The 112,080-nt window shown below is 73.6% G+C and carries 104 protein-coding genes, 2 tRNA genes and 1 pseudogene (2 of these 107 running past the window's edge); 62 read left to right on the plus strand and 45 right to left on the minus strand.

Going from position 1 to position 112,080, the window contains the following annotated elements:
• The 3 genes in view from ybaK to ACZ6S8_RS06860 are tightly spaced (at most 34 nt apart) and all read right to left on the minus strand, a layout consistent with a single transcriptional unit that may run on beyond the window.
• Positions 1 to 343 carry the 5' portion of a Cys-tRNA(Pro) deacylase gene (ybaK, locus tag ACZ6S8_RS06850; RefSeq protein WP_469453162.1) on the minus strand. Its footprint begins 152 nt before the window's first position, so 343 of the gene's 495 nt are visible here — the first part of the coding sequence; the start codon lies at positions 341 to 343; its stop codon lies off the left edge, out of view.
• Positions 343 to 1,080: an LON peptidase substrate-binding domain-containing protein gene (locus ACZ6S8_RS06855; RefSeq protein WP_383924011.1), complete on the minus strand. Its 738-nt coding sequence runs from the start codon at positions 1,078 to 1,080 to the stop codon at positions 343 to 345. Before ACZ6S8_RS06855 ends, ybaK begins: the two co-directional genes overlap by 1 nt.
• 34 nt (positions 1,081 to 1,114) lie before the next feature.
• Positions 1,115 to 2,710 (minus strand): oxidoreductase, encoded by a 1,596-nt coding sequence (locus tag ACZ6S8_RS06860; protein ID WP_469453165.1) that lies wholly within the window; start codon positions 2,708 to 2,710, stop codon positions 1,115 to 1,117.
• A 123-nt stretch (positions 2,711 to 2,833) separates the two neighbouring features.
• Here ACZ6S8_RS06860 and hisD point away from each other — a divergent pair, with 123 nt between their 5' ends.
• From hisD to hisF, 8 genes are read left to right on the plus strand one after another with little or no spacing between them, the layout of a single operon-like run.
• Positions 2,834 to 4,174 carry a histidinol dehydrogenase gene (gene hisD / locus ACZ6S8_RS06865; RefSeq protein ID WP_469453166.1) on the plus strand — a complete coding sequence of 447 codons (1,341 nt, stop codon included), beginning with the start codon at positions 2,834 to 2,836 and terminating at the stop codon, positions 4,172 to 4,174.
• Positions 4,171 to 5,286: a histidinol-phosphate transaminase gene (locus ACZ6S8_RS06870; RefSeq protein ID WP_469453168.1), complete on the plus strand. Its 1,116-nt coding sequence runs from the start codon at positions 4,171 to 4,173 to the stop codon at positions 5,284 to 5,286. Before hisD ends, ACZ6S8_RS06870 begins: the two co-directional genes overlap by 4 nt.
• Positions 5,283 to 5,876 (plus strand): imidazoleglycerol-phosphate dehydratase HisB, encoded by a 594-nt coding sequence (gene hisB / locus ACZ6S8_RS06875; protein ID WP_150520026.1) that lies wholly within the window; start codon positions 5,283 to 5,285, stop codon positions 5,874 to 5,876. The genes ACZ6S8_RS06870 and hisB overlap by 4 nt, the downstream gene beginning before the upstream one ends.
• 2 nt (positions 5,877 to 5,878) lie before the next feature.
• The gene (locus ACZ6S8_RS06880; RefSeq protein ID WP_267720948.1) at positions 5,879 to 6,046 is read left to right on the plus strand and encodes a hypothetical protein; all 168 of its coding nucleotides are present in this window, start codon (positions 5,879 to 5,881) and stop codon (positions 6,044 to 6,046) included.
• Complete coding sequence (gene hisH, locus ACZ6S8_RS06885) at positions 6,043 to 6,693, plus strand: imidazole glycerol phosphate synthase subunit HisH (protein WP_469453171.1); 651 nt, start codon at positions 6,043 to 6,045, stop codon at positions 6,691 to 6,693. The genes ACZ6S8_RS06880 and hisH overlap by 4 nt, the downstream gene beginning before the upstream one ends.
• Complete coding sequence (priA, locus tag ACZ6S8_RS06890) at positions 6,693 to 7,430, plus strand: bifunctional 1-(5-phosphoribosyl)-5-((5-phosphoribosylamino)methylideneamino)imidazole-4-carboxamide isomerase/phosphoribosylanthranilate isomerase PriA (RefSeq protein ID WP_469453173.1); 738 nt, start codon at positions 6,693 to 6,695, stop codon at positions 7,428 to 7,430. Before hisH ends, priA begins: the two co-directional genes overlap by 1 nt.
• A complete protein-coding gene (locus ACZ6S8_RS06895; protein ID WP_469453175.1) occupies positions 7,427 to 7,888 on the plus strand; it encodes a RidA family protein in 462 nt (153 codons plus the stop codon). Before priA ends, ACZ6S8_RS06895 begins: the two co-directional genes overlap by 4 nt.
• Positions 7,885 to 8,640 carry an imidazole glycerol phosphate synthase subunit HisF gene (hisF, locus tag ACZ6S8_RS06900; RefSeq protein WP_469453178.1) on the plus strand — a complete coding sequence of 252 codons (756 nt, stop codon included), beginning with the start codon at positions 7,885 to 7,887 and terminating at the stop codon, positions 8,638 to 8,640. Before ACZ6S8_RS06895 ends, hisF begins: the two co-directional genes overlap by 4 nt.
• Before the next feature lie 58 nt (positions 8,641 to 8,698).
• On the opposite strand, the gene ACZ6S8_RS06905 is transcribed toward hisF, so the two are convergent.
• A complete protein-coding gene (locus ACZ6S8_RS06905) occupies positions 8,699 to 9,331 on the minus strand; it encodes a TIGR03085 family metal-binding protein (protein ID WP_469453180.1) in 633 nt (210 codons plus the stop codon).
• A 92-nt stretch (positions 9,332 to 9,423) separates the two neighbouring features.
• Here ACZ6S8_RS06905 and hisI point away from each other — a divergent pair, with 92 nt between their 5' ends.
• The 11 genes and pseudogenes from hisI (at position 9,424) to lgt (ending at position 18,777) form a co-directional block, all read left to right on the plus strand.
• Positions 9,424 to 9,801, plus strand: coding sequence for a phosphoribosyl-AMP cyclohydrolase (gene hisI, locus ACZ6S8_RS06910; RefSeq protein WP_383923983.1), 378 nt, complete (start codon positions 9,424 to 9,426; stop codon positions 9,799 to 9,801).
• 12 nt (positions 9,802 to 9,813) lie between these two features.
• On the plus strand, positions 9,814 to 11,304 hold the full coding sequence (locus ACZ6S8_RS06915) for an anthranilate synthase component I (RefSeq protein WP_469453182.1): 1,491 nt from the start codon (positions 9,814 to 9,816) through the stop codon (positions 11,302 to 11,304).
• A gap of 14 nt (positions 11,305 to 11,318) precedes the next feature.
• Positions 11,319 to 12,008 carry a TIGR02234 family membrane protein gene (locus tag ACZ6S8_RS06920; RefSeq protein ID WP_469453184.1) on the plus strand — a complete coding sequence of 230 codons (690 nt, stop codon included), beginning with the start codon at positions 11,319 to 11,321 and terminating at the stop codon, positions 12,006 to 12,008.
• 79 nt (positions 12,009 to 12,087) lie between these two features.
• Entirely contained in the window at positions 12,088 to 12,339 is a 252-nt protein-coding gene (locus tag ACZ6S8_RS06925) for an HGxxPAAW family protein (RefSeq protein ID WP_469453186.1), read from the plus strand.
• A gap of 109 nt (positions 12,340 to 12,448) precedes the next feature.
• Positions 12,449 to 12,964: a DUF2752 domain-containing protein gene (locus tag ACZ6S8_RS06930; protein ID WP_469453586.1), complete on the plus strand. Its 516-nt coding sequence runs from the start codon at positions 12,449 to 12,451 to the stop codon at positions 12,962 to 12,964.
• Between the two features lie 171 nt (positions 12,965 to 13,135).
• Positions 13,136 to 13,945 (plus strand): indole-3-glycerol phosphate synthase TrpC, encoded by an 810-nt coding sequence (gene trpC, locus ACZ6S8_RS06935; RefSeq protein ID WP_351280289.1) that lies wholly within the window; start codon positions 13,136 to 13,138, stop codon positions 13,943 to 13,945.
• Between the two features lie 8 nt (positions 13,946 to 13,953).
• The gene (gene trpM, locus ACZ6S8_RS06940; RefSeq protein WP_469453188.1) at positions 13,954 to 14,166 is read left to right on the plus strand and encodes a tryptophan biosynthesis modulator TrpM; all 213 of its coding nucleotides are present in this window, start codon (positions 13,954 to 13,956) and stop codon (positions 14,164 to 14,166) included.
• A 195-nt stretch (positions 14,167 to 14,361) separates the two neighbouring features.
• Entirely contained in the window at positions 14,362 to 15,633 is a 1,272-nt protein-coding gene (trpB, locus tag ACZ6S8_RS06945; RefSeq protein ID WP_469453190.1) for a tryptophan synthase subunit beta, read from the plus strand.
• On the plus strand, positions 15,630 to 16,469 hold the full coding sequence (trpA, locus tag ACZ6S8_RS06950; RefSeq protein ID WP_469453192.1) for a tryptophan synthase subunit alpha: 840 nt from the start codon (positions 15,630 to 15,632) through the stop codon (positions 16,467 to 16,469). Before trpB ends, trpA begins: the two co-directional genes overlap by 4 nt.
• A gap of 94 nt (positions 16,470 to 16,563) precedes the next feature.
• A pseudogene (locus ACZ6S8_RS06955) lies at positions 16,564 to 17,355 on the plus strand (DsbA family protein); the annotation flags it as partial.
• Between the two features lie 297 nt (positions 17,356 to 17,652).
• The gene (lgt, locus tag ACZ6S8_RS06960) at positions 17,653 to 18,777 is read left to right on the plus strand and encodes a prolipoprotein diacylglyceryl transferase (RefSeq protein WP_469453194.1); all 1,125 of its coding nucleotides are present in this window, start codon (positions 17,653 to 17,655) and stop codon (positions 18,775 to 18,777) included.
• A gap of 298 nt (positions 18,778 to 19,075) precedes the next feature.
• On the opposite strand, the gene ACZ6S8_RS06965 is transcribed toward lgt, so the two are convergent.
• The 7 genes from ACZ6S8_RS06965 to ACZ6S8_RS06995 all read right to left on the minus strand — a co-directional run bounded on the left by ACZ6S8_RS06965 (position 19,076) and on the right by ACZ6S8_RS06995 (position 27,378).
• Complete coding sequence (locus ACZ6S8_RS06965; protein ID WP_469453195.1) at positions 19,076 to 19,891, minus strand: HpcH/HpaI aldolase/citrate lyase family protein; 816 nt, start codon at positions 19,889 to 19,891, stop codon at positions 19,076 to 19,078.
• Positions 19,888 to 21,123: a CaiB/BaiF CoA transferase family protein gene (locus tag ACZ6S8_RS06970; protein WP_469453197.1), complete on the minus strand. Its 1,236-nt coding sequence runs from the start codon at positions 21,121 to 21,123 to the stop codon at positions 19,888 to 19,890. Before ACZ6S8_RS06970 ends, ACZ6S8_RS06965 begins: the two co-directional genes overlap by 4 nt.
• Positions 21,120 to 22,109, minus strand: coding sequence for a ribokinase (rbsK, locus tag ACZ6S8_RS06975; RefSeq protein ID WP_469453199.1), 990 nt, complete (start codon positions 22,107 to 22,109; stop codon positions 21,120 to 21,122). Before rbsK ends, ACZ6S8_RS06970 begins: the two co-directional genes overlap by 4 nt.
• Positions 22,106 to 23,536, minus strand: coding sequence for an ADP-ribosylglycohydrolase family protein (locus ACZ6S8_RS06980; protein ID WP_469453588.1), 1,431 nt, complete (start codon positions 23,534 to 23,536; stop codon positions 22,106 to 22,108). Before ACZ6S8_RS06980 ends, rbsK begins: the two co-directional genes overlap by 4 nt.
• A gap of 95 nt (positions 23,537 to 23,631) precedes the next feature.
• The gene (locus ACZ6S8_RS06985; protein ID WP_469453201.1) at positions 23,632 to 24,777 is read right to left on the minus strand and encodes an ADP-ribosylglycohydrolase family protein; all 1,146 of its coding nucleotides are present in this window, start codon (positions 24,775 to 24,777) and stop codon (positions 23,632 to 23,634) included.
• Between the two features lie 7 nt (positions 24,778 to 24,784).
• A complete protein-coding gene (locus tag ACZ6S8_RS06990) occupies positions 24,785 to 26,395 on the minus strand; it encodes an ADP-ribosylglycohydrolase family protein (RefSeq protein ID WP_469453202.1) in 1,611 nt (536 codons plus the stop codon).
• A complete protein-coding gene (locus ACZ6S8_RS06995) occupies positions 26,392 to 27,378 on the minus strand; it encodes an ADP-ribosylglycohydrolase family protein (RefSeq protein WP_469453204.1) in 987 nt (328 codons plus the stop codon). Before ACZ6S8_RS06995 ends, ACZ6S8_RS06990 begins: the two co-directional genes overlap by 4 nt.
• 271 nt (positions 27,379 to 27,649) lie before the next feature.
• Between ACZ6S8_RS06995 and ACZ6S8_RS07000 the strand changes: the two genes are divergently transcribed.
• From ACZ6S8_RS07000 to ACZ6S8_RS07015, 4 genes are all read left to right on the plus strand, one after another.
• Entirely contained in the window at positions 27,650 to 28,381 is a 732-nt protein-coding gene (locus ACZ6S8_RS07000; protein ID WP_469453207.1) for a VIT1/CCC1 transporter family protein, read from the plus strand.
• A gap of 403 nt (positions 28,382 to 28,784) precedes the next feature.
• On the plus strand, positions 28,785 to 33,332 hold the full coding sequence (gltB, locus tag ACZ6S8_RS07005) for a glutamate synthase large subunit (RefSeq protein ID WP_469453589.1): 4,548 nt from the start codon (positions 28,785 to 28,787) through the stop codon (positions 33,330 to 33,332).
• On the plus strand, positions 33,325 to 34,785 hold the full coding sequence (locus ACZ6S8_RS07010) for a glutamate synthase subunit beta (RefSeq protein WP_469453209.1): 1,461 nt from the start codon (positions 33,325 to 33,327) through the stop codon (positions 34,783 to 34,785). The genes gltB and ACZ6S8_RS07010 overlap by 8 nt, the downstream gene beginning before the upstream one ends.
• Before the next feature lie 520 nt (positions 34,786 to 35,305).
• Positions 35,306 to 36,631: a DUF1906 domain-containing protein gene (locus ACZ6S8_RS07015; RefSeq protein ID WP_469453211.1), complete on the plus strand. Its 1,326-nt coding sequence runs from the start codon at positions 35,306 to 35,308 to the stop codon at positions 36,629 to 36,631.
• 24 nt (positions 36,632 to 36,655) lie between these two features.
• On the opposite strand, the gene ACZ6S8_RS07020 is transcribed toward ACZ6S8_RS07015, so the two are convergent.
• From ACZ6S8_RS07020 to ACZ6S8_RS07030, 3 genes are all read right to left on the minus strand, one after another.
• Positions 36,656 to 37,183, minus strand: a complete 528-nt coding sequence (locus tag ACZ6S8_RS07020; RefSeq protein WP_469453213.1) for a pyridoxamine 5'-phosphate oxidase family protein — start codon at positions 37,181 to 37,183, stop codon at positions 36,656 to 36,658.
• A gap of 16 nt (positions 37,184 to 37,199) precedes the next feature.
• Positions 37,200 to 37,928, minus strand: a complete 729-nt coding sequence (locus tag ACZ6S8_RS07025) for a VWA domain-containing protein (RefSeq protein ID WP_469453215.1) — start codon at positions 37,926 to 37,928, stop codon at positions 37,200 to 37,202.
• Positions 37,929 to 38,029: 101 nt separating this feature from the next.
• Positions 38,030 to 38,626 carry a PadR family transcriptional regulator gene (locus tag ACZ6S8_RS07030; protein WP_469453591.1) on the minus strand — a complete coding sequence of 199 codons (597 nt, stop codon included), beginning with the start codon at positions 38,624 to 38,626 and terminating at the stop codon, positions 38,030 to 38,032.
• Between the two features lie 95 nt (positions 38,627 to 38,721).
• Between ACZ6S8_RS07030 and ACZ6S8_RS07035 the strand changes: the two genes are divergently transcribed.
• The 3 genes from ACZ6S8_RS07035 to ACZ6S8_RS07045 are packed head-to-tail and all read left to right on the plus strand — an operon-like array spanning position 38,722 to position 41,471.
• Complete coding sequence (locus tag ACZ6S8_RS07035) at positions 38,722 to 39,852, plus strand: LLM class flavin-dependent oxidoreductase (protein WP_469453217.1); 1,131 nt, start codon at positions 38,722 to 38,724, stop codon at positions 39,850 to 39,852.
• Positions 39,853 to 39,855: 3 nt separating this feature from the next.
• Positions 39,856 to 40,584 carry an SDR family NAD(P)-dependent oxidoreductase gene (locus ACZ6S8_RS07040; RefSeq protein WP_469453218.1) on the plus strand — a complete coding sequence of 243 codons (729 nt, stop codon included), beginning with the start codon at positions 39,856 to 39,858 and terminating at the stop codon, positions 40,582 to 40,584.
• A complete protein-coding gene (locus tag ACZ6S8_RS07045) occupies positions 40,581 to 41,471 on the plus strand; it encodes an alpha/beta hydrolase (RefSeq protein WP_469453220.1) in 891 nt (296 codons plus the stop codon). Before ACZ6S8_RS07040 ends, ACZ6S8_RS07045 begins: the two co-directional genes overlap by 4 nt.
• Positions 41,472 to 41,485: 14 nt before the next feature.
• Here ACZ6S8_RS07045 and ACZ6S8_RS07050 read toward each other — a convergent pair.
• Positions 41,486 to 41,560 (minus strand) — tRNA-Val (locus ACZ6S8_RS07050).
• A gap of 76 nt (positions 41,561 to 41,636) precedes the next feature.
• Positions 41,637 to 42,194, minus strand: coding sequence for a DUF1062 domain-containing protein (locus ACZ6S8_RS07055; protein WP_469453222.1), 558 nt, complete (start codon positions 42,192 to 42,194; stop codon positions 41,637 to 41,639).
• Positions 42,195 to 42,429: 235 nt separating this feature from the next.
• On the opposite strand from ACZ6S8_RS07055, the gene ACZ6S8_RS07060 reads away from it, so the two are divergent.
• Together ACZ6S8_RS07060 and ACZ6S8_RS07065 are read left to right on the plus strand one after the other, a co-directional pair.
• Positions 42,430 to 42,960, plus strand: a complete 531-nt coding sequence (locus ACZ6S8_RS07060) for a hypothetical protein (RefSeq protein WP_469453224.1) — start codon at positions 42,430 to 42,432, stop codon at positions 42,958 to 42,960.
• A 42-nt stretch (positions 42,961 to 43,002) separates the two neighbouring features.
• Positions 43,003 to 43,344: a hypothetical protein gene (locus ACZ6S8_RS07065; RefSeq protein ID WP_386521829.1), complete on the plus strand. Its 342-nt coding sequence runs from the start codon at positions 43,003 to 43,005 to the stop codon at positions 43,342 to 43,344.
• A gap of 136 nt (positions 43,345 to 43,480) precedes the next feature.
• On the opposite strand, the gene ACZ6S8_RS07070 is transcribed toward ACZ6S8_RS07065, so the two are convergent.
• Together ACZ6S8_RS07070 and ACZ6S8_RS07075 are read right to left on the minus strand one after the other, a co-directional pair.
• Positions 43,481 to 44,467: an acyl-CoA dehydrogenase family protein gene (locus ACZ6S8_RS07070; protein ID WP_469453226.1), complete on the minus strand. Its 987-nt coding sequence runs from the start codon at positions 44,465 to 44,467 to the stop codon at positions 43,481 to 43,483.
• A complete protein-coding gene (locus tag ACZ6S8_RS07075; protein ID WP_469453228.1) occupies positions 44,467 to 45,612 on the minus strand; it encodes an acyl-CoA dehydrogenase family protein in 1,146 nt (381 codons plus the stop codon). The genes ACZ6S8_RS07070 and ACZ6S8_RS07075 overlap by 1 nt, the downstream gene beginning before the upstream one ends.
• Positions 45,613 to 45,728: 116 nt before the next feature.
• Here ACZ6S8_RS07075 and ACZ6S8_RS07080 point away from each other — a divergent pair, with 116 nt between their 5' ends.
• The 5 genes from ACZ6S8_RS07080 (at position 45,729) to ACZ6S8_RS07100 (ending at position 50,807) form a co-directional block, all read left to right on the plus strand.
• Positions 45,729 to 46,511: an SDR family oxidoreductase gene (locus ACZ6S8_RS07080; RefSeq protein ID WP_469453230.1), complete on the plus strand. Its 783-nt coding sequence runs from the start codon at positions 45,729 to 45,731 to the stop codon at positions 46,509 to 46,511.
• Positions 46,512 to 46,637: 126 nt separating this feature from the next.
• Positions 46,638 to 47,225, plus strand: coding sequence for a TetR/AcrR family transcriptional regulator (locus tag ACZ6S8_RS07085; protein WP_469453593.1), 588 nt, complete (start codon positions 46,638 to 46,640; stop codon positions 47,223 to 47,225).
• Between the two features lie 19 nt (positions 47,226 to 47,244).
• On the plus strand, positions 47,245 to 48,402 hold the full coding sequence (locus ACZ6S8_RS07090) for an acetyl-CoA C-acetyltransferase (RefSeq protein WP_469453232.1): 1,158 nt from the start codon (positions 47,245 to 47,247) through the stop codon (positions 48,400 to 48,402).
• A gap of 399 nt (positions 48,403 to 48,801) precedes the next feature.
• Positions 48,802 to 49,005 carry a cold-shock protein gene (locus ACZ6S8_RS07095; RefSeq protein WP_150520063.1) on the plus strand — a complete coding sequence of 68 codons (204 nt, stop codon included), beginning with the start codon at positions 48,802 to 48,804 and terminating at the stop codon, positions 49,003 to 49,005.
• A gap of 104 nt (positions 49,006 to 49,109) precedes the next feature.
• A complete protein-coding gene (locus ACZ6S8_RS07100) occupies positions 49,110 to 50,807 on the plus strand; it encodes a DEAD/DEAH box helicase (RefSeq protein WP_469453234.1) in 1,698 nt (565 codons plus the stop codon).
• 84 nt (positions 50,808 to 50,891) lie between these two features.
• Here ACZ6S8_RS07100 and ACZ6S8_RS07105 read toward each other — a convergent pair whose 3' ends face one another.
• Genes ACZ6S8_RS07105 through ACZ6S8_RS07125 form a run of 5 tightly spaced genes read right to left on the minus strand, consistent with a single transcriptional unit; the run spans position 50,892 to position 55,299 of the window.
• The gene (locus ACZ6S8_RS07105) at positions 50,892 to 51,827 is read right to left on the minus strand and encodes a tyrosine-protein phosphatase (RefSeq protein WP_469453236.1); all 936 of its coding nucleotides are present in this window, start codon (positions 51,825 to 51,827) and stop codon (positions 50,892 to 50,894) included.
• A 29-nt stretch (positions 51,828 to 51,856) separates the two neighbouring features.
• A complete protein-coding gene (locus ACZ6S8_RS07110; RefSeq protein ID WP_469453238.1) occupies positions 51,857 to 52,960 on the minus strand; it encodes an NAD(P)H-dependent flavin oxidoreductase in 1,104 nt (367 codons plus the stop codon).
• 4 nt (positions 52,961 to 52,964) lie between these two features.
• On the minus strand, positions 52,965 to 53,705 hold the full coding sequence (locus ACZ6S8_RS07115; RefSeq protein ID WP_469453240.1) for a CoA-transferase subunit beta: 741 nt from the start codon (positions 53,703 to 53,705) through the stop codon (positions 52,965 to 52,967).
• Entirely contained in the window at positions 53,702 to 54,553 is an 852-nt protein-coding gene (locus ACZ6S8_RS07120) for a CoA transferase subunit A (protein WP_469453242.1), read from the minus strand. Before ACZ6S8_RS07120 ends, ACZ6S8_RS07115 begins: the two co-directional genes overlap by 4 nt.
• On the minus strand, positions 54,550 to 55,299 hold the full coding sequence (locus ACZ6S8_RS07125; protein ID WP_469453244.1) for an enoyl-CoA hydratase family protein: 750 nt from the start codon (positions 55,297 to 55,299) through the stop codon (positions 54,550 to 54,552). Before ACZ6S8_RS07125 ends, ACZ6S8_RS07120 begins: the two co-directional genes overlap by 4 nt.
• 56 nt (positions 55,300 to 55,355) lie before the next feature.
• Here ACZ6S8_RS07125 and ACZ6S8_RS07130 point away from each other — a divergent pair, with 56 nt between their 5' ends.
• The 4 genes from ACZ6S8_RS07130 (at position 55,356) to ACZ6S8_RS07145 (ending at position 58,845) form a co-directional block, all read left to right on the plus strand.
• Positions 55,356 to 56,219, plus strand: a complete 864-nt coding sequence (locus ACZ6S8_RS07130; protein ID WP_469453246.1) for an SDR family oxidoreductase — start codon at positions 55,356 to 55,358, stop codon at positions 56,217 to 56,219.
• Position 56,220: 1 nt separating this feature from the next.
• Positions 56,221 to 57,129, plus strand: coding sequence for an SDR family oxidoreductase (locus ACZ6S8_RS07135; protein ID WP_469453248.1), 909 nt, complete (start codon positions 56,221 to 56,223; stop codon positions 57,127 to 57,129).
• Between the two features lie 339 nt (positions 57,130 to 57,468).
• Entirely contained in the window at positions 57,469 to 58,116 is a 648-nt protein-coding gene (locus ACZ6S8_RS07140; RefSeq protein ID WP_469453250.1) for a DUF4360 domain-containing protein, read from the plus strand.
• 45 nt (positions 58,117 to 58,161) lie between these two features.
• Positions 58,162 to 58,845, plus strand: a complete 684-nt coding sequence (locus ACZ6S8_RS07145; protein ID WP_469453252.1) for a DUF4360 domain-containing protein — start codon at positions 58,162 to 58,164, stop codon at positions 58,843 to 58,845.
• 327 nt (positions 58,846 to 59,172) lie between these two features.
• On the opposite strand, the gene ACZ6S8_RS07150 is transcribed toward ACZ6S8_RS07145, so the two are convergent.
• Complete coding sequence (locus ACZ6S8_RS07150; protein WP_469453253.1) at positions 59,173 to 59,880, minus strand: HAD family acid phosphatase; 708 nt, start codon at positions 59,878 to 59,880, stop codon at positions 59,173 to 59,175.
• Between the two features lie 116 nt (positions 59,881 to 59,996).
• Entirely contained in the window at positions 59,997 to 60,887 is an 891-nt protein-coding gene (locus ACZ6S8_RS07155; RefSeq protein ID WP_469453255.1) for a hypothetical protein, read from the minus strand.
• Between the two features lie 173 nt (positions 60,888 to 61,060).
• On the opposite strand from ACZ6S8_RS07155, the gene ACZ6S8_RS07160 reads away from it, so the two are divergent.
• The 7 genes from ACZ6S8_RS07160 to ACZ6S8_RS07190 all read left to right on the plus strand — a co-directional run bounded on the left by ACZ6S8_RS07160 (position 61,061) and on the right by ACZ6S8_RS07190 (position 70,520).
• Complete coding sequence (locus tag ACZ6S8_RS07160) at positions 61,061 to 61,813, plus strand: serine protease (RefSeq protein ID WP_469453594.1); 753 nt, start codon at positions 61,061 to 61,063, stop codon at positions 61,811 to 61,813.
• Positions 61,814 to 62,036: 223 nt separating this feature from the next.
• Positions 62,037 to 62,690, plus strand: coding sequence for a response regulator (locus ACZ6S8_RS07165; protein WP_469453257.1), 654 nt, complete (start codon positions 62,037 to 62,039; stop codon positions 62,688 to 62,690).
• Between the two features lie 154 nt (positions 62,691 to 62,844).
• Positions 62,845 to 63,999, plus strand: a complete 1,155-nt coding sequence (locus ACZ6S8_RS07170) for a sensor histidine kinase (protein WP_469453259.1) — start codon at positions 62,845 to 62,847, stop codon at positions 63,997 to 63,999.
• Between the two features lie 107 nt (positions 64,000 to 64,106).
• The gene (locus ACZ6S8_RS07175; RefSeq protein WP_386521785.1) at positions 64,107 to 64,451 is read left to right on the plus strand and encodes a chorismate mutase; all 345 of its coding nucleotides are present in this window, start codon (positions 64,107 to 64,109) and stop codon (positions 64,449 to 64,451) included.
• 39 nt (positions 64,452 to 64,490) lie between these two features.
• The gene (pepN, locus tag ACZ6S8_RS07180; RefSeq protein ID WP_469453261.1) at positions 64,491 to 67,007 is read left to right on the plus strand and encodes an aminopeptidase N; all 2,517 of its coding nucleotides are present in this window, start codon (positions 64,491 to 64,493) and stop codon (positions 67,005 to 67,007) included.
• Positions 67,008 to 67,704: 697 nt separating this feature from the next.
• Positions 67,705 to 69,114: a pyridoxal phosphate-dependent decarboxylase family protein gene (locus ACZ6S8_RS07185; protein ID WP_469453263.1), complete on the plus strand. Its 1,410-nt coding sequence runs from the start codon at positions 67,705 to 67,707 to the stop codon at positions 69,112 to 69,114.
• Positions 69,111 to 70,520 (plus strand): lysine N(6)-hydroxylase/L-ornithine N(5)-oxygenase family protein, encoded by a 1,410-nt coding sequence (locus ACZ6S8_RS07190; protein ID WP_469453265.1) that lies wholly within the window; start codon positions 69,111 to 69,113, stop codon positions 70,518 to 70,520. The genes ACZ6S8_RS07185 and ACZ6S8_RS07190 overlap by 4 nt, the downstream gene beginning before the upstream one ends.
• A gap of 96 nt (positions 70,521 to 70,616) precedes the next feature.
• On the opposite strand, the gene ACZ6S8_RS07195 is transcribed toward ACZ6S8_RS07190, so the two are convergent.
• Positions 70,617 to 72,407 carry a bifunctional metallophosphatase/5'-nucleotidase gene (locus ACZ6S8_RS07195; protein WP_469453267.1) on the minus strand — a complete coding sequence of 597 codons (1,791 nt, stop codon included), beginning with the start codon at positions 72,405 to 72,407 and terminating at the stop codon, positions 70,617 to 70,619.
• A 129-nt stretch (positions 72,408 to 72,536) separates the two neighbouring features.
• Here ACZ6S8_RS07195 and ACZ6S8_RS07200 point away from each other — a divergent pair, with 129 nt between their 5' ends.
• Positions 72,537 to 73,241 carry an SIMPL domain-containing protein gene (locus ACZ6S8_RS07200; RefSeq protein WP_469453268.1) on the plus strand — a complete coding sequence of 235 codons (705 nt, stop codon included), beginning with the start codon at positions 72,537 to 72,539 and terminating at the stop codon, positions 73,239 to 73,241.
• A 146-nt stretch (positions 73,242 to 73,387) separates the two neighbouring features.
• A complete protein-coding gene (gene pyk, locus ACZ6S8_RS07205; RefSeq protein ID WP_469453270.1) occupies positions 73,388 to 74,815 on the plus strand; it encodes a pyruvate kinase in 1,428 nt (475 codons plus the stop codon).
• An 86-nt stretch (positions 74,816 to 74,901) separates the two neighbouring features.
• Here the strand turns inward: pyk and ACZ6S8_RS07210 are convergent, their stop codons facing one another.
• Complete coding sequence (locus tag ACZ6S8_RS07210) at positions 74,902 to 75,153, minus strand: EF-hand domain-containing protein (RefSeq protein ID WP_386521767.1); 252 nt, start codon at positions 75,151 to 75,153, stop codon at positions 74,902 to 74,904.
• A 70-nt stretch (positions 75,154 to 75,223) separates the two neighbouring features.
• On the opposite strand from ACZ6S8_RS07210, the gene ACZ6S8_RS07215 reads away from it, so the two are divergent.
• Positions 75,224 to 75,682, plus strand: coding sequence for a MarR family transcriptional regulator (locus ACZ6S8_RS07215; RefSeq protein WP_469453272.1), 459 nt, complete (start codon positions 75,224 to 75,226; stop codon positions 75,680 to 75,682).
• A gap of 3 nt (positions 75,683 to 75,685) precedes the next feature.
• Here ACZ6S8_RS07215 and ACZ6S8_RS07220 read toward each other — a convergent pair whose 3' ends face one another.
• From ACZ6S8_RS07220 to ACZ6S8_RS07230, 3 genes are all read right to left on the minus strand, one after another.
• Entirely contained in the window at positions 75,686 to 76,189 is a 504-nt protein-coding gene (locus ACZ6S8_RS07220; protein ID WP_469453274.1) for an FBP domain-containing protein, read from the minus strand.
• A gap of 52 nt (positions 76,190 to 76,241) precedes the next feature.
• Entirely contained in the window at positions 76,242 to 77,000 is a 759-nt protein-coding gene (locus ACZ6S8_RS07225; RefSeq protein ID WP_469453275.1) for a transcriptional regulator, read from the minus strand.
• 108 nt (positions 77,001 to 77,108) lie between these two features.
• A tRNA-Leu gene (locus ACZ6S8_RS07230) sits at positions 77,109 to 77,182 on the minus strand.
• A gap of 74 nt (positions 77,183 to 77,256) precedes the next feature.
• Here ACZ6S8_RS07230 and ACZ6S8_RS07235 point away from each other — a divergent pair.
• Entirely contained in the window at positions 77,257 to 77,934 is a 678-nt protein-coding gene (locus ACZ6S8_RS07235; RefSeq protein WP_469453277.1) for an ANTAR domain-containing response regulator, read from the plus strand.
• Between the two features lie 95 nt (positions 77,935 to 78,029).
• On the opposite strand, the gene ACZ6S8_RS07240 is transcribed toward ACZ6S8_RS07235, so the two are convergent.
• From ACZ6S8_RS07240 to ACZ6S8_RS07260, 5 genes are all read right to left on the minus strand, one after another.
• Complete coding sequence (locus ACZ6S8_RS07240) at positions 78,030 to 78,746, minus strand: ABC transporter ATP-binding protein (protein WP_267722255.1); 717 nt, start codon at positions 78,744 to 78,746, stop codon at positions 78,030 to 78,032.
• Positions 78,743 to 79,705 carry an ABC transporter ATP-binding protein gene (locus tag ACZ6S8_RS07245; RefSeq protein WP_469453279.1) on the minus strand — a complete coding sequence of 321 codons (963 nt, stop codon included), beginning with the start codon at positions 79,703 to 79,705 and terminating at the stop codon, positions 78,743 to 78,745. The genes ACZ6S8_RS07240 and ACZ6S8_RS07245 overlap by 4 nt, the downstream gene beginning before the upstream one ends.
• 3 nt (positions 79,706 to 79,708) lie before the next feature.
• Entirely contained in the window at positions 79,709 to 81,529 is a 1,821-nt protein-coding gene (locus tag ACZ6S8_RS07250; RefSeq protein ID WP_469453280.1) for a branched-chain amino acid ABC transporter permease, read from the minus strand.
• A gap of 5 nt (positions 81,530 to 81,534) precedes the next feature.
• Positions 81,535 to 82,464 carry a branched-chain amino acid ABC transporter permease gene (locus tag ACZ6S8_RS07255; protein WP_267722258.1) on the minus strand — a complete coding sequence of 310 codons (930 nt, stop codon included), beginning with the start codon at positions 82,462 to 82,464 and terminating at the stop codon, positions 81,535 to 81,537.
• A gap of 116 nt (positions 82,465 to 82,580) precedes the next feature.
• Complete coding sequence (locus ACZ6S8_RS07260; RefSeq protein ID WP_469453281.1) at positions 82,581 to 83,813, minus strand: branched-chain amino acid ABC transporter substrate-binding protein; 1,233 nt, start codon at positions 83,811 to 83,813, stop codon at positions 82,581 to 82,583.
• A gap of 560 nt (positions 83,814 to 84,373) precedes the next feature.
• On the opposite strand from ACZ6S8_RS07260, the gene ACZ6S8_RS07265 reads away from it, so the two are divergent.
• The gene (locus ACZ6S8_RS07265) at positions 84,374 to 84,571 is read left to right on the plus strand and encodes a hypothetical protein (RefSeq protein WP_469453282.1); all 198 of its coding nucleotides are present in this window, start codon (positions 84,374 to 84,376) and stop codon (positions 84,569 to 84,571) included.
• A 186-nt stretch (positions 84,572 to 84,757) separates the two neighbouring features.
• Here ACZ6S8_RS07265 and ACZ6S8_RS07270 read toward each other — a convergent pair whose 3' ends face one another.
• The 3 genes from ACZ6S8_RS07270 to ACZ6S8_RS07280 are packed head-to-tail and all read right to left on the minus strand — an operon-like array spanning position 84,758 to position 88,015.
• Positions 84,758 to 85,174 carry a hypothetical protein gene (locus tag ACZ6S8_RS07270; RefSeq protein ID WP_469453284.1) on the minus strand — a complete coding sequence of 139 codons (417 nt, stop codon included), beginning with the start codon at positions 85,172 to 85,174 and terminating at the stop codon, positions 84,758 to 84,760.
• Positions 85,175 to 85,213: 39 nt separating this feature from the next.
• Positions 85,214 to 85,690 carry a PaaI family thioesterase gene (locus tag ACZ6S8_RS07275; RefSeq protein WP_267722266.1) on the minus strand — a complete coding sequence of 159 codons (477 nt, stop codon included), beginning with the start codon at positions 85,688 to 85,690 and terminating at the stop codon, positions 85,214 to 85,216.
• 54 nt (positions 85,691 to 85,744) lie between these two features.
• Positions 85,745 to 88,015 (minus strand): FdhF/YdeP family oxidoreductase, encoded by a 2,271-nt coding sequence (locus ACZ6S8_RS07280; protein WP_469453596.1) that lies wholly within the window; start codon positions 88,013 to 88,015, stop codon positions 85,745 to 85,747.
• A 105-nt stretch (positions 88,016 to 88,120) separates the two neighbouring features.
• Here ACZ6S8_RS07280 and polA point away from each other — a divergent pair, with 105 nt between their 5' ends.
• Entirely contained in the window at positions 88,121 to 90,841 is a 2,721-nt protein-coding gene (polA, locus tag ACZ6S8_RS07285) for a DNA polymerase I (protein WP_469453286.1), read from the plus strand.
• Between the two features lie 31 nt (positions 90,842 to 90,872).
• Here the strand turns inward: polA and ACZ6S8_RS07290 are convergent, their stop codons facing one another.
• A complete protein-coding gene (locus tag ACZ6S8_RS07290) occupies positions 90,873 to 91,856 on the minus strand; it encodes a DUF4184 family protein (RefSeq protein WP_469453288.1) in 984 nt (327 codons plus the stop codon).
• Between the two features lie 158 nt (positions 91,857 to 92,014).
• Between ACZ6S8_RS07290 and ACZ6S8_RS07295 the strand changes: the two genes are divergently transcribed.
• The 4 genes from ACZ6S8_RS07295 to pgfA all read left to right on the plus strand — a co-directional run bounded on the left by ACZ6S8_RS07295 (position 92,015) and on the right by pgfA (position 95,095).
• Positions 92,015 to 93,283 carry a lytic transglycosylase domain-containing protein gene (locus ACZ6S8_RS07295; protein WP_469453290.1) on the plus strand — a complete coding sequence of 423 codons (1,269 nt, stop codon included), beginning with the start codon at positions 92,015 to 92,017 and terminating at the stop codon, positions 93,281 to 93,283.
• Positions 93,284 to 93,388: 105 nt separating this feature from the next.
• Entirely contained in the window at positions 93,389 to 93,820 is a 432-nt protein-coding gene (locus tag ACZ6S8_RS07300) for a YebY family protein (RefSeq protein WP_469453292.1), read from the plus strand.
• Positions 93,821 to 93,953: 133 nt separating this feature from the next.
• Positions 93,954 to 94,094 carry an SPW_0924 family protein gene (locus ACZ6S8_RS07305; RefSeq protein WP_469453293.1) on the plus strand — a complete coding sequence of 47 codons (141 nt, stop codon included), beginning with the start codon at positions 93,954 to 93,956 and terminating at the stop codon, positions 94,092 to 94,094.
• Positions 94,095 to 94,108: 14 nt separating this feature from the next.
• Positions 94,109 to 95,095 (plus strand): cell envelope lipid trafficking protein PgfA, encoded by a 987-nt coding sequence (gene pgfA, locus ACZ6S8_RS07310; protein WP_469453295.1) that lies wholly within the window; start codon positions 94,109 to 94,111, stop codon positions 95,093 to 95,095.
• Here the strand turns inward: pgfA and hrpB are convergent.
• The gene (gene hrpB, locus ACZ6S8_RS07315; protein WP_469453297.1) at positions 95,085 to 97,655 is read right to left on the minus strand and encodes an ATP-dependent helicase HrpB; all 2,571 of its coding nucleotides are present in this window, start codon (positions 97,653 to 97,655) and stop codon (positions 95,085 to 95,087) included. The genes pgfA and hrpB overlap by 11 nt on opposite strands.
• Positions 97,656 to 97,657: 2 nt before the next feature.
• Positions 97,658 to 98,506, minus strand: a complete 849-nt coding sequence (locus ACZ6S8_RS07320) for a class I SAM-dependent methyltransferase (RefSeq protein ID WP_469453299.1) — start codon at positions 98,504 to 98,506, stop codon at positions 97,658 to 97,660.
• A gap of 351 nt (positions 98,507 to 98,857) precedes the next feature.
• Between ACZ6S8_RS07320 and rpsA the strand changes: the two genes are divergently transcribed.
• The 4 genes from rpsA (at position 98,858) to ACZ6S8_RS07340 (ending at position 102,815) form a co-directional block, all read left to right on the plus strand.
• Positions 98,858 to 100,369 (plus strand): 30S ribosomal protein S1, encoded by a 1,512-nt coding sequence (gene rpsA / locus ACZ6S8_RS07325; protein ID WP_469453301.1) that lies wholly within the window; start codon positions 98,858 to 98,860, stop codon positions 100,367 to 100,369.
• A gap of 244 nt (positions 100,370 to 100,613) precedes the next feature.
• On the plus strand, positions 100,614 to 101,552 hold the full coding sequence (locus tag ACZ6S8_RS07330) for a PAC2 family protein (RefSeq protein WP_469453302.1): 939 nt from the start codon (positions 100,614 to 100,616) through the stop codon (positions 101,550 to 101,552).
• Positions 101,553 to 101,656: 104 nt separating this feature from the next.
• Positions 101,657 to 102,271, plus strand: a complete 615-nt coding sequence (gene coaE / locus ACZ6S8_RS07335; protein ID WP_469453303.1) for a dephospho-CoA kinase — start codon at positions 101,657 to 101,659, stop codon at positions 102,269 to 102,271.
• A 211-nt stretch (positions 102,272 to 102,482) separates the two neighbouring features.
• Entirely contained in the window at positions 102,483 to 102,815 is a 333-nt protein-coding gene (locus ACZ6S8_RS07340; protein WP_469453597.1) for a tetratricopeptide repeat protein, read from the plus strand.
• Between the two features lie 52 nt (positions 102,816 to 102,867).
• Here the strand turns inward: ACZ6S8_RS07340 and ACZ6S8_RS07345 are convergent, their stop codons facing one another.
• Both ACZ6S8_RS07345 and ACZ6S8_RS07350 read right to left on the minus strand, forming a co-directional pair.
• Positions 102,868 to 103,128: a DUF6343 family protein gene (locus ACZ6S8_RS07345; RefSeq protein WP_469453305.1), complete on the minus strand. Its 261-nt coding sequence runs from the start codon at positions 103,126 to 103,128 to the stop codon at positions 102,868 to 102,870.
• A gap of 74 nt (positions 103,129 to 103,202) precedes the next feature.
• Positions 103,203 to 103,823, minus strand: coding sequence for a hypothetical protein (locus tag ACZ6S8_RS07350; RefSeq protein WP_469453307.1), 621 nt, complete (start codon positions 103,821 to 103,823; stop codon positions 103,203 to 103,205).
• 213 nt (positions 103,824 to 104,036) lie between these two features.
• Between ACZ6S8_RS07350 and ACZ6S8_RS07355 the strand changes: the two genes are divergently transcribed.
• From ACZ6S8_RS07355 to ACZ6S8_RS07365, 3 genes are all read left to right on the plus strand, one after another.
• Positions 104,037 to 105,755 carry a helix-turn-helix domain-containing protein gene (locus ACZ6S8_RS07355; RefSeq protein ID WP_469453309.1) on the plus strand — a complete coding sequence of 573 codons (1,719 nt, stop codon included), beginning with the start codon at positions 104,037 to 104,039 and terminating at the stop codon, positions 105,753 to 105,755.
• 386 nt (positions 105,756 to 106,141) lie between these two features.
• A complete protein-coding gene (locus ACZ6S8_RS07360) occupies positions 106,142 to 108,943 on the plus strand; it encodes a DEAD/DEAH box helicase (RefSeq protein ID WP_469453599.1) in 2,802 nt (933 codons plus the stop codon).
• Positions 108,940 to 110,145, plus strand: coding sequence for an SWIM zinc finger family protein (locus ACZ6S8_RS07365; protein WP_469453311.1), 1,206 nt, complete (start codon positions 108,940 to 108,942; stop codon positions 110,143 to 110,145). Before ACZ6S8_RS07360 ends, ACZ6S8_RS07365 begins: the two co-directional genes overlap by 4 nt.
• Here the strand turns inward: ACZ6S8_RS07365 and ACZ6S8_RS07370 are convergent.
• Positions 110,126 to 110,674 carry an HAD domain-containing protein gene (locus tag ACZ6S8_RS07370; protein ID WP_469453313.1) on the minus strand — a complete coding sequence of 183 codons (549 nt, stop codon included), beginning with the start codon at positions 110,672 to 110,674 and terminating at the stop codon, positions 110,126 to 110,128. The two genes, ACZ6S8_RS07365 and ACZ6S8_RS07370, sit on opposite strands and share 20 nt — an antisense overlap.
• A gap of 163 nt (positions 110,675 to 110,837) precedes the next feature.
• On the opposite strand from ACZ6S8_RS07370, the gene ACZ6S8_RS07375 reads away from it, so the two are divergent.
• Positions 110,838 to 111,521 (plus strand): chaplin, encoded by a 684-nt coding sequence (locus ACZ6S8_RS07375; RefSeq protein ID WP_469453315.1) that lies wholly within the window; start codon positions 110,838 to 110,840, stop codon positions 111,519 to 111,521.
• On the opposite strand, the gene ACZ6S8_RS07380 is transcribed toward ACZ6S8_RS07375, so the two are convergent.
• Positions 111,514 to 112,080 carry the 3' portion of a DUF2293 domain-containing protein gene (locus ACZ6S8_RS07380; protein WP_469453317.1) on the minus strand. It continues 93 nt past the right edge of the window, so 567 of the gene's 660 nt are visible here — the last part of the coding sequence; its start codon lies off the right edge, out of view; it ends in the stop codon at positions 111,514 to 111,516. The two genes, ACZ6S8_RS07375 and ACZ6S8_RS07380, sit on opposite strands and share 8 nt — an antisense overlap.

The raw sequence follows: 112,080 nt of genomic DNA on the forward strand, positions 1-112,080 counted from the left end.
GCTGACCCAGCGGCGAGATGCCGCCCCGGACGTACCCCGTCGTGCGCTCCGCCAGCACCGGGTCGGCCATCGCCGCCCGCTTGCCGCCGACCGCCGTCGCCAGGGCCTTGAGGTCCAGGGAGCCCGACACCGGCACCACGGCCACCGTCAGGACCCCGTCCACGTCCGTGACCAGCGTCTTGAACACCTGGTCGGGGGAGACGCCCATGGCCTCGGCGGCCTCCTCGCCGTACGAGGGGTGCGCCGGGTCGTGCTCGTACGCGTGGGTGGCGAAGGTGACCCCCGCCGCCGTCAGGGCCGCGATCGCCGGGGTGCCCGCCGGCTGCGCCTTCTTCTTCGCCATCAGTTCGGGCTCGTGGGGGAGCGGGTCAGGTCGACCGCCGGCAGCGACGGCAGGTGCCGGATCACCGCGGTCTCCGCGCGCAGCAGCTTCAGTTCCTCCGCCAGCCGCGTCGCCGTGTCCGGAGCCTGGAGCAGCCGCTGCTTCGCCGGGATGTCCAGCACCGCCGCCGCCGCGACCAGGTAGGAGACCACCGACGGCTCGTCGGGGAGCTCCGCGCCCGTCAGGGACCGCTCGCGGGCCCCGGCCAGGCGCTTCTGGTAGGCGCGGAACGCCCGCAGGACCCCCTCGGCCAGGGCGCCGGCGCCCTCGCCGGTGTCCTCGGGGAGCTCTTCCAGCTCCGCGGTCAGGTAGGGGCCCGAGGAGTCCACGGACACCAGGCGGACCCGCGTCGTGCCGGTCGCCAGGACCTCGAAGCTGCCGTCCTCCCGCTCCCGGATCGTCGCCGCGTCCGCGATGCAGCCCACCCGGTGGAAGGCCTGGATCGGGTCCGCGCCGAAACCGGCGGCCGGTCCCCGCTCGGGGAGGGCCGTCTGGTCCGGGAGGCCGGGAGCGGTCGGGGCGACCTCACGGCCGTCGCGGATCGCGACGACCGCGAACCGGCGCGGCTCGTCCTCGCCCGTCTTCAGGAGCTCGCTCATCATGGCGCGATAGCGCTCCTCGAAGATGTTCAGCGGGAGGACGAGTCCCGGGAACAGCACCGAGTTCAGCGGGAAGAGGGGCAGGCGAACGGTGGTCACGAGGCACAGGGTAATGGCCACGGGCCCGGACCGGTCACCCCCGCCTCAGCAGGCGCGACGCGCCCGCGGCCACCGTGGTGGCCAGGATCCAGCCCAGGACGACGAGGGCCGCCGCCCCCCACTGCCAGCCGCCCTCCACCTTCCAGTGCCCCTGCTGGCCGAGGTCGATCACCGGCAGCAGGAGGTCGAGCGCGTACAGGGCCGCGTTCCACTGCGGGTGCTCGTCCGCCTTGATCGGCGGGGGGTCGTGCTGGGAGAACAGCAGCGTGCCCGCCGCCCAGAGGACCACCATCCACAGCGCCGCCCGCCCCGGCCGGTACCCGTAGACCACCGTCCAGTCCTGGAGGTACCCCCAGGCCCGCGCCGCCGGCGGCAGGGTGGCCCGGCGGCGGCGCTGCTTGGTCAGCAGCACCTGGCGGGCGTCGGAGTCCTCGCCGCCCGCCCGCAGGACGGCGGCGAGCCGCTCGTACGGGTCCGGCGAGTACTCGGGGGTGGCCGCCTCCACCCACGCCAGGCGCCGGGCGAGGGGGAAGTGGCCGCGGGGGGCGAGGGTCTCGTAGACGAAGCCCTCGATGGCCAGCCCGCCCGGGCCCGGCCAGCTGGTGGAGCTGTCGACCAGCTTGACCACCTTGGCCCCCGAGACCACCACCCGCCCGCGCTCGGGCCGCTCGCCGACGAAGCGGAACTCGGGGGTCTGGATCCGGCGCAGGGATATCTCCTGCTCCTCGGTGAGGAGGAAGCGGGCGCCGTAGAAGTCGATCGCGTCGCCGAAGCGGCCGTCGTCCAGCCGCAGCCCGCCCCGGCACTCGAAACGCTGCTGCCGCCGCCCGTTCGGCGGCGTCAGGCCCAGACCGTACGGGGGAGTGGAGGAGTTCGAGCCGGGCAGGTGGTCCAGCGCGATGGAGGTCAGGTACAGGGTCCGCTCGACGGTCAGCTGCGGGGCGTTGAGCGCGAAGCGCCCGTACGGATTGCGCAGGCGGGCCCCGCGCAGGTTCATCGACACGCCGACCGTCGCACCCCGCAGGCTCACCTCGCCGTAGGTCTCCAGCATCTCGCCCTGGAAGTCCTGGGCGACGGACATGCCGTCGGCGACGACGGCCCGGCCCTTGTTGTCCCGCTGCACCACGGCCTGGCTGATCAGCAGGTCGGTGCCGATCTGCGCGTCGGTCAGCCGGATGCCCCGGGCCACCCGGCAGCGCGGCAGGTGCAGGTCGCCCTCGGTGTGCAGCCGCGCCGCCTCCAGCCGCGGGAGCGCGCAGTTGACCAGCCGCAGCGTGCCGAACCGGGCCTCCGAGAGCTGGACCTCGCCGTCGAACCGGCAGGACTGGAGCTCCACGTACGGGGCGACCGCGCCGCCCGACAGGTCGAGCCGGCCGGTGATCCGTACGCCGCGCAGCTTGAGCGAGGCCACCCTGCCCGGCACCGGGGGCGGTCCGTGGAGCAGCAGCAGTGCCACCACGTCGGCCCGGACGGCCCGCTCCGGTCCCCAGGCCCGCTCGGCGTGCGGATCGTCCCGGTCGGCGGCCCGCGCGCTCAGGTCGCAGACGGCGCCCGTACGGAACGCCTCCCACATGCGGCGCTCGGGACCGGTGAGGTCCGCCGGCGCCTCGCCCGGGCGTGCCTCGGTCATGCGGTCCCCCTCCGCCGTCCCTGCGTGTAGGGGAACGCTAACGGGCGGCTGTGACACCCGGGGCGTGTATCAGCCAGTGATACAGGCGAACGGTGCCGCTGGGCGGTCTGAGAGAATTGGGGGGTGATCTCTCGTATCGACCTGCGCGGCGACTCCCTCCCCGAGGGGGGCGCCCTGCGCGATCTGCTGCCCCGTGCCGAGTTCGACGTGGAAGCCGCCCTGGAGAAGGTGCGGCCCATCTGCGAGGACGTCCATCATCGCGGCACGGCGGCGCTCATCGAGTACGCGCAGAAGTTCGACGGGGTCGAGCTCTCGCAGGTCCGGGTACCCGCCCGGGCCCTCGCCGCCGCCCTGGAGCAGCTGGACCCGGCCGTCCGCGCCGCCCTGGAGGAGTCGATCCGGCGCGCCCGGATCGTGCACCGCGCCCAGCGCCGCACCGAGCACACCACCCAGGTGGTCCCCGGCGGAACCGTGACCGAGAAGTGGATTCCGGTGGAGCGCGTGGGGCTGTACGCCCCGGGCGGCCGCTCGGTCTACCCCTCCTCCGTCGTCATGAACGTCGTCCCGGCGCAGGAGGCGGGCGTCGCGTCGATCGCGCTCGCGTCCCCGCCCCAGAAGCCCGCCTTCGACGGGGACCCCTTCGGGGGCCTGCCGCACCCGACGATCCTCGCCGCGTGCGCCCTGCTCGGCGTGGACGAGGTGTACGCCGTGGGCGGCGCCGTGGCCGTCGCGATGTTCGCGTACGGCACGGAGGACTGCCCCCCGGTCAACATGGTGACCGGCCCCGGCAACATCTGGGTCGCCGCCGCCAAGCGCTACTTCACCGGCCGCATCGGCATCGACACCGAGGCCGGACCGACCGAGATCGCCGTCCTCGCCGACTCCACGGCCGACCCCGTGCACGTCGCCGCCGACCTGATCAGCCAGGCCGAGCACGACCCGCTGGCCGCCGCCGTCCTCGTCACCGACTCCGAGGACCTCGCCGCGGCGGTCGAGAAGGAACTGGAGCCGCAGGTCGCCGCCTCCAAGCACGTCGAGGACCGGATCAAGCCGGCGCTCGCCGGCCGCCAGTCCGCGATCGTGCTGGTCGACAGCCTGGAGGACGGCCTCAAGGTCGTCGACGCGTACGGCGCCGAGCACCTGGAGATCCAGACCGCCGACGCCGCCGCGTGGGCCGCCCGCGTCCGCAACGCCGGCGCGATCTTCGTGGGGGCCTGGTCCCCCGTCTCCCTCGGCGACTACTGCGCCGGATCGAACCACGTGCTGCCCACCGCCGGCTGCGCCTGCCACTCCTCCGGACTGTCCGTGCAGTCCTTCCTGCGCGGCGTCCACATCGTCGACTACACGCGCGACGCCCTCGCCGAGGTCACCCACCACGTGGTGGCCCTCGCCGAGGCCGAGGACCTGCCCGCGCACGGCGCCGCCCTGAAGGCGCGCTTCGGGTGGAAGGTCCCCCAGCAGTGAGCGCCGACCTCGGCATCGACGACCTCCCCGTCCGCGACGAGCTGCGCGGCAAGACCCCGTACGGCGCCCCGCAGCTCGACGTTCCCGTCCAGCTCAACACCAACGAGAACCCGTACGGCCTCCCCGAGGAGCTCGTCGCGCGGATCGCCGAGCGCGTCGCCGACGCCGCCCGGACGCTCAACCGCTACCCCGACCGGGACGCCGTCGAGCTGCGCACCGAGCTGGCCGCCTACCTCACGCGCACCGGCAAGCACCCGGTCGCCCGGGAGAACGTGTGGGCCGCCAACGGCTCCAACGAGGTCCTCCAGCAGCTGCTGCAGACCTTCGGCGGGCCCGGCCGCACCGCGATCGGTTTCGAGCCCTCGTACTCGATGCACGCGCTGATCGCCCGCGGCACCGGCACCGGCTGGATCTCGGGCCCGCGCCGGGAGGACTTCCGCCTCGACGTGGAGGCCGCGGAGCGGGCCGTCGCCGAGCACGCCCCCGACGTCGTCTTCATCACCTCGCCCAACAACCCCACGGGCACCGCGGTGGAGGCGGAGACGGTCCTGGCCCTCTACGAGGCCGCCCAGGCCGCCAAGCCCTCGATCGTGATCGTGGACGAGGCGTACGTGGAGTTCAGCCACCGGGACTCGCTGCTGCCCCTCATCGAGGGCCGGCCGAACCTCGTGGTCTCCCGGACCATGTCCAAGGCCTTCGGCGCCGCCGGACTGCGCCTGGGCTACCTGGCCGCGCACCCCGCCGTCGTGGACGCCGTCCAGCTGGTGCGCCTGCCGTACCACCTGTCGGCCGTCACCCAGGCGACCGCCCTGGCCGCCCTGGAGCACACCGACACCCTGCTCGGCTACGTCGAGCAGCTCAAGGCCGAGCGCGACCGGCTCGTCACCGAACTGCGCGGCATCGGCTACGAGGTCACCGAGTCCGACGCGAACTTCATCCAGTTCGGCAGGTTCCCGGACTCCCACACCGCATGGCAGAAGATCCTCGACCGGGGCGTCCTGGTCCGGGACAACGGCGTGCCGGGCTGGCTGCGGGTCACCGCCGGCACCCCGGCCGAGAACGACGCGTTCCTGGAAGCGGTTCGCGCACTGAAGAAGGAGCAGCAGGCATGAGCCGCATCGGACGGGTCGAGCGCACCACGAAGGAGACCTCGGTCGTCGTCGAGATAAACCTCGACGGAACCGGCAAGGTCGACGTCTCGACGGGCGTGGGCTTCTACGACCACATGCTCGACCAGCTCGGCCGCCACGGCCTCTTCGACCTCACGGTCAAGACCGAGGGCGACCTGCACATCGACAGCCACCACACCATCGAGGACAGCGCCCTCGCCCTCGGCGCCGCCTTCAGGCAGGCCCTCGGCGACAAGGTCGGCATCTACCGCTTCGGCAACTGCACCGTGCCGCTCGACGAGTCCCTCGCCCAGGTGACCGTCGACCTGTCCGGCCGCCCGTACCTCGTGCACACCGAGCCCGAGAACATGGCGCCGATGATCGGCGCGTACGACACGACGATGACCCGGCACATCTTCGAGTCCTTCGTCGCGCAGGCCCAGATCGCCCTGCACATCCACGTCCCGTACGGCCGCAACGCCCACCACATCGTGGAGTGCCAGTTCAAGGCGCTCGCCCGCGCCCTGCGCTACGCCGCCGAGTTCGACCCGCGCGCGGCCGGCATCCTGCCCTCCACGAAGGGCGCCCTCTAGCCGTGAACGGCCTCAACACCATCCTGATCGTCCTCGGCCTCTTCCTGGCCGGCGGCGTCTACTCCTTCCAGAAGCAGAAGATGCCCAAGTCGGTCATCATCCTGCTCGCCATCAGCTCCGCGATGTGCCTCGCCGCCGGAGTCCTGCGCATTCAGGGGATCTGGGAATGAGCACTGCCGGACCCACCAAGAAGGTCGTCGTCTTCGACTACGGCTTCGGCAACGTCCGCTCCGCCGAGCGCGCCCTCGCGCGCGTCGGCGCGGACGTGGAGATCACCCGCGACTACGACCGGGCGATGGACGCCGACGGGCTCCTCGTCCCCGGCGTCGGCGCCTTCTCCGCCTGCATGAAGGGCCTCAAGGACGCCCGCGGAGACTGGATCATCGGCCGCCGGCTCTCCGGCGGCCGCCCGGTCATGGGCATCTGCGTCGGCATGCAGATCCTCTTCGAGCGCGGCATCGAGCACGGCGTCGAGACCGAGGGCCTCGACGAGTGGCCCGGCACGGTCGGCCCGCTGAAGGCCCCGATCGTCCCCCACATGGGCTGGAACACCGTCGAGGCCCCGGCCGACAGCCAGGCCTTCGCCGGCCTGGACGCCGACGCCCGCTTCTACTTCGTGCACTCCTACGCGGCGCGCGAGTGGAGCCTGGAGGTCACCAACCCGGCCATCCGCGCCCCCCGCGTCACCTGGGCCACCCACGGCGAGCCCTTCGTCGCGGCGGTGGAGAACGGGGCCCTGTGGGCCACGCAGTTCCACCCCGAGAAGTCCGGCGACGCCGGAGCCCAGCTCCTCACCAACTGGATCGAGACCCTCTGATGCCCGTGTCCTCAGCGAAGCTGGAACTCCTCCCCGCGGTCGACGTCCGCGACGGACAGGCCGTCCGCCTCGTGCACGGCGTCTCCGGCAGCGAGACCTCGTACGGCTCCCCGCTGGAGGCGGCCCTGGCCTGGCAGGCCTCCGGCGCCGAATGGCTCCACCTCGTCGACCTCGACGCGGCCTTCGGCACCGGTGACAACCGCGCCCTGGTCGCCGAGATCACCGGCGCGATGGACATCAAGGTCGAGCTGTCCGGCGGCATCCGCGACGACGCCTCGCTCGCCGCGGCCCTCGCCACCGGCTGCACCCGCGTCAACCTCGGCACCGCGGCCCTGGAGACCCCCGAGTGGGCCGCCAAGGCCATCGCCGACCACGGCGACCGCATCGCCGTCGGCCTCGACGTCCGCGGCACCACCCTCAAGGGCCGCGGCTGGACCAGCGAGGGCGGCGACCTGTACGAGACCCTCGCCCGCCTGGACTCCGAGGGCTGCGCCCGCTACGTCGTCACCGACATCGGCAAGGACGGCACGCTCACCGGCCCCAACCTGGAGCTGCTGAAGAACGTCTGCGCCGCCACCGACCGGCCCGTCGTGGCCTCCGGCGGCATCTCCTCCCTGGACGACCTGCGGGCCCTCTCCGCGCTGGTCCCGCTGGGCGTCGAGGGCGCGATCGTCGGCAAGGCCCTGTACGCCAAGGCCTTCACCCTGGAAGAAGCCCTGAAGGTGGTCTCCGCATGAGCTCCGACGCCGTACGCCGCATCTCCTCCGGCGGCGCCTACGAGGACGTCATCGGCTACTCCCGCGCCGTCCAGCTCCCGAACGGCCTGGTCCTGGTCTCCGGCTGCACCGCGGCCGACGCCGGCGGCCCGTACGACCAGACGGTCGGCGCCTTCGGCGTCGCCTTCAAGGCGCTCGCCCAGGCCGGACTCGGCCCCGAGCACGTGGTCCGCACCCGCCTGTACCTCACCCACGCCCGCGACGTGGAGGAGGTCGGCCGCGCCCACAAGGAGCTGTTCGACTCCGTCCGGCCCGCCGCCTCGATGATCATCGTGTCCGGGTTCGTCGACCCGGGCATGGTCGTCGAGGTGGAGGTCGAGGCCTTCGGCCCGGTCCCGACCGGTGCCGGCGCCGCGACCGGTGCCGGCGCCGCGACCGGTGCCGGCGCCGCGACCGGGTCCGGGGAGGCGTCGGCATGACCCTCGCCGTACGCGTGATCCCCTGCCTGGACGTGGACAACGGCCGGGTCGTCAAGGGCGTCAACTTCCAGAACCTGCGCGACGCCGGCGACCCGGTGGAGATGGCCAAGCTGTACGACGCCGAGGGCGCCGACGAGCTGACCTTCCTCGACATCACCGCGTCCTCCGGCAACCGCGAGACCACCTACGACGTGGTGCGCCGCACCGCCGAGCAGGTCTTCATCCCGCTGACCGTGGGCGGCGGCGTCCGGACCGCGGACGACGTCGACAAACTGCTGCGGGCCGGCGCGGACAAGGTCGGCGTGAACACCGCCGCCATCGCCCGCCCCGAGCTCATCCAGGAGATCGCGGAGCGCTTCGGCCGGCAGGTCCTCGTCCTGTCCGTCGACGCCCGCCGCACCGCCACGGGCTCCTTCGAGGTCACCACCCACGGCGGCCGCAAGGGCACCGGCATGGACGCCGTCGAGTGGGCCCACCGGGCCGCCGAACTGGGCGCCGGGGAGATCCTGCTGAACTCGATGGACGCGGACGGCACCAAGGACGGCTACGACACCGAGATGATCGCCGCCGTACGCCGGCACGTGACCGTACCGGTGATCGCCTCCGGCGGCGCGGGCAGCCTCGCGCACTTCCCCCCGGCGATCGAGGCGGGCGCGGACGCGGTGCTCGCCGCGTCGGTGTTCCACTTCGGAGACCTGCGGATCTCCGAGGTCAAGACGGCCCTGCGCGAAGCGGGCCACCCGGTCCGCTGACCGTCCCGCCACCCGCCCGGCCCCGGTGGCCCCGCCCGACCGGCGGGGCCACCGGTCGTCACAGGCCCAGTTCCGCCACGGTCAGTTCCGCGACCGCCGTCTTGTCCCCGTCCAGGGTCACCGCGGCGGAGCCCTGGCGGCCGAAGCAGAACAGCGTCAGCTCGCCCGGCTCGCCCGTCACCGTCACCACCGGCACGCCCTTGCGCGCCACCGCCGTCCGGCCGTCGGGCCGCCGCAGGACCAGGCCCACCGGCGAGCGCCGCCCCGCCAGGCGGGCCAGCTTCTCCAGCCGGGACCACAGGGAGTCCGAGAACACCGGGTCCAGCTCCCGCGGCGACCAGTCGGGCTGCGCCCGCCGGACGTCCTCGGCGTGCACGTAGAACTCCACCGCGTTCGCCGCCTCGTCGATCTGCTTCAGCGCGTACACGGAGAACTTCGGCGGCCCGGTCCGGATCAGCTGGACGAGCTCCTCGAACGGTTTGGCCCGGTACTCGTCCATCGTCCTGTCCAGCCGGGCCTTCAGCGCGTTCAGCAGCAGCCCGCCCGCCGCGTCCGGCCGCCGCTCGCGGACCACCACGTGCGCCGCGAGGTCCCGGCACGTCCAGCCTTCGCACAGGGTCGGCGCCTGGGGCCCGGCCGCCTCCAACAGGTCCGCCAGCAAGAGGCGTTCGCGCTTCGCATGGGTAGACATGCGGGCCAGCCTACGGCCGGAACCCGCCTTGTGCCCGCCCATCAGGCGGACGGTGATCCGTACCGCGGCCCGCCGCCCGGCACAATGGCCGCATGGTTACGTCCCCCCGCCCCGGCAACCTCGACCCCGCCATCGCCGCGCGCCTCAAGCGCTCCGCCGACGGCCTGGTACCGGCCATCGCCCAGCAGTACGACACCGGTGAGGTGCTCATGCTCGGCTGGATGGACGACGAGGCCCTGCACCGCACCCTGACCACCGGCCGCTGCACGTACTGGTCCCGCAGCCGCCAGGAGTACTGGGTCAAGGGGGATACTTCCGGCCACTTCCAGCACGTGAAATCCGTCGCCCTCGACTGCGACGCCGACACCGTGCTCGTCAAGGTCGACCAGGTCGGAGCCGCCTGCCACACCGGCACCCGCACCTGCTTCGACGCCGACGTCCTTCCGATCGCCGCAGCCGAGAACAGGTAGGTTCGCACCGCCATGGATCTTGAGACGTTCCGCAAGCTCGCGGCCGACCGCCGCGTCATCTCCGTGAGCCGCAAGCTGCTGGCCGACGGGGACACCCCCGTCGGGCTCTACCGCAAGCTCGCCGCCGAACGCCCGGGGACCTTCCTGCTGGAGTCCGCCGAGAACGGCCGCTCCTGGTCCCGCTACTCCTTCGTCGGCGTCCGCAGCGACGCGACCCTGACCGTCCGCGACGGCGAGGCCCACTGGATCGGCACCCCGCCCGTCGGCGTGCCCACCGGCGGCGACCCGCTCGACGCGCTGCGCGCCACGGTCGAGGCCCTGCACACCCCCCGCGACCTCGCCGGCGGCACACCGCCCTTCACCGGCGGCATGGTCGGCTACCTCGGCTACGACATCGTGCGCCGCCTGGAGCGCATCGGGGAGCACACCCGGGACGACCTGGAGCTGCCCGAGCTGACGATGCTGCTCACCTCCGACCTGGCGGTCCTGGACCACTGGGACGGCACCGTCCAGCTCATCGCGAACGCCATCAACCACAACGCCCTCGACTCCGGCGTGGACGAGGCGTACGCCGACGCGGTGGCCCGCCTCGACGCGATGGAGGCCGACCTCTCGCGCCCGGCCCCCTACACGCCCGCCCCGCTGCCCGCCTCCGAGCTGCCGGAGTACTCGGCGCTGTGGGGCGGCGAGAAGTACCAGGCAGCCGTCGAGGACATCAAGGAGCGCATCCGCTCCGGCGAGGCCTTCCAGGTGGTGCCCTCGCAGCGGTTCGAGACCCCCTGCCACGCCTCGGCGCTGGACGTCTACCGTGTGCTGCGGGCCACCAACCCGTCCCCGTACATGTACCTCTTCCGCTTCGAGAACGGCTTCGACGTCGTCGGCTCCAGCCCCGAGGCGCTGGTCAAGGTCGAGGACGGCCGGGCCATGGTCCACCCCATCGCCGGCACCCGCCACCGCGGGGCCACCCCGCAGGAGGACCACGACCTCGCCGAGGAGCTGATGGCCGACCCCAAGGAGCGCGCCGAGCACCTCATGCTCGTCGACCTCGGCCGCAACGACCTCGGCCGGGTCTGCGAGCCGGGATCCGTCGAGGTCGTCGACTTCATGTCCGTCGAGCGGTACTCGCACGTCATGCACATCGTGTCCACGGTCACCGGCCGCGTCGCCGAGGGCAAGACGGCCTTCGACGTGCTCACGGCCTGCTTCCCGGCCGGCACCCTCTCGGGCGCGCCGAAGCCCCGGGCCATGCAGATCATCGAGGAGCTGGAGCCCTCCCGGCGCGGCCTGTACGGCGGCTGCGTCGGCTACCTCGACTTCGCCGGCGACTCCGACACGGCCATCGCCATCCGCACCGCGCTGCTGCGCGACGGGACGGCGTACGTCCAGGCGGGCGCCGGGGTCGTCGCCGACTCGGTGCCCGAGCTGGAGGACGCGGAATGCCGCAACAAGGCGGCCGCCGTGCTCCGCGCGGTGGGAGCGGCGAACCGCCTCCACGGCTCCTGAGGGCGTAGGGGATAGTGGGGTGCGTGAGTGCCGTACCCCCGCCCCGAAACGATTCCGCCGCCGAGAGCGCCGACGGCCCCGAAGCCGCCGGCGCCCCCGCCGGCCACGCCCCCGCCGACAGCGGGGGCGGCCGCCGCAGCGTGGCCGCCGCCCTGCTGCTCGGCGCCCTCGGCGCCACCGTCGTCCTGCTGGCCTCCGGCCGGACCTGGGCCCGGGGCACCGCGGCGATCGGCGCCGACGCGCTGCCGCTGACGGCCGACGGGCGGGACGTCACCGGCCTGCCCGCCGCCCTGGCCATCGTGGGCCTCGCCGCCCTGGTCGCCGTGTTCGCCGTGCGCGGCCGCAGCCGTCTCCTGGTCTCCGGCCTGCTCGCGCTCAGCGGCCTGGGCGCGGCCCTGGCGGCCGTCCTCGGAGCCGACGGCCGCCAGGCCCTGGACGCCCAGGCGGCCCGTACGACCGCGGACACCGCCGCGCACGTGGCGGGCCTGACCCACACGGCGTGGCCGTACGTCACGGCCGTCGGCGCGGTGCTGATCCTGGCCGCCGGCCTGCTGGCGCTGCGCTTCGGCCGGAGCTGGCCCTCGATGGGGGGCCGCTACGAGCGTGACGGCAGCCCCCGAACCCGCAGGGCCGCGGCGATTGACCCGGACCGGCCCGAGGATCTGTGGAAGGCTCTGGACCGCGGCGAGGACCCGACCCGCTGAACGATCCCCGCGCGCGGTGCGGGACAATGACCCCGAGCGTTCGACACAGCACGTGCGACAGAGCAACGAGGAGCAACTCATGGCGGGCACTAGCCACGGACACACCCCGGCCGCCTGGACCGGTGTAATGATCGCCTTCATCGGCTTCTGCATCTCCGGTGCCTTCATGGTGCTGGCGAACCCGCTCGGCTTCTGGGCCGGCCTCGTCGTCGTCGTCCTCGGCGGTGTCGTGGGCATGGGGATGAAGGCCGCGGGCATGGGTGCGCCGAAGGCCACCCACCGCGACCTCGCCGAGGTCATCGCCGCGTCCAAGGTCCCGGCCAAGGTCTGAGTTCCGGCGCATCCGAAAGGCGCGGCCCCGTCGGGCTGCGCCTTTTGTCGTGAGCGGAGAGAATCAGCGGGTGGACGCCTCTCGCACCCCCGAAGCCGGGCCGCCGCCGGTGGCGCGCGTACCCCCCGTGCCCCCGCCGTCCGCTCCGCCCGCGGAGGGACCCGGGCCCGCCGGCCCGGCTCCCCGGGATCCCGCGCCCACGGCGCCCGCTCCCCGCGCACGGGCCTCCGCGGCCCGCCGGTCGGCCGCCCCCGTGCTCACCCTGGCCGCGGCCGTCGGCGCCTTCGCCTACGTGGGCGCCGTCGACCCGAACGAGCCCGGGCACTACCCGGTCTGCCCGCTCTTCCGGCTGACCGGAGTGCTGTGCCCCGGCTGCGGGGGCCTGCGCAGCGCGCACGCGTTCGCCCACGGCGATCTGATCACAGCTTTCGGGGCAAATGCCCTCGCCGTCGTCGGCTACTTCGCGTTCGCGGGATTCCTGGCCCTGTGGCTGGTTCGCGCCGTGCGCGGCGGGCCCGTCCCGACGCCGGTGCTGAAGCCGCTGCACTGGTGGGGTCTGGGTACCGCGGCACTGGTTTTCGCCGTGGTCCGGAACCTTTCCCTCGGTTCCGCCCTGGCCCCCTGAGGCCCGTACGCAGGGCAAATGAAGCCGGCATTCCGAATGTCCAGTTACTGGGACGGCGTCAACCGGGTGCCGAGCCGAGGCGTCCTGCGGATACCATTTGAGTGTCGACCTTGCTGTGGAACGTGTCTGCAAGGCGGCCGACCGTCATCGACCCGGAAGGGGGCCGCTCGCGTGAGTGTGCTCGACGAGATCATCGAAGGGGTCCGCGAAGACCTTGCCGAACGGCAGTCCCGCGTCAGCCTCGACGAGCTCAAGGAGCGTGCCGCCAAGGCGCCCCAGGCCAAGGACGGCGTCGCCGCACTGCGCGGTGACAGCGTCAAGGTGATCTGCGAGGTCAAGCGTTCCAGCCCGTCCAAGGGCGCGCTGGCCGCGATCGCCGATCCGGCAGGGCTCGCCGCCGACTACGAGGCGGGCGGTGCGGCGGTCATCTCCGTCCTCACCGAGCAGCGCCGCTTCGGTGGCTCCCTCGCCGACCTGGAGGCCGTCCGCGCGCGCGTGGACATCCCGATCCTGCGCAAGGACTTCATCGTCACGGCGTACCAGCTCTGGGAGGCCCGTGCCTACGGCGCCGACCTCGCGCTGCTGATCGTCGCGGCCCTGGAGCAGGAGGCCCTCGTCTCCCTCATCGAGCGGGCCGAGTCCATCGGCCTCACCCCGCTCGTCGAGGTCCACGACGAGGAGGAAGTGGAGCGCGCGGTCGCCGCCGGTGCCAAGATCATCGGTGTCAACGCCCGCAACCTCAAGGACCTCAAGGTCGACCGCTCCGTCTTCGAGCGCGTCGTCCAGGAGATCCCGGCCCACATCGTGAAGATCGCCGAATCCGGCATCCGCGGGCCGCACGACCTGATCGCCTACGCCAACGAGGGCGCCGACGCCGTCCTGGTCGGGGAGTCCCTGGTCACCGGCCGCGACCCGAAGTCGGCCGTGGCCGACCTCGTCGCCGCCGGCGCTCACCCCGCACTGCGTCACGGGCGGAGCTGACCCGTCCCGTGACCCACGACCGCCCCTCCGTCCGCACCCGACCCGGCCCCCGCGGCCGGGCCGCGGTGCCGACGGCGCACGCGCCGCTGGCGCGCGGCTGCCGCCCCCGCGGCTGCCGCGCCCCGGCACGGCGGGTGCACGGGCGGCGGGTCCGGTACGTGATCGGCTCCGAGCCCGGTCAGGTCAACGGCATGCGATGGCGGCGCCCCAGCGCGCCGTAGACGAGGATCGCCGCGCGGCGAGTGCCGCGCGCGGTCCCCGTACGGCCCTGTGCCCCCGAGCCGCCGGCTCCGGGCACGGGCCGCTCCGTACCGTACGCACGCCACGCCCCAGCGGGGTTTGAGCGTCACGGGCGGGCGGCGCAATACGGTGAAGAGCACCCCGCCGCATCTCGCATCCCCGTAGGAGCACTGGACATGTCCAGCGAGTTCTTCATTCCGGACCCGGAGGGTCACGTCCCCGACGCCGAGGGTTACTTCGGTGCCTTCGGCGGCAAGTTCATCCCGGAGGCGCTCGTCGCCGCCGTGGACGAGGTCGCCGTCGAGTACGAGAAGGCCAAGGGGGACCCGGCCTTCGCGGCCGAGCTCAACGAGCTCATGGTCCACTACACCGGCCGGCCCAGCGCCCTCACCGAGGTGCCCCGCTTCGCGGAGCACGCGGGCAACGCGCGCATCTTCCTCAAGCGCGAGGACCTCAACCACACCGGCTCGCACAAGATCAACAACGTGCTGGGCCAGGCGCTGCTCACCAAGCGCATGGGCAAGACCCGCGTCATCGCCGAGACCGGCGCCGGCCAGCACGGCGTGGCCACCGCCACCGCCTGCGCCCTCTTCGGCCTCGACTGCACCATCTACATGGGCGAGATCGACACGCAGCGCCAGGCCCTGAACGTGGCCCGCATGCGGATGCTGGGCGCCGAGGTCATCGCGGTGAAGTCCGGTTCCCGGACCCTGAAGGACGCCATCAACGAGGCGTTCCGGGACTGGGTCGCGAACGTGGACCAGACCCACTACCTGTTCGGCACGGTCGCCGGCCCGCACCCCTTCCCGGCCATGGTGCGCGACTTCCACCGCGTCATCGGCGTCGAGGCCCGCCGCCAGATCCTGGAGCGCGCGGGACGGCTGCCCGACGCCGTCGCGGCCTGCGTCGGCGGCGGGTCCAACGCCATCGGCCTCTTCCACGCCTTCATCCCGGACGCGGACGTCCGCCTGGTCGGCTTCGAGCCCGCGGGACACGGCGTCGAGACCGGCGAGCACGCGGCCACGCTGACCGCGGGCGAGCCCGGGATCCTGCACGGCTCCCGCTCGTACGTCCTCCAGGACGAGGAGGGCCAGATCACCGAGCCGTACTCCATCTCGGCCGGCCTGGACTACCCGGGCATCGGTCCGGAGCACTCCTACCTCAAGGACTCCGGCCGCGGCGAGTACCGCGCGGTCACCGACGACGCCGCCATGCAGGCCCTGCGGCTGCTGTCCCGCACCGAGGGCATCATCCCGGCCATCGAGTCGGCGCACGCGCTGGCCGGCGCCCTGGAGCTGGGCCGGGAGCTGGGCCCGGAGGGGCTGATCGTGGTCAACCTGTCCGGCCGCGGCGACAAGGACATGGACACCGCCGCCCGCTACTTCGGGCTGTACGACGCCGACGGGGAAGTCGCCGAGAACGAGTTCTCCGAAGGGGACGACAAGTGAGCGCCACCACCCCGGCCGGAACGGGTACCGGCACCATCGACCTGCTGAGCGCGACCCTGGCCAAGGCGAAGGCCGAGGACCGGGCCGCCCTGGTCGCCTACCTCCCGGCGGGCTTCCCCACGGTCGACGGCGGCATCGAGGCCGTCAAGGCCGTCATCGCGGGCGGCGCCGACATCGTCGAGATCGGCCTCCCGCACAGCGACCCGGTCCTGGACGGCCCGGTCATCCAGACCGCCGACGACATCGCCCTGCGCGGCGGCGTGAAGATCGCGGACGTGATGCGGACCGTGCGGGAGGCCCACGCGGCCACCGGCGCCCCGGTCCTGGTCATGACGTACTGGAACCCCATCGACCGCTACGGCGTCGAGCGGTTCACGGCCGAGCTCGCCGCGGCGGGCGGCGCCGGCTGCATCCTGCCCGACCTGCCGGTCCAGGAGTCCGCCCTGTGGCGGGAGCACGCGGAGAAGCACGGTCTGGCGACCGTCTTCGTCGTGGCCCCCAGCAGCAAGGACGCGCGGCTGGCCACCATCACCGCGGCCGGTTCCGGCTTCGTCTACGCCGCGTCCCTCATGGGGGTCACCGGCACCCGCGAATCGGTCGGCAACCAGGCCCAGGAACTGGTGACCCGCACCCGCGCCACCACCGACCTGCCGGTCTGCGTCGGGCTGGGCGTCTCCAACGCCGTCCAGGCCAAGCAGGTCGCCGCCTTCGCCGACGGCGTCATCGTCGGCTCGGCCTTCGTGAAGCTGCTGCTGGACGCCCCGGATCTGCCGGCCGGGCTGGCCGGGGTGCGCGCGCTTGCGGCCGAGCTTGCGGAAGGCGTACGCAGGAGCTGACGCGGAGCGGTTTCCGAACGGGTTCTGTAGCCCGATCGGGTGGAAGTGGGGGCAGGGAGGCACGCGAGTGCCTCCCTGCTTCGTTTGGCGGAACGTGAGCGAGAAGAACGACGGTGCGAACCGCGATGCGACGAAACGATCGGCCCGGGAGCGACTCCAGGAGGAGCGCCAGCGGGAGAAGGCCCGGGACAAGCGCCGGCGGACCCTCGTCGTGTCGGCGGCGGTGGTGGGCGTCCTCGGCCTGGCCGCCGTCGTCGGCCTGATCGCGGCCAACACCGGCAAGAGCGGCGCCGACAAGGCGGGCCCGGTGGTCGCCCCCTCGGGGGCCACCGGCAAGGACGCGCTCGCCGTCCAGACGGGCAAGGCCGAGGCGAAGTCCACCCTCACCGTGTGGGAGGACTTCCGCTGTCCCGCCTGCAAGAGCTTCGAGGACCAGTACCGCGACACGGTCCACGAGCTGGAGGCCAAGGGCCTGCTCAAGGTCGATTACCACATCGTCACGCTCATCGACGGGAACATGGGCGGCAGCGGCTCGCTGAAGTCGGCCAACGCCGCGGCCTGCGCGCAGGACGCCGGCAAGTTCTCCGCCTACCACGACGTGCTCTTCCAGAACCAGCCGGAGGAGGTCGACGACGCCTTCGGCAAGAACGCCAGGCTGCTGGAGCTGGCGGGCAAGGTGGAGGGTCTGGACACCCCCGCGTTCCGGGCCTGCGTGGAGGAGGGCACCCACAACAGCTGGGTGGCCAAGTCGCAGGACGCCTTCCGGGCGGGCAAGTTCCGGGGGACCCCGACCGTGCTCCTGGACGGCAAGGACATCTTCGCCGACCAGGCGAACCCGCTGACCCCGCAGAAGCTCAAGGAGAAGGTCGAGGCCTCCGCGAAGGGCGCGGGCAAGGCCACGCCGTCGGCGGAGGCGTCCTCCGGCAGCGGCGGTGGCACCGGCAGCGGTGCGGGCGCCGGTACGAAGGCCTCGCCGTCGGCCACGCCTTCGGGCGGCGGGTCGCGGACGCCCTCGAAGGGCGGTGCGGACGGTCCGTCCGCCGGCTCGTCCACCGGGTCCCCGAAGGGGACGTCGAGCGGTACCTCCGGGGACTGAGCGACCCCCGGGCCGTGTGTGGATTTGGTTTCGGCTTGCCGGGTGGTTGCGGTCCGCACCACCCGGCAGGGTAGCGTCAGCTCTGCCATGGACATTGCTTACATCCCCAGCCCGTCGACCGGCGTGATCCATCTCGGACCGATCCCGCTGCGCGGCTACGCGTTCTGCATCATCGTCGGCGTCTTCGTCGCCGTCTGGCTCGGCAACAAGCGGTGGGTCGCCAGAGGCGGCAAGCCGGGGACGGTCGCGGACATCGCCGTGTGGGCGGTGCCGTTCGGGCTGGTCGGCGGTCGCCTCTACCACGTGATCACCGACTACCAGCTGTACTTCGGCGAGGGCCGCAACTGGGTCGACGCCTTCAAGATCTGGGAAGGCGGCCTCGGCATCTGGGGTGCCATCGCGCTCGGCGCGGTGGGTGCCTGGATCGGCTGCCGGCTGCGCGGGATCCCGCTGCCGGCCTGGGCGGACGCCCTGGCCCCGGGCATCGCGCTGGCCCAGGCCTGCGGGCGCTGGGGCAACTGGTTCAACCAGGAGCTGTACGGCCGGGCCACCGACCTGCCGTGGGCGGTGGAGATCAGCGAGGGCGCGAACCGCGTCGCCGGGACCTACCACCCGACGTTCCTGTACGAGTCGCTCTGGTGCGTCGGCGTCGCCGTGCTGGTGATCTGGGCCGACCGCCGCTTCACGCTCGGCCACGGGCGGGCGTTCGCGCTGTACGTCGCCGCGTACTGCGTGGGCCGCGGCTGGATCGAGTACATGCGGGTCGACGAGGCGCACCACATCCTGGGCCTGCGGCTGAACGTCTGGACGTCGATCGTCGTCTTCGTCCTGGCCGTGGTCTACCTGGTGCTGTCGGCCAGGCTGCGGCCGGGCCGCGAGGAGATCGTCGAGCCGGAGACCCCCGGCGCGGCGAAGGACGAGGACAAGGCCGGGACCGGCGGTGACGCCGACGACGCGGCCGGAGCCCCGGACACCGCGAAGGACGCGAACGAGGACGGCACCGCCCAGGGCGGGGCCGCACCCGGCGCGAAGCCGGCCGACGGCGCCGCGCCGGAGGCGGCAGCGGAGTCCAAGGCGTCCGTCCTGACGAAGGCGGAGCCCGCGGACGCCGCGGCGGCCGGGGCCGCTGCCGAACCCAAGGGCGCCGTCACGGCGGACCTGCGGAAGGCGAAGCCGGCCGAGGGCGCTGCCCCGGAGGCCGGAAAGGCCTGACCGGAACGTTCCGGGAGGGGCGCCGCGCCCCGCCCCGCGCCCCCCCCGCCCCCCCCGGGCCCGCCCCCCCCCGCCCCCCGCGGCCCCCCGGGGGCCCGCGGGGGGGCCGGGCCCGGGGGGGGGGGGGCGCGGGCCCCCCCCGCCGCCCCCCCCCCCCCGCCCGGGGCCGCCCCCCCCCCCCCGCCCCCGGCGCCCCCCCGCCCCCCCCGCCCCCCCCCCCCCGGGCGGGGGGGGCCCCCCCCCCCCCGGCCCCCCCCCCTCCCGCGTTCCCGGGGCCGGCGCGCACCGGCCCCCGGCGTCACCGCGTGGCCGCGCGGCGGGACAGGGCCAGGGTGCGGTGGGCCGCGGCCACCACCGCCGGGTCCACGAACCTGCCGTCGGGCAGGGCCAGCGCCCCCGGGGTGGCGCGGGCGGCGCCGAGCACCTCCTCGGCGGCGGTGACCTCCTCGGCCGCGGGGACGTAGGCCCGCTCGATCACCGGCAGCTGGCGGGGGTGGATGGCGGCCCGGCCGAGGAAGCCCAGGGTCCGGCCGCGGGCGCAGGAGGCGGCCAGCGCCTCCAGGTCCCGGATGTCGGGGAACACCGACTGGGCCGGGGGCGAGAGACCCGCGGCCCGCGCCGCCACCACCACCCGGGACCGGCACCAGTCCAGCCCCGACTCGGCGCTGACGGCGAGGTCGGCCCGCAGGTCCGCCTCGCCCAGCGAGAGGCCGCGCAGGGAGGGGTGGGCGCGGGCGATCTCGTACGCGCGCTCCACGCCGAGCGCCGACTCCAGGAGGGCGTGCAGGCCGACGCCGCCGGTGCGGTCGGCGGCGGTGGTGATCTGCTCCGGGGAGCTGATCTTGGGCAGCCGCAGGCCGGCGAGTCCGTGCAGCCCCGCCAGCGCGGCGAGGTCGGCGCCGCCCCACGGGGAGTCGAGGGGGTTGACGCGCACGTGGACGGGGACCGGGGGCCGCTCGCCGAGGAGTTCGGCGGTGGCGGAGCGGGCGTACTCCTTGCGGGAGACCGGTACGGCGTCCTCCAGGTCCACGATGACGGCGTCCGCCCCGCAGGCCAGGGCCTTGGCCACCACCGCCGGACGGTCGCCCGGTGCGTAGAGCCAGGTCAGGATCACAGGGCCCCCTCCGTCCGCAGCGCGCCGATCTCGGCCCCGGTCAGGCCGAGCTCCGCGAGGACCTCCTCGGTGTCCGCGCCGTGGGGGCGGCCGGCCCAGCGGATGCCGCCCGGGGTCCCGGAGAGCCGGAAGAGGACGTTCTGCATCCGGATCGGGCCGAGTTCGGGGTCCTCGACCTCGGTGACGGTGTCCAGGGCCGCGTACTGCGGGTCCTCCATCACGTCCCGTACGTCGTAGACCCGCGCGACCGCCGCCTGGGCGTCCTCGAAGGCGGCCAGGACCTCGTCCGCCTTGTGCCGGGCGATCCAGCCGCCGACGGCATCGTCCAGGACGGCGGCGTGGGCGGCCCGGCCGGAACCCGTCGCGAACCACGGCTCGTCGATCAGCTCGGGCCGGCCGACCAGGCGCACCACGCGCTCGGCGATGGACTGGGCGGAGGTGGAGACCGCGAGCCAGCGCCCGTCGAGGCTGCGGTAGGTGTTGCGGGGCGCGTTGTTCGTGGAGCGGTTGCCGGTGCGGGGCTGCACGTAGCCGAGCTGGTCGTACCAGAGGGGGTGCGGGCCCAGCACGGTGAGGATCGGCTCGATGATGGCCAGGTCCACGACCTGCCCGGCTCCGGTGCGGTCGCGTCCGGCGAGCGCGGTCATCACGGCGTACGCGGTGGTCAGCGCGGCGATCGAGTCCGCCAGGCCGAAGGGCGGCAGGGTCGGCGGCCCGTCCGGCTCCCCGGTGATCGCGGCGAAGCCGCTCATCGCCTCGGCGAGGGTGCCGAAGCCCGGGCGGTGGGCGTACGGCCCGTGCTGGCCGAACGCCGTGACGCGGGCCAGCACCAGCCGCGGGTTGACGGCCGACAGCTCGGCCCAGCCCAGGCCCCACTTCTCCAGGGTGCCGGGGCGGAAGTTCTCGACGACGACGTCCGCGGTGGCGGCGAGGCGCAGCAGGACGTCCCGGCCGCCGGGGGTGGACAGGTCGAGGGTCATGGTCCGCTTGTTGCGGCCCAGCAGCTTCCACCACAGGCCGACCCCGTCCTTGGAGGGGCCGTGGCCCCGGGAGGGGTCGGGCCGTCCGGGGTGCTCGACCTTGACGACCTCGGCGCCGAAGTCGCCCAGCAGGGTGGCGGCGAGGGGCCCGGCGAAGAGGGTGGCGAGGTCGAGGACGCGGAGCCCTTGCAGGGGACCCGGGGCGGGCACCGCGGGGCCGGGGCCGGGGGCCACCGCGCCGGAGGGGGTCACGAGGCGGCTCCGGAGCCGCCGGCGGGTCCGGAGCCGGCCGGGGTTCCGCCGGCGGGCGGGGGCGGGGGCGCGGCGCCGGGCTCGGGCGGGGCGCCGGACGCGCCGGCGGCGTCCGCCTCCGCCCGGGTGGGCATCGAGTCCTGGGCTCCGGGCCGCTGGACGGAGAGCGCGGCCGCGGCCGAGGCCCAGCGCAGCGCGTCCGGCATCGGGCGGCCCTCGCCGAGGGCCACCGCGAGGGCGCCGACGAACGTGTCCCCGGCCGCGGTGGTGTCCACGGCCCGGACCCGGGGCGCGGGCACGGTGAGCGGGGCGCGGCCGCGCGCGGCGTACAGGACCCCGGCCGCCCCCAGCGTGACGACCACCTCCGGTACCTCGTCCAGCAGGGCGGCGGCGGCCCGGTGCGGGTCGGTGAGCCCGGTGAGGGAGGCCGCCTCGTGCTCGTTGGGGACCAGGAGGTCGGTCGCGGCCAGGAGTCCGGCCGGCAGCGGCCGGGCCGGGGCCGGGGTCAGGACCGTGCGGACCCCGTGCGCGCGGGCGGCGAGGGCTCCGGCGAGGACGGCCTCCAGGGGAAGTTCGAGCTGGAGGAGCAGGGCGCCGGCGGCGGCGATGCGGCTGTCGTCGCCCGCTTCCAGCCCGGTGACGCGGGCGTTGGCCCCGGGGATGACGACGATGCTGTTGCCGCCCTCGTCGTCCACGGTGATGTGCGCGGTGCCGCTGGCCCCCTCGACCGTGCGCAGGCCGGCCGTCCCGACCCCGGCCGCCGCGAGCGCGGAGCGCAGCCGTACGCCGAACTCGTCGGCCCCGACCGCCCCGATCATCACCACCGTCCCGCCGAGGCGGGCCGCCGCGACGGCCTGGTTGGCGCCCTTGCCGCCGGGCACGGTGCGGAAGGCGGTGCCGGTGACGGTCTCCCCGAGGCGGGGGGCCTTGGGGACGTAGGCGACGAGGTCCATGTTCGTACTGCCGAGCACGGCGATGGCCGTCATGAGCGGGCTGCCTCCTGTGCGGTGAGGTGGGCGAGGGTGTCGAAGCCGGTGCCGTCGAAGCCGGGGACGGTGGTGGACAGGCGGTTCTTCAGCGGGGCGGTCCAGCGCTCCGGGAGGGCGTCCGGCGAACCGGCGAGCAGCCCCGCGAGGGCCCCGGCCGTGGCCCCGTTGGAGTCGGTGTCCCAGCCGCCCGAGACGGCGCGGCAGACGGAGCGGGTGAAGTCCCCGTCGGCGTGGGTGAGGGCGGCCGCGATCAGGGCGGTGTTGGGGACGGCGTGGACCCAGTGGTAGTGACCGTAGCGCGCGTGCAGGGCGTCGACGACGCGGTCGAAGTCCGGCTCCGCGGCGGCCGAGGCGATCGCGAACCGGACGGCTTCGGCGAGGCGCGAGCGCGGCGGTACGACCGCCAGCCCGGCCCGCAGCGCGCCGTGGACGTCCGCGTCGCCGGTGGCGGCCTCGGCGGTGGCGGCGGCGACGAGCAGCGCGGCGTACACGCCGTTGCCGGTGTGGGTCAGGGTGGCGTCGCGGTACGCCTGGGCCGCGGCGGCGGCCGGGTCGCCGGGGTGGGTCCAGCCGTGGACGTCGGCGCGGATGAGGGCGCCGATCCACTCGCGGAACGGATTGTGGTGGGCGGCGGTGGCGGGCGGCTCCAGCCCGAGGAGGAGGTTGCGGTAGGCGACCCGCTCGGCGGTGAAGGTCCGTCCGGCGGGCAGTTCGTCGAGCCAGAGGCGGGCGACGTCGGCGGTGGTGAACCGCTTGCCGTGCCGCCGGAGCAGGAGCAGGCCGAGGAGGGGGTAGTTGAGGTCGTCGTCCTCGGGCATGCCGTCGATGTTCTCGGCGAGGGAGGTCGGGGCCGAGCGCCGGTTCCACGGGTGGGCGGCCAGCAGCTCCGGGGGGACGCCGCGGGCGGTGAACCAGTCGTTCAGCGGCCAGTTCCCGGCGGCGCGGGCCAGCGCCCGGACGGCGGCCAGGGGCAGCTTCTCGACGGGCTTGCCGAGCAGGCACCCGGCGGCCCGCCCCAGCCAGGCGGCTTCCAGCCGGGCCGTGAGGCGGGGATCGGCGGCGGGAGCCGGTTCCGGTACGGCGGGTTCCGGTACGGCGGGGCCCGGCGCGGCCGGGCCCGGTGTGCGGTGCGGGGCCGGGGCCGGGGCGGCGGTCGGCCAGGTGGCGCGGACCGCCTCCCAGGACGCGGGCTCGTCGGCGGCCAACGGTGAGGGCAGCAGGGCGAGTTCGTCCAGCAGCCGGGCGGCGAGGGCGCGGAGCCGCGGGTCGGCCGGGCCGGGGGAGGCGCCGGCCCGCTCGGGCGCGGGATGCCCGCCGGCCGCCAGCCAGGCCCGGCGGGCGGGCCCGGCGTCCCGGCCGTCCTCGTCCGCCTGCCGGAGCTCGTGCCCGACGAGGTCCTCGGGCTGCGCCCAGGTGACCCGCAGGCCCTGCTCGGCGGGCGGGGCCCGGTGGGGGGCCGGGGCGCCCCGGGTGGCGGCGGGCGCGGTCCCGGGCGCCGGGGGCGCGGTGGGCGGGCGGCTCACCGGGGGGCGGCGATCGCGGTGAAGGCCGCCTCGTGGGTGCGGCGGCGGGAGCGGTCGAGGGCGAAGACCTCGCGGGACACCGCGGCCAGCGCGGCCGCCGGCGCGCGCAGGTCGAGGCGGCTGGCCTCGGCGACCTGCTTGGCCCACGCCTCGGGGACGGCGGACTCCCCGCCCAGGGCCCCGGCGACGGCGCCCGCCATCGTCGCGATGGAGTCGCAGTCGCGGCCGTAGTTGACCGCGCCGAGCACCGAGGGCTCGTACGCGCCGTCCGCGATCAGCAGCATCCCGAGCGCGACGGGGAGTTCCTCGATGGAGTGGAGCCGGGACGGGCGCCGGGCGCCCAGTGACGGCTTGCGGTAGTCCGGGCCCACCGAGTCGTACGGGGCCACCGCCGCCCGCAGCGGGACCAGGGCCGACTCGAAGTCCCGGTGGCGGGAGGCCGCTTCGGCGACCGCCGCGATGGCCGCGCGGGTGCCGTCCTTGGCGAGGGCCAGCGCGGTGTCCACCACCGAGGCGGCGGTGGCGCCGGGGACGCACGCCGCCGCCACGGCCGCCGCGAACACGCCCGCGGCCTCCCGCCCGTACGAGGACTGGTGCGCGCCCGCGACGTCCAGCGCCTCCGCGTACGCACCCTCCGGGTTGCCGGCGTTGACGATGCCGACCGGCGCCATGTACATCGCCGCGCCGCAGTTGACGATGTTGCCGCTGCCGGCCTCGCGCGGGTCCACGTGCCCGTAGTGCAGCCGGGTCACGATCCACTTCTCGGCGAGGAAGATCCGCTGCAACGGCAGCGCCTCCGCCTCCAGTTCGGGGATCCAGCGGGGGTTGCCCATCAGGTCGGGGACGAGGTGGTCGGCGACCGCGTAGGCGTCGAGGTGGTCGCGCACGGCCTCGTAGACCCGTACCAGCGCGTGCGTCATCAGGGTGTCGTCCGTGACGTGCCCGTCGCCCTTGTGGTACGGGGCGATGGGGCGTGCCGTACGCCAGTCCTCGTACCAGGGTCCGACGATGCCGTGGACGCGGCCGCCGTGCCGTTCCACGATCCGGTCCGGGGTCCAGCCCTCGACCGGGCCGCCGAGCGCGTCGCCGACGGCGGCTCCGACGAGGGCGCCGTGGGCCCGGTCCTCCAACGTGAGCGTCATGTCCGAATCATCCCTTGGGTGAGGTGAGTTCCGTACGCGCGAGCAGCGCGGCGAGTGCGACGAGGTCGGTGCCGGCGAGGCGGGGGAGGGCGCAGCCGGACAGGGTCCGGCAGGCCTCGCGCCAAGCGGCGGGGATCGAGTCGCCGCCGCCGAGCGCGCCGGTGAGGGCGCCGGCGAGGGCGGGGGCGGAGTCCGCGACGCGGGACAGGCAGGCGGCGGCCGGAACGGCCTCCGCCACCCTGCCGCGGGCGGCGGTCGCGAGGGCGAGGGCGACGGGCACGGTCTCGGCGGCGGCGATCCCGTAGCTGTAGACGTGGTCCACGATCTCGTGTTCGAGGGTGGGGACGATGGCGAAGGCGCCGCCGTCGGCGTCCGTCCCGAGGTGGGTGCGGGCCAGCCCGACGGCGTGGCGGGCGTTGCGGCCGATCTCGGTGGACTCGGGGAGCTGGGCGAGGGCGGCCTCGACGGCGGCGTCGACGTCCGCGCCGGCGAGGGCGGTGGCGATCGCGGCGGCCATCGCGCGGGCACCGTGGACGCCGTCGCCGTCCTGGGTGTAGCGGGCGTCGAACTCGGCGAGGTCCGCGGCGGCGGCCGGTGAGCCGGGGTGGACGACGGCCAGGACGCAGGCGCGGACGCAGGCGGCGTCGTCGAAGTAGTGCGGGTTGTCGTGGCCGGTGGCGGGCGGGCGCAGGCCGGCGGCGAGGTTGCCCAGGCCGGCGCGGACGGAGATCCGGGCGCGGAGCGGCAGTACGGCGGACTCCACCTCGGGGGCGCGTTCCGCGGCCGCGGCGACCTCGGAGGCGAGGGCGTTCCACGCGAGGTCGATGGCGGCGCGCATGCGGCGGGACCGGGAGAGGTCGCTGAGCAGGACCCCGGCGGCGGTGAGCACGGACTCGGCCGCGAAGGCCGCCCACTCGGCGTCGTCGCTGGGGCCGAGGCGCAGCGGCTCCGGGGGCTGGTTGAGGGCGATCGGGACGGGGAGGGTGGTGGTGGCGTTCTGCTCGGCGAAGGTGTCGAGCTCCCGGGTGAGGCGCCGGGTCCACTCGGGCATCCGGCTGGCGCGGTGGCGGGCGGCCGGCCAGCCGGCCGCGTCCCCGGCAGCGAGCCCGAGCAGCAGCCCCTCGATCCGCCGCCGGCCGATCGCGCCGCCGGCCGCGTCCGCGGCGGTACGGGTCTCCGGGCGGGGGAGCTCCGCGGGGGGCCCGGCCGGCCGCTCGGCGATCCGGACCCCGGCCGTACGGGGCGCTCGCGGCGCGGAGTCCGGTACGGCCGCGAGCCCCGCGGCGGCGGCACGCGGCTCCGGGCCGCCGCCCGGGCCGGGGATCCCCGGCGGGGCGGGGTCCGGCGGGGCGGGGTCCGGCGCGGCGCCCCGCCCGTCCGGGGCGTCCTGTGCGTGCGGGCCGCCGGGCGCGTCCGGGGCGTCCGGGGCGTCCGGGGCCGGTACGGCGGTCCGCGGGGCGGCGGCCGTCCAGCGCGGGGGAGCGGGGCGCGCGGCCCCGGCCCCCGGGGCCCCCGGGCGGCCGGGAGCCGGGGCCGGGGCGGGAGCCGGGTCGGCCGGGGCCGGGGCGGGGTGGGGTGCCGGTGTCGCGGGGTCCGGGGTGTACGGGGGCGGGGTCATCGGGGGGTCTCGTATTCGGGGGTGAGGAGGTCCGCGATGTCCAGGACGTGGTAGCCCCGCATCGAGGGGAGGCAGCTGCCGCGGACCGGGCCGATGGCCGCCGCCCAGGCGTCGGGGATCGCCGGGGCGCCCGACATCGCGCCGGCCAGCGCGCCCGCGACCGCGGCCGTGGTGTCCGCGTCGCGCCCCATGTTCACGGCGGTCAGTACGGAGCCGGCGAAGTCGCCCCCGCACGAGGCGAACGCGCCGAAGGCCAGCCCCACCGCCTCGGGTGCCAGGTCCGTCCACGGGTAGCCGCCGATGACGACGGCCGAGCGCACGGCCCGCTCGCCGCGCGGGGCGGCGGTCACCGCGCGCCGCAGGGAGCGGGCCGTCCAGGAGTCGGAGGGGATGACGGACAGCGCCGCCGAGACCACGGAGGCCGGGGACCCGCCGGCCATGGCCGCCGCGACGCCCGCCGCGACGGCCTGGCCGCCGTAGATGCCCTCCCCGTCGTGGCTCACGCAGCCGTCGATCGCGACGAGCCGCGCCGCCTCGGCGGGGCGGCCGGCCGCGAAGACCCCGAAGGGGGCCGCCCGCATCGCCAGCCCGTCCGACCAGGCGTGCCGGTGCTGCGCGGAGATGGGGGCCGCGAGGCCCCGGCGGAGGTTCTCCAGGGTGCCGCGCTCCGAGAAGCCCGCGCCGCGGAAGGGGCCCTCGTCGAGGTCCGCGATCCAGTGGTGCCAGGCCCGTTCCACGTGGGCGACGGTGAGCGCCGTGCCGTGCCGGGCCAGCAGGAGCCCGGAGAAGATCGCGTACTCGGTGTCGTCGGTGCCCGCCGGGTCGTCCGACACGAAGCCCTCGATGCGGCCCCACTTGGCCCGGATCTCCGACGGCTTCATGTTCTCCGCGGGGGCGCCCAGCGCGTCACCCACCGCGAGTCCCAGAAGAGCACCCCTGGCCCGTTCGAGGAGGACCTGCGGATTGCATGCAGTCAGCTCCATGGCGCGCCTCTCCACTTGATGGGACTCATGATGAGCCCTTGGGGGATTTGTGCCATGACATCTGGTTTGTCGCTCGCCGCGAAACACCCCGCGCGGGTTCTCGTCACCCGGTCGCCGAGCCGCAAAACCGCAGGTAAGTACGGCCTTCCTTGCTGGCGGGCGGCAAAAATCGTGCGTAGGTTCGAGGTGTTCAGGGGGAGTGGGTGTCCGCGCGTCGGCCGCGCGGCGGCTTCGCGTACCCACTCGTACAAAAGGGGAGAAGAGCACCGCCATGTCCATCATCGACACCGAAGCACCGCTGCACACCGCCCACCGCGACAACCACACCCACCGCGACGTCAACGGCGGATGGCTGCGCCCGGCTGTCTTCGGTGCGATGGACGGGCTCGTGTCCAACCTCGCCCTCATGACCGGTGTCGCGGGCGGCGCCGTCGCCCCGCACGTCGTGGTGATCACCGGGCTGGCGGGCCTCGCGGCCGGCGCGTTCTCGATGGCGGCCGGCGAGTACACCTCGGTGGCCTCGCAGCGCGAGCTGGTGCTCGCGGAGCTCGACGTGGAGCGCCAGCAGCTGCGCAAGCACCCCGTCGACGAGATGGAGGAGCTGGCGGAGCTCTACGTCTCGCGCGGCGTCGACCCCTCCCTCGCCCGCGAGGTGGCCATGCAGCTCTCCCGCGACCCGGAGCAGGCGCTGGAGATCCACGCCCGCGAGGAGCTCGGGATCGACCCCGAGGACCTGCCGTCGCCCATGGTCGCCGCGGTGTCCTCGTTCGGCTCCTTCGCGCTCGGCGCGCTGCTGCCCCTGCTGCCGTACCTGCTCGGGGCCGTGTCGCTGTGGCCGGCGGTGCTGCTCGCGCTGGTGGGGCTGTTCGCCTGCGGTGCGGTCGTCTCGCGGGTCACGGCCAGGTCCTGGTGGTACAGCGGGCTGCGCCAGCTCGTCCTGGGTGGCGCGGCCGCGGGTGTGACGTACATCCTGGGAACCTGGATCGGTGGGGCCGTAGGCTGACCGCGCAGGGAGTGAGACACTATGCAGTACGCGACATAAGTAGTTCGTTACTCGGCGGTTTCGATTCCGTGTCCGCCGGGCATCACACCATGGCGTCCCCCCGGTCCCTGCCGGGAGGCGCGCCCCAGGGGCAACGATGCCCCTCGCGCCGGGACCTTCGGCCCGTGATCGTCACCTGATTCGCCCGCGAAGGTCCCCACTTTTCTGCCCGTGCACTGTCCGCATGCTGGAATGGCATATCCGCTTCTCGGGATTGTCGTCATCATGTAATCTGCACGAAATTTCGCAGAGGGCCAACGTCGTCCCTCGGCTATGCACATATGCCACGACGACGACGGGAGAGCCGATGCGTTCCGCATCCACGCACTCCGCGACCGGCCCCAGCACCACCGCCTGGTCGCCCATGGACGGTCGCCCCGCCCAGCAGGGCATGTACGACCCGCGCAACGAGCACGACGCCTGCGGCGTCGGCTTTGTGGCCAACCTCAGCGGCGAGGCCAGCCACACGCTGGTCGAGCAGGCGCTGACCGTATTGCGGAACCTCGAGCACCGCGGCGCGACGGGCTCCGAGCCCGACTCGGGCGACGGCGCCGGAATCCTCTCCCAGGTGCCGGACGCGTTCCTGCGCGAGGTGGCCGGGTTCGAGCTCCCCGAGGCCGGCGCGTACGCCGTCGGCATCGCCTTCCTGCCCGCCGACGGCTCCGCACAGGCCGTCGCGCAGATCGAGGCCATCGCCGCCGAGGAGGACCTCACGGTCCTCGGCTGGCGCGAGGTGCCCGTCACCCCCGACCTGCTCGGCAACGGCGCCCGCGCCACCATGCCGGCCTTCTCCCAGCTGTTCGTCAGCAACGGGAGCACCGGCATCGAGCTGGACCGCAAGGCGTTCGTGCTGCGCAAGCGCGCCGAGCGCGAGGCCGGGGTGTACTTCCCGTCGCTCTCCGCGCGCACCATCGTCTACAAGGGCATGCTGACCACCGGCCAGCTGGAGCCCTTCTTCCCGGACCTCTCCGACCGCCGCTTCGCGTCGACGCTCGCCCTGGTCCACTCCCGGTTCTCGACGAACACCTTCCCGTCCTGGCCGCTCGCCCACCCGTACCGCTTCGTCGCGCACAACGGCGAGATCAACACGGTCAAGGGCAACCGCAACTGGATGAAGGCCCGCGAGTCCCAGCTGGCCTCCGGAGTCTTCGGCGACGGCGCCCTGGAGCGCATCTTCCCGATCTGCACCCCGGACGCCTCCGACTCGGCCTCGTTCGACGAGGTCCTGGAGCTGCTCCACCTCGGCGGCCGCTCCCTGCCGCACAGCGTGCTGATGATGATCCCGGAGGCGTGGGAGAACCACACCTCCATGGACCCGGCGCTGCGCGCGTTCTACAAGTACCACTCCACGCAGATGGAGCCCTGGGACGGCCCGGCCTGCGTCACCTTCACCGACGGCACCCAGGTCGGCGCGGTCCTCGACCGCAACGGCCTGCGCCCCGGCCGCTACTGGGTCACCGACGACGGCCTCGTCGTCCTCGGCTCCGAGGTCGGCGTGCTCGACATCGACCCGGCCAAGGTCGTCCGCAAGGGCCGCCTGCAGCCCGGCAAGATGTTCCTCGTCGACACCGCCCAGAAGCGGATCATCGAGGACTCCGAGATCAAGGCCGAGCTGGCCGGCGCCGCTCCGTACGCCGAATGGCTGGAGACCGGCGAGATCGAGCTGACGGACCTGCCCGAGCGCGAGCACATCGTGCACACCCACGCCTCGGTCACCCGCCGCCAGCAGACCTTCGGCTACACCGAGGAAGAGCTGCGCGTCATCCTCGCGCCGATGGCCCGCACCGCCGGCGAGCCGCTGGGCTCCATGGGTACGGACTCCCCGATCGCGGCCCTGTCCGAGCGGCCCCGGCTGCTCTTCGACTACTTCACGCAGCTGTTCGCGCAGGTCACCAACCCGCCGCTGGACGCCATCCGCGAGGAGCTCGTCACCTCGCTGCTGTCCTCGCTCGGCCCCCAGGGCAACCTGCTGGAGCCGAACGCCGCGTCCTGCCGCAGCGTGACCCTGCCCTTCCCGGTCATCGACAACGACGAGCTGGCCAAGCTCATCCACGTCAACGCCGACGGCGACATGCCCGGCATGAAGGCCGCCACGCTCTCCGGCCTCTACCGGGTCTCCGGCGGCGGCGAGACGCTGGCCGCCCGCCTGGACGAGATCCGCGGCGAGGTCGACGCGGCCATCGCGAACGGCGCGCACCTGATCGTCCTCTCCGACCGGCACTCGGACGCCGAGCACGCGCCGATCCCGTCGCTGCTGCTCACCTCCGCCGTGCACCACCACCTCATCGCCACCAAGCAGCGCACCCAGGTGGGCCTGCTGGTCGAGGCCGGCGACGTCCGTGAGGTCCACCACGTCGCGCTCCTCATCGGCTACGGCGCGGCCGCGGTCAACCCGTACCTCGCCATGGAGTCCGTCGAGGACCTGCTGCGCGCCGGTACCTTCCTGTCCGGCCTGGAGCCGGAGCAGGCCATCAAGAACCTGATCTACGCGCTCGGCAAGGGCGTCCTGAAGGTCATGTCCAAGATGGGCATCTCCACCGTCGCCTCCTACCGCGGCGCCCAGGTCTTCGAGGCCGTCGGCCTGAACGAGGAGTTCGTCGGGGCGTACTTCAGCGGTACCGCCACCAAGATCGGCGGCGCCGGCCTGGACGTCATCGCCAAGGAGGTGGCCGCGCGCCACGCCAAGGCGTACCCGGCCTCCGGCATCGCGGCCACGCACCGCGCGCTGGAGATCGGCGGCGAGTACCAGTGGCGCCGCGAGGGCGAGCCGCACCTGTTCGACCCGGAGACGGTCTTCCGCCTCCAGCACGCCACGCGCAACCGCCGGTACGACATCTTCAAGCAGTACACGGACCGGGTGAACGAGCAGTCCGAGCGCCTCATGACGCTCCGCGGCCTCTTCGGCTTCAAGACCGAGGGCGCGGCGGCCCGTCCGCCGATCTCCGTCGACGAGGTCGAGTCGGTCGCCGACATCGTCAAGCGCTTCTCCACCGGCGCCATGTCGTACGGCTCGATCTCGCGCGAGGCCCACGAGACCCTCGCCATCGCCATGAACCAGCTGGGCGGCAAGTCCAACACCGGTGAGGGCGGCGAGGACCCGGACCGCCTGTACGACCCGGCGCGCCGCTCCTCCATCAAGCAGGTCGCCTCCGGCCGCTTCGGTGTGACGAGCGAGTACCTGGTCAACGCGGACGACATCCAGATCAAGATGGCGCAGGGCGCCAAGCCCGGCGAGGGCGGCCAGCTGCCCGGCCACAAGGTCTACCCGTGGGTGGCCAAGACCCGGCACTCCACGCCGGGCGTGGGCCTGATCTCCCCGCCGCCGCACCACGACATCTACTCCATCGAGGACCTGGCGCAGCTGATCCACGACCTCAAGAACGCCAACCCGGCCGCGCGCATCCACGTGAAGCTCGTGTCCGAGGTCGGCGTCGGAACGGTCGCGGCCGGCGTCTCCAAGGCCCACGCGGACGTCGTCCTCATCTCCGGCCACGACGGCGGTACGGGCGCTTCCCCGCTCACCTCGCTGAAGCACGCGGGCGGTCCCTGGGAGCTCGGCCTCGCCGAGACCCAGCAGACGCTGCTGCTCAACGGGCTGCGCGACCGCATCGTGGTCCAGACGGACGGCCAGCTCAAGACCGGCCGCGACGTGGTCATCGCCGCGCTGCTGGGCGCCGAGGAGTTCGGTTTCGCGACCGCGCCGCTCGTCGTCTCCGGCTGCGTCATGATGCGCGTCTGCCACCTGGACACCTGCCCGGTCGGCATCGCCACGCAGAACCCGGTCCTGCGCGACCGCTTCTCCGGCAAGCCCGAGTTCGTCGTCAACTTCTTCGAGTTCATCGCCGAGGAGGTCCGCGAGATCCTCGCCGAGCTGGGCTTCCGCACCATCGAAGAGGCCGTCGGCCACGCCGAACTGCTCGACACCACCAAGGCCGTCACGCACTGGAAGGCGCAGGGCCTCGACCTGGAGCCCCTCTTCTACGTGCCCGAGCTGCCCGAGGGCGCGGTGCGCCACGCCCTCATCGAGCAGGACCACGGTCTGGAGAAGGCTCTCGACAACGAGCTGATCAAGCTCGCCGCCGACGCGCTGAACGCCGACGCGGCCGAGCAGGCCCAGCCGGTGCGCGCCCGGGTCGCGATCCGCAACATCAACCGGACCGTCGGCACGATGCTCGGCCACGAGGTCACGAAGAGGTTCGGCGGCGCGGGCCTGCCCGACGACACCATCGACCTGACCTTCACCGGTTCGGCCGGCCAGTCCTTCGGCGCCTTCGTCCCGCGGGGCGTCACGCTCCGCCTGGAGGGCGACGCCAACGACTACGTCGGCAAGGGCCTCTCCGGCGGCCGGATCGTGGTCCGCCCGGACCGCGGCGCCGACCACCTCGCCGAGTACTCGACCATCGCCGGCAACACGATCGGCTACGGCGCGACCGGCGGCGAGATGTTCCTGCGCGGCCGCACCGGCGAGCGCTTCTGCGTCCGCAACTCCGGTGCGCTGGTCGTCTCGGAGGGCGTGGGCGACCACGGCTGCGAGTACATGACCGGCGGCCAGGCCGTCGTCCTCGGCGAGACGGGCCGCAACTTCGCGGCCGGCATGTCGGGCGGCGTCGCGTACGTCATCGACCTCGACCCGGACAACGTCAACGTCGGCAACGCGGGAGCGGTCGAGACCGACCTGTCCGACACGGACAAGCAGTGGCTGCACGGTGTGGTGCGCCGCCACGAGGAGGAGACCGGCTCGACCGTGGCCGCGAAGCTCCTCGCTGACTGGTCCGCTGCGGCGGATCGATTCAGCAAGATCATCCCGACCACGTACAAGGCAGTGCTCGCCGCCAAGGACGCCGCTGAGCTGGCCGGACTCTCGGAGTCCGAGACCACTGAGAAGATGATGGAGGCGGCGACCCATGGCTGACCCGAAGGGCTTCCTCACCACAGCGCGCGAGACCGCCTGCACCCGTCCCGTGGCCGACCGCCTGAAGGACTGGAACGAGGTCTACGTTCCGGGCTCGCTGCTCCCGATCATCAGCAAGCAGGCCGGCCGCTGCATGGACTGCGGCATCCCGTTCTGCCACAACGGCTGCCCGCTCGGGAACCTGATCCCCGAGTGGAACGACTTCGCGTACCGCGAGGACTGGACGGCGGCGTCCGAGCGCCTGCACGCCACGAACAACTTCCCGGAGTTCACCGGGCGGCTGTGCCCGGCTCCCTGCGAGTCGGCGTGCGTGCTCGGCATCAACCAGCCGGCCGTCACGATCAAGAACGTCGAAGTCTCGATCATCGACCGGGCGTGGGACAACGGCAGCGTCACCCCGCAGCCGCCCGAGCGGCTGTCGGGCAAGACCGCCGCCGTCATCGGCTCCGGCCCGGCGGGTCTCGCCGCGGCCCAGCAGCTGACCCGGGCCGGGCACACGGTCGTGGTGTACGAGCGCGCCGACCGCGTCGGCGGGCTGCTGCGCTACGGCATCCCCGAGTTCAAGATGGAGAAGGTGCACATCAACCGCCGCATCGAGCAGATGCGCGCGGAGGGCACCAAGTTCCGTACCGGCATCGAGGTCGGCCGCGACATCACCGCCACCGACCTGCGCAAGCGGTTCGACGCGGTGGTCATCGCCGCGGGCGCCACGGTCTCCCGCGACCTCCCGGTCCCGGGCCGCGAGCTGAACGGCATCCACTTCGCGATGGAGTACCTGCCGCTCGCGAACAAGGTGCAGGAGGGCGACTTCATGGCGCCCCCCATCACCGCCGAGGGCAAGCACGTCGTCGTCATCGGCGGCGGCGACACCGGCGCGGACTGCGTGGGCACCGCCCACCGCCAGGGCGCGGCCTCGGTCACGCAGCTGGAGATCATGCCGCGCCCCTCGGAGGACCGGCCCACGCACCAGCCGTGGCCGACGTTCCCCATGCTGTACAAGGTCACCTCGGCCCACGAGGAGGGCGGCGAGCGGGTCTACTCCGTCTCCACCACCCACTTCGAGGGCGACGCGGACGGCAACGTCCAGTCGCTGCACCTCACCGAGGTGGAGTTCGTCGACGGCAAGCTCACCTCGAAGCCCGGCACCGAGCGCGTCCTCCCGGCGCAGCTGGTCACCCTGGCGATGGGCTTCACCGGCACGGACCAGGAGAACGGCCTGGTCCAGCAGTTCGGCCTGGCGCTGGACGCGCGCGGCAACATCGAGCGCGACGCGGCCTACGCGACCAACGTCGACGGCGTCTTCGTCGCCGGTGACGCCGGCCGCGGCCAGTCGCTCATCGTGTGGGCCATCGCGGAGGGCCGCTCGGCCGCCCGCGGCGTGGACCGGTTCCTGACCGGCGCCAGCGCCCTGCCGTACCCGGTCAAGCCGACGGACCGCTCCATCACCGTCTGACCCGCCCCACCCCGGCGGCCTCCGGGCCGCCGGGCCCCTCCCGAACGGGAGGACCCCTCATACGGTCCGTACAACGGTGTACGGAAACCCCGACACAGCGCCCGCCATGGCTCCTTCCGGACGCCGGGCTTGCACCGCTCGGCCGCGGGCGGCCTCCCGGGCTTCGCCCGGCTGCGCCGGCCTCCGGCCGTCGGCCCCCCCGCCCGCGCGTAGGGCGGGACCCCTCATACGGTCCGTACAACGGTGTGCGGAAGCCCCGGCACAGCGCCCGCCATGTCCCCGACCAGGGATGGCGGGCGCTGTGGCGTTCGGGGGGCAGGTGCCGGGCGTGAACGCGTACTGGAGCTGGTCCGGGGCGCGTGCCCAGGTCGGTTTGCCGGGCCGTGAGCCGACCCGTCGAAAGTCCTGCCGCATCACGGGGCGTCGGCGCGGCCTGCCGTAGGCCGTACGGGCCAGTGGGCTGTCCGCGGGGTGGCTTGGTGCAGTTCAGGGGGGTCGCCGTCTGGTACCTATCGGCAGCATGGCCCCCACCCGAACGCTGCTGAGCGGCCTCCTCGGCGCCGCCCTGCTGTTCCCCCTCCCGCTCACCACCGCCACCGCCACCGCCGCCCCGGACGCCGCCGGCGACGGGCGGACCGTCGACTACCGCGGGCTGCGGCTCTCCGTCCCCGCCGACTGGCGGGTCGTCGACCTCGACCGGAGCCCCGGCGCCTGCCTGCGCCTCGACCTGCCCACCCTGTACCTCGGCCACGCCGGGACCCAGGCCGAGTGCACCGGCCGGGCGGCCGTCCGCCGGGCCGACACCCTGCACCTCGAACCCCTCGACGGCGCCCCGCCGCGCGCCGACGTGCCGACCCTGCTCGCGGAGTCCGTGAAGGCCCTGCCCGAGGTCCCGCCCCGTTCCGACAGCAACGAGCTGCGCTACGCCCTGCGCCGCTCCGGGATCATGGCCACCGTCTCCTACGGGCTCGCGCCCGGCACCGTACGGGAGGTCCTGGCCCGGGCCCGTACCGTCGACGGCGCGTCCGCAGTGGGCCCCGCCGGTCCGCCCGCCGCCACCGCCGCCCTCGCGGCTCCGGCGCTGCGCACCGCCCAGAAGCCGTTCACCGGCCAGGGCTTCGACGCCTGCACCGCGCCCACCCAGCGCTCCATGGACACCTGGCGGGCCGAGTCCCCCTTCGGCGCGGTCGGCATCTACATCGGGGGCCGCGCCCGCGCCTGCGCGCAGCCGCAGCTCACCGCGGGCTGGGTGCGCAAGCAGGCCCAGGCCGGCTGGCATCTGATGCCGATCTGGGTGGGCCCGCAGCCCTGGCACAGCGCCAGCACCGGCCTGTCCACCGATCCCTCCGAGGCGGACGCGCAGGGCCGCTCCGCCGCCGACGGCGCGGTCGCCGCGGCCCGGTCGCTCGGCCTGCCCGAGGGCACCGTCCTCTACAACGACCTGGAGAACTACTCGGACCGCGCCACCTGGGACGCCCCGGTCGTCGCCTACCTGACCGCCTGGACCGTCCGGCTGCACGAGCTGCGCTACCTGTCTGCCGCCTACGTGTCGGCGAGCTCCGGGGTCAAGGCCCTGAGCGCCCACTACCAGCAGGCCCGCGAGGCCATGCCCGACGTGCTGTGGGTCGCCCGGTGGAACGGGACGGCCTCCGTCTCCGACGCCGACATGGGCCTGCCGAAGGGCACCGCCCAGTGGGCGGGACCGCGCCGGGCCCACCAGTACCGCGGCGACCACGACGCCTCGTACGGCGGGGTGACCATCAACATCGACCGCAACCGCGTGGAGGTGGACCCCTCCGTCCTCGGGACCGGAGGGATCCTTCCGCCGCTCCTGCCGCTCAGTTAGGCCGCGCCTCCGGTCGGCATCCGGTCAGCCGCCGGCCGGCTCCCGCGGATCCTCGCGGGCCGGTTCGTCGTCGTTGCCCCGGCGGATGGTGCGCAGGCCGCCCGCCGGGGTCCACGACCGCACCACCAGCTCCTCGCCCGCCACGCCGATGTGGACGACCTCCGTCAGGTCGGCGTGGAAGAGGTGGAAGGGGTGCGGGGACTCCGACGCCGTCTCCTCCGCGTACCGGTGCAGCTCGGGCGGGTCGACGACCTCGACCGCCCGTCCGGAGACGCGTACGTCTCCGTCCGGCATCGTCTCGCCCGCGCCCGGGTTGGTGTGCAGGGCGAAGCGCGGGTCGCGCTGGAGGTCCCTGGCCTTCATCGAGCCCGGCATCATGCCGAGCCACAGTTCCCCGCCGCGGATGTCGACGTTCAGCCCGGCCACCCGGGGGGACCCGTCCTTGCGGAGGGTGGCCAGGACGTGGTGCGGGTACTGCGCGAAGCGGTCCCGGACCGCCGTCGCGAACTCCGGCTCTGCCTTCTCGAAGGCCGCCCAGTTGGTGATCGTCATGCCGCCATGAAACCCCTCAGGCCACCGTGATGCCCAGCCGCCGGGCCGCGTCCAGCCAGGCGGGGAACTCCCCGACGAGCCGGTCGTACAGCTCCGAGTCCGCGACGGAGCGCGGGTCGGGGCCGGCGTGGAAGTAGCCCGCGTTGTCCACGACGCGCCGGCCCGGGACCGGCAGCTCGTCCAGCCTGCGCAGGAAGTCGAACTGCGAGCTGCGGGTGTTGCCGAAGCCGACGAACTGCCAGAAGAGCGGCAGCCGGGCCGCCTTGCAGAGGTACCTCTCCGCCGCGAGCTTGTTGATCGGCCCGCCGTCCGTCTGGAACACGACGAGGGCCGGCCGGGTGGATCCGGAGTCCAGGTAGTGGTCGATCACCGCGTCCATCGCCGCGTGGTAGGCCGTCTTGCCCATGTGGCCGAGCCGGGAGGCGATCTCGGTGACCCGCCCCTCGTGCCCGGCGAGGGAGACCTCCTCCACCGCGTCGACCTGGGTGGAGAAGAAGACGACCGGGACGCGTCCGTCGTCGTCCAGGTGCGCCGACAGCCCCAGCACCCGGTCGGCGAGGGCCTGGACGCTGCCGTCGTCGTAGTACGGACGCATCGACCCCGAGTAGTCGAGGACCAGGTAGACCGCGGCGCGCCCGCCCTCCAGGCCGTACTTGCGCAGGGAGACCCCGGCGCTCTTGTACAGGCTCACGAGGGCCGGAGCCGTTTCCTCGACCGTGCGGAGGTCCATCGCGCTGCCCGTCATGGGGCCGAGGGTACGGGAGGACGCGCCGGCCGGCGCCGGTGAACATCCGTGCGGGCCCCGGGGTGCAGGGGCGGCCGCCACGGCCGTGCCCCCCGGCACCGCTACGGGCGGTCGGCCCGCTCGGCCGCCGCCGCCTCGATGTCGTCGAGCATGGCGGCCGCGAGGTCGCGCTCGGAGGCGTAGTACCGCTCCGCCCACTTGAGGGTGAGGGCGGGATACGCCCACGCCGGCTCGTCCTGCGCGCTCCGCGCGTCGGCGACCGCGCGCAGCCGCATGTCCTCCGCGAACTCCTGGTGCCGGAGGAGGACCTCGCGCATCTGGGCGGGTTCCAGCAGGTGGCCCAGCCACAGCCGGAGCATCGGCCCGTGCTTCAGGACGGGCGGGTCGACCGCCGCCTCCCGGGCCCACTCGCGTACGGCGGCCATGCCGTCCCCGGTGATCCGGTAGACGCGCTTGTCGCGGGTGCCGGTCTCCTGGGCGACCAGGCGCGAGGAGGCGTATCCCGCGTTCTCCAGCCGCTTGAGCTCGCTGTAGATCTGGCTGAAGGAGGGGCTCCAGTAGAAGAACTTCAGGGACCGGTCCGACCACTTCTTCAGGTCGTAGCCGGAGAGTTCCTCCCCGAAGGAGAGCAGCCCGAGCACCGCCCAGCTCGTCGCGGGGAGCGTGCGCCTGTTCGTCTCGTCTGCCACGCAGCGCAGTCTACGACCGGTGTCCGCGACGGCCCTTCCCTCCGTGACGCATGACTGCTAGGAGTATGCCTAATCGAAATACATCCAGGAAGTCCGGAGGCTCCGTGAAGTTCTCGATGATCTTCGAAGCGCAGCTCGTCGACCCGACCCCGGAGCGGGAGCGCCGGGTCATCCACGACTGCGTCGAACAGGCCGTACTCGCCGAGGAGATGGGCTTCGACCGGATCTGGGCCGTCGAGCACCACTCCCTCACCCAGTACGCGCACATGAGCGCGTCCGAGATCTTCCTGACCTGGGTGGCCGCCCGGACCCGGACGATCCGCATCGGCCACGGCGTGGTCACCATGCCCTTCGGCTACCAGCACCCGGTGCGCGTCGCCGAACGCGCCGCGATGCTCGACGTCCTCTCCGGCGGCCGCGTCGACGTCGGCGCCGGCCGCGGCGCCACCCGCCAGGAGATGTCCATGTTCGGGGTGCGGCCCGAGGACACCCGGCCGCAGACGGAGGAGGCCCTGCGGATCTTCGCCTCCGCCTGGCGGGAGCCTGAGTTCGAGTGGCACGGCTCCCTCGACATCGGGCCCGGCGCGATCCTGCCCCGGCCGGTCCAGGACCCCCACCCGCCGCTCTTCATGGCCTGCTCCAACCGCGACACCCTCAGGCTCGCCGCCGAACTGGGCATCGGCGCCCTGGTGATGGGCTTCGCGGGCGCCGACGACGTCCGTGCGATGCGCACGGTCTACGACGGGGCCGTCGCGGCCCGCGACGGCGGCCGGTTCGTCTCCACCGTGGTCAACGACCACTTCTCCGCCCTCTGTCCGACCGTCGTCCTCGACGACGCCGAGCGGGCGCTGCGCCTGGGCACCCGGGGGCAGCGCTTCTTCGCCGAGTCCATCGCGCACTGGTACGGCGGCGGTCCCGCGCCCACCGGGTACGCCGAGGACGCCTCCGCCGGGGAACACGCGGCAGCCCTCGCCAGGGGCCGGGAGGAACTCGTCGCCCGGCTGCACGAGGCGAACGTCCCGGCCCGCCCCGTCGACACCGGCACCTACAACGCCGACCATGCCTACGGTAACGCCGAGACGGCCGTCGCCTACGTGGAGCGGCTGCGCGAGATCGGCGTCGACGAGGTCATGTGCCTGATCCAGATGGGCACCGTCCCGCAGGAGGCCTGCATGGAGACCGTCCGTCAGTGGGGCGAGAAGGTCATCCCGCACTTCCGTGCCCTGGAGGGCTGAGCCGTGATCACGCTGGACGGAAAGGTCGTCGTCATCACCGGTGCCGGGCGCGGCCAGGGGGCCGCCGGGGCCCTGCTGTGCGCGGAGGCCGGCGCGCGGGTCGTCGTCACCGACCTGCGGGAGGAGGAGGGCCGGGCGGTGGCCGCCGGACTCGGCGGGCAGGGGCTGTTCGTACGCCACGACGTGGCCGACGCCGCGTCCTGGGCCGAAGTGGTGGAGGCGGCCGTCGAGGCCTTCGGCACGGTATCGGCGCTGGTCAACAACGCGGCCCTGTGGCGCACCGCCCACGTGGAGCGCCAGACGGCCGAGGACTTCGAGGCGCTGCTGCGGGTCAACCTGCTCGGTCCGTTCCTCGGCATCCAGGCGGTGGCGCCGGTGCTGCGGGCCGCGGGCGGCGGCTCGATCGTCAACATCTCCTCCACCGCCGGACTGGTCGGGATACCGGGCCACGCCGCCTACGGCTCCACCAAGTTCGCGCTGCGCGGGCTGACCCGCTCGGCGGCCCTGGACCTGGCCCGGGACCGCATCCGGGTCAACTCCGTCCACCCCGGGGCGATCGACACCCCGATGGTCGCCGGGTCGGTCGCGGGCCGGGACTGGTCGCACGTCCCCCTCGGCCGGATGGGCCGGCCGGAGGAGGTCGGGGAACTCGTCCGCTTCCTCTGCTCGGACGCCTCCTCGTACGTGACGGGCGCCGAGTTCACCGTCGACGGCGGGACGACGGCCCGATGAGCGGCGGTGCGGGCGACCCGCTCTCCCCGGCGGCCCGGCGGCTGTGCGACGCGATGGCCGCCGGCTTCCCCGCCCCCGGCGACGCGGCGGCCCTGCGGGCGGCGGCCGTCCCCGGCCCCCGGGGCCCGGAGGTCGCCTCCGTGTACGACGCCTCCGCCGCGGACGTCCCGGTCCGCGTGTACGACCCGGGCCCGGGCGCCGCCGGCCGGCCGCTCGTCGTCTTCCTGCACGGCGGCGGCTGGGTGATGTGCGGCCCCGACACCCATGACGCCCTGTGCCGGCGCCTGGCCGCGGCCTCGGGCGCGGTCGTCGTCTCGGCCGGCTACCGTCTCGCCCCCGAACACCCCTGGCCGGCGGCGTCCGACGACGCGCTGACGGTACTGCTGTGGGCCCGCTCCGCCGCGCCCGCGCTCGGCTGCGCCCCGGACCGGGTGGTGGTGGCGGGGGACTCCAGCGGCGGCAACCTGGCCGCCGTGACGGCGCTGCGCGCGCCCGGACTCGCGGCCGGACAGCTGCTGTTCTACCCGCCGCTGGACGCGTCGATGGCCACGGAGTCGGTCGCGGCGTACGGGACGGGGTACTTCCACACCGCCGCCCACATGGCCTGGTACTGGGACTGCTACGGGGGCGACCCGGCCCACCCGCACGTGTCGCCGCTGTGCGCGCCCGACACCGAACTCGCGGGCCTGCCCCGTACGTTGATCGTCCTCGCCGACTGCGACGTGCTGCGCGACGAGGGTCTGGCGTACGCGCGCCGCCTCGGGGCGGCCGGCGTGGACTGCGCCGTCCAGCTCCATCCGGGGGTCTTCCACGGCTTCCTGGGCCTGCCGCTGCCGGCCGGGGCCACCGCGCTCGCGACCGCCGCGGACTGGGTGGCGGCCACATAGCGGGGGAGTAAGGGGGCGGGGCGGCCGGATTCGAACCGGCGTCCTCCTCCATGTCGTGTAGGCGCACTGCCTCTGTGCTACGACCCCGCCCTTGACGCCGACCCTAAACCCCGGGGCCCGTCCGGGCGAACGGATATCGCCGGACGGGCCCCGGGACGGACGGGCTCAGCGCTTGAACGTGAACGCGAAGTCGGCCGAACGCCGGCCGCTCAGGCGGACCGCCGACACGAGGTTCCCCCCGGCGAGCAGCCGCTCGGCCCCGGCCCGCGACAGGCCGAACCCTTCGGCGACCAGCCGCACCGGCCGTACGGGTATCGGCGCGGCGAAGCGGACCGACACCTCGACCGCCTCGCCCTCCGGCGGCAGACGGCGCTCCGGCGCGCCGCGGTCGAGGCGCCACGCGCCGTCCCAGTCGAGGGCGACCCGGTTGCGGCGCAGCACCACCGGGTCCTGGAGCAGTTCGGCCGCCAGGCCGGGGTCGTTGCCGTGCAGCAGGTCCAGGAGCGCGGGCCGTACGGACCGCACGTTCACCCGCTCCAGGAACGTGAGCCGGGTGGTGTCCCCGCACCGGGTGCAGCGGGCGAGGAGCCAGGCGTCGAGGAGCTTGTGGTGCGCGTTGAGACGGAACTTTCCGTCCGCCCGGAAGCGCCCGGAGGCGCACCTGTGGCAAGGGCGGAGGACTGTCGGCAGGCAGGTGGGCAGGACCACCCAGGTTTCGGACACAGAGGTACACCGGTTCCAGTGAGAAGACCGCAGCGAAAAGGAGCACGCCGCACGGGTGCGACGCGCGACGGTTCAGCGCTCGGGGGGTCTCACTTGGTGTACAACGGCACGTCCTTGCCGGGGCGACTGCGGGCGGGAGCACGGTAACGGCCCGCGGGAGGGCGGCTCCACCGGTTTTCGGGCCGGGTGTCGCCCCGCCGGGCAGGCGCCCGCGGCGCGCGTGCATGATGTGTCCATGTCTGGCCTGCTGCTGCGCAACTGCCTGCTCCTGGCAGCCGAGTTCGGTGCCGTCCTGCTGTTGCGCGGGCCGGGGGGACCCTGGATCCCGGTACTGCTCGCCGTGTTCGTCATCGGCGCGGCCGTACCCCACGGCACCGGGGCGGAGTTCGTCGCCCGCACCGCGCTCGCGCTCGTCGCGGTGGGCGTCGTGGTGGCCGGGGGAGCCGCCTGGGACCTCCACACCCTGCACGAGCGGGGCCGGGAGGAGCAGGCCGTCGTCACCTCCCGGACGACGGCGCAGGACGGCTCCGGCTCCTCCCCGTCGCTGCGGCTGCGCACGGAGGCCGGCCGCGACCTGCCCGGCCCGCTGGCGAGCGACCTGCCGGTCGGCGCCCGGCTGACGGTGACCGCGGACCCCCACGGCCCCGCATGGGCCCCCGGCGGGCGCCCCGAGCGGCCGCTGTGGCAGACGGCGGCCACCGCCGCCCTGCTCGTCCTCCAGACGGCCGCCCTGATCCGGTACTCCTTGCGCAGGTCCCGGTACTGAAACCCGCTCGCCCGGCCGCACGGCACGCCTTAACCTCGGCGGATGTCCACCACCACCCTCTGGCGCCCGACGGGCCCCGTCGAGCTCGACCTGGTCCGCGCCGCCGACTGGAAGGCCTGGCCGCCGCGGCTCCCGGAGCAGCCGATCTTCTACCCGGTCCTCAACGAGGACTACGCGACCCGCATCGCCCGCGACTGGAACGTCACGCACGACGGCGCCGGCTTCGTGACCCGGTTCGAGGTCGACTCCGCCTTCCTGGCCCGCTACCCGGTCCGGCAGGCGGGCGGCGAGACGATCCTGGAGCTGTGGGTCCCCGCCGAGGACCTGCCCGAGTTCAACGCGCACATCGTCGGCCGCATCGAGGTCGTGCACGCCTTCCGCTGACCCCCGCCGCGGAAGCCGGGACCCCGGCACCCCCGTCCGCCGGACCGGACCCCGGCCCGCCGGGCGGGGGTCCGGCCCCCCGGAACACCGAAATGAACGGCCGCCGTACCCGCCCCCGTCCCCTGCCGGCCGCGCCTCACCCGCTCCCGCGCGCCGCGAGGACGTCCGCCCGGCAGGCCGACGGCGTCCCCCACGCGTCCCGCAGCGGGCGGGCCTTGCGCAGCCACAGGGACAGGTCCAGCTCCTCGGTGTAGCCGACCGCCCCGTGCAGCTGGAGCGCCGACATCGCCGCCCGGTACGCCGACTCCCCGGCGGTCAGCTTCGCCGCCGCCACGTCGGCCGGGTCCAGGGACAGCGCCGCCGCCCACACCAGGGGCCGGGCGAACTCCAGCCCCAGCAGGGTGTCCGCCAGCCGGTGCTTGACCGCCTGGAAGCCGCCGATCGGCACCCCGAACTGGGTGCGCTGCTTCGCGTACTCCACGGTCCGGTCCAGCAGCGCCCCGCCGACGCCCAGGCACTGGGCCGCCGTCAGCAGCCGCGCCCACCGCGCGGCCGTCCGCGCCGCCTCCAGCACCCGGGGCCCGGCGGCCAGCAGTTCGCCCCCGGCCGGCGGGACGGACAGCCGCCGGGCCGGATCCGTCGAGGCCAGGAGCGGACCGCCGCCCGCGGTCAGCCGGAGCTCGCCCGCGCCCGACACCGTGAAGCAGTACGCGGCCGCGTCCGCGTCCAGGGCGTACGGGCTCCCGCCCGGCAGCGTCAGCGTCGCCGCGGCCCCGCCCCCGGCGAGCCCCGGCAGGAACCGCTCGGCCAGGGCCTCCTCCTCCAGCCCCGCCAGCAGGACGCAGGCGGCCGCCGTCTCCACCACGGGCCCCGGCACCCCCGCCCGGCCCAGCTCCACGAAGCCCAGCGCGAGCTCCGACGGCAGCGGCCCCAGGCCCGCGTATGCCTCCGGCACGGCCAGCGCGAACAGCCCCGCGTCCGCGAGCCTCGACCAGAGCGCCCGGCCGGGCGCGTGCCGCCCGCCGGCCCAGTCCCGTACCGCGGCCGGCACGTCGGCGGCGGCCAGCAGCGAGCGCAGCGTACGGGCGAAGTCCGCCTGCTCGTCGGTCGGCAGGAAGCGCATCAGCGGCGGCCCTTCGGGAGGCCGAGCAGGCGCTCGGCGATGATGTCGCGCTGGATCTCGTTGGTGCCCGCGTAGATCGGCCCGGCCAGCGAGAAGACCCACGGTTCGGCCCACTCGCCCTCGGCGAGCTCCGCGTCCGGCCCCAGCAGGTCCAGCGCCGTCTCGTGCAGGGCGATGTCGTACTGCGACCAGAACACCTTGTTCAGGCTGGACTCGGCGCCGATCGTCCGGCCCGCCGCGACCCGCGAGGCGTTCGCCCAGGTGAACAGCTCGTACGCGCGGGCCCCGACGACCGCGTCCGCCACCCGGTCCCGCAGCGCCGTGTCCGCCGGATCGCCGGCCGCCTCCCACAGGCCCACCAGACGGTCCGCGGCCGCCAGGAAGCGGCCCGGAGCGCGCAGGGTCAGGCCGCGTTCGTTGCCCGTGGTCGACATGGCGATCCGCCAGCCCTGCCCCGGCTCCCCGATCACGTCCCGGTCCGGCACGAACACCCCGTCGAGGAACAGCTCTGCGAAGGCGGGCTTGCCGTCCAGGCGCCCGATGGGCCGCACCGTCACCCCCGGCGCCCGCAGGTCGAACATCAGGTACGTCAGCCCCTGGTGCGGCTTCGGCGCGTCCGGATCCGTACGGAAGATGCCGAACGCCCGGTCGGCGAAGGCGGCCCGCGAGGACCAGGTCTTCTGCCCGGACAGCAGCCAGCCGCCCTCCGTACGGACCGCCCGCGAGGTCAGCGACGCCAGGTCGGAGCCCGCCTCCGGCTCCGACCAGGCCTGCGCCCAGATCTCCGCGCCGCTCGCCATCGCGGGCAGCACCCGCGCCCGCTGCTCCGCGCTCGCGTGGTCGAAGAGGGTCGGGGCCAGCAGGTTGACGCCGTTCTGCGAGACCCGGCCGGGCGCGCCCGCCGCCCAGTACTCCTCCTCGAAGACCAGCCACTGCACGAGGTCCGCGCCCCGGCCGCCGTACTCCTCGGGCCAGGACACCGCCGACCAGCGGTCCGCGTGCAGCAGGGCCTCCCACGCGCGGTGGGCGGCGAATCCCTCCGCCGTCTCCAGGGAGGGCAGGGGGACCGCCGGGACGTGGGCGGCGAGCCAGGCCCGGGCCTCCGCCCGGAAGGCCAGGGTCCGCGCCGTCTGGGTCAGGTCCATCAGAGGTTCGCCTCCATCCGTACGTCCTTCCCTAACAAGTGTTTGGTAGGTTAACGTACGGCCATGAGCAGCGTCGAGCAGTTCCGCACCGGGTCCGGAGCCCGGGAGGCACGCGCATGACCGCGCCCGACTACGTCCCCGGCCACGGCCTGCTGAACGGCCGCACCGCCGTCATCACCGCCGCCGCCGGAGCCGGCATCGGCGGGGCCACCGCCCGCCGCTTCCTGGAGGAGGGCGCCCGCATCGTCATCGGCGACGCCCACGTTCGCCGCCTGAAGGAGACCGAGACCGCGCTCGCCGCCGAGTTCGGCGCGGACCGCGTCGCCTCCCTGCCCTGCGACGTCACCGACGAGGAGCAGGTACGGGCCCTCTTCGCGCTCGCCGAACGGACCCACGGCCGCCTCGACGCCGTCGTCAACAACGCCGGCCTCGGCGGCACGGCGTCCCTCGTCGACATGACCGACGAGCAGTGGTCCCGCGTCCTCGACGTCACCCTGAACGGGACCTTCCGCTGCACCCGCGCCGCACTGCGCTCGTTCCGGGCCTCCGGACAGGGCGGGGTCGTCGTCAACAACGCCTCCGTCATGGGCTGGCGCGCCCAGACCGGACAGGCCCACTACGCCGCCGCCAAGGCCGGGGTGATGGCGCTGACCCGCTGCGCGGCCCTGGAGGCGGCCGAGTTCGGCGTACGCGTCAACGCCGTCGCCCCGAGCCTGGCCATGCACCCGCACCTGGTGAAGGTCACGAGCGAGGAACTGCTCGCCGAACTCACCGCCCGCGAGGCCTTCGGCCGCCACGCGGAACCCTGGGAGGTCGCCAACGTCATCGTCTTCCTGGCCAGCGGCTACTCGTCGTACATGACGGGCGAGACCGTCTCGGTCAGCAGCCAGCACGCGTAGGCCCAGAATGGGCGCGTGCCAACGAACCAGCCGAACGCCGCGAACCAGCCGACAGCCGAGAACGGGCCGACGGCCGGGAAGAAGCGGACCGTCCCGAAGAAGCGGACCGCCCCGAAGAAGCCGCAGGTGACCGCGTCGCCCGAGCGCCGCCGCGAACTCCTCGCCGTCGCCGCCGAGGTCTTCGCCGCGCAGGGATACAACGCCACCACCGTCCGCAAGATCGCCGACGCCGCCGGGATGCTCGCCGGCAGCCTCTACTACCACTTCGATTCGAAGGAATCGATGCTCGACGAGATCCTGTCGGCCTTCCTCACCGAACTGTGGGAGGGCTACGACACCGTCCTCGCCGGCGGCCTCGGCCCCAGGGAGACCATCGAGGCCCTCGTCACCGAGTCCTTCCGGGAGATCGACCGGCACCGCGCCGCCGTCGCGATCTACCAGAAGGAGTCCCGCACCCTCTCCGCGCAGCCCCGCTTCCACTACCTCTCCGACTCGCAGCAGAAGTTCGAGAAGGCGTGGCTCGGGACGCTGGAGCGGGGGGTCGCGGCCAAGGTCTTCCGGGCCGACCTCGACATCCGCCTCACCTACCGGTTCGTGCGCGACACGGTGTGGGTGGCGGCCTCCTGGTACCGGCCGGGCGGCCTGCACAGTCCCGAGGAGATCGCCCGCCAGTACCTGTCGATGGTGCTGGACGGGATCGCCCTGCGCACGTAACCCACCCAGAGGAGTCCCGATGCCCGAGGCCTACATAGTCGACGCCGTACGCACCCCCGTGGGACGGCGCAAGGGCGGCCTGTCGGCGGTCCACCCGGCCGACCTGGGCGCGCACGTCCTGAGGGCACTGGTCGACCGCTCGGGCATCGACCCGGCGGCGGTGGAGGACGTCGTGTTCGGCTGCCTCGACACGGTCGGCCCGCAGGCGGGCGACATCGCCCGGACCGCCTGGCTGGCGGCGGGCCTCCCCGAGGAGGTGCCGGGCGTCACCGTCGACCGGCAGTGCGGTTCCTCGCAGCAGGCGGTGCACTTCGCGGCGCAGGGCGTGCTCTCCGGCACCCAGGACCTGGTGGTCGCGGGCGGCACCCAGAACATGTCGATGATCCCGATCGCCTTCGCCTCGCGGCAGGCGGCGGAACCCCTCGGCCTCACCGAGGGCCCGTACGCCGGATCGGCGGGCTGGCGGGCGCGCTACGGCGACGCCCCCGTGAACCAGTTCCACGGCGCCCAGCTCATCGCCGAGAAGTGGGGGATCACCCGCCGGGACATGGAGGAGTTCGCCCTGCGCTCGCACCGGCGGGCGCTGCGCGCGATCGACGAGGGCCGCTTCGACCGCGAGACGGTGGCGTACGGGGACGTGACGGCGGACGAGGGACCCCGCCGGGACACGACGCTGGAGAAGATGGCGGGCCTGAAGCCGGTCGTCGAGGGCGGCACCATCACCGCGGCCGTCTCCTCCCAGGTCTCGGACGGCGCGGCGGCGATGCTGATCGCCTCCGAACGGGCGGTACGGGAACACGGTCTGCGGCCCCGGGCCCGCATCCACCACCTCTCGGTGCGCGGCGAGGACCCCATCCGGATGCTGTCGGCGCCGATCCCCGCCACCGCGTACGCGCTGAAGAAGACCGGCATGTCGCTGGCGGACATCGACCTGGTGGAGATCAACGAGGCCTTCGCCCCGGTGGTCCTCGCCTGGCTGAAGGAGACCGGGGCGGACCCGGAGCGGGTCAACGTCAACGGCGGCGCGATCGCCCTGGGCCACCCGCTCGGGGCGACCGGCGTGAAGCTGATGACCACGCTCCTGCACGAGCTGGAGCGGACGGGGGGCCGCTTCGGCCTCCAGACCATGTGCGAGGGCGGCGGCCAGGCCAACGTGACGATCATCGAACGGCTGTAGTCCGGTCCCTGCGGGCGGGGCCGCCCCGGCCCCGCCCACCCCTCGTTCATCTGTCCGGTCGCATTGTTTTCCGGCGGTCCCGGGACGCCCTGCGCGGACCGGCCGGAAAGCGGTCCGGAAGGGCGGCGGACCTCGCGGAACCCTCGTCGTACGGGGCTTCCCCGCTCTGCTCCGCGACCCCGCCGCCGGTCCTCTCCGCCGGGGCTCCCCGCGGAGAAGGGTGCAGGTCACACCCTCGCGGGCGCACACCCCCGCGGACGTGTGCTAGCTTAGAGCTCGTTGCAGTTGTGGTACCCATGAACTTTATGTGCGCCTGACGGGATTGCTCCGACAGGCGCTTTTATTGTTTTGCCGGAATCTCCGGATGGGGCCCTTTGCCGCCTATTCAGGAGATTCAAAATGGCACTTGGCACCGTGAAGTGGTTCAACTCGGAAAAGGGCTTCGGCTTCATCGAGCAGGACGGTGGCGGCCCGGACGTCTTCGCCCACTACTCGAACATCGCCACCCAGGGCTTCCGTGAGCTCCAGGAGGGCCAGCGCGTGTCCTTCGACGTGACGCAGGGCCAGAAGGGCCCCCAGGCGGAGAACATCCTCCCCGCCTAATTTTTTCAGCACGCCGGGGTCCGCACCGTGACGGTGCGGACCCCGGCTTGTCTGCTGTTTCGACTGCTTGTTGTACCTGCCGGTTTCAGGAGGGCGTTTTCCGCATGACCAGCTCCAGCTCCGCACGACCCAGCCGCCGCCCCACCCGGGGTCGAGGTGCGGCCCAGGGACGTCCGAAGGCTGGCGCGGGACGGCAGAAGTCCGCCCCCGTGGCCAGGCCCCAAGAATTCACCATGCCCGAACCGCTGACCCCGGCGCTGCCGCCGGTCGAGGCGTTCGAGGACATGGACATGCCCGAGGCGCTGCTGAAGACCCTCGCCGCCCAGGGCGTCACCTCGCCGTTCCCGATCCAGTCCGCCACGCTGCCGAACTCGCTCGTCGGCCGTGACCTGCTCGGCCGCGGCCGCACCGGGTCCGGCAAGACGCTGGCCTTCGGCCTGGCACTGCTGGCCCGTACCGCCGGCCGCCGCGCGGAGCCCAAGGCCCCGCTCGCGCTGGTCCTCGTACCCACCCGCGAGCTCGCGCAGCAGGTGACCGACGCGCTGGCGCCGTACGCCACGTCCGTCAACCTGCGCATCGCGACCGTCGTCGGCGGCATGTCGATCAACCGGCAGTCGGGCGCCCTGCGCCGCGGCGCCGAGGTCCTCGTCGCCACCCCCGGCCGTCTGAAGGACCTCATCGAGCGCGGTGACGCCGACCTCTCGCAGGTGGAGATCACCGTCCTCGACGAGGCCGACCAGATGACCGACATGGGCTTCATGCCGCAGGTCACCGCCCTGCTGAAGCAGGTCCGGGCGGACGGCCAGCGGATGCTGTTCTCGGCGACGCTGGACAAGAACATCGACAAGCTCGTCAAGATGTTCCTCACCGACCCGGTCGGCCACTCCGTCGACCCGTCGGCCGGTGCGGTCACCACCATGGAGCACCACGTCCTGTACGTCATGGACGAGACCGACAAGAAGGCCGTGGCGACGCGCATAGCCGCTCGCGACGGCCGGGTGATCATGTTCGTGGACACCAAGCGCGGTGTCGACCGCATGGTCAAGAAGCTCCTGGCGGACGGCGTCCGCGCCTCCGGCCTGCACGGCGGGCGCTCGCAGCCGCAGCGCAACCGGACCCTGGACTGGTTCAAGACGGGCGAGGTCACCGCGCTGGTGGCCACCAACGTCGCGGCGCGCGGCATCCACATCGACGACCTCGACCTCGTCGTCAACGTGGACCCGCCGACCGACCACAAGGACTACCTGCACCGCGGTGGCCGCACCGCCCGGGCCGGCGAGTCCGGCAGCGTGGTCACCCTGGTGCTGCCCGACCAGAAGCGGGACATGACCCGCCTGATGTCGGACGCCGGGATCTCCCCGCGCACGGCCCAGATCAAGTCCTCCGACGAGGAGCTGGCCCGGCTGACCGGCGCCAAGGAGCCCTCGGGCATCCCGGTGGTGCTGGACGTGCCGCAGCCGACCCCGCCGCGGCAGCGTTCCGCGTCGAAGCCGGCCTCGGGCAACGGCGCCGGCGGTGGCGGTCGCCGCCGCTCGGCCGGCCCGCGCACCGGTTCCGCCGCGGGCGCGGCTCCGGCCGCCGGTACGCGCGGACGCCGGACGGGCGGCGGCGGCGCCGCCGGTCAGGGTGCCGGATCCGCCTCGGGCCAGCCCCGTCGCGGCCAGGGCGGCCAGGGTGCCGCGGCCGCCGGCTCCGGCGAGCGCGGACGGCGCACCGGGGGCGGCGCCTCCGGCGGTGCGGCGGCGGCTTCGGCCCGCAGCCGCGTCGGCGGTCCGGGCCAGGCCCGGCGCCGCTCCGCCTGACGGCGGGGCACCTCGTACGAACACCGGGACGCCGGGCAGCGCACGCGCGCTGCCCGGCGTTTCGCCGTACCCGGGGCGCTGCGGTCAGCGGACCATCCGGGACTGGAGCTTCGCCAGGGTCCGCAGGTCCAGGCCGAGGCCGTCGGTGAGGTAGCCGTAGAAGCCGCCGTACTCGGCCTCCATCCGGGCCGTCGCCGCGTCCAGGTAGTCCTGGCGGACCTCCTGGAGCGGGATCAGCAGGTCCGGGTTCTGCATCCGCCCGGACTGCTTGAGGCCCGCCCGCAGCTGGGCGTCGTACGCGGCGCGGTAGGTGTTGGACGCCAGGTAGTCGCGCTCGGCGGCGCCCTCCGGAACGGCGAGGGCGCGGAGCAGCACGTAGCTCATCCAGCCAGTGCGGTCCTTGCCCGAGGTGCAGTGGTACAGGATCGGGCCCTGCCGGCCGTCGGCGATCTCCCGCAGGGTGGCCGCGAACTGCGCCCGGCTCTCCGGGCTGGTCACGAAGGTGCGGTAGATGTCGCGCATGTAGGCCTCGGCGCGGCCGCCGCCCAGCATCTGTTCCTGGGTCACCGGATCGCCGCTGGCGATGGCGCCGACGAGGGTTCCGTAGAGGCCGAGGTCGCTGACCGGGCGCGGGGTCGCGGTGAGGCCGGCGGGCAGTCTGTCGGGGCCGTCGTACTGGATCTCCATGGGGATCCGGAAGTCCACGACCCTGCCCAGGCCCAGCCCGGAGACGGTGGTGAGGTCGGCGGGGGTCAGCTTGCTCAGCGCGTCGGCGCGGTAGACGAGGCCGAGGCGGACCCGGCCCCCGGTGTAGGTGCGCTGGCCGCCGACGTCCCGGACGTTGACGGCGCCCTGCAGCGGGATGTGATGAATCGTTTCTGCGGAGGGGTGGGACCCGTGGTGCCGGGCACTGGCCCCGGCATCCGGGCCCGCCGCGGCGTACGCGGAGGCGGGGAGGGTCCCGAAGGCGAGGGCGGAGACGAGCGCCGCGGTCGCCAGACGGATTCGGGCACGGCTCATCTGATGCGACTCCTGTAGCGGAGAAGGGGTCATCCTGGTGGTGGCAGGGTGCCGTGCGGGTGCGGGTGCGGGTGCGGGGGGTGGGCGCCGTGCAGCCGTTCCAGCACGTCATACGCCTCCGCCATGACGCGGGAGACGAGCTCCGCGCAGGACGGGAGGTCGTCGATCACCCCCGCGACCTGGCCCGATGCCATGACTCCGAGGTCCGTACGGCCCTCGACCATGGACGCCTTGAGGAGCATGGGGGTGTTCGCGGCGAGCAGGACCTGGCTCCAGGACAGGTCCTTGCCGTGCTTCATGGCCAGCCCGTCGCGCACCATCTGCGACCAGGTGAGGCCGGAGAGCTTCCGGAAGCCCGCCGCGTGGCGGACCGCCCGCGCCAGCGCCCGGGTACGGCCCGCCCGCTCCAGGGAGTCCACCAGCGGGGAGCGCAGCATCCGGTGCGGAAGGCCGTCGACGGCGGTGGTGACGGTGACGTCCTTGACCGCGGCCCGCAGGTACCGCGCCTTGACCGCGTCCGGCACGGTGGAGTCGGAGGTCAGCAGGAAGCGGGTGCCCATGGCGATGCCCGCGGCCCCGTACGCCAGCGCCGCGACCAGACCGCGGCCGTCGGCGAAGCCGCCCGCCGCGACGACCGGGACGTCCACGGCGTCCACGACCTGGGGCAGCAGGACGGTCGTGGCCACGTCGCCGGTGTGACCGCCGCCCTCGCCACCCTGCACGATCACCGCGTCGGCGCCCCAGGCGGCGACCTTCTCGGCGTGCCGGCGGGCCCCGACGGACGGGACGACGACCACGCCCGCGTCCTTGAGGAGCGCGATCAGCTCCGGCGAGGGGGCGAGGGCGAAGGACGCGACCCGGACCCCCTCGTCGATGATCAGCCGGGCCCGCTCGGCCGCGTCCCCGGCGTCCGCCCGCAGGTTGACCCCGAAGGGGGTCCCCTCCGGGATGCGGGACCTGACCTCGCGGACCGCCGACCGCAGCTGGTCCAGGGTCATCGTCGCGGAGGCCAGGATGCCGAGCGCGCCCGCGTTGGCCGCGCCCGCCACCAGGCGCGGGCCGGCCACCCAGCCCATGCCGGTCTGCACGATCGGGTACCGGACCCCGACCAGCTTCGTGAACGCCGTCTCCATCGGATCAGCCCCGCACTTCCCGGTCGCGCGAGCCCCGGGGATCGATCACTTCGCGGATCAGCCGCAGCTCCTCCCCGCTCGGCTCCCGCGTGTACGGGACCTCGTCCGCGGCGGCCAGCTCGAAGCCGGTGGCGGCCCGGACCTGCTCCACGGTGACCCCGGGGTGCACCGACACCAGGCGCATCGAGCGGCCGGGTCCGGAGAAGTCGAAGACGCCGAGGTCGCTGACGACCCGGGGGAGCCGGTGGTAGCGGGTGGCCGAGGGGCCCGCCGCCTCGGCGCGGTCGTAGCCCACCCCGCTGACCATGTCCACGCGCGCGACGAACACCCGGGGGGAATGCTTCGGGATCCAGTAGCTCACCGGGTTGTTCAGGGTGTTGACGGGCGCGCCGCGCACGCCCAGGAGCTGACGGGACGGCTGCTCCCAGTCGCCGATGCAGGAGATGTTCTGGTTGCCGAACCGGTCGATCTGGCTGGCGCCCATCATCACGTGCCGCTTTCCGCCGGTGACCATCGCCAGGTGCCGGCGGTACGGCAGCCACCCCTCGGCCGTGCCGTCCAGCCCCACGAGCATGGCCTCGCCGTCGGTCAGCAGCAGGTCGGGGGAGAACGTCCGCTTGGCGAGGCGGGCGCCGAAGGAGGGGATCAGCCCCATGGGGCTGGCGAGCACCTCGCCGTCGCCGCGCCAGGCCTCGGCGCAGGCGATCACGCAGTACTCGGCACGGGTGGTCGTCGGGGCGGTCACTGCTGCTCCTCGTGCCAGGTCCGGACGGCGGACTGGTAGTCGTGCTCGCCCGCGCCGGAGAGGAAGCGGGCGGCGAACTCGGGCCAGGGGGTGGTCGCGTACAGCTTCTGGAAGGCCTCGTCGCGGCCGTAGTCGGGGGCGCAGGAGGTGAAGTGCGCGCCGTTCGGGGTCTCGACGACGCCGGTGACGCAGTGGCGGCTGACCAGGAGGGACTGCGGGGGTCCGGCCTTGGAGAGCTCGGCGGTCTCGACGAGCTGCTCGCAGGAGACGTACGCGGCGTCGGCGGCCTCGCAGAAGAGGTCGTCGAAGTACGGGTCCGGGCCCAGGTACTGGCCGTTGCCGAGGCGGTCGGCGCGGTTGAGGTGGACCAGGGCGGCGTCCATGCGCAGGGCGGGCACGGCGACGAGCTCCTCGCCGTCGCCGTACGGGGAGGTCACGGTCCGCAGCTCCGGGTTGACCCGCATCACGTCGGAGCCGAGACCGGCCCGCACGGGCAGGAAGGGCAGCCGGTTCGCGGCGGCGTGCAGGCCCCACATGAACATGGCCTCGTCGAGCTCGGTGAGGGCGAAGGCGGCGCGCTCGCGGGCGGCCCGGAAGTGGGGCTCCAGCGGAATGGAGTCCAGGGTGGCGAAGGGGGCGACGAGCCGCCGGATCCGTCCCGCGGCCGCCAGCAGGCCGACATCGGGGCCGCCGTACGCGATCACGGTGAGATCGGTGATCTCCGAACGGAGCAGTGCCCGCACCAGCGCCATGGGCTTGCGCCGCGAGCCCCAGCCGCCGATGCCGAGGGTCATTCCGCTGCGGAGCTGCCCGACCACCTCGTCGGGGGTCATCGTCTTGTCGGTCACGGGGTCGCTTCCTTCCCGAAGGTGTCACGGACCCGGTCGGCCACGCCGCTGAGGTTGGCCTCGAAGGTGAAGCCCTGCTCGAAGCGGTAGCTGCGGCGTACGTCGACGGGGTCGATGCCGTTGATGGCGGCCTTGGCCAGGCGGATCAGGCAGCCGTCCTTCCGTGCGATCTCGGCGGCCAGCTCCAGGGCGGCGGCGCGCAGTTCCGCGCGCGGGACCACCTTCCAGACCGAGCCGTGGGCGTGGAGTTCGGCGGCGGTGGCGGTGCGCGAGGTGTAGTAGAGGGCGCGCATCAGGTGCTGGGGGACCAGGCGGGACAGGTGGGTCGCGGCGCCGAGGGCGCCCCGGTCCAGTTCGGGCAGCCCGAAGGTCGCGTCGTCGGAGGCGACGATCGCGTCGGCGTTGCCGGCCAGCCCGATGCCGCCGCCCAGGCAGAACCCGTGCACGGCGGCGACCACCGGCACCTCGCACTCGTACACGGCGGCGAAGGCCTCGTAGCAGCCGCGGTTGGCGCCGATGAGGGAGGTGTGGCCGGGGTCGCGCTGCATCTCCTTGATGTCGACGCCCGCGTTGAAGCCGCGGCCCTCGGCGGCGAGGACCACGCACCGGACCTCCGGGTCGCGGCCGGCCGCGCGCAGCGCGTCGGCCAGGTCGTACCAGCCGCGCACGGGGAGGGCGTTGACGGGCGGGAAGTCCACGGTGACGAGTGCGACGCCCTGGTCCGGGCCGGAGGTGGAGACACCCATGAGAGGATCAGCTACCTTTCCACCAAACATTTGTTAGGTGAGGAAGGTAGCAGCCCATGGAGCTCGACGGGAGGGTCGTCGTCGTCACCGGGGGAACCCGGGGCGTCGGCGCCGGGATCGCCCGGTCGTTCCTCGGAGCGGGGGCGGACGTCGTCGTCTGCGCGCGGCGGCCGCCGGACGAACCGGTGGCGGCGGCCGGCCGCGAAGCCTCGTTCACGGCGCTCGACCTGCGCGACACCGCCGCCGTGCGGGATTTCTGCGCCGGGGTCGCGGAGCGGTACGGGCGGCTCGACTGCCTGGTCAACAACGCGGGCGGGACCCCGTACCGGCTGCTGGGCGAGGCGGAGGCGCAGCGGCACGCGCGGGTCGTCGAGCTGAACCTGGTGGCGCCGATGACGGTCTCCCTGGCCGCGTACCCGTGGCTGCGCGAGAGCCGGGGCTCGGTGGTGATGATCGGCAGCGTCAGCGGCGGCCGGCCGTCGCCGGGGACGGCCGCGTACGGGGCGGCGAAGGCGGGGCTGGAGAGCCTCGCCCGGTCGATGGCCGTGGAGTGGGCCCCCGAGGTACGGGTGAACACGCTCGTCCTCGGCATGGTGCGCACCGAGCTGTCCCATCTGCACTACGGGGACGGCGCGGGCCTCGCGGCCGTGGCGGCGACCGTGCCGCTGGGACGGCTGGCGGACCCCGCGGACGTGGGCGAGGCGGCGGTGTTCCTGGCCTCGCCGCGGGCCGGGTACGTCAGCGGGGCCAGCCTGCTGGTGCACGGGGGCGGGGAGCGGCCGGCGTTCCTGGACGCGGCGACGGTGAACAAGGAGGCGGAGACGGTGAAGGAGGCGGCCGCGGCGGATGCCGAGGACGCGGCGGGCAGGGGCCCCGCGAGCACGGATGCGGCGACGGCGAATGCGAACGAGGAGGACTGAGATGGGCATGGCCGAAGGCAGGGTCGTGATCGTGACGGGAGCGGGGCGGGGGCTGGGGCGGGCGCACGCGCTGGCCTTCGCGGCGGAGGGCGCGAAGGTCGTGGTGAACGACCTGGGGGTGGGGCTCGACGGGCTCCCCGGCCCGGGGAGCCCGGCGGCCCGGGTGGTCGCGGAGATCGAGGCGCTGGGCGGGGAGGCGGTCGCGCACGGCGGGGACGTCGCGACGGGCGAGGGGGCCGCGTCGCTGGTCGACTGCGCGGTCGGCCGCTTCGGCCGGCTGGACACCCTGGTCAACAACGCGGGGTTTCTGCGCGACCGGATGCTCGTCAACCTGGACGAGGACGACTGGGACGCGGTGATGCGGGTCCACCTGAAGGGCCACTTCCTGCCGCTGCGCTCGGCGGCCGCCTGGTGGCGGGCGGAGGCGAAGGCGGGGCGCCGGGTGGCGGCCCGGGTCGTCAACACCTCTTCGGGGGCCGGGCTGTTGGGCTCGGTGGGCCAGGGCAACTACAGCGCGGCCAAGGCGGGCATCCTCGGGCTGACCCTGGTCTCGGCGGCGGAGACGGGCCGGTACGGGGTCCAGGTCAACGCGATCGCCCCGGCGGCCCGCACCCGGATGACGGAGCAGACCTTCGCGGAGACCATGGCCGCCCCGGACGAGGGCGGATTCGACGCGATGGCACCGGAGAACGTGTCCCCGCTGGTGGTGTGGCTGGGCTCGGACGCCTCGGCGGGGGTGACGGGCCGGGTCTTCGAGGCGGAGGGCGGCCGCATCACGGTGATGGAGGGCTGGCGCCCCGGCCCCACGGCCGACCGCGGCGCCCGCTGGACCCCGGCGGAGGCGGGGGAGGCGGCGGCGAAGCTCCTGTCGGCCGCGGAGCACCCGCTGCCGGTGTACGGGTCCCGGTAGGCGGGTCCCTTCCGGCGGGCGGGTCCCGGGTCCCGTCGGGCGGGTCCCTTCCGGCGGGTGAACGGCCGGCCGGCGGCGGGCCCGTTGCGGGGTTCCGGTCATCCTGGGCCTCCCCGGCGGGCGCCGCCGCCCGGGCGGGCGGGGTCGCCGGGCTGATGGGCGGGGTGCGGGAGGGGGCGGCGGACTCGTCGGTTCCGGCCAGGGGGCGCGGGCGGCGGGCGTTGGCCGTAACCGGGCCTTCCCCGCCCGGTCCGGCCGTGATGGCATGTGCATGCCCAATCCATGTGCGTGCCCCTCCGGAATTCGGTTCCGGAGGGCTCCGGACGAATTGGAGAAACAATGACGTCGCTCCGCAGACCCCTCGTCGGCGCGGCGGTCACGGCCCTCCTGGCCGTTTCCGCACCCGCGCACGCCGATACCGTCCCCACGCCGCCCGGGAGAATCACCGTCGACGTGGTCGGGGTCAACGGCTCGGGATGTCCGCAGGGGACCGCGGACGTCGCCGCCGCCTCCGACAACACCGCCTTCACCGTCACGTACAGCGACTACCTCGCCCAGACGGGCGCCGGCTCCGGCGGCACCGAGTTCCGCAAGAACTGCCAGCTCGCCCTGCGCATCCACGTGCCCCAGGGGTTCACGTACGCCATCGCCCGGGCCGACTACCGCGGCTTCGCGCACCTCCAGCGCGGCGCCTTCGGCCAGGAGCGCGCGAACTACTACTTCCAGGGCGCCGCCCAGTCGGCCCGTACGACCCACCAGTTCAACGGGCCGTACTCGGACAACTGGCAGGCGAGCGACCGGACCGAGTACGCGGACCTGGTCTGGGCGCCCTGCGGCGAGGAGCGCAACCTCAACGTGAACACCGAACTGCGCGTCTACGCGGGCTCCTCGAACCCGCAGGCCCAGAGCTTCATGAGCATGGACTCGACCGACGGCAGCGTCAGCACGGTCTACCACTTCGAGTGGAGGCAGTGCACCGAGGTCTGACGGAGTGCGTACAGGAATCCCGACTCACGGCCAGGAGTGACAACGATGTCTCATCCCCTGTCCCGCACCCTGCTCACCGGCGGCGCCATCGCCGCCCTCATCGCCGCGGCGGTGGCGACACCGGCCGGAGCGGCCGGTACGGGCACCGGCGGCGGCCCGATCACCGCGCCGCCCGACAAGATCGTGATCGAGCTCGCCACGGTGAACGGATCCGGCTGCCGGGAGGGCACCGCCGAGGTGGCGGTCGCCCCCGACAACACGGCCTTCACCGTCACCTACAGTGAGTACCTCGCGCAGGTCGGCCCGGGCGCCCCGCCGACCGCCTTCCGCAAGAACTGTCAGCTCAATCTGCGCGTCCACGTCCCGTCGGGCTTCACCTACGCGATCGTCCAGGCGGATTACCGCGGATTCGCATTTCTCCAGCCCGGCGCGTGGGGGCAGGAAAGGGCGAGTTACTACTTCCAGGGAATGCCCCAGACCTCCCAGCGGACGCACCAGTTCAACGGCCCGTTCAACGACAACTGGCAGGCGACCGACAAGACGGAATACGCCGACCTGGTCTGGGCGCCCTGCGGGGAGAAGCGCAACTTCAACATCAACACCGAGCTGCGCGTGAACGCGGGCACGTCCAACCCGCAGGCGGTGACGAGCTTCATGGCGATGGACTCCACCGATGCCAGCGTCAGCACCCTCTACCACCTCGCCTGGCAGGTGTGCCCCGGTCGATAGGGCGGGCGAACCGGGGGGCGGGGCCGTCGCGGGCTCCGCCCCCGACGCGTGCCGGGACGCCGGCGCCGACGGCCGCCCGGCGGGCGCGTGACGCCCGGCTGCCGGGCGCGTGCGGGTCGGCCGACGGGCGCGTGCGGGCCGTGAAAAAGGCCGGGCCCGGCCCCCTGGCGAGGGGTCGGGTCCGGGTCCTTCATTCGTGCGATGGGGTATCAATACCCGCTCCACCCGCCCGCTGAACCGCGCCGGACCCATCATGTTCTGCGTCGTCCGCGCCGGGGCTCCGGAGCGGCCCGGGACCGGGGCCGGTCCCGGTCCCGAGCCCGGGGGTCAGGAGAGCTTGCCGCCGTAGTCCGGGAGCTTGACGGTCCGTTCGGCGTGGCCGCCGACGAGGTCGCTCTGCTTGTTGCCGATGTTGGCGATGATCGTGTAGCCGCGGCCCTCGATCTCGGCGCGCTTGCCCGTCTTGTAGGCGCTGACCTCGTCGAACAGGTCGGGCAGGTCGCGGACGTAGAGCCCCGACACCGGGTAGCCGACGGCCTTGAGGTTGTAGTCGGTGAGGGACTGCACGATCCCCGGGCGGGCGGTGACGAAGAAGATCGCGACGCCGCGCTCGCTCGCGTACCGGGTCAGCTCGCGGACCTTGGAGATCGCCGGGGTCGGGAAGGTCCAGAACCAGTGGAAGTCCGTCTCCAGCGAGGAGTTGTCGACGTCGAGGACGATCGCGGGCCGCTCGCCGGCCGGCGACGCGGCGATGCGCTGCTCGATGGCGGGCCGTACCGCGTCGATGACAGCGGCGACGTCGCGCTGCCAGGTGCCGTAGTCGATGCCGAGGATGGCCGCGTTGCCGCCGGGGGCGGACGAGGTGGCCGCGGAGAGCGCGGAGGCGCTCGTGTAGGCAGGCGCCGCCGGGCTCGCGGCCGGAGCCGCCGAGGCGGTCGTGGCCGGAAGCAGCGTCAGGACGGCGGCCGCCGCGGCCAGTGCGGCGGCGGCGGTACGGGGCGTACGGGACGTGCGGGTGCGGCGGGTGCTGCGCATGGGGGAGCGCTCCCTGGATCGCGGATTGACATGGACGCGACCAGGCTCGGCGATGCCCGGGCCCGCTGTCTACTGGCCGGTAAGTAACTTTTCGCAGCCGGGTGGTGAACTCCCCGCTACGTGTCGCACTCCAGGACCGTGCGGCACAGTGCGCACCGCGCCCGCACCGGACCCCGCACCGGGAGGCGCAGCCGCTGATCGCAGACCGGGCAGGGGAAGCTCACCAGCGGCCCGGCGCCGTGCTCCTCGAAGCGGTACTCCGCCCCGCGCCCCGGGGTGCTCCCGGCCCGGCGGGCGCGGGCGTAGCGCCGCCGCTCGATCGGGCCCGCCGCGGCGAGCGGCGCCCGGCGGTGGTCCCGGTCGGCCCGGGCGCGGCCGCGCACGTACGCCTCGTACGCCCGGGGGCTGGTGAACCAGGCGGAGAGGTCCTCGCCGAGGAGCCGGCCCCGGCGGGCCAGGACGTAGCCGAACTCCTCCGGGGTGAGGTAGCCGAACTTCTGGTGGGTCAGCGCGTCCTCGCGGTAGGCGTCGAGCAGCAGCCAGCCGGCCCCGAGGTAGGCGGCGGTGGTGTCGGTGAGGATCTCGTTGTCCGCGGTGGCCGGGAAGCGCAGGTCCAGGCGGTGCAGCAGGACGTGCGCGACCTCGTGGGAGAGGGCCGCCGCGAGGTCCCCGCGGCGGGTCCGGAAGCGGTCGCTGACCTCGACGAAGTACTCGGGCCCGGAGGCCAGTTCGACGGTGGCGGCCTCCTCCATCGGCCGGAAGGCGACCACCACGCGGGCGTCGGGCAGCCGCAGGGCGCGGACCATCGCCGACGCCACCCGCTGCGCCCCCAGGTGCAGGTCCTCGTCGGGGCCGAAGGCGGCGTCGGCGGGGGCGAAGCTCGTGTCGTATACGCGGATCCCGTCGGCCGACAGCCGGCGGAAGAGCGCGGTGATGGAGGCCCGGACGACGTCCAGGTGTGGAAATCCGTGCTCGATCGGCCCCGGGGGCCTGCCGTTCCGCGTCATCGGGTGCTCCTCGCCGCAATCCCTGTCGCCGGGGCGGGCAGTTGGCCAAAAATGCGTTCTTGATGTCGGCCATACGCGTGATGTGTCATGGACTCGTCATTCACCCGATGACACGCACAGCCCAACCCCCCACGAAAGGCAGTGTGTTGAGCGTGAGCACTCTTGTCCGCTTCATGAAGCGCACCCTCGCCGTCGGCGCCGTCGCCCTCGCCGCCGTCAGCCTCCAGCCCTCCAACGCCGGCGCCGCCCCGAGCCCCGTCGTCGGCGGAACCCGCGCCGCACAAGGCGAGTTCCCCTTCATGGTGCGCCTGTCCATGGGCTGCGGCGGCGCCCTCTACACCCAGCAGATAGTCCTCACCGCCGCCCACTGTGTGAACGGCTCCGGCAACAACACCTCCATCACCGCCACCGCCGGAGTCGTCGACCTCAACAGCGCCAGCGCGATCAAGGTGAAGTCCACCAAGGTCCTCCAGGCCCCCGGCTACAACGGCACGGGCAAGGACTGGGCCCTCATCAAGCTCGCCAAGCCCATCAACCTGCCCACCCTCAAGATCGCCGAGACGAAGGCCTACGACAGCGGCACCTTCACCGTCGCCGGCTGGGGCGCCACCCGCGAGGGCGGCGGCCAGCAGCGGTACCTCATGAAGGCCACCGTCCCGTTCGTCTCCGACGCCAGCTGCAAGAACGCCTACGGCAGCAGCCTGGTCCCGGCCGAGGAGATCTGCGCCGGCTACAGCCAGGGCGGCGTCGACACCTGCCAGGGCGACTCCGGCGGCCCGATGTTCCGCCGCGACAACGCGAACGCCTGGATCCAGGTCGGCATCGTCAGCTGGGGCGAGGGCTGCGCCCGCGCCGGCTACCCCGGCGTCTACACCGAGGTGTCCACCTTCGCCGCCGCGATCAAGAGCGCCGCGGCCGGCCTGTAGCACCGGCTCGTCCTTCCGGCCGGGACGGTTCCGGCCGGAAGGACGAGGCGCCGTCCCCCGGGCGCACGTAACCTCGTCCGGAGCGTCGTACGGCCGGAACACCGCCCTCCCCGTCCCGCGGCGCCCCTCCCGCGGCCCCCGCTGCGGTTGCGGGCCGCGGCGCGCACCGGTCCCATGGGTGGGGACCGGCAGTGGCGGCGGGTGACGGCGGGATGGGTGGCGCATGGCGATCAGAGTGGTCATCGCGGACGACCAGGAGATGGTCAGGACCGGCTTCCGGATGATCCTCGAAAGCCAGCCCGACATCGAGGTCGTCGCCGACGTGGTCGACGGCGAGGCCGCCCTCGCGGCCGTCGCCGAGCACCGTCCCGACGTCCTGCTCCTCGACATCCGGATGCCGAAGCTCGACGGGCTCGAAGTCACCCGGCGGCTCTCCGGCCGCGACGGCCCGCGCATCGTCATCGTCACCACCTTCGACCTCGACGAGTACGTCCACGCCGCGCTCCACGGCGGAGCGTCCGGCTTCCTCCTGAAGGACGCGAGCCCGGCCATGCTGGTTGAAGCCGTCCGGGCGGCGGCCGTCGGAGACTCCCTCGTCTCGCCGGCCATCACGGTGCGGCTGCTGCGCGAGATGGCCCCGCGGACCACCGGCGCGGCCGCCCGCAGGCCCGCCGAGCCCCTGACCGAGCGGGAACGCGAGGTCGTGCGCGCCCTGGCACGCGGTCTGACCAACGCGGAGATCGCGGGGGAGCTGTTCGTCTCCCTCTCCACCGTGAAGACCCACCTGGCGAACGTCCAGGCCAAGCTCGACGCCCGCAACCGCGTCGAGATCGCCGCCTGGGCCTGGGAAAGCGGCCTGGCCGCCGGCGCGGCGTGACCCCACCCCCGCCCGCCGGGGTGCACCAGCCCGCCGGGGTACGCCCGCCCACCCGGGTACGCCCGCCCGCCCGGGTACGCCCGCCCGCCCGGGGGGCACGCACGTCCGACCGGACCGGCCTCGGGCGCGGGCCCGGTGCCCTCGGGGGGCGGCGGTGAGTCCGCTCGCCGGCTGGGCCCGCCGGCACCCGCACGCCGCCGACGGGATCCGCATCGCCCTCTCCCTCGTCCTGCTCGCCCTCGTCACCTTCGAGGGCGTGGTCCTGGCCCGCCAGCCCAGCCTCCCGCACGCCGCCGTGTGGGCCTCCGGCATCCTCGTCTGCCTCAGCGCCGCGCCCTGGCCCGCCGTCCCCCTCCTGACCCGCGCCTGGTTCGCGGCGGCCGTCACCTGGACCGTCACCCTCCTGCTGATCTTCGGCAACCACCCCCTCGTCGTCTGGGGCGGCGGCGAGGCCATCGCCCTCCTCGTCCTGCTCTCCCAGGTCCTGCTCCGGGCCCCCGCCCGCACCGCCGCCGTCCTCGGCCCGCTCCTCGGCCTCGGCTGCATGGCCGTACCGGTGCGGGACGCCGACCCCGGCCGGTTCACGCTGCTCTTCTCCGTACTGGCCGTCGTCGTCGCCGCGTACTCCCTCCTGCAGCGCCTCCAGTCCGGCCAGCGGGTGCGCGAGCTGAGCGCCGTACGCACCGCGGAACGCCTGGAGCTCGCCCGCGAGCTCCACGACCTCGTCGCCCACCACGTCACCGGGATCGTCGTCGAGGCACGGGCCGCCCGCTTCACCCAGGTCTCCGCCGAACGCGCCGCCGAGATCTTCGGCCGGATCGAGACCGCGGGCGACGAGGCCCTCGGCTCGATGCGCCGCCTCGTCAAGATCCTCCGCGAGAGCGACGCGGCCGGACCCCAGCCCGGAACCGCCCCGGTCGCGGGCCTCGCCGACCTGCGCGGACTCACCGAACGGTTCTCCGTCACCGGGCCGCCCGTCGCCCTCTCCGTCGAGGACGGCCTGGCCGACCGGCTCCCCGGCGACGTCGCCGCCACCGCCCACCGCATCGTCCTCGAAGCCCTCACCAACATCGGCAAGCACGCCGCCACCGCCACCGCCGTCCGCGTCGGCCTGCGGACCGTACCGGCCGGACTGGAGATCCGCATCGCCGACGACGGCGGCCGCCCCGCCAGACTCTCCGACAACGCCCGCGGCGGCGGCTACGGCCTCGTCGGCATGGCCGAACGCGCCGAGGCCCTCGGCGGCCGCCTCACCGCGGGCCCGGCCCCCGAGGGCGGCTGGCTCGTCACCGCCACCCTGCCCCTGTGAGCCCCGCCGCCCGGAACGCCCGGAAGGCACCGGCCCGCCCCGGCGGCCGTCTCAGCCACCGACCGGACCGGAGGACCACCCGCGGGCGCCGCGTATTCTCGGGGACCATGAACAACAGCGCCACCGACCACGGCACGCCCCCGGCCACCGGCGGGACCGACGAGAACGTCGCCGCCGAGCTGGCCCGGCTGCGGGACAGCATCGACAACATCGACGCCGCCGTCGTCCACATGCTCGCCGAACGCTTCAAGTGCACCCAGCAGGTCGGCCACCTCAAGGCCCGCCACCAGCTGCCCCCGGCCGACCCGGGCCGCGAGGCCAGCCAGATCGCCCGGCTGCGCCAGCTCGCCGAGAACGCCAAGCTCGACCCGGCCTTCGCCGAGAAGCTCCTCACCTTCATCATCGCCGAGGTCATCCGCCACCACGAGACGATCGCCGCGGGCGAAGAGTAGAAAACTGGGTCCGGCCGCCCACTGCGGCAGCATGGGCTCATGTCCGCACTGACACGCACCGAAGCGCAGCAACGAGCCCGGCTCCTCGACGTCCGGCAGTACGCCGTCACCCTCGACCTCACCGGCGGCGACGACACCTTCGAATCCAGCACCGTCATCCGGTTCACGGCCCTCGCCCCCGGAGACACCTTCCTGGAACTGAAACCGGACGAGCTGCGCTCCGCCACCCTCGACGGCGACCCCCTCGACCCGGCGTCCCTCACCGACAACCGCCTCCCGCTCACCGGCCTCACCGAAGGCCCCCACGAGCTGCGCATCGACACCCGCATGCGCTACTCCCGCACCGGCGAAGGCCTGCACCGCTTCACCGACCCCGCGGACGGGGAGACGTACGTCTACAGCCAGATGTTCATGGACGACGTCCAGCGCGTCTTCCCCGCCTTCGACCAGCCCGACCTCAAGGCCGTCTTCGCCTTCACCGTCACCGCCCCCGCCCACTGGACCGTCCTCGCCAACGGCGTCACCACGCGCACCGGCGAACGCGAAACGGACGGGGCCGGCGTCTGGAACTCCGCCCCCACCCCCCTCATCTCCACGTACCTCGCCGCCGTCGCCGCCGGCCCCTGGCACAGCGTGCGCGTCGAACACGCCGGACTGCCCTTCGGCATCCACTGCCGGCAGTCCCTCGCGCCCCACCTGGACGAGGACGCCGAGGAGATCCTCTCCGTCACCCGGGACTGCTTCGACCGCTACCAGGAGAAGTTCGGCGAGCCGTACCCCTTCGACTCGTACGACCAGGCCTTCGTCCCGGAGTTCAACGCGGGCGCCATGGAGAACCCCGGACTGGTCACCTTCCGCGACGAGTTCATCTACCGCTCCGCCGTCACCGAGACCGAGCGCCAGACCCGCGCCATGGTCATCGCCCACGAGATGGCCCACATGTGGTTCGGCGACCTCGTCACCCTCGCCTGGTTCGACGACATCTGGCTGAACGAGTCCTTCGCCGAGTACATGGGCTACCAGACCCTCACCGAAGCCACCCGCTTCACCGACACCTGGGTCGACTTCGGCGTCACCCGCAAGTCCTGGGGCTACGACGCGGACCAGCGCCCCTCCACCCACCCCGTCGCCCCCGCCCCCGAGGACGTCCCCGACACCGCGTCCGCGCTCCTCAACTTCGACGGGATCTCCTACGCCAAGGGCGCCTCCGCCCTGCGCCAGCTCGTCGCCTGGCTCGGCGAGAAGGACTTCCTGGCCGGCATCAACACCCACTTCGCCCGCCACAAGTTCGCCAACGCCTCCCTCGCCGACTTCGTCGACTCCCTCGCCGCCCACACCGACCGCGACGTCCACGCCTGGGCCGAGGCCTGGCTGCGCACCACCGGCATCGACACCCTCCGCCCGCAGATCCAGGACAGCCCCGGCGGCCCCGGCGGCTGGACCCTCACCGTCGACCGCGACGGCAACCGCCCGCACCACATCGCCGTCGGCGTCTACCACCGGGACCCCGGCGACGGACGGACCCTGGAGCGCACCGAACTCCTCCACCTCGACGTCCCCTCCGACGAGGTCGTCTCCGCCGACGGCCCCCGCCCCGCGCTGCTGCTCCTCAACGACGGCGACCTCGGCTACGCCAAGGTCCGCCTCGACGCGACCTCCGTCGAGACCGTCCTGAACAGCCTCTCCGGCATCCCCGACGCCCTCACCCGCGCCGTCGTCTGGAACGCCCTGCGCGACATGGTCCGCGACGGCGAACTCGACCCGGCCGTCTACCTGGCGACCGCCGCCGCGCACCTCCCGGAGGAGGCCGACCTGGCCGTCGTCCAGGGCGTCCTGGCCTTCGCCCGCACCCAGATCGCCGACCGCTACCTCGCCCCCGCCCAGCGGACCGAGGCGCTCGGCACCCTCACCGACCTCGCCCGCGACCTGCTGCGGCGCACCGAGGACGGCTCGGCGCCCGGCCTGCGGCTGGCCGCCGTACGCGTCCTCATCGACAGCGCCACCCGCCCCGACACCCTCACCGCCTGGCTCGACGACGACACCGTCCCCGGCGGCCCCGCACTCGACCCCGAACTGCGCTGGCGCATCCTGGCCCGGCTGTCCGTCCTCGGCGCGGTCGGGGAGGAGCGGATCGCCGCCGCCTTCGCCGCCGACCCCAGCGCCACCGGCGAGGAGGGCGCGGCCCGCTGCCGCGCCGCCCTCCCCACACCGGAGGCCAAGGCCGCCGCCTGGGACCGCCTCTTCCACGACGACAGCCTGTCCAACTACCTGTTCAGCGCCACGGCCCAGGGCTTCTGGCAGCCCGAACAGGCCGATCTCGTACGGGAGTACGTGCCCCGGTTCTACCCCGACGCCGTCGCCCTCGGAGCCCGCCGCGGCCCGGCCATCGCCGAAGCGGCCGGCCGCTGGGCGTTCCCCGTCCACGCCGCCGACGAGGCCCACCTCCGGGCCGGCCGCGCCTGCCTGGAGAACCCCGAGATCCTCCCGCTCCTGCGCCGCAAGCTGGTGGACCAGCTCGACGACCTCGCCCGAGCCCTCCACATCCGCACCCCGTAACCCGCCCCCGGACCGCCGGGCCACCACCCCCACGGGGTCCAGGCCCGGCGGCCCGCCGCCTTCCCCCGGCCCCCGTGGGGGTGGCCCGGACCCGGCGGCCCGGCGCCTTCCGCGCGTCCACGCCCCCTGACCCGGTCCCCGTGGGGTGGCCCGGACGGCTCCCTTCCGCCCACCCGAAGCCCGCATTCCAGCCCGTCCGGCGTTTGAGGACCGGGTCCGGGCGGAGCCCGGGGAACGGAGGAAGGGCGGGCCGGGGAACAGCACGCGCAGCGCCCCCACCCGCCCCGGCTCGGCCCGCCCCGCCAACCGGCCCTGGCATGGCCCGCCCCGCCAAACCCGGCCCCGCCCCGCCAACCCGGCCCCGGCACGGTCTGCCCCGCCTCCCTGCGCGGGGTCTCCCGCAGTGGCCGGCCCCGGCACCGGCTTCCTGCGCGGGCCCCCCTCGCCAACCCGCCCCGGCACGGCCCGCCCCGCCAACCCGCCCCGGCACGGCCGGCCCTGGCACGGTCCCCTCGCCAACCGGCCCTGGCACGGCCCGCCCCGGCCCACCCGGACCCCCGGGGAGGTCACGGCCGAAAATCGTCCCCGGACACACCCCGGCGGTTACCCCATTCGGGTCTCCTCGTTGTACGGGCCGGGTGCCCCGCCCCGCCTCGGCGGGCGCGGCCCCACCGCCCAGCCACCGGAGGGACACCGCATGACGGCGCTGCCCGGCACCCGCACCCCGCCGCCCCCGCCGCCGCTCGCCGGCGGCCACCACGGCCCCGACGCGCTGCGCCCCCTGCTCGACACCGTCCTCGACGCCCTGCGCACCGGCGCCGCCGAACGCGGCGGACCCCTCCCGGCCGGCGGGCCCGACACCACCACCGCCCGGGTCCGGACCGCACTGGGCGACGTGCTCCCCGCGCACGGAACCGGCGACCACGAAGCGCTGCGGACCCTCGTGCACGCCCTCGCCGCCGGCGCCGCAGACCCCGCCGACCCGCTCTGCGCGGCCCACCTCCACTGCCCGCCGCTCGCCGTCGCGGCCGCCGCCGACCTCGCCGCCAGCGCCCTCAACCCCTCCCTCGACTCCTGGGACCAGGCCCCCGCCGCCTCCGCCGTCGAAGCCCTCCTCACCCGCGCCCTCGCCGCCGAGTTCCACCCGGACGCCCCGCACCCCGACGCCCTCGTCACCACCGGCGGCACCGAGTCCAACCAACTCGCCCTCCTCCTCGCCCGCGAACGCCACGGCCCGGCCCTCACCGTCCTGCACGGCGCCAACGCCCACCACTCCGTGCCCCGCGCCGCCTGGCTCCTCGGCCTCCCGCCCGCCGTGTCCGTACCGACCCCCACCGGCACCCTCCACCCCGCCGACCTCGCCGACGCCCTCGCCGCCACCACCGGCCCCGTCCTCGTCACCGCCACCGCCGGAACCACCGACGCCGGCCTCATCGACCCCCTCCCCGAGATCGCCGACCTCTGCGACCGGCACGGCAGCGCCGAACTCCACGTCGACGCCGCCTACGGCGGACTCCTCGCCCTCAGCCCCCGCCACCGCCCCAAACTCGCCGGCCTCGACCGCGCCCGGTCCGTCACCGTCGACCTCCACAAACTCGGCTGGCAGCCCGTCGCCGCCGGACTCCTCACCGTCCCCGACGCCGCCCTCCTGGCCCCCCTCGCCCACCAGGCCGACTACCTCAACGCCACCGACGACACCGAAGCCGGCCTCCCCGACCTCCTCGGCCGCTCCCTGCGCACCACCCGCCGCCCCGACGCCCTGAAGATCGCGGCGACCCTGCGCTCCCTCGGCCGCGACGGCCTCGTCCGCCTCGTCGACCGCACCTGCGCCCTGGCCGAGGACCTCGCCCGGCGCCTCGACGCCCACCCCGGCTTCGAACTCCACGCCCCGCCCACCATCAGCACCGTCCTCTTCCGGCCCGCCCACGCCGACGACGAGCAGCTCGCCGCCCTGCGCCGCACCCTCCTCCACGAAGGCCGCGCCGTCCTCGGCCGCGCCCGCGCCGACGGCCGCCTCTGGCTCAAGGCGACCCTGCTCAACCCCCACACCACGGCGGGGGACCTGGACACCCTCGTCGCCCTCCTGGAAGGCAGCACCCACCGATGACCGCACACCTCGATGCGCCCCACGACCTCGTCGGAATCGGCATCGGCCCGTTCAACCTGTCCCTCGCGGCCCTCGCCCACGGCCTGCCGCAGCAAGGAGCGGGCGAACTCGCCACCGCCTTCTACGACCAGCGCCGCGACTTCCGCTGGCACCCCGGCCTCCTCATCGACGGCGCCACCCTCCAGGTCCCCTTCCTCGCCGACCTGGTCACCCTCGCCGACCCGGCCAGCCCCTGGAGCTTCCTGAACTACCTCAAGCAGAAGGAACGACTCTTCCCCTTCTACTTCGCCGAGCGGTTCCACATCCAGCGCGCCGAATACGACGCCTACTGCCGCTGGGTCGCCGGCCGCCTCCCCGGACTCCACTTCGGCCACCAGGTCGACGCCGTCCGCTGGAACCCCGAACGCGACCTCTTCGAAGTCGACTTCACCCAGGTCGACGCCGACGGCGAAGCCGAAGCCCTCGGCCGCACCCACACCCGCAACCTCGCCCTCGGCATCGGCACCGCCCCGTTCGTCCCCGAACCCCTGCGCCCCCTCGCCGAAGCCCCCACCGTCCCGGTCATCCACTCCGCCGACTACCTCGACAACCGCGAGCGCATCCTCGGCGCCGGCCACGTCACCGTCATCGGATCCGGACAGTCCGGAGCCGAGGTCTTCCTCGACCTGCTCCGCGCCCGCCCCGCCGGCCGCGAAGGCCTCACCTGGCTCGCCCGCACGCCGTCCTTCGCACCCATGGAGTACTCCAAGCTCGGCCTGGAACACTTCACCCCCGACTACACCCGGTACTTCCACGCCCTGCCCGAACCGGTCCGCGACCGCCTCGTCCCCTCCCAGTGGCAACTCCACAAGGGCATCGACGCCGAGACCATCGCCGCCATCCACGAGGAGCTCTACCGCCGCTCCCTGCACGGCGGCTGGCCCGACGCCGTCCTCACCCCCGGCGTCAGCGTCCGCACCGCCGGCCGCGTCGCCACCACCAAGGTCGAACTCCACCTCGAACACCTCGAACAGGGCACCCGCTCCCGCCTCACCACCGACGCCGTCGTCCTCGCCACCGGCTACCGCGAACGCCCCCTCGGCAGCCTCCTCGCCGGCCTCGACCCGTACCTGCGGAAAGACTCCTCCGGCCGCCCCCGCATCGACGACCGCCACCGCATGGTCCTCGACCCCAGCGTCACCGGCAGCGTCTTCGTCCAGAACGGCGAACGCCACACCCACGGCGTCGGAGCCCCCGACCTCGGCCTCGCCGCCTGGCGCAGCGCCGCCATCCTCAACACCCTCACCGGCAAAGAGCCCTACCCCCAGCCGGTGCGCACCGCCTTCACCACCTTCGGCCTCGACCAGCGCGAACACACCCGCCCCCGGCCCACCGGCGAACTCCTCCCGCTCGTCGAACACCCGTAGGCCGTCTCCTCCGGATCGGACCCCTCCCGAACCACGCCCCGCACACGCCGGGGGCCGGGCCCCGCCACAGCGGAACCCGGCCCCCGGAACGGACGATCAGGCCCCGAAGACCGGCACGCCCGCCCGCGTCAGCCGCCAGTCCACCGAGGCGAATCCGGACGGGTCCACCGTCCCCTTCGCCTTCACCCACTGGATGATCGTGTTCCGGATCTCGTCCGAGTCCGCCCACACCTGCCGGGCCTGCGGCACGTGCGGGAAGTTCCCGCCCCCCGACGCCCGGTAGTTGTTCACCGCGAGCACGAACCGGGCCGCCGGATCCACCGGCGCACCCCCGAACGACAACCCCGTGATCCGCGAACCGGCCGGCTGCGCGATGTCGATGTCGTACGTGAACCCGTACACCGCGTCGTAGTTGTAGTCCGGAATCCCGTCGGCGTTCGTCAGCTTCGCCGGATCCACCACGTCACCGGGCGCGGCCCGCACGAAGTACCGCGCCGAGTACTCCAGATAGTCCTTCAGCTGCGCCCCGGTCAGCAGCCGCGCCTCCAGGGTGTTCTCGAACGGGTACAGGCCCGCCGCGTCCCTGAGCGTCACCTGCCCGGCCGGGATCGCCGCCGTCCGCGAGAAGCACGAGGCCTGCGACACCACCGGCAGCGCCGCCCACTCCGTACCCGCCAGCGCGCCCCTGACGGTCTCCGCCTGGACGTGGTTGATCAGATCGATGATCGCCACGTCCTTGACCGGCCCGTCCGCCGAGGACATCGCCTGCGTGGACGTGCCGATCACCTGATTGACGTACGCCACGACCTTGCGGTGCTCGTCCGACAGCAGCCGGGTGATCTTCCGGTCCTCGGCGACCTCGTTGGAGTTCAGCACCTTCGCCGCGACCTTCGCCACCGACCAGCGGCCCTTCGCCCACGTCAGCTCGAAGTCGAACAGGGTCAGGCGCTGACCCCACTTGAGCGGCTCCGACAGCACCACGTCCTTGCCGGTCGCCCGGTTCTTCACCCGGTACTCCGGGATCTCCGTGTGCGCGTGCCCCACCAGGATCGCGTCGATCCCCGGCACCTGCTCCGCCACCAGCCCCGCGGCGTTCTCGACGTACGGCAGCTGGTCCCCGTACGAGGACGTCCCGCTCGACCCCGAGTGCGCCGAGACGATCACCACGTCCGCGCCCATCGAGCGCAGCTTCGGCACGTACTTCGCCGCCTGCTCCTCCAGCCCCGGGAAGGTCATCTTCCCCTGCACGTTGGCCTTGTCCCATATCGCGATCCCCGGGTTCGTCAGCCCCAGCACCGCCACCTTCACGTCCGGACCGTGCGGGGTCCGCAGCCGGTGCATGCTGTACGGCGGGAACGCCGGCCGCAGCGTCTTCGCGTCCAGCGCGTTCGCCCCGAGCAGCGGGAAGTCGCACTGCTCCTCGAACTTGCGCAGCACCGGGATGCCGTAGTTGAACTCGTGGTTCCCCAGCGCCGCCGCGTCGTAGCCGATCGCGTTCATCGCCTGCGCCATCGGGTGCACCGGGCCCCGCCGCGCCGTGATCGGGTCGACCTTCGCGTAGTAGTACGACAGCTGGGTGCCCTGGATCGTGTCACCCGCGTCGATCAAGAGCGTGTTGCACCGGCCCTTCTCCTCCCGGACCCGGTTCACCAGGGTGGAGATCTTCGCCAGGCCGACGTCGTTGTGCGCCTTGTCGTCGAACTCCTTGTCCGTGAAGTAGTCCCAGTTGAAGACGTTCCCGTGCAGATCGGTCGTGCCCATCACGGTGAACGAGTAGGTCCGCGGCCCGGACTGCGCGGCGGCCGGGGTGCTCGTGGCCCCCGTCAACGCCACGGCCGCACCGGTCGCGGCCGTGGTTCCCAAGAAAGTCCTGCGGTCGAACGCCATGCCATCTCCCCTTTTGAGGCGTGAACAACGCGCGTAGATTCTGACCCAGCAGTAACAAGCCGCAACACCCCCGCCAGGTTTCGATCCGGTGACCACACCCGTACGGACGACAGTGCGACAGTGGAGGGCATGACTCAGGACGCAGCGCACCAGCCCTACGGAACCCCGGAAGTACCCCGTGTCGCCGTCTGCGGCGAGGCCCGCATCGAGGTCGACCCGGAGATCGCCCGCATCGGCATCACCGTGAGCGCCCGCGGCACCGACCGCCGCACCGCGCTCGACGACCTCACCCGGCGCAACAACGCCGTCCTCGACCTCGTCAAGAGCTACGGCGACCCCGTGGAGAAACTGGAGACCGGCGCCTTCTCCATCAGCCCCGAACTCACCCGCCACGGCCGCGGCGACCGCATCCGGGCCTACCACGGCCGCGTGCACATCACCGCGGAGCTCAACGACTTCACCACCTTGGGTGAACTCACCACCCGCCTCGCCGACCTCGAACTCACCCAGGTCGACGGCCCCTGGTGGGCCCTGCGGCCCACCTCGCCCGCCCACGGCGAGGCCCGCCGGCAGGCCGTGCTCGAAGCCGTCCAGCGCGCCCGCGAATACGCCGAAGCCCTCGGCGCCCGCCTCTCCGCCCTCGTCGAACTCGCCGACCTCGGCGCGGAGAACGCCGTCCCCTTCCAGGCGGCGGCCCCCGGCGCGGGCATGCGCACCATGGCCTTCAGCGGCACCGAGGACGCGGGCGCACCGCCGCTCGACCTCGAACCCCAGCGGCAGACCGTCTACGCCCAGGTGAACGCCCGCTTCACGATGACGCCCCCGCAGCTCTGAGGAACCGCACAAAACACGCCATGGGGGTGCTCATCAGAGCACCCCCATGCACATTCAACAGTTGTCAACAACCTTTTTCCCAAAGGTTGTTGAGTGGACACCTGGAAGCGATTACCTACCCGTTGGTAGGGGAATACGCTCGCCTCATGCGCCGAGCGAAAATCGTATGTACCCTGGGCCCCGCCACCGACTCATACGACCAGATCAAAGCCCTGGTCGAAGCCGGAATGGACATCGCCCGCTTCAACCTCAGCCACGGCACCTACGCCGAACACGAGGAGCGCTACCAGCGCGTACGCAAGGCCTCCGACGAGACCGGCCGCAGCGTCGGCATCCTCGCCGACCTTCAAGGTCCGAAGATCCGCCTCGGTCGCTTCCGCGAAGGCCCCGTACTCCTTGAACGCGGTGACGAGTTCACCATCACCGTCGAAGACCTCGAAGGCGACCGCCACACCTGCGGCACCACCTACAAGGGCCTCAACGCCGACGTCACCACCGGGGAGCGCATCCTCGTCGACGACGGCCGCGTCACCCTCGAAGTCACCGCCGTCGACGGCCCCCGCGTCCACACCACCGTCATCGAAGGCGGCATGGTCTCCGACCACAAGGGACTCAACCTCCCCGGCGTCGCCGTATCCGTCCCCGCCCTCTCCGAGAAGGACATCGACGACCTCCGCTGGGCCCTGCGCATCGGCGCCGACGTCATCGCCCTGTCCTTCGTCCGCAGCGGCCGCGACATCGAAGACGTCCACCGCATCATGGACGAGGAAGGCCACCGCCTCCCCGTCATCGCCAAAGTCGAAAAGCCCCAGGCCGTCGAGAACATCGACGACATCGTCGCCGCCTTCGACGGCATCATGGTCGCCCGCGGCGACCTCGGCGTCGAAATGCCCCTGGAACAGGTCCCGATCGTCCAGAAGCGCGCCGTCAAACTCGCCAAGCGCAACGCCAAGCCCGTCATCGTCGCCACCCAGATGCTCGACTCGATGATCGAAAACTCCCGGCCCACCCGCGCCGAAGCCTCCGACGTCGCCAACGCCGTCATCGACGGCACCGACGCCGTGATGCTCTCCGGCGAGACCAGCGTCGGCAAATACCCCATCGAAACGGTCCGCACGATGTCCCGCATCGTCGAAGCCGCCGAAGAAGACATCCTCACCAAGGGCCTCCCGCCCCTCACCGACCGCAACAAACCCCGCACCCAGGGCGGAGCCGTCGCCCGCGCCGCCGCCGAAATGGGCGACTTCCTCGACGCGAAGTTCCTCGTCGCCTTCACCCAGAGCGGCGACACCGTCCGGCGCCTCTCCCGCTACCGCTCGCCCATCCCGCTCCTCGCCTTCACCCCCGACCCCGCCACCCGCTCCCAGCTCAACCTCACCTGGGGAGTCGAAACCTTCCTCGGCCCCCACGTCGACTCCACCGACGCGATGGTCGCCCAAGTCGAGGAAGAACTCCTGCGCATCGGCCGCTGCGTCCCCGGCGACGTCGTCGTCATCACCGCCGGCTCACCCCCCGGCGTCACCGGATCGACCAACCTCGTCCGCATCCACCACATCGGCGACGCCGTCCACTGAACCGCCGCGCGTCCGCCGACGCCGCGTCGGGCACCCACCCGACGCGGCACCCGGCACCCACCGCGCCGCACGCCCGTGGACAGCCCCTACCAGCCGAACCGCCGGTCCACCACGGCCGCGAACTCCTCGAACGACAACACCGCATCCCCGTTCTGATCCGCCGCGTCGAACAACGCCGACGACGCGTCCGCATCCCCCACACCCCAGAACGGCAGATCCCCCCGAGCCGCCAGCGTCGGCCCCTTCGAGCGCAACGCCGAGATCACCTCGACACGGGTCAACTCCCCGTTCGCGTCCAGATCCAGCGCCTCGAACAGCTTCCGGGCCTTCTCACTCATCACGCGGTCCCCTTCGTCTCCGTCACCAAAACCTTGACCTCAACCTACGTCGAGGTCGTACGTTCACGGCATGACGATCAAGGACTACACACAGCAGCAACTCGCCGCCCAGCCCCTCGGCCACTGGACCCGCACCGCCGCCGGCCTGGTCATCGGCTCCATCCGCACCGCCCTCGCCGAGGAAAACCTCACCCAGCCCCACTGGTGGATCCTCAACCACATCGCCGGCGCCCCCGGAACCTGGCAGCGCGCCGCCCTCACCGACAAGCTCGCGCCCTACGACGACCAGGACACCGACTTCGAAGCCGTCCACGCCGACCTCGCCGCCCGCGGCTGGACCACCGAGGCCGCCGACGGCACCCTGACCCTCACCGAAGCCGGTGAAGCGGGACGCGCCCGCGCCAAGGACCACGCCGCCCTCGTCCACGCCCGCATGCGCGAGGGCATCGACGACGCCGCCTACGCCCACACCATCGACGTCCTGCGCCGCACCGTCGCCAACCTGGGCGGCGACGGCAACCTCCCGTAACGCTCAGCCGGCCGCGACCTTGTCCGCGAAAGCATCCAGGTTGCCCGCCAGCCGCGCGATCCGCTCGTCCACTGTCAGGGACTCCTCGTACCGCGTCGTACGCAGCTTCGGCTGCCGCTTCCTGCGCACGTACAGGGAACAGGCGAGGTCCGCGCAGAAGTACGTGCCCACCGTGTTCCCCTCACGGCCCCGGGCCCCCGCCAGCGGGGCGGCGAGCAGGGTGACCCCGGACGAGGCGTGCCCCGTCAGGCAGATCTGGCACAGGCTGGACTTCATCGCGCTCGTCCGCCCCACGGAGGGCACCCGCAGCGAGATCCCCAGCGGGCCCGCCTCCCGGGGCAGCACCAGGTGCGCCCGCAGGGGCGCCCCCGGATCCACCCACCCGAGGAAGTCCAGGTCCTGCCAGGGCAGTTCGGCGAAGTCGAGCGGCAGTCTCAGCCGCGACGCCTCGCCCTTGGTGCAGTTCACGAAGGACGAGCGGATCTGTTTTTCGGAGAGCGCTTCCACGGGCGTCGACTCTACGGCCACCATGGATGGCCCGCACATCAATATCCCCGGGTCAGTGCTTCGGCCCGATGTGCAGGTCCATGAGGGCGACGGATTCCTTCCGCGCGATCGACACGTTGAACGGGTCGCTGCCCCGCGCCAACACCGTCCACCGCACGCCGACGCGGGTGAGGGTGTCGGTGCAGAGCCTGCGGATGTCGTCGGACTTGTTGGTGAAGAAGTACCGCGGGTACTCGTACCGCTTCCGGACACCGCCGACGAGGCGGGTGGTCCAGTTCGTGGTCCGGCACCCGTCGGAGTGGATGAGCCCCCGGAGGAACTCCCAGGGGTGAGCGTCGACGACCTCCTGCTGCCAGCCTTCGAGGGCGATGAGCCGGTCGTGCTTCTTGCCGGGCCCGTGCTGCGGGAACAGGCACGTCCAGTGCCGCCCGTAGCTCGCGACGGCGACGCAGCCCTGGCGCTGCACGACGCACACCTTGTCGGCCGGGCGGACCGCGAGGATCGCTGTACGACACTCCTCGATCAGCCCGGGCCAGGCGTCGGCGCACACGATGCGTAGGTAGTGGCCGCCGCGCGGGTGGGGACTGATGCAGCCGTCGCCCAGGTAGAGGCCGAGTAGATAGGCGTACGCGGCCGGGTCGGCTGGGCCCGTGCAGGGTGCCGCCTGGTTGAGGCGGGGCAGCGGATCGATGCGTACGCACCAGGCGCGAATCGCGGACCGGGATATCCCGGTCGCCTTGCTGACGGAATTGAGGCTCCGCCCGGTCTCGAGAAGGCGCAATGCGTGGCGCCGGGTTGCCAGATCGTACATGCGGGCGACTCTGCGCAAGATTGCTCAGCAGCGCATGCGCGTTCCGGCAAATTCCCCCGAAAGCGGGAGGCCAGCTGCGTCGGCGTGACCTTGGAAACTAAGGAAAGGTGCCCCAGGTGGGATTCGAACCCACACTGTCCGCTGTTTGAGAGCGGCCTCTCTAACCGTTGGAGTACTGGGGCCTACGAAACGAAGGATTGCGTGAACCCTGCGTGACGCCACCTTACAGGAGCTGGGTAGGCTCGGGGGAGCTGTTATGCCCCGCAAAGAGGAGCCCCCCGTGACCGCCGAGCACGAGTCGACGCCCACGCCCGACGCCGACCAGTCGCACGTTCCGCCGCTGACGACCCGCGTCGTCATCGCCGAGGACGAGGCGCTCATCCGTCTCGACCTCAAGGAGATGCTCGAAGAGGAGGGGTACTCCGTCGTCGGCGAGGCCGGCGACGGGCAGACGGCCGTCGAGCTCGCCCGCGAGCACCGTCCCGACCTCGTCATCCTCGACGTGAAGATGCCCGTCCTGGACGGGATCTCCGCCGCCGAGAAGATCGGCGCGGAGTCCATCGCCCCCGTGCTCATGCTCACCGCGTTCTCGCAGCGCGACCTCGTCGAGCGCGCCCGTGACGCCGGGGCCATGGCGTACCTCGTGAAGCCGTTCAGCAAGAGCGACGTCGTGCCGGCCATCGAGATGGCCGTGTCCCGCTTCGCCGAGCTGAAGGCGCTGGAGAAGGAGGTCGCCGACCTCTCCCTCCGGCTGGAGACCCGCAAGCTCGTCGACCGGGCCAAGAGCATCCTGCAGACCCAGTACGGCCTCACCGAGCCGGCCGCCTTCCGCTGGATCCAGAAGACCTCCATGGACCGCCGCATGTCCATGCAGCAGGTCGCCGAGGCGGTCATCGAGGACGCCGAGGAGAAGAAGAACGCGGCCAAGGGCTGAACCCCCGCGGCGGGCGCCGCGCACCGCGCGCCCGCCGCGCCCCGGGCATGCCTGAGGCCCGCCTCCCCCGAGGGGAGGCGGGCCTCAGGCGTTTCTCAGTCCTCGCCGAGGTACGCCTTGCGGACGTCCTCGTTGACCAGGAGCTCGCGGCCCGGGCCCGAGAGGACCACGTTGCCGATCTCCATCACGTGGCCCTGGTCGGCCAGCGAGAGCGCCGCCTGGGCGTTCTGCTCGACCAGCAGGATGGTGGTGCCCTGTGCCTTGAGCTCGGCGATGGTCGCCATGATCTTCTGCATCATGATCGGCGAGAGGCCCATCGAGGGCTCGTCCAGCATCAGCAGCTTCGGCCGGGACATGAGCGCACGGCCCATGGCCAGCATCTGCTGTTCGCCGCCGGACAGGGTGCCGGCCGCCTGCTTGCGACGCTCTCCCAGGATGGGGAAGAGGTCGTAGGCGCGCTGGACGTCCTGCTGGATGCCTTCCTTGTCCTTGCGGAGGAAGGCGCCCAGGAGGAGGTTGTCCTCGATCGTCATGCGCGGGAAGATGTGCCGCCCCTCGGGGGAGTGGGCGAGTCCGAGCGCGACGATGTCGTGCGCGGGCACCTTCTTCAGCGACTTCCCGTTGAACTTGATCTGGCCGCCGCGCGGCTTGATCAGGCCCGAGAGGGTGCGCAGCGTGGTCGTCTTGCCGGCGCCGTTGGTGCCGATGAGGGTGACGATCTGGCCGGCGTCGACGCTGAACGAGATGCCTTTGACGGCTTCGATCTTGCCGTAGGCGACGCGGAGGTCCTCGACCTCGAGGAGTGCGGTCACTTGGCCTCTCCGTCCGTGCTGGTGGTGCTGTGCGCCTCGGCCTCGGTCTCCGGGGTGTCGGTCTCCGCGGCCTGGGCCTCGGCGGCTTCGGGGTCCGCGGCGACGGCCTCGGCGGCCTCGATCTCGGCGGCCTCGACCTCGGCGACCTCTTCGGCGCCGGGGGCGCCCTCGAAGGGTTCGCCGAGGTAGGCGGCGACGACGCGCTCGTCGCCCTGGACCTCGCTGGCGGTGCCCTCGATGAGCTTCTCGCCCTGGACGAGGCAGGCCACCCGGTCGCAGAGGTTGAAGATGAAGCGCATGTCGTGCTCGATGACGAGGACGGCGATGCCCTTGTCCCGGATGGCGAAGATGAGTTCTTCGGTGGTCCGGGTCTCCTGCGGGTTCATGCCGGCGGTGGGCTCGTCCAGGAGGATGAGGCCGGGGTCGCTGGCGAGAGCGCGGGCGATCTCCAGCTTGCGCTGGTCGCCGTAGGGGAGGTTGCGGGCGAGGTGTTCGGCCTTGCTGTCGAGGCCGATGAACTCCAGGAGTTCCATGGCCTTGTCGCGGCTGGCCTTTTCCTCCCGGTGGAAGCCGGGGAGGCGCAGCAGGGCGGACCAGAGGCCCTCCTTGGTGCGGGTGTGGCGGCCGACGAGCACGTTTTCCAGGACCGTCATGTTGTTGAAGAGACGGATGTTCTGGAAGGTGCGGGCGACGCCGGCGGCGGTGACCTTGTAGGACTTGGGCGGCAGGACCGTGCCCTTGTACCGGACTTCGCCCTCGGTGGGGATGTAGAGGCCGGTGAGGCAGTTGAAGAAGGTGGTCTTGCCGGCGCCGTTGGGGCCGATGAGTCCGACGATCTCGCCGCTGCGGACGGTCAGGTCGACGTTGCGGACGGCGGTGAGGCCGCCGAAGCGCATCGTGACGCCGCGTGCGTCGAGGACGGTCTCCGCCGTGCTGGGGGCGGTGGTGGTGGTCGTCATGGGTCAGACCCCTGCCTTGCCGAGGACCGTCGGAGCCGCAGCCTCGGGGTGGAGTTCGAGCTGGTTGCGGCGGTTGGGGATGAGGCCTTCGGGGCGCAGTCGCATGAGGACGATGAGTGCGAAGCCGAAGACGAGGAGCTGGTATTCGCCGAGGAACTGGAGCTTGTTGGGGATCAGGAAGAGGAGTGATCCGCCGACGAGCGGTCCGGCGATGGTGCCCATGCCGCCGAGGACGACTGCGGCGAGCAGGAAGGCGGAGTTCGGCGGTACGGCGTTGGCGAACTGGTACTGGTCGGGGGTGACCGTGTACTGGACGTGTGCCTGGACGACGCCGGCGAGGCCGGCGAGGGTGGCGCCGAGGGCGAAGGCGATGAGCTTGACGCGGAAGCCGTTGATGCCCATGGCTTCGGCGGCGGTCTCGTCTTCGCGGATGGCGACCCAGGCGCGGCCGATGCGGGATTCCGCGCTGCGGCGGAACACGAGGACCACGATGAGCGTGATCAGCAGCATCAGCAGGAAGTAGTTCGCGAAGCGGCCGATGGTGAAGCCGGCGATGGTGTGTGCTGCCCCGAAGTCGAACCCGAAGAGGTTGATGTTGGGGATGTTGGCGACGCCGTTGGGCCCGTTGGTGACGTCGGGGCCGGAGACGCCGTCGAGGTTGTTCATGGAGATGCGGAAGATCTCTCCGAAGCCGAGCGTCACGATGGCGAGGTAGTCGCCGCGCAGGCGCAGGGTCGGGGCGCCGATGAGGACGCCGAAGATCATCGAGGCGGCGGCGCCGGCGAGGAGTGCGGCCCAGAAGGGGAGCTGCACGCCGAACGGGGAGTTCGGGGAGCCGGAGACCAGGGCCGCGGTGTAGGCGCCGACTCCGAGGAAGGCGACGTATCCGAGGTCGAGGAGGCCGGTGAGGCCGACGACGATGTTCAGGCCGAGGGCGACGGTGGCGAAGATCAGGATGTTGACCCCGAGGTTCGCGTACTGGTCGTCGGTCTGGGTGAGGGGGAAGGCGGCCGCGGCGGCGAAGGCGCCGACGAGGGCGACGTTGCGGTGGCGGCCGGTGAGGGTGGTGACGCGGCTCATGAGGCCGGCCTTGTTGAGCGCGGCGGCGCCGAAGCCCGTGACGAGGAGGAAGCCGATGAAGAGTTCCTGGTACGGGGTGGTGATGCCGTAGGTGAAGACGGTGAGGCCGAGTCCGAGGACGGCGGCGATCAGCAGGATCTCGGCCCAGGCGGGCAGGGTGCGGGCGGGGGTGGCGGGGCCGGAGGCGAAGGAGGCCTTGACGGTCGTCCACTTGTTGCCGGCTTCGTGCTTGAACTTGTCCCAGCCGGTGTCGTCGGGGTCCGGTCCTTCGAGCGAGGGGCGCTCGAAGGGCAGGGCGAAGGCTCCGATGACGGCGAGGAGGCTGACGAGGGCGGCGATGCCGGCGCCGGGTTCGAGGTCGACGATCGCACCGAGGCTCACCACGATGGCGATGACGGTGTACCAGACGACGGTGAATGCGGCGAGGGCGGAGAGCTTGATCGCTGCGTCGGCTCCGGAGGGTGCGAGCCAGCGGAAGCCCTTGACGCCGTAGGAGGCGAGGCCGAAGGCGGTGGTGAGGGCGCCGCCGATGAGGGCGAGCCACTGGAGTCCGCCGGGGTAGCCGTAGACGGTGAGGTCGCCGGGGAAGGCGGAGGTCCAGGTCCAGGCGAGGAAGGCGGAGAGCACGGTGAGTGCGCCGCCGGTGGTGGCGAGGGCGCGGGCCGTCTTCTCGGGGAGGGGGATGAAGCCCTTGTCCGGTGCGGGGGTGGTCTTCGCGGTGTCCGCGGTGATGGTCGTCGTCATGGATCTCACACCCTGTCCGCCACGCGCTGGCCCAGCAGGCCCTGCGGCCGGAAGAGGAGCACGAGGATGAGAAGTACGAACGCCCAGGTGTTGCCCCAGGACTGTCCACCGAGCTGTTCGAGGCCGGGGATTTCGGCGACGTAGACGGTGGTCAGGGTCTCGGCGAGGCCGAGGACGAGGCCGCCGACCATGGCGCCGTAGATGTTGCCGATTCCTCCGAGGACGGCGGCGGTGAACGCCTTGAGGCCGAGGAGGAAGCCCATCTTGAAGTTGACCTCGCCGTACTTGAGGCCGTAGGCGACGGCTCCGACGGCGGCGAAGACGGCGCCGAGGGCGAACGCGGTGGTGATGATGCGGTCGGTGTTGACGCCCATCAGCTTCGCGGTGTCGGGGTCCTGCGCGGTGGCCTGCATGCCGCGGCCGGTGCGGGTCTTCTTAACGAAGAAGCCGAGGAAGGCCATGGAGATGGGGGCGGCGATCAGGAGGAAGATGTCACCGGTCTGGATGGTGATGCTTCCGAGGTGGAAGGGTCCGCCGGGGATCTCGGGGAAGACGAGCGAGCTCGTCGCGCCCGGGTACCAGGCCCATACCGCCTGCTGGAGGGCGATGGAGAGCCCGATGGCGGTGATGAGCGGTGCGAGGCGCGGAGCGTTGCGCAGTGGGCGGTAGGCGAAGCGTTCCGCGGCGACTGCGATGGTGGTGGCCACGAAGACCGCGCCTATGAGCATCAGGGGCAGCGCGACCCACATGGTCGAGCCCGAGGGGAGCATCATCCAGACCGTGAGGGCTCCGAAGCCGCCGGTCATGAAGATCTCGCCGTGGGCGAAGTTGATGAGCTGGACAATGCCATAGACCATCGTGTAGCCGATGGCGACGAGCCCGTACATGGATCCCAGTAGCAGGCCGTTGACCAGCTGTTGCGGCAGTTCGTGCACCGCAGGTCCTCCGAGTCTTTCGACGGATGTGACACCGCGCGGGGCGCTGTGGTGTGCGCGCCCCGCGCGGCAGGTGTGGTGGGCGCCAGGGGACGTGGTCCGCTAGCTGGTGGAGGTCAGCCGCCGAAGGTGCCGGACTCGACGGACTTCCAGTCGCCGCCCTCGACCTTGTAGACGGTGAGCTGCTTGTTGGTGGCGTCACCGAACTCGTCGAAGGAGACCTTGCCGGTCACGCCGTCGAAGGAGACCTTCTGGACGGCGTCGAGGACCTTGGCGCGGGCGTCGGTGGGCAGCTTGCCGCCGTTGCCGTCGACGACGGCCTTGATGCCCTCGATGATGGCCCAGGCGGAGTCGTACGAGTAGCCGCCGTAGGCAGCGAACGGCTCCTTGAAGCCGGCCTTCTCGTAGTTGGCGACGAACTCCTTGGCGGAGGGCAGGCTCTCGACCGGTGCGCCGACGGAGGTGGAGAGGTCGCCGACGGCGCCTTCACCCGCGAGCTCGACGAACTTCTTGTCGTAGATGCCGTCGCCGCCGACGAGCGGGATGTTGGTGCCGGAGGCCTTGATCTGCTTGCTGAGCGGGCCGGCCGCGGGGTACTCGCCGCCGTAGTAGACGACGTCGGCGCCGGAGCTCTTGACCTGGGTCACGATCGCGGAGAAGTCCTTGCTCTCCGGGTCGATGTGGCCCTCGCCTGCGACGGCGCCGCCGAGCTTGGTGAACTCGCCCTTGAAGGTTCCGGCGAGGCCGGCGCCGTAGGTCTTCTTGTCATCGATGATGAAGACCTTCTTCTTGCCCGCCTTGTTGAAGAGGTACTGCGCCGCGAACGGGCCCTGGATGGCGTCCGTGGTGGCGGTGCGGAAGTAGCTCTTGTAGGTGCGGACCTTCTCGCCGGTCGCCCACTTCGGTCCCTGGGACAGGGACGGGCTGGTGTTGGCCGGGGAGATCTGGACGAGCTTGGCGTCGTCGAAGACCTTCTGCATCGACTCGGAGACCGAGGAGTTCAGGGGGCCGACGACGCCGAGGACGTCCTTGTTGGCGGTCAGCTTCGTGGCGTTCTGCTGGCCGGACGAGGCCTGGGCCTGGTCGTCGAGCGCCTCGATCTTGAAGGTGACGCCCTTGACGTACTTCTTCTCGTTGGCCTGGCGGACGGCCAGGTCGACGGAGTTGCGGATGCCGAGGCCGAGGGCCGACAGGTCGCCGGTGAGCGGGGCGTCGACGCCGATGACGACCGTGGTGTCGCCGCCGCCGGCGTCGTTACCACCCTTGTCGTCGCGCGAACCACAGGCGGTGAGAGTGAGGGCACCCGCGGCAAGCGCGGCCGTCACGGCAATGAGCGAACGATGACGCACGATCAGTCCTTTCCAGGCACAGCGTCCCCCGTGGGACGCGCCGAGTCGTATCGCGGGAAACCGAACTGAAGGAAATCCGGTGGTCGCGGTGACTGGCCGTGACTCTAGGCGGCTGATAGGCCGATATGGAGGGCTCAGGCCAATGATGTGACTCTCTTGTTATGCCACGGCGTAATACATAGCGGATCTCTGGGGGTGGAACGGGGGAATTCCGGTCGGTTCGTCTTGTCCGCATGCTGAGATGCGGCAGGACTGTCAGGTGGTTTGAGTCCTGACGGCGCAGGAGTGTTGGGGGTTTTGCTCATGACGCGCCGGGGGTCACTGCATCTCGATCTTCGGGACAAGCCCTGGTCAGAGCGTCGGAGAGATCGCGCGCATAACGGTCACCCAGGATGTAACCGTGCTCTTCTTTCTGGCCCCGATTGCTCAGAGTTACCTCAAGAAAGGGAAGCCCTGAATTCCGTGCTACATGCACGCAGTCGACGGCCCGAATCTCGATCACCAGGTCACGGGCCTCGCCCGCGGCGACGACGAGCGGCGGCCGTGGCCGGGAAACGACGGTGAGCGCCCGCGACGGCTGGGTGATCCGCTCGACGGTCACCGGCGGCCCCGACGCGGCGGCGACGCGGACGGTGAAGGCGAAGGCGCTGCCCGCCTCGGCCGGGTCCACGGGGTGCCCGTACGCGAACGAGACCACCTGGGACGGCGCGGGAGGCTCCGCCGCCACCGGCGCGGGCGGCCGCGGGCGGGCGGCGTAGAGGTACCCGCCCCCGCCGGCCAGCGCGGCCGCCGCGGCCGCGGCCACCAGGACACGGCGGTGCCGGGCCGCCCGTGCCGGGAGCGGCCGGGGCCGGGCCGGCGGGCGTTCGAGGCCGCTGGTGCCCTCGCCGGGCTCCACGGGGCCGACGCCGCTCATCGGGGGCCGCCCGCGGCGCCCGGGCGGCTCACTGCCAGGGGCCGTCGGTCGGGGCGCCGGAGCGATGGCGCTCGGTGCAGCGGGCCCGCGCTTCCCGGGCGGCGAGGGCGTGCCCGGCGGCCGGGCCCGCGGTCCGCCGCTCGGCGCGGGCGGCGGCGGTGACCGCGCGCAGGATCTCGTACTGGGCGCCGGACAGCCCCATGGCCTGGTAGTCGAGCCCGACGGCGTCCCGGCCCTCCCCGGCGTCGAGCAGGACGCCGCTCCAGCGGGTGATCAGGGCGGTGCACAGCTCGGCGGGGGAGGTGGTGTGCGGGGCGGGCGTCCCGGGCGCGGGGGCGGGCGCGCCGGACGGGCCGCCGGCCCCGGAGCAGCCCAGGGCGAGCGCGGCGATCAGCGTCGCCGCGCCCGTCGCCCGGGCGCTGCCCGGCATCGGTCCCGTACCCATGCGAGGCACGCTAGACCGGTGGGCCGGGGGTGACAACGGTCAGGCGTTGCCGGGGTGTTGCGGGTTCGCGTCGCGCAGCAGACAGGTCAGCCGGGCGGTGCAGACGCGGCGGTCCTGGTCGTCGCTGATGACGATCTCGTAGGTGGTGGTGGAACGGCCCCGGTGGACCGGGGTCGCGACGCCGGTGACCAGGCCGGACCGGGCGCCGCGGTGGTGGGTGCAGTTCAGGTCCACCCCCACCGCGATCTTGTTGATGCCGCCGTGCATCATCGCGCCGACGGAGCCGAGGGTCTCGGCGAGCACGGCCGACGCCCCGCCGTGCAGGAGCCCGTACGGCTGGGTGTTGCCCTCGACCGGCATCGTGGCCACGACGCGCTCGGCGGAGGCCTCCAGGATGCGGATGTCCATCCGCTCGCCGAGGTGCCCGGCCGAGAACAGCGTGGGCAGGTCGATGCCCAGGGCCGCGTACTCGTCGAGGACCTCCTGCGGGAACTTCACGGTGTGCTGCTCGCCCATGGGCCGGCTCCGTCTCTCAACGCTCGTTGACCTGCTTGTCCTGAGGTCGTTCTATCAGGCCGGTTCGAAGCGGACGACGACGGACTTGCTCGCGGGGGTGTTGCTGGTGTCCGCGGTGGAGTCCAGGGGGACCAGCACGTTGGTCTCGGGGTAGTAGGCGGCCGCGCAGCCCCGGGCGGTCGGGTAGTGCACGACGCGGAAGCCGGGCGCGCGCCGCTCCACCCCGTCCCTCCACTCGCTCACCAGGTCGGTGTACGCGCCGTCGGCGAGTCCGAGCTCGGCCGCGTCCTCGGGGTTGACCATGACGACGCGGCGGCCGCCGGTGATGCCGCGGTAGCGGTCGTCGAGGCCGTAGATCGTGGTGTTGTACTGGTCGTGGCTGCGCAGGGTCTGCAGGAGCAGCCGCCCGGCCGGCACCCGCGGGTACTCGACGGGGGCCGCGGTGAAGTTCGCCTTGCCCGTCGCGGTCGGGAAGCGGCGCTCGTCGCGGGGGGCGTGCGGCAGCGTGAAGCCGCCCGGGCGGGCGACGCGGGCGTTGAAGTCCTCGAAGCCGGGGACCACGCGGGAGATCCGGTCGCGGATGGCGGAGTAGTCCCGCTCGAACTCCTCCCACGGGGTCTTCGACGCCCCGCCGAGGACCGCGCGGGCCATGCGCGCCACGATCGCGGGCTCGGAGAGCAGGTGCGGGCCGGCGGGGGCGAGGTTGCCGCGCGAGGAGTGGACCATGCCCATGGAGTCCTCGACGGTCACGAACTGCCGTCCCGAGGCCTGGACGTCCTTGTCGGTGCGGCCCAGGGTGGGCAGGATCAGGGCGCGGCGACCGGTCACCGCGTGGGAGCGGTTGAGCTTGGTGGAGACGTGCACGGTGAGCGAGGCGCGGCGGACCGCGGCCTCGGTGACCTCGGTGTCGGGGGTCGCGCCGACGAAGTTGCCGCCCATGGCGAAGAAGACCTTGGCCTCGCCGTCCCTCAGGGCCTGGATGGACCGGACCACGTCGAAGCCGTGGGCGCGCGGAGAGGTGATCGCGAACTCGCGGTCGAGGGCGTCGAGGAAGGCGGGGGCGGGGCGCTCGAAGATGCCCATGGTGCGGTCGCCCTGGACGTTGGAGTGGCCGCGGACCGGGCAGACCCCGGCGCCGGGCCGGCCGATGTTCCCGCGCAGCAGGAGCAGGTTGACGACCTCGCGGATGGTGGCGACGGAGTGCTTGTGCTGGGTGAGCCCCATGGCCCAGCAGACGATGGTCCGCTCGGAGGCCAGGACCATGGCGAGGGCGCGCTCGATCTCCGGCCGGGTCAGGCCGGTCGCGGCGAGGGTCTCGTCCCAGTCGGTCTCCGCGGCGGCCGCGGCGAACTCCTCGTAACCGTGGGTGTGTTCGCCGATGAAGGCCTCGTCGGTGGCTCCGCCCGCCTCGATGACCAGCTTGTTCAGCAGCCGGAAGAGGGCCTGGTCGCCGCCGATGCGGATCTGCAGGAACAGGTCGTTCAGGGCGGTGCCCTTGAGCATGCCGAGCGGGGTCTGCGGGTTCTTGAACCGCTCCATCCCGGCCTCGGGCAGCGGATTCACCGAGATGATCTTCGCGCCGGCCGACTTGGCCCGCTCCAGCGCGGACAGCATGCGGGGGTGGTTGGTGCCCGGGTTCTGACCGGCCACGATGATCAGATCGGCCTGGTGCAGGTCCTCCAGGGAGACGCTGCCCTTGCCGATGCCGATCGTCTCGTTCAGCGCGGAGCCCGAGGACTCGTGACACATGTTGGAGCAGTCGGGCAGGTTGTTCGTGCCGTACTCGCGGACGAAGAGCTGGAAGAGGAACGCGGCCTCGTTGCTGGTGCGGCCCGAGGTGTAGAAGACGGCCTCGTCGGGGGAGGCGAGCCCGCGCAGCTCCTCGGCGATGATCGCGAAGGCGCGCTCCCAGGACACCGCCTCGTACCGGTCGCCGCCCGGCGGCAGGTACACCGGCTCGGTGATCCGGCCCTGCTGCCCCAGCCAGTACCCCGAGCGCTCGGCCAGCTCGGCGACGGGGTGCGCGGCGAAGAACGCCGGGGTGACCCGGCGCAGCGTGGCCTCCTCCGCGACGGCCTTGGCCCCGTTCTCGCAGAACTCGGCGGTGTGCCGTTCGTCGCCCTCGGGCCAGGCGCAGCCGGGGCAGTCGAAGCCGTTCTTCTGGTTGACCTTGAGGAGGGTGCGGGCGGTACGGGCGAGGCCCATCTGCTGCTGCGCGATCCGCAGGGTGTGCCCGATCGCCGGCAGCCCCGCCGCGGCGTGCTGAGGGGGCGCGACCTGCGGCGCGTCCTGTACCGGATCACCTGCTGGCGGCTTGGTGGCCATGTCGCTCCCCTTCGAGCAGTTGTGCGCGTACACGAACGATCCTGTCACGGACCTCCGACATCGCCGACGCCGGAATTGTCAGCGGGGGCGCCTAGGATCGGGGGCGTGGCAGAGACAGCAGCGCAGAAGACGGACCAGACGACCGCGGCGGACCGCCCCCGCCTGATGCTCATGGACGGGCACTCCCTGGCGTACCGGGCGTTCTTCGCGCTGCCCGCGGAGAACTTCACGACCGCGACGGGCCAGCCGACCAACGCGATCTACGGCTTCGCGTCGATGCTGGCGAACACGCTGCGCGACGAGGCGCCCACGCACTTCGCGGTCGCCTTCGACGTGTCCCGCAAGACGTGGCGCTCGACGGAGTTCCCCGAGTACAAGGCGAACCGCTCCAAGACGCCCGACGAGTTCAAGGGGCAGGTCGAGCTGATCGGCGAGCTCCTCGACACGATGAACGTGCCGCGGTTCGCCGTCGACGGCTTCGAGGCCGACGACGTGATCGCGACGCTGGCCACGCAGGCGGAGGCCCTCGGCTTCGACGTGCTGATCGTCACCGGCGACCGCGACTCCTTCCAGCTGGTGTCCGAGCACACCACCGTGCTGTACCCGACCAAGGGCGTCTCCGAGCTCACCCGGTTCACCCCGGAGAAGGTCGAGGAGAAGTACGGCCTCACTCCCCAGCAGTACCCGGACTTCGCGGCGCTGCGCGGCGACCCGTCCGACAACCTGCCCGGCATCCCCGGCGTCGGCGAGAAGACCGCCGCCAAGTGGATCACCCAGTTCGGGTCGTTCAAGGAACTCGTCGAGCGCGCCGAGGAAGTCAAGGGCAAGGCCGGACAGAACTTCCGGGACCACCTGGAGGCCGTCAAGCTCAACCGCGTCCTGACCGAGATGGTCAAGGACGTGGAGCTGCCCAAGACCCCCGCCGACCTGACCCGCCTCCCGTACGACCGCGCCGGGATGCTCGGCGTCCTGGACGTGCTGGAGATCCGCAACGCCTCGCTGCGCGAGCGGCTGCTCGCCGTGGACCCCGGCACCGCCGAGGAGGAGGCCCCGGCCCCGGCGCCCGCCGTGGAGCTGGACGGCTCCGTCCTGGGCGCGGGCGAGCTCGCCCCCTGGCTGGAGGCCCACGCGGGCGGACCGCTGGGCGTGGCCACCGTCGACAGCTGGAACCTCGGCGCGGGCAAGGTCACCGAGATCGCGCTCGCCGCGGCGGACGGCGCGGCCGGCTGGTTCGAACCGCACGCGGTGGACGAGGCCGACGAGCGGGCCTTCGCGGCCTGGGCCGCGGACCCGGCCAAGCCCAAGGTCGTGCACAACGCCAAGGGCCTCATGCGGGTCTTCCCCGAACACGGCTGGACCCTCGCCGGGGTCACCATGGACACGGCCCTCGCCGCCTACCTGGTCAAGCCCGGCCGCCGCTCCTTCGCCCTGGACGCCCTGTCCAACGAATACCTGCACCGCGAGCTGGCCCCCGCCGCCGCGGACGGCCAGCTCGCCTTCGGCGCCGACGACACCGCCGAGGCGGACGCGCTCATGGCGCAGGCCCGCGCGGTCCTCGACCTGGGCGACGCCTTCACCGGCAAGCTCGACGAGGTGGGCGCGACCGAGCTGCTCCACGACATGGAACTCCCGACGTCCGAACTGCTCGCCCGGATGGAGCGGGCCGGCATCGCCGCCGACCGCGACCACCTGGACGCCATGGAGCAGCAGTTCGCCGGCGCGGTCCAGCAGGCGGTGAAGGAGGCGCACGGCGCGGTCGGCCACGAGTTCAACCTCGGCTCGCCCAAGCAGCTCCAGGAGGTCTTCTTCGGCGAGCTGGACCTGCCGAAGACCAAGAAGACCAAGACCGGCTACACCACGGACGCCGACGCCCTCGCCTGGCTCGCCACCCAGACCGACCACGAGCTGCCGGTCATCATGCTGCGCCACCGCGAGCAGGCCAAGCTGCGCGTCACCGTCGAGGGCCTGGTCAAGGCCGTCGCCGCCGACGGCCGGGTGCACACCAGCTTCAGCCAGACCGTCGCCGCGACCGGACGCCTCTCCTCCACCGACCCGAACCTGCAGAACGTGCCGGTGCGCACCGACGAGGGCCGCGCCATCCGCCGCGGATTCGTCGTCGGCGAGGGCTTCGAGTCCCTCATGACCGCCGACTACAGCCAGATCGAGCTGCGCGTCATGGCCCACCTCTCCGAGGACGCGGGCCTGATCGAGGCCTTCGCCACCGGCGAGGACCTGCACACCACCGTTGCCTCCCAGGTGTTCGCGGTGGAGCGGTCCCAGGTCGACGCGGAGATGCGCCGCAAGATCAAGGCCATGTCGTACGGGCTGGCGTACGGGCTGTCCGCCTTCGGCCTGGCCCAGCAGCTGAACATCGAGCCCGCCGAGGCGCGCGGCCTGATGGAGACCTTCTTCGAGCGGTTCGGCGGGGTCCGCGAGTACCTCCAGCGCGTCGTCGACGAAGCCCGTGCCACCGGGTACACGGCGACCGTCTTCGGCCGCCGCCGGTACCTGCCCGACCTCAACAGCGACAACCGCCAGCGCCGCGAGGCCGCCGAGCGGATGGCGCTGAACGCCCCGATCCAGGGCACCGCGGCCGACATCGTCAAGGTCGCCATGCTGCGCGTGGACAAGGCGATCGCCGAGGCCGGGCTGTCGTCGCGGATGCTCCTCCAGGTCCACGACGAAATCGTGCTGGAGATCGCCCCGGGCGAGCGGGAGCGGGTCGAGGAGCTGGTGCGCCGCGAGATGGGCGCCGCCGCCGAGCTGCGGGCCGAGCTGGACGTGTCCGTGGGCGTGGGCCCCGACTGGGAGTCCGCCGCGCACTGACCTCCCGCCGGGAGTGGAGCGCCCGTCCCCGCTACGCGCTGGGGACGGGCGTTCGCGCGTCCGCGCCGGTGCCGGTGCCGGCGTCGGTGTCGGAGCCCGGGTCCGCGCCCTGCGCCGTACGGTCGTGGCGGTGCCGCAGCCGGACGAGGACCCCGTACAGCAGCAGGGCCACGGCGAGCCCGCCGCCCGCGCCGAAACAGACGGTCGGCACGAGGTCGAGCGGGTGGCCGACGCGGTCGAAGAACGTGAAGAAGCGGACCACGCGCACCGTGACCCCCGCCGCCACGCACACCACGACCAGCGCGAGCGCGGCCACGGTCTCGGCGCGGGTCAGCACCGGCACGGACGCCGGGGCCGGAGCGGCCGGGATCCGGCGCAGCGCGGTCGCCGTGAACCAGAGCAGGACACAGGCGGCGGCCGCCGAACTGCCGTACTGCAGGTACGAGTAGAGGGGCAGGCCGAACGCGGCCGGCTCGCCGAGCGCGGGCAGTGCGTCGGTGCCCCACCGGTCCAGGTGGGTGAAGCTGTCCCACACCACGTGGGTGAGGGAGCCGACGACCGCCGAGAGGTAGAACCAGACGGCGAGCAAAGGCAGTTGGCGGCCGCGCCACCGCTCACCCCGCAGGAAGGCGTACACCCGGCCCCGCTGCCCGCGGGGGAGGAGCGCGACCAGCGGCTCGCGCATCAGCAGCCAGCCCGCCGCGAGGACCGCGGTGAGGACCGCGTCCGCGGTGAGCACGCCCGTCAGTGTGTGGGTGAAGGAGCCGTACGACATGACGCCCCCGACGACCGCGTCCGCGAAGTAGAAGGTGTCCGGCGCGAACGAGCCGAGGACCAGCGCCGAGGCCACGAGCGGGCCGCGCGCCCGGCCGGTCCGGCGGACGGCCGGCAGGACGGCGGCCGCGTGGCTGAGGGTGAACGGCATGGCGCCTCTTCTCGGGGTGCGGGGGTGCGGGGTGCGGTGCGCAGGGGAGTCGGGGCCGTGGACGGCCTTCACCTCTGCCGCTTCGGCCACTTCGGCTACTTCGGGCCAATGCGGCCCGAAGGGTCCGGACAGTATGCGTGAGCTGCGCAGGGACGTGGGGATCCGGTGAAGTTCCGTACCGCGGTGCGTGCCCTGTGCAGCGAACTGACATAGGGTCACGCGGACGTCGAGGGGGAGGGGTCCGGCTCATGTCGGCTCGAATATTCGGACGCAGGCTGCGCAGGGGCGGCGCCGCCGCCCTGGTCTCCGCTCTGGTGGTCGCCGCGGTGACGGCCTCCCAGGGGCCCGGTGCGGGCGGCACGGACCGTGTCGCGGCAGCCGGGAAGGACAGTGCGCGGTCCGCTCCGGAGACGGACTCCGGCGGCGACTCCTCCTACTCCACCGAACTGCCCCCGCTGATCGGCCCCGAGCCGCTGCCCGCCGTACCGCCCGCGGACGCGGCGCCGGCGGACGCCGCGGCCCCGGCCGGGCAGGGCGCGGCGGCGACCGGGGGCGCGGAGCCGTTGGCCACCGGGTCGGGCGCGCAGGGGATACCGGCGAGCGTCCTCGCCGCGTACCGGAACGCGGAGCGCACGGTGGGGCGGAGCGACCCCGGGTGCGGGCTGCGCTGGCAGCTCCTCGCGGCGATCGGCAGGGTCGAGTCGGGGCAGGCGCGCGGTGGCCGGGTCGACGCGGCAGGAACGACGCTGCGGCCGATCCTGGGGCCGGTGCTCGACGGCAACGGCTTCGCGAACATCCCGGACACGGACGGCGGGGCATACGACGGCGACGCCCGGTACGACCGGGCGGTCGGACCGATGCAGTTCATCCCCTCCACCTGGGCGGCCTGGGGCCAGGACGCGGACGGCGACGGCCGGCGCAACCCGAACAACGTGCACGACGCGGCGCTCGCGGCGGGCCGCTACCTGTGCGCCGGCACGCGGGACCTGCGGGTGGCGGCGGACCTCGACCGGGCGGTGCTCTCGTACAACCAGTCCACCGAGTACCTGCGGACGGTGCGGTCCTGGTTCACGTACTACCTGCAGGGGACGCACGCGGTCCCGGACGGCACGGGCACGGGCACCGGCCCCGGCACGGGCACCGGCCCGGCGGCCCCGGCCGCGCAGCCGAAGCCGGGCCCGCACCCCGGCCCGACCGCCACTCCGACGCCGAGCCCGACCCAGCCCCCCAAACCGACGCCGACCCCGACGCAGCCCCCCAAACCGACGCCGACCCCCACTCCCACTCCGACGCCGACCCCGACCCCGACGCCCACGCCCACGCCCACTCCGACCCCGACGCCCACTCCGACACCGACCCCGACCCCGACGGCAAGCCCGTCCCCCGCCAAGCCGACGCCGACGCCGAAGCCCGCCGCGTCCCCGAAGCCCGGAGCGACGACGTCCGCGTCTCCCTCCCCGTCCGCTTCCCCCGCCACCACGCGCCCGGCCACCCCGACCCCCACGCCGACGCCGTAGCCGTACCCCTCACCGCCCCGCCACCCGATCGGTGGAAGCCGCGGGCCAAGCGGCCCCGGGCGCACGCCCGCCGCCCTAGCCTGTCGAGCCCGGGCGAGGAGCGGCATGGGCGAGGAACAGGGTGAAGAGCAGGAACGGGACGCAGGCGCGTCACCCGGGAGCGCCTGCCTGACACTGCTCGGCGCGCTGGTGGCCCTGGGCATCGCCGTCGGCCTGGTGGCCAGCCTCTTCGCGGGAGGCCCCGAAACGCCCGGCGACGACCCCGGCGACGCCACGCCCCTCAAGCGCTCCGGCAAGGTCGTCCGGTCGTGGGCCTTCACCACCTGGCCGTTCACCGTGCCCGCCGGTGTCCTGCGGTGCCGTGAAGACACGCTGGTGACCTTCGAGGCGAACGGTGTCGAGTACGGCCTGAGCGGATCCGCCCAGACCCGCGGCTACCCGTTCCCCGACGACCTCCGGGCCGACGACCCCGTTCTCGGGCCCGGGGTGAAGATCAGCACCGACGAGGTGATGAAGGCGGGGGCCGAGCTGTGCTGAGCCCCCGCCCCCGGGGTTCGGTGTCGCAGGTCAGGGGTGTTTCCGGGATCCCGGGCCCAGACGGTTCTCATCTCGTCCCCGCATTGCTACGGTGCCTCCGCCCTGACGCCCTATCAGATTCCGGAGGCCCGGCATGCGTCCGTTCGTCGCCGCCGCCAGCGGGCTCGTCCTCGCGGTGCTCCTCGTCCTCGCCGTCACGGCGCTCGGGGCGCCCGAGGGCAAGACCTCCCCCAGACCCCTGCTCACCACCGCGCCCCCCGCGCCCGGAAAGTAGAGGAGGGCCCGGCGATGCGACGCAGAGCGAGCCTTGTCCTGCTGGCCCTAGCCGTCTTCTGCGCGGCCCTCGCGCCGCTGCTGCGCTGGTACGCGTACCCGCGGCTCGCGAAGATCCCGCCGAACCAGTACCAGGAGGTGGTCCTGGAGGCGAAGGACGCGACGCTCATCGACTACCTCGACGGCATGAAGCCCAAGAAGGTCGACAAGGTCACCATCGTCCAGACCCTCAAGGGCAACGTGGAGGCCTCGACGGAGATCGAGGCCAGCGCCGGCCGGGACGTCGTCGTGTGGGACACCCTGTCCCACATCATGGGCCCGGACGGCAAGACGGTCTCCCAGATCCCCGAGCGCTACATCTTCGACGCCCACACCCAGGACCCGGTGCACGCCACGGGCGAGATGGTCGACGGGGACCCCGTCAAGCGCGAGGGCATCGAGTTCAAGTGGCCCTTCTTCACCGAGCCCCGCGACTACCTGTACTTCGACGCGCAGACCCGCACCTCGTCGCCGATCCACTACGTGGGCCCGCGCACCTTCAAGGGCATGGACGTCTACTACTTCGAGCAGACCGTCCCCTGGACCAAGGTCCCCATGCCCAAGAAGATGCCCATCGAGGGCATCGACCCGACCACGCTCGAACAGACCACCGGCACCAGCCTCTGGTACACCACCAAGGCCATGTTCTGGGTCGACCCGGTGACCGGCGCGCCCGTCAACGCCGAGCAGCAGATCCAGCAGGAGATGCGCGGCGGGTTCGCGGCGGCGGCCCCCGACGGCAGGATCACCGCCTTCGCCGGGCACGTGAAGATGCGCGAGGACTACAGCGACCACACCGTCGACCTGGTCCGGGCGAACCGGACGAAGGTCCTCGCGCTGCACACGTACGCCCCCACCGGCCTGGCCGCCGGCGGGCTGGCGTTCCTCGGGCTGGCGCTGTGGCTGGAGGCCCGGGGCCGGCGCCGCCGCCCGGAGAGCGGCGACGGCGCGCTCAGCGCTTGAGCCGGGCGCTGGTGTACCGGGTGGCCTCCGCGGTGGCCGGGTCCTCGGGCCACGGGTGCTTCGGGTACCGGCCGCGCAGCTCGGCGCGGACGGCGCGGTAGCCGCCCCGCCAGAACGACGCGAGGTCGGCGGTGACGGCCGCGGGCCGCCCGGCGGGGGACAGCAGGTGGACGAGTACGGGCACCCCCGCCACCCGCGGCGTCTCGGCCAGCCCGAACAGCTCCTGGAGCTTCACGGCGAGCACCGGCTGCTCCCCGGAGTAGTCCACCCTGACGCGGGAGCCGCTGGGCACCGCGATCCGCTCCGGGGCCAGCTCGTCCAGTCGGGACGCCTCCCCGCCGGCCCACGGCAGCAGCCGGTTAAGCCCCTGCGCGGCGCTGATCCGGCCGAGGTCCGAGCGGCGCCGGGCCCGCGACAGCTCGGGCTCCAGCCAGTCGTCGGCCCGGTCCAGCAGGGCGGCGTCGTCCGCCACGTCCGGCCAGCCGCCGCCGAGGGTGCGGTGCAGGAAACCCAGCCGGGCCCGGAGCGCCCGCGCGTCGGGGGACCAGTGCAGCAGGCCGAGGCCCTCCGTGCGGAGCCCGTCGAGCAGGGCCGCGCGCACCAGCGCCGGATCCGGGGCGCGCAGCGGCCGTACGGCGAGCTCGATCGCCCCGAGGCGCTCGGCCCGGCGGGCCACCAGGTCGCCGTCCTCCCAGCGCACCTCCTCCCCGTCCGAGTGGAGGTGCCCGGCGGCCAGCCGGGCGGTGTCCGCGTCGATGACGGCGGCGAGCCGGATCCGGGCCGAGGCGGCGTGCGGGGGGCGGTCGGCCACCGCGACCGCCAGCCAGGGCGCACTGCGCAGCCGCGACCCGTCGCCGAGCTCGGCCCCGGTGCCGGACGCCATCAGGAACGCCCCCTCGCCCCGCGCCCGCGCCACCCGCTCCGGGAACGCGAGTGCGGCGACGAGCCCGGCGGCGGCGTCGTCGGGGAGCGCCGTACCGGGGGAGCGCTCAGCGGCGGTGCCGCCCGCGGACCCCGCGGTGCCGCCCCGGCCCCCCGCAGTGTCGCCCGCGGCCCCCGCGGAGCGTTCCAGCCGGCCGGCCTCCGCCCGCCAGCGGGCCGCGTAGGCGTCGCCGCCCCGGCGGGCGGCCCGCCACGCGGCCGCCAGGTCGTCCCCGTACTCCCGCGGCGGCTCCTCGCTCAGCAGCGCCACCACCTCGGCCGCCCGTCGCCCCCCGAGGGCCGGCGCGCCGTCGAGCAGGGCCCGGGCGAGCCGCGGGTGGAGCCCCAGCCGGGCCATGCGCACGCCGCGCGGCGTCGGCCGCCCGGCGGGGTCCACCGCGCCCACCGCGCGCAGCACGTCCCGGGCCGCGGCCATCGCCCCGGCCGGCGGCGGGTCCAGCAGCGCCAGCCCGGCCGCGTCCGGGTCGCCCCAGCACGCGGCCTGCAGGGCGAACTGGGCCAGGTCGGCGATGCGGATCTCGGGCGCCGGGTAGGAGGGGAGGCGGGCGTCCTCCGCCTCGGTCCAGCACCGGTACACCGCGCCCGGCGCCTCGCGCCCGGCCCGCCCCGCCCGCTGGCGCCCGGCCGCGCGGGACGCCCGTACGGTCGCCAGCGCGCCCAGCCCCCGCGCGTGGTCCACCCGGGGCTCGCGCGCCAGCCCGGAGTCCACCACCACCCGCACCCCCGGCACGGTCAGGCTCGACTCCGCGACCGCCGTCGCGAGGATCACCCGGCGGTGCCCGGAGGCCGTCAGCGCCGCGTCCTGCACGGCCGCCGGGGCCCGGCCGTGCACCTGCAGCACCTCCGCGTCCACCCCGCCCAGCTGCCCGGCGACCCGGGCGATCTCCCCGACGCCGGGCAGGAAGCACAGCACGTCACCGGAACGTTCCGCCAGCGCCCGCCGCGCCACCGAGGCCACGTGCGCCAGCTGCGCCGGGTCCACCCGCATCCCGTGTGGCGGCCGCACCGGTCGCGCGGGCGGCGCCCAGACCGTCTCCACCGGGTACGCGGTCCCCGCGGCCTCCACCACCGGCGCGCCGCCCAGCACCCGCGACCAGCCGGCCGCGTCGGTCGTCGCGGAGGCCGCCACGAGGCGCAGCTCCGGCCGCAGGGTCTCCCGTACGTCCAGCAGGAAGGCGGCGACGGTGTCGGCGTCGAGGTGCCGCTCGTGGCACTCGTCCAGGACCACCACGTCCACGCCGGCCAGCTCCTGGTCCCGCTGGAGCCGCTGGAGCAGGACGCCGGTGGTGACCACCTCGACGGCGGCCGTCGGGCCCACGACCCGCTCCCCGCGCACGGTGAAGCCCACCGAGGCGCCGACCCGCTCGCCCAGCAGCCAGGCCATCCGGCGCGCCGCCGCCCGGGCGGCGATCCGCCGGGGCTCGGCGACCACCACCCGGCGGCGCGGCCCGCCGCCCACCAGGCCGGCGAGGACCAGGGGCACCAGGGTGGTCTTGCCGGTGCCGGGCGGCGCGCACAGCACGGCGGTGCCGTGGCCGTCGAGCGCGGCCGTGAGCGCCGGCAGGGCCTCCCGTACGGGAAGGGCGTCGAGATCGCGGGTGCGCGGGGTCGGGGACACGGTCAGTCGCGCTCGCAGACGAAGATCGCGGTGCCGGGGATCAGGTTGCCGCGCAGCGGGGACCAGCCGCCCCACTCCTGGCTGTTCCAGGCGGGCCACTCCGGCTCGACCAGGTCGACCAGGCGGAAGCCGCCGGCGACGACGTCGCGCACGCGGTCGCCGACCGTGCGGTGGTGCTCCACGTAGACCGCGCGGCCCTCCTCGTCCTGCTCGACGTACGGGGTCCGGTCGAAGTAGGACGCGGAGACGGACAGCCCCTCGGGACCCGGCTCGTCGGGGAAGGCCCAGCGCAGGGGGTGGGTGACGGAGAAGACCCAGCGGCCGCCGGGCCGCAGGACGCGGTGGACCTCGCGCATGACGTTCACCGGGTCGGCGACGAAGGGGACGGCGCCGTACGCGGAGCAGGCCAGGTCGAAGGCGGCGTCCCGGAACGGCAGCCGGCCGGCGTCGGCCTCGACGAGCGGCACCTCATCGCCGATGCGCAGGGCGTGCTGGAGCTGGCGGTGGGAGAGGTCGAGGGCGACCGGGCGGGCGCCGCGGGCGGCCAGCCAGCGCGAGCACTGCGCGGCGCCGGCGCCGATCTCCAGGACGTCCTTGCCCTTGAGCGAGCCGGCGGGACCGAGCAGCGCGGCCTCGGCCTCGTCGAGCCCCTCGGGGCCCCAGACGAACCGGTCGTCGCCGAGGAAGGCGCCGTGCTCGTTCTGGTAGTCGTCGGCGTTGCGGTCCCACCAGCCGCGGGCCGCACGGCTGCTCTCCGCTTCCCCGGCGTCACGCCGCGTGGCCTCGGCGTCGTCCTCGGGGCCGAGATCGGCTCCGCGGGCGTCTTCGTGGGCGTAGTCCTCTTGGTTCATGGGGCCCGTCGTCGTAGTCTGCGAATGTGTGCCGGATCCGGCAGGGAAGTCCCATCGGGGCGTCCCCGCCTACGAATTGTGCCGGTAATGCGGCGATCCGCCCGTGGTGTGCGCCTTCGCGCATTGACCCTGTCCGGCTGCCCCCGTATGCTACAAGTTGCGCTGCGAGCCTGTGCTCCTCAGACCTAGCAGGCTGCGCTTGTATTTGTTGAGGTCCCCTCGGTTTTCGAGGCCCCTCCGCATCTGCGGAACGGGGGTCTCCTTGGCTGTCCGGCTTCGGCAGATGCCGATAAGGGCTCCCGGCGTAGCAGTACCTACGACTTTCTGTCCGTAACCGGAGCCCTTTCCCACATGACGAGCAGCACCGAGACCACCGCCACCACTCCGCAGGTTGCGGTCAACGACATCGGCGACGCGGACGCGTTCCTCGCGGCGATCGACGAGACGATCAAGTACTTCAACGATGGCGACATCGTCGATGGCGTCATCGTCAAGGTTGACCGGGACGAGGTTCTCCTCGACATCGGTTACAAGACCGAAGGTGTCATCCCGAGCCGCGAGCTGTCGATCAAGCACGACGTCGACCCGAACGAGGTCGTCAAGGTCGGCGACGAGATCGAGGCCCTGGTTCTCCAGAAGGAGGACAAGGAAGGCCGCCTGATCCTCTCGAAGAAGCGCGCTCAGTACGAGCGTGCCTGGGGCACCATCGAGAAGATCAAGGAAGAAGACGGCATCGTCACCGGTACCGTCATCGAGGTCGTCAAGGGTGGTCTCATCCTCGACATCGGCCTCCGCGGCTTCCTGCCGGCCTCTCTCGTCGAGATGCGTCGCGTCCGCGACCTCCAGCCCTACGTGGGCAAGGAGCTCGAGGCGAAGATCATCGAGCTGGACAAGAACCGCAACAACGTGGTCCTGTCCCGCCGCGCCTGGCTCGAGCAGACCCAGTCCGAGGTGCGCCAGACGTTCCTCACCACCCTGCAGAAGGGTCAGGTCCGCTCCGGCGTCGTTTCCTCGATCGTCAACTTCGGTGCCTTCGTGGACCTGGGCGGCGTCGACGGTCTCGTGCACGTCTCCGAGCTGTCCTGGAAGCACATCGACCACCCGTCCGAGGTCGTCGAGGTCGGTCAGGAAGTCACCGTCGAGGTCCTCGACGTGGACATGGACCGCGAGCGCGTCTCCCTGTCGCTGAAGGCGACGCAGGAAGACCCGTGGCAGCAGTTCGCCCGGACCCACCAGATCGGTCAGGTCGTCCCGGGTAAGGTCACCAAGCTGGTTCCGTTCGGTGCGTTCGTCCGCGTGGACGAGGGCATCGAGGGTCTGGTCCACATCTCCGAGCTGGCCGAGCGCCACGTGGAGATCCCGGAGCAGGTCGTCCAGGTCAACGACGAGATCTTCGTCAAGGTCATCGACATCGACCTCGAGCGTCGCCGGATCTCGCTGTCGCTGAAGCAGGCCAACGAGTCCTTCGGTGCCGACCCGGCGTCGGTCGAGTTCGACCCGACCCTGTACGGCATGGCCGCGTCGTACGACGACCAGGGCAACTACATCTACCCCGAGGGCTTCGACCCCGAGACCAACGACTGGCTCGAGGGCTTCGACAAGCAGCGCGAGGCCTGGGAGACCCAGTACGCCGAGGCGCAGCAGCGCTTCGAGCAGCACCAGGCTCAGGTCATCAAGAGCCGCGAGGCCGACGAGGCCGCCGCTGCCGAGGGCGCTGCCGCTCCGGCCGCGGGTGGCGGCAACGTCAGCGCGGGCATCTCGGGCGGTTCGTACTCCTCGGAGTCGGACGAGACCTCCGGCGCCCTGGCGTCGGACGAGGCCCTCGCCGCGCTCCGCGAGAAGCTGGCCGGCGGCCAGAGCTGATCGCAGCACGCTCCGCACCCCGGTGTGAGCATGCAGAGCAGAGCTGAACAGAGCTGAAAGGTAAGGCCCGTCCCCTCAGGGGGGCGGGCCTTACTGCTGTTGCCGCGCGGTGCCCGGCCGGCGTCCCCGGCCGCGGCGGGCGGCCGGGGTGATCCGTTGCGTTCTCGTGAAGGGCGTCAACTGGGGAATGACACCGGGCGATTGGACGTTCTTCCAGAGAACGAGGCGAGGAGGAGTGGTGACGGTGCTTGATCCACAGGGTTTGTACGAATGGGACGCCAAGGGCCTGGCGGTGGCCGACCTGGCTCTGACCCAGGACTCGGCCGGGCTGGTCATGCTGTACCACTTCGAGGGGTACATCGACGCGGGTGAGGCCGGGGAGCAGATCGTCGAGCGGCTCCTGGACACCCTGCCCCACCAGGTCGTGGCCCGTTTCGACGCGGACCGGCTGGTGGACTACCGGGCCCGGCGCCCGCTGCTGACGTTCCAGCGCGACCACTGGACCGAGTTCGAGGAGCCCCGCCTGGAGGTCCGGCTCGTCCAGGACGCCACGGGCGCGCCGTTCCTGCTGTTCTCCGGCCCCGAGCCGGACGTGGAGTGGGAGCGCTTCGCGCTCGCCGTCCGGCAGATCGTCGAGCGCCTCGGCGTCCGCCTCTCGGTCAACTTCCACGGGATCCCCATGGGCGTCCCGCACACGCGCCCCGTGGGCATCACGCCGCACGGGAACCGGACCGACCTCATGCCGGGGCACCGCAGTCCCTTCGACGAGGCCCAGGTGCCCGGGAGCGCGGAGTCCCTGGTGGAGTTCCGGCTGGGGCAGGCCGGGCACGACGTGCTGGGCGTCGCCGCGCACGTACCGCACTACGTGGCGCGTTCCGCGTACCCGGACGCCGCGCTGACGGTGCTGGAGGCGATCACGGCGGCCACCGGGCTGGTGCTGCCGGCCGTGGCACACGCGCTGCGGACCGAGGCGCACCGTACGCAGACCGAGATCGACCGGCAGATCCGCGAGGGTGACGAGGAGCTGGTCGCCCTGGTCCAGGGTCTGGAGCACCAGTTCGACGCGGCCGCCGGGGCCGAGACCCGGGGCAACATGATCGCCGAGCCGGCCGAGATCCCGTCGGCGGACGAGATCGGGCGGGAGTTCGAGAAGTTCCTCGCGGACCGCGAGGGCGAGAACTGACGCCGGAACCGGCACGGGAAGCGACACCGGCGGGGAGCGGCCGGGTGACCGCGAGGACGCAGGGGGCTGTGGTGGCCGCGGGGACACCCCCTAGGCTGCGGGGCATGCTGAAAGTAGGACTGACGGGCGGAATCGGCGCCGGCAAGAGTGAGGTCTCGCGGCTGCTCGCGGGATACGGAGCGGTCGTCGTCGACGCCGACCGGATCGCGCGGGAGGTGGTCGAGCCCGGTACCCCCGGGCTCGACGCCGTCGTGGCCGCGTTCGGGGAGTCGGTGCTGACCCCCGAGGGGACGCTCGACCGGCCCCGGCTCGGATCGATCGTCTTCGCCGACCCGGACGAGCTCCGCACCCTGAACGCGATCGTGCACCCGCTGGTCGGGGCCCGGTCCGCCGAACTGGAGGCGGCCGCGGGACCCGATGCGATCGTGGTCCACGACGTACCCCTGCTCACGGAGAACGGCCTGGCCCCCCTGTACGACCTGGTGGTCGTGGTGGACGCCGCCCCGGAGACGCAGCTGACCCGGCTGGTCGCCCTGCGGGGCATGGCCGAGGAGGAGGCGCGGGCCCGGATGGCCGCGCAGGCCACGCGGGAACAGCGGCTCGCGGTGGCGACGCTCGTCATCGACAACGACGGACCGCTGGAGGCCCTCGAACCCCAGGTCCGCAAGGTCTGGGAGGACCTCGTGGCGCGGGCGGCGCAGCCGGACCCCGGAGCCTGACGGGCCCGGGGCGCGGGGCCCTGGGAAGGAACAACGGACCCGGTCCGGGTGACGAGGGGCCGGGAGGGATCGTCAAGAGACCGCCGGGGGCGGATGCGTCGAACGCGCCCGCAGAGGGAAGGAACAGATCGTGTCCGACACCACGCCGCCGTCGTCGCCGTCCTCGTCTTCGTCCTCGTCGTCCGGTGCGGCCAGCCCGGAGACGCACGTCATCGACTACCGGGCCGCCGAGCAGCTGCTCGCCGCACGCGATCCGCGCGGCGCGGTCAAGCTGCTCGACTCCGTCATAGCCGCCCACCCGGAGAACACCGCGGCCCGGCTGCTGCGGGCCCGCGCCTTCTTCGCGTCCGCCCAACTGCGCCCGGCGGAGCTTGAGTTCGAGCTGGTCCTGGAACGGGAGCCGGACAACGCCTTCGCCCACTTCGCCCTGGCCCGTACGCACGAGCGTTCCGGCCGCCCCCAGCAGGCCCGCAAGCACTTCCGGCTCGCCGCCGCCCTCGACCCGCGGCCGGATTACCTCGCGGCGGCCCGCTTCGAGGACTGAGCCGCGGACCGGGGCCGTGTACCGCCGGGGGGAGCGGGCCCGCGTGCGGGCTTCAGGCGCCGGGCGGCGGCGCGTACGGCGGGACGTCCCGGCCGGGCTGGTAGTGCGGCCCCTGGCGGATGTGCCGGGTCACCACGACCAGATCCACGGCCGCCAGCAGTGCGAGCGCCCCGCAGGCCGCCGCCCAGCCGGGACGGCCGGCCAGCGAGAACACGGCGGTCCCGCCGGCGGCCCACAGCAGCCCCCACAGGCTCAGCCACCACCGCAGCCGCAGCGGACTGCGGGCGGTCACCGGCTCGTTTCCCGTACGCATGCGCATCGCCTCGCTTCCCATGGTCCCACCACGGCGCCGGCCGCGGGGGGTCCGGGGGAAGCGCGCGGCGGCGATCAGGGATTGAGCTTGTTCACGGCCTTCGTGGTGGTCTTCTTGAAGGCCGGGACCGGGGCGTCGGTCAGGTATCCCATCTGGCTCCACTTGACGACCGTCACCGTGGAGCCGTCCTGCCCGATGCCGAAGAGGGCCACGCCCGGCTCGGACTCGGGGATCGAGGTGTGCACGCCGTAGACGCGGGCGCCCTCCTCGACGGAGAGCTTCCCGTAGTCCTGCCAGGAGGCGGTGCCGCCCGGCGTGGTGCGCAGCCAGTCGGCGGCGCAGGCCGCGACCTTGCGCTCCAGGGCGCGGGCGAGCTTGACGGCCGCGGCGTCCGAGGAGGCCCGTACGGAGACCTGGACGGCGCCGGCGTCGACGTCGGTGCCGAACGAGCGGTGCCAGCTGCCGGCTGCGGGGAGCGCGCCCTCCAGGCAGAACGGGGCGGTCTCGGGCAGCCCCTTGGTGACCTTGCCGGAGTACCAGGGTGAGCTGGCGTGCGGCGGCAGGTCGGTGCCCGTGAGGAACCCGGGTGCGGTGACCGCCGCGGTGGCCGTGGACGAGGCGGCGAGGACGAATGCGGAGGCCGCCGCGAGGAGCGCGGTGGCGAGGGTGGTGGAGGCGCCTGAGCGTCGGAACATCGGTGGATCTCCCCGTGGGTGTCGGTGCGTTGCGGTACGGGGACAACCCTGCCCCGATGCGGGGTGTCGGGCGACGGATCGCGGGGGATTCGGGACACTGGAACGGCCGTACGTGCTGTCACCTGGGGGAACACCCGCTGCATGGAACGGCGTCGTGGGACGGGGAACGCCGTGGGCGTGGGCGGGGGAACGGACATGGGGACGGGAACGGGCATGGGGACGGGCAGGGGCATGGGGACGGGTGCGGGGACCGGCGCGGGGACGGGCACGGGCGAGGCGGAGCGGTTCGCGCGGCTGATGCGGGAGCTGAAGGTGCGGGCGGGGCTGAGCTACGGGGCCCTGGCGCGCAAGCTCCACACGAGCACCTCGACCCTGCACCGCTACTGCAACGGCGAGGCGGTGCCGACGGAGTTCGCGGTCGTGGACCGCTTCGCGCGGGCCTGCGGGGCCTCGCAGGGGGAGGCGATGGACCTGCACCGGGCGTGGCTGCTCGCGGACGCGCGGCGGCGGGCGGGTGCGGCGGGCCCGGCAGGACCGCAGGCGGTGCCGGTGGTGGCGGAGACGCCGGAAGGGGCGGCGGAGGCTGCGCCGACGCCCGCGGGCGTCACGGTGGTGGAGGCAGAGGCAGAGGCAGAGGCAGAGGCAGAGGCAGGGGCAGGGGCATCGGACGCGGCCGAGGTCGCGGGCGCGACGCAGACCCGGAAGGCACGCGTGGCCGAGGCCGAGGCCGAGGCCGAGGGCGCAGTGGTGGCGCCGCCCGCGGCCGACGGCGCCCCGGGAGCCGTCCCGGGCCTGGGCCGAGGCGGGGGTGAGGATGCGGCGGCGGGCGGGGGTACGGGCCGGACCGAGGGCGGGGGCAGGTCCGCGAGTCCGGCGTCGGGCGCGCACGGCGGCGAGGGCGGCGGCCGCGGCGGGGCCGCCGCGGAACTGGGCCTGGCCGACGTGGTGGACCTGGCCGCGCCGGGGCCGGGGATCCGCCTCCCCTGGTACCGGCGCCGGGCGGCCGCGGTCGCCGCCGCCGGAGTGACCGCGGGCGTGGTGGCCGTGGCGGTGCTGGCCGCGGCCGGACCGGAACGGCCCGGCACGCCGACGGGGACCGCCGCGGGCCCGTCGGCGTCGGCCGCCGCGCGACCGGGACACCCCCCGGCGCCGGCCGGCGGGACCGCCTCCGTCCCGGCCTCCGGGGCGCCGGCGGCGCCGCCTTCGGACCCGGCGCCGGGAGCGGAACCGGCCCCCGGCACCGCGTCGGCGGCCGCCTCGGCCGCGGGGCAGCCGCCCGGGGCGTCGGCGCCGCCGTCCCCCGGAGCGGTCCAGGCCCCCGCGGTGCCGGTCAGGGCCGCGGTCCGGTCGCACGTGTGGGCCGCGGGGTGCGACCACGCCTACCTGACCGAGCGCGGCCCCGGCACGGTGCCCCCGCCGCCCGTGGAGGCGGACGCGCCCGCCTGGGCCTCCGCGCAGCGGGCCGTACACGCCGGGCAGCAGATCCTGGAGGTCACGGTGCACGGCGCGGATGCCGGCACGGTGGTCCTGGAGGGCCTCGACGTACGGGTGGCGGCGCGCCGCACCCCGCCGGCCTGGAACGTCTACCAGATGTCTCCGGGCTGCGGCGGGGCGCTCACCCCCGCCGTGTACGCCGTCAACCTGGACGCCCCGCGCCCGGTGGCCCGGCCCGTCGACGGCGGTGACTCCGAGGGCCCCATCCGGGCGCCCGCGTTCCCGATGCGCGTCTCGGCGGCCGACCCGGTGGTGCTGCGCGTGGAGGCCGCCACCACGGGCTGCGACTGCGACTGGTACCTCGACCTGCGCTACACCGGACCCGCCGGTTCCGGCCGCCTGCGCATCGACGACCACGGCCGCCCGCTGCGCACGAGCGCAGCGACGGGGCGGCCGGTGTACGGGTACGCGTCGGACCTGGGCCGCTGGGCGCGCTGAACCCGGCGGCCCCGGCCGTCGGCTCCGGGCCGCGGCCGCCGGCTGACGGCCGCGACTCCCGGACACCGGCTCCCCGGCTCCTCTCCGCGGGGAGATCCGTGCAGGTCAGCGTCGTTGTCAGTGGGCCCGCCTAGACTCGGCGGCACAGGAGACCCGCGCCGGACCCGCGCCGGGACCTGTACGGACCGGTACCGGACCCGGACCGGGATCCGCAGCGACAGGGGGAGGGAGGGGACGCGGTGAGGACGTCGTCGGAGCCGTCGGACGTGTGGTCGCGGCAGCCGCAGCCGCAGCCGCAGCCGCAGCCGTACGGGCAGCGGGCGCAGCCGCAGCCGTCGGGACAGCGGCCGCAGGACCAGCAGCAGCCTTCGGCCGCCGCGCGGGCGCTGCTGCGCCATGCCGCCGTCTTCCTGCCCGCTCCCGTTCCCCGGGAGGGACGCGTGGCGTTCTGGGCGCCGGACGGGGACGACCTGCCCGAGGCGGGACGCCCTGCGCCGCTCACCGTCGTGCGCCCGTCCGGCTCGGGGGTGCGCAGCCGGACCGTGCCCTCCGTGAGCCTGTCCGTGACCGCCGCCCTGCCGCTGCTCGCGCGGGCGCCCCGCCACCCCGCCGCGCATCCGGCCACCCGTGCCTGGGGCACCGCCGCCGTCCAGGCGCTCACGCTGGCCGCCCGGGGCCGGCTGCTCCCCGGCCTGACTCCCGAGGGCATCGACGCGTGGCGTGCCGGTCCGCTCGAAGCCGCCGACGTCGACCACCTCCGGGCGGTCGCCGCCGCACTGCCGCACGAGGGGTACGCGACCCCGCTGGCCGGCCGCCGTCCGCTCCAGCTGCCGGAGCCGGAGGCGCTGGTGCGCGCGTTCCTCGACGCCGTGGCCGACAGCCTGCCCCGCACGCCCGCCGCGGGCGTGGCCGCCGGGAGGCCGTTCGCGGCCCGGGAGCCGCAGCGGGTGCCCGGGATACAGGACTGGGCCGCCCAGGTCGCGGCCGGATCCGACACGGGCGTGGGGATCTCGCTCCGGCTCGACCTGTCCTCGTTCCGCCTCTTCGACGAGGCCGAGGCGCAGGACGTCCGGCGGGCGGGCGCCGCCGTGGTCCAGGTGCACAGCCTCGCCGACCCCACCCTGGTCGCCGACGCCGCCGCGCTGTGGGCGGGCACGGCGGCCGCCGGGTTCGGGCCCCGGGCCCGGATCGACGCCGTGCTCGCGCTGCGCCGGGCCGCGCGGGTGTGGCCGCCGCTGCTGCGGCTGCTGGACCAGCCCGCCCCCGACGCGCTGGCCCTCTCGGACCCGGAGCTGGAGGACCTGCTGGGCGCCGCCGCGACCCGGCTGGCGGCCGCCGGCGTCCTGGTCCACTGGCCGCGCGAGCTGGCCCGTACGCTGTCGGCGACCGCCGTCGTACGGTCCACGGCGCCCGGCTCCGCCACCGACGGCACCGCCTTCTTCGACGCCGAGCACCTCTTCGCCTTCTCCTGGGAGCTGGCCCTGGGCGGCGACCGGCTGACCCCGGGGGAGATGGACGCCCTGTCCCAGGCCCACCGGCCCGTGGTGCGCCTGCGGGACCAGTGGGTGCGGGTCGACCCGGAGCTGGTGCGCAAGGCCCGCAAACGGGAACTGGGCCTGCTGGACCCGGTCGACGCGCTGTCGGCCGCCCTCTCGGGGACGGCCGAGATCGCCGGAGAAGCGGTCGAGGTGGTTCCGGTGGGGGCGCTGGCCGCCCTGCGGGAGCGGCTCACGGCCGAGCTGGCCCCGCTCCCGCAGCCCGCCGGGCTCAAGGCCACCCTGCGCGACTACCAGGCGCGCGGCCTGGCCTGGCTGGACCTGATGACCTCGCTCGGCCTCGGCGGCTGTCTCGCCGACGACATGGGACTCGGCAAGACCGTCACGCTGATCGCCCTGCACCTGCACCGGGACCGCCCCGAGCCGACGCTCGTGGTGTGTCCCGCGTCCCTGCTGGGCAACTGGCAGCGGGAGATCGAGCGGTTCGCCCCCGGCATTCCCGTGCGCCGGTTCCACGGCGGCAGCCGCAGCCTCGACGGCGCGGAGCCCGGCGCCGGCGGGTTCGTCCTCACCACGTACGGGACGATGCGGGCCAGCGCCCCGCTCCTCGCCGGGCAGCGCTGGGGCATGGTCGTCGCCGACGAGGCCCAGCACGTCAAGAACCCCCACTCGGCGACCGCCAAGGCCCTGCGGACGATCCCCGCGCCCGCCCGGGTGGCGCTCACCGGCACCCCGGTGGAGAACAACCTCTCCGAGCTGTGGGCGCTGCTCGACTGGACGACTCCCGGGCTGCTCGGCCCGCTCACCACCTTCCGGGCCCGCCACGCACGGCCCGTCGAGCACCAGCAGGAGGAGGACGGCGGGAACGAGGCGGCGGTCGCCCGGCTCGCCGCGCTCGTCCGGCCGTTCCTGTTGCGCCGCAAGAAGTCCGATCCCGGGATCGCGCCCGAGCTGCCGCCGAAGACGGAGACGGACCACCCGGTCTCCCTCACCCGTGAGCAGGCCTCGCTCTACCAGGCGGCGGTGGACGAGGCGATGGCCGTCATCGGCTCCAGCGAGGGCATCGAGCGCCGCGGCATGATCATGAAGCTGCTGGCCTCCCTCAAGCAGATCTGCAACCACCCCGCGCAGTACCTGAAGGAGGACCGCCCCCGGATCCCGCACCGCTCGGGCAAACTCGCCCTCCTCGACGAGCTGCTGGACACGATCCTCGCCGAGGGCGGCTCGGTCCTGGTCTTCACCCAGTACGTGACCATGGCCCGCATCATCGAGCGGCACCTGTCGGACCGCGGCATCTCCCACCAGTTGCTGCACGGCGGGACGCCGGTGCCGCGCCGAGAGGAGCTGGTCGACCGCTTCCAGGCCGGGGAGGTCCCCGTGTTCCTGCTGTCCCTCAAGGCGGCGGGGACCGGTCTGAACCTCACCCGGGCCGGACACGTCGTCCACTACGACCGCTGGTGGAACCCGGCCGTCGAGGAACAGGCCACCGACCGCGCCTACCGGATCGGCCAGACCCAGCCCGTCCAGGTCCACCGGATCATCGCCGAAGGCACCGTCGAGGACCGCATCGCCGAGATGCTGGAGGCGAAGCGCGCCCTGGCCGACGCGGTCCTCGGTTCCGGCGAGGCGGCCCTGACCGAGCTGACCGACCGCGAACTGGCCGACCTCGTCTCCCTGCGCAGGCCCGAATGATCACCGCGCGGGACGACCGCCGCCGCACCTTCGAGACCCTGCCGCCCGGGGCGGAGGCGGCCAGCTGGTGGGGCCGGGCCTGGGTGACCTCGCTGGAGGAGGCCTCCCGCGACGCGGCCCGCCTGGCCCGGGGCCGCGCGTACGCCGCCGAGGGCCACGTCGACGCGGTCACCGTCACCCCCGGCAGGATCGTGGCGTACGTACGGGGCAGCCGGGCCCGCCCCTACCGCACCGAACTGGCCCTGCCCGCCTTCGCGGACGCGGAGTGGAGCGAGCTCCTGGAGGCGGTCGCGGCCGACCCCGCCGCGCTCGCCGCCCTGCTGGAACGGGAGGTCCCGCAGAGCCTCGCCGGGACGATCCTGCCCGGCGCGGGCGAACTCGCCCCCCGCTGCTCCTGCCCGGACGTCGCGCGCCCGCCGTGCAAGCACGCGGCGGCCCTCTGCTACCGCGCGGCCCGGCTCTTCGACGAGGACCCCTTCGTCCTGCTGCTCCTGCGCGGCCGCGGCGAACGGGAACTGCTGGACGAGCTCACCCGCCGCAACGCCGCCCACGCCGCCCGCGAACAGCCCGACACCGCCCCGGACTTCCCCGGGGTGCCGGCCCGCGCCGCGCTGGCCCGCACCGGACTGCCGCTGCTCCCGGCGCCCTCGGCCGTGCCCGCCGCTGCCGGAGTGCCGCCGGCCTACCCCGCCGACCCGGCGGCCCCCGACCCGCTGGCCCTGGACCAGCTCGCCTCCGACGCGGCCGCCCGCGCCCTGGCCCTCCTGACCACCGGCGAGGACCCCATCGAGGGCCTCGGGCTGTGGCAGGACGCCGTCCGGCTGGCCTCCGCGCACCCCACCGCCGGCCTCACCGGCGCCGCCCGCACCCTGTACCGGGACCTCGCCCGCGCCACCGGCCGCACGACCACCGACCTCGCCCGGGCGGCGGCGGCCTGGCGCCAAGGCGGCCGCGCCGCGCTCGCCGCCCTCGAAGAGCCGTGGGACCCTCCGGCCGGCCCCTTCGACCGGGCCCGCCCGGCGCTCCTCGCAGCGGACCGCGGCTCCTTCCGCCCGGACCGCAACCGCCTCACGTCCGGCACGCGCCAGCTCCGCCTCGGCCGCGACGGCGTCTGGTACGCCTACGAGTCCCGTCCGGACACGGAGGACTGGTGGCCCACGGGCCGTCCCTCCCCGGACCCGGTCACCGCGCTGCGGGGCTGAGTTCCGACGCCCAGCGGGTCAGCGCGGTGAAGTCCCGGTCGCGCAGGCCGTGTCGGGGGTGGACGCGCAGGAGGAGGGCCGGGGCCGGGTGGTGGGCGGCGACCCAGGTGCGGTCGAGGGGGCTGATCATGTCGTCGACCCAGGCGAAGGGCCGGCCCGCCGCCCAGCCGACGAGGGCGCGGGTCTTCCACGAGAGGCCGTCGGGGTCCGGAGCGAACAATTCCGGCCACTCGATGACGGGCAGGTCGCCGGGAAGCCCGATGTGCGGCGCGATCATCGTGTTGGCCTGGTGCATCCACGTGGTGGCCCAGGCGAGCTCGTACGGCAGCTCCGTCAGCCGCGCGCCGTGGGCGGGGTGGAGGCGGACCTTCAGGCCCCGGCGGGCACGGCGGGAGCCGGGCGCCCGGTGGGACATCCAGACCGCCGGGTGCATCCGGTGGGCCGTGTAACCGCGCAGGCCGGCGAGGCGCGACCGGAACGGGTTGAGGGGGCCGTCGACGTCGAGGAGGAGCAGGGGGCGCTCAGTCATGAAGTAGCCAGTACCCAGTACACGATGGGGTGAAATGCCCATGCCCGCTATAACCCGAATGGGTTCAGGGGCGTTGTTCCGGTACGGGTTCAACACCCGTGGACTCCTCCGGAAGGCAGGAAAACTGATGCGTCACAGTCGACGGAATGGCTTGATCGCGGCGGTGGTTGCGGGAGGTGGGCTGGCGGTCGCGGGTGTGGGTGGCCTGGCCCACGCCGATGCGGACGCGGCGGGGAAGGCCGAGCGCTCACCGGGGCTGCTCTCCGGGAACCTGGTGCAACTGCCCGTGAACACGCCGGTGAACCTGTGCGGCAACACCGTCAACGTGGTCGGTGTGCTCAACCCGGCCGCCGGGAACCGATGTGCCAACGAGGCGCCAGGAAGCGGACGGGACCATCCGGGACCGAGGTCCGGACACGGATCGAACTCGGGCTCGAACGCGGCGGGCCAGGCAGGCGGGGCGGTCGCCGACGGGCAGGCAAACGGTTCGCCCGGGGTGCTGTCCGGCAACGGGATCCAGCTCCCGATCGACCTGCCGCTCAACGTGAGCGGCAACTCCGTCAACGTCGTCGGCATCGGCAACCCCTCGACCGGGAACACCTCGGTCAACGGCGAGACGCCCAGCGGACCCAAGCCCGTCCAGCCGCCCGTTCAGCCCCCCGTCGTGAAGCCGCCCGTGACGCCGCCGGCGCCGGAGACCCGGACCCTGCCGCCCCGGCCCGCCGAGCCGCGGCCCGGCGAGGCGCTCGCGCACACCGGGGCCGACGGCCTCGGCTACCTGCTGCCCAGCGGGGGAGCGCTGCTGCTGGGCGGAGCGCTCCTGTACCGCCGGTTCCGCCTCAACTGACCTCCCCCGCACGCCAGCCGTCGAGGACCGCGTCGATCTGCGCGGCCAGCCGGGCGCGCGCCGCGAACCGGGGGACTCCCGCCATCAGCAGGGCGTCGTACTCGGTGTCGACGTGCCGCACCGCCGCGCGGACCGCGACCGAGACGGCCGGTTCGCCGAGCGCCCGGCCGGCCGCGCTGCGCCCCACCCGGCCGCTGCCCCGCACCGAGGCGTGGGCGGCGATCTCCTGCGCCCGGTCGGCGGGGCAGCCCGGGAACAGCCGCCGTATCTCCGCCGCGAACGCGGCGGTGAAGCGGGTGTCCTCGGCCGCGCGGCGCAGCCGGTCGCGCTCCCGGCGACGGGCCCGGGCGTCGGCGTCCGCGAGGCAGGCGAGTTCCGCGCGGGCCAGCGCCGCGTCCTCGACGAGGAGGCCCCGCCGCTCGTAACGCCGTCGGCGCCTGTCGAAGCGGACGACGACGGCGGAGAGCGAACTGGCTTCCCGGGACCGGCGGGTGAGCGCCGCGTCCCCGCGGGGCAGGAAGACCAGGTGCCCCAGGTCGGCGCAGTCCAGGCACCTCGG

The sequence above is a fragment of the Streptomyces sp. NPDC048461 genome (assembly GCF_055587105.1).

Coding starts and splice junctions, on each gene's coding strand:
- ACZ6S8_RS06860 (WP_469453165.1), bottom strand. CDS start 2,710: ATGACCGAGGCACGCCCGGGCGAGGCGCCGGCGGACCTCACCGGTCCC.
- hisB (WP_150520026.1), top strand. CDS start 5,283: ATGAGCCGCATCGGACGGGTCGAGCGCACCACGAAGGAGACCTCGGTC.
- hisH (WP_469453171.1), top strand. CDS start 6,043: ATGAGCACTGCCGGACCCACCAAGAAGGTCGTCGTCTTCGACTACGGC.
- priA (WP_469453173.1), top strand. CDS start 6,693: ATGCCCGTGTCCTCAGCGAAGCTGGAACTCCTCCCCGCGGTCGACGTC.
- ACZ6S8_RS06895 (WP_469453175.1), top strand. CDS start 7,427: ATGAGCTCCGACGCCGTACGCCGCATCTCCTCCGGCGGCGCCTACGAG.
- hisF (WP_469453178.1), top strand. CDS start 7,885: ATGACCCTCGCCGTACGCGTGATCCCCTGCCTGGACGTGGACAACGGC.
- ACZ6S8_RS06905 (WP_469453180.1), bottom strand. CDS start 9,331: ATGTCTACCCATGCGAAGCGCGAACGCCTCTTGCTGGCGGACCTGTTG.
- hisI (WP_383923983.1), top strand. CDS start 9,424: ATGGTTACGTCCCCCCGCCCCGGCAACCTCGACCCCGCCATCGCCGCG.
- ACZ6S8_RS06915 (WP_469453182.1), top strand. CDS start 9,814: ATGGATCTTGAGACGTTCCGCAAGCTCGCGGCCGACCGCCGCGTCATC.
- ACZ6S8_RS06925 (WP_469453186.1), top strand. CDS start 12,088: ATGGCGGGCACTAGCCACGGACACACCCCGGCCGCCTGGACCGGTGTA.
- trpB (WP_469453190.1), top strand. CDS start 14,362: ATGTCCAGCGAGTTCTTCATTCCGGACCCGGAGGGTCACGTCCCCGAC.
- lgt (WP_469453194.1), top strand. CDS start 17,653: ATGGACATTGCTTACATCCCCAGCCCGTCGACCGGCGTGATCCATCTC.
- rbsK (WP_469453199.1), bottom strand. CDS start 22,109: ATGACGGCCATCGCCGTGCTCGGCAGTACGAACATGGACCTCGTCGCC.
- ACZ6S8_RS06985 (WP_469453201.1), bottom strand. CDS start 24,777: ATGACGCTCACGTTGGAGGACCGGGCCCACGGCGCCCTCGTCGGAGCC.
- ACZ6S8_RS06990 (WP_469453202.1), bottom strand. CDS start 26,395: ATGACCCCGCCCCCGTACACCCCGGACCCCGCGACACCGGCACCCCAC.
- ACZ6S8_RS06995 (WP_469453204.1), bottom strand. CDS start 27,378: ATGGAGCTGACTGCATGCAATCCGCAGGTCCTCCTCGAACGGGCCAGG.
- ACZ6S8_RS07000 (WP_469453207.1), top strand. CDS start 27,650: ATGTCCATCATCGACACCGAAGCACCGCTGCACACCGCCCACCGCGAC.
- gltB (WP_469453589.1), top strand. CDS start 28,785: ATGGACGGTCGCCCCGCCCAGCAGGGCATGTACGACCCGCGCAACGAG.
- ACZ6S8_RS07010 (WP_469453209.1), top strand. CDS start 33,325: ATGGCTGACCCGAAGGGCTTCCTCACCACAGCGCGCGAGACCGCCTGC.
- ACZ6S8_RS07015 (WP_469453211.1), top strand. CDS start 35,306: ATGGCCCCCACCCGAACGCTGCTGAGCGGCCTCCTCGGCGCCGCCCTG.
- ACZ6S8_RS07020 (WP_469453213.1), bottom strand. CDS start 37,183: ATGACGATCACCAACTGGGCGGCCTTCGAGAAGGCAGAGCCGGAGTTC.
- ACZ6S8_RS07025 (WP_469453215.1), bottom strand. CDS start 37,928: ATGACGGGCAGCGCGATGGACCTCCGCACGGTCGAGGAAACGGCTCCG.
- ACZ6S8_RS07045 (WP_469453220.1), top strand. CDS start 40,581: ATGAGCGGCGGTGCGGGCGACCCGCTCTCCCCGGCGGCCCGGCGGCTG.
- ACZ6S8_RS07060 (WP_469453224.1), top strand. CDS start 42,430: ATGTCTGGCCTGCTGCTGCGCAACTGCCTGCTCCTGGCAGCCGAGTTC.
- ACZ6S8_RS07065 (WP_386521829.1), top strand. CDS start 43,003: ATGTCCACCACCACCCTCTGGCGCCCGACGGGCCCCGTCGAGCTCGAC.
- ACZ6S8_RS07070 (WP_469453226.1), bottom strand. CDS start 44,467: ATGCGCTTCCTGCCGACCGACGAGCAGGCGGACTTCGCCCGTACGCTG.
- ACZ6S8_RS07075 (WP_469453228.1), bottom strand. CDS start 45,612: ATGGACCTGACCCAGACGGCGCGGACCCTGGCCTTCCGGGCGGAGGCC.
- ACZ6S8_RS07080 (WP_469453230.1), top strand. CDS start 45,729: ATGACCGCGCCCGACTACGTCCCCGGCCACGGCCTGCTGAACGGCCGC.
- ACZ6S8_RS07090 (WP_469453232.1), top strand. CDS start 47,245: ATGCCCGAGGCCTACATAGTCGACGCCGTACGCACCCCCGTGGGACGG.
- ACZ6S8_RS07095 (WP_150520063.1), top strand. CDS start 48,802: ATGGCACTTGGCACCGTGAAGTGGTTCAACTCGGAAAAGGGCTTCGGC.
- ACZ6S8_RS07100 (WP_469453234.1), top strand. CDS start 49,110: ATGACCAGCTCCAGCTCCGCACGACCCAGCCGCCGCCCCACCCGGGGT.
- ACZ6S8_RS07105 (WP_469453236.1), bottom strand. CDS start 51,827: ATGAGCCGTGCCCGAATCCGTCTGGCGACCGCGGCGCTCGTCTCCGCC.
- ACZ6S8_RS07110 (WP_469453238.1), bottom strand. CDS start 52,960: ATGGAGACGGCGTTCACGAAGCTGGTCGGGGTCCGGTACCCGATCGTG.
- ACZ6S8_RS07125 (WP_469453244.1), bottom strand. CDS start 55,299: ATGGGTGTCTCCACCTCCGGCCCGGACCAGGGCGTCGCACTCGTCACC.
- ACZ6S8_RS07130 (WP_469453246.1), top strand. CDS start 55,356: ATGGAGCTCGACGGGAGGGTCGTCGTCGTCACCGGGGGAACCCGGGGC.
- ACZ6S8_RS07135 (WP_469453248.1), top strand. CDS start 56,221: ATGGGCATGGCCGAAGGCAGGGTCGTGATCGTGACGGGAGCGGGGCGG.
- ACZ6S8_RS07140 (WP_469453250.1), top strand. CDS start 57,469: ATGACGTCGCTCCGCAGACCCCTCGTCGGCGCGGCGGTCACGGCCCTC.
- ACZ6S8_RS07145 (WP_469453252.1), top strand. CDS start 58,162: ATGTCTCATCCCCTGTCCCGCACCCTGCTCACCGGCGGCGCCATCGCC.
- ACZ6S8_RS07150 (WP_469453253.1), bottom strand. CDS start 59,880: ATGCGCAGCACCCGCCGCACCCGCACGTCCCGTACGCCCCGTACCGCC.
- ACZ6S8_RS07155 (WP_469453255.1), bottom strand. CDS start 60,887: ATGACGCGGAACGGCAGGCCCCCGGGGCCGATCGAGCACGGATTTCCA.
- ACZ6S8_RS07160 (WP_469453594.1), top strand. CDS start 61,061: ATGAAGCGCACCCTCGCCGTCGGCGCCGTCGCCCTCGCCGCCGTCAGC.
- ACZ6S8_RS07165 (WP_469453257.1), top strand. CDS start 62,037: ATGGCGATCAGAGTGGTCATCGCGGACGACCAGGAGATGGTCAGGACC.
- ACZ6S8_RS07175 (WP_386521785.1), top strand. CDS start 64,107: ATGAACAACAGCGCCACCGACCACGGCACGCCCCCGGCCACCGGCGGG.
- pepN (WP_469453261.1), top strand. CDS start 64,491: ATGTCCGCACTGACACGCACCGAAGCGCAGCAACGAGCCCGGCTCCTC.
- ACZ6S8_RS07185 (WP_469453263.1), top strand. CDS start 67,705: ATGACGGCGCTGCCCGGCACCCGCACCCCGCCGCCCCCGCCGCCGCTC.
- ACZ6S8_RS07190 (WP_469453265.1), top strand. CDS start 69,111: ATGACCGCACACCTCGATGCGCCCCACGACCTCGTCGGAATCGGCATC.
- ACZ6S8_RS07195 (WP_469453267.1), bottom strand. CDS start 72,407: ATGGCGTTCGACCGCAGGACTTTCTTGGGAACCACGGCCGCGACCGGT.
- ACZ6S8_RS07200 (WP_469453268.1), top strand. CDS start 72,537: ATGACTCAGGACGCAGCGCACCAGCCCTACGGAACCCCGGAAGTACCC.
- pyk (WP_469453270.1), top strand. CDS start 73,388: ATGCGCCGAGCGAAAATCGTATGTACCCTGGGCCCCGCCACCGACTCA.
- ACZ6S8_RS07210 (WP_386521767.1), bottom strand. CDS start 75,153: ATGAGTGAGAAGGCCCGGAAGCTGTTCGAGGCGCTGGATCTGGACGCG.
- ACZ6S8_RS07215 (WP_469453272.1), top strand. CDS start 75,224: ATGACGATCAAGGACTACACACAGCAGCAACTCGCCGCCCAGCCCCTC.
- ACZ6S8_RS07225 (WP_469453275.1), bottom strand. CDS start 77,000: ATGTACGATCTGGCAACCCGGCGCCACGCATTGCGCCTTCTCGAGACC.
- ACZ6S8_RS07235 (WP_469453277.1), top strand. CDS start 77,257: ATGCCCCGCAAAGAGGAGCCCCCCGTGACCGCCGAGCACGAGTCGACG.
- ACZ6S8_RS07245 (WP_469453279.1), bottom strand. CDS start 79,705: ATGACGACCACCACCACCGCCCCCAGCACGGCGGAGACCGTCCTCGAC.
- ACZ6S8_RS07250 (WP_469453280.1), bottom strand. CDS start 81,529: ATGACGACGACCATCACCGCGGACACCGCGAAGACCACCCCCGCACCG.
- ACZ6S8_RS07270 (WP_469453284.1), bottom strand. CDS start 85,174: ATGGGTACGGGACCGATGCCGGGCAGCGCCCGGGCGACGGGCGCGGCG.
- ACZ6S8_RS07275 (WP_267722266.1), bottom strand. CDS start 85,690: ATGGGCGAGCAGCACACCGTGAAGTTCCCGCAGGAGGTCCTCGACGAG.
- ACZ6S8_RS07280 (WP_469453596.1), bottom strand. CDS start 88,015: ATGGCCACCAAGCCGCCAGCAGGTGATCCGGTACAGGACGCGCCGCAG.
- ACZ6S8_RS07295 (WP_469453290.1), top strand. CDS start 92,015: ATGTCGGCTCGAATATTCGGACGCAGGCTGCGCAGGGGCGGCGCCGCC.
- ACZ6S8_RS07300 (WP_469453292.1), top strand. CDS start 93,389: ATGGGCGAGGAACAGGGTGAAGAGCAGGAACGGGACGCAGGCGCGTCA.
- ACZ6S8_RS07305 (WP_469453293.1), top strand. CDS start 93,954: ATGCGTCCGTTCGTCGCCGCCGCCAGCGGGCTCGTCCTCGCGGTGCTC.
- pgfA (WP_469453295.1), top strand. CDS start 94,109: ATGCGACGCAGAGCGAGCCTTGTCCTGCTGGCCCTAGCCGTCTTCTGC.
- ACZ6S8_RS07320 (WP_469453299.1), bottom strand. CDS start 98,506: ATGAACCAAGAGGACTACGCCCACGAAGACGCCCGCGGAGCCGATCTC.
- rpsA (WP_469453301.1), top strand. CDS start 98,858: ATGACGAGCAGCACCGAGACCACCGCCACCACTCCGCAGGTTGCGGTC.
- coaE (WP_469453303.1), top strand. CDS start 101,657: ATGCTGAAAGTAGGACTGACGGGCGGAATCGGCGCCGGCAAGAGTGAG.
- ACZ6S8_RS07345 (WP_469453305.1), bottom strand. CDS start 103,128: ATGCGTACGGGAAACGAGCCGGTGACCGCCCGCAGTCCGCTGCGGCTG.
- ACZ6S8_RS07350 (WP_469453307.1), bottom strand. CDS start 103,823: ATGTTCCGACGCTCAGGCGCCTCCACCACCCTCGCCACCGCGCTCCTC.
- ACZ6S8_RS07355 (WP_469453309.1), top strand. CDS start 104,037: ATGGGGACGGGCAGGGGCATGGGGACGGGTGCGGGGACCGGCGCGGGG.
- ACZ6S8_RS07365 (WP_469453311.1), top strand. CDS start 108,940: ATGATCACCGCGCGGGACGACCGCCGCCGCACCTTCGAGACCCTGCCG.
- ACZ6S8_RS07370 (WP_469453313.1), bottom strand. CDS start 110,674: ATGACTGAGCGCCCCCTGCTCCTCCTCGACGTCGACGGCCCCCTCAAC.